Below are 112810 nucleotides of genomic sequence, written 5' to 3'. Positions count from 1 at the left end.
GGTACGCCGTCGCCGGCGTGGTGACGACCGGCGTCCAAGCCGTCCTGTTCCTCCTGCTGCGCGACGAGCTCGGTTCCCAGGTGGCGAACCTGGTCGCGATCGCGGTCACCACGGTCGGCAACACCGAGTTCCACCGCCGGGTCACCTTCGCCGGGCGGCCCAGCAACGCCGGGAAGCGGCACCTCCAGGACGCGCTCACCTTCGCCTTCTACGCCGGGTACGGCTCGGCCGTGCTGGCACTCCTCGACGCGGTCGTCGACCGGCCGACGTCGTGGGAGGAGACCGGCACGCTCCTGCTGGCCAGCCTGGTCGGCGGGTTCGTGCGGTTCGCCGTGCTGCGGTGGTGGGTGTTCGCGCACCGCGCCGAACCGGCCACGGCCGCGCACACCGGCTAGCGTCTGCGGACGTGGCCCCGCACGACACCGACCCGGACGACATCAAGCCCCACGCGGGCGGCAGCGAACCGGACTACCGCTTCACGCTGGCGAACGAACGCACCTTCCTCGCCTGGCTGCGGACCGCGCTGGGCCTGCTCGCGGGCGGCGTGGCAGTGCACCAGCTGGTGCCGTCGCCGGCCGCGGCGAGCGCCGTGCTCGCCGCGTTGTGCGTCGGACTGGCCGCGGTCCTCGCCGCGACCGCGTACCCGCGCTGGCGGCGGGTGCAGATCGCGATGCGGGCCGGGGAGCCGTTGCCGCGGAGCCTGATGATCCTGGTGCTGACCGGCGGGCTGCTGATTCTGATCGTCGCCGCGGCCGTGCTGCTGGTGGTTTCGTGACCGTTTCCGGGCCCGGACGCACACGGACCGCACACACCGCGACGGCTGCCCGGCGATGTCGGACCGCCTCCCCCGCCCGGGGAGGGGCCGCACGGAGCAACCCTGCCGATCGGCCTCGCCGTCGCCGAATACCGCTTCTTCGCGATTATCGCCACGTCAGAAGTACCGTCATCGACTCGGGGAGCCGGTCGTGACCGCGCCCGCCGGGGCCCAAGCCGAGCGCACTGGGCTCGCCTGGCGGCGAACCGCACTGGCCTCCGCTGCCTGCACCGTACTTCTTCTGCATTCCGCAGCCCAGCGCCATTGGGGTGCTGCTTTCGTACCAGTCCTGCTCTCCGCGAGCACATCTGCGCTGCTCGCAGCGGTCGCGGTCCGCCGCGAACGGGCCTTGCGGACCGGTCGCCCGGTGGCCATGAGCCCGATACTGCCCGCGATCGCGTCGCTGGCCGTGACCGTGACCGCCGCTTCCGTGGCCGTCTTCCCCTGACGGGTGAACTCGGCACATCCTGAAAGCGATTAATCGCAATGTGCACGGCAGGGTCGCGGTAACGTCACGGTCGCTCCTGCTAACGGGGTATTGGTCGTTGAAATCTGGACTGACCCGGCACGAGGTGCTTACGATTACCCAGCGTCGCACGGAGCGCAGATCAGCCGAGATCTCTCGGAGTATCTGCGATGGAACAGTTACGGAGTGTTGAACCCCCGGCAGCGACGGTCGAGGGTCGGCCGGGGAGACGACTCATGACAGCACCGCCGAGGACCACCGAAGAATCCACTTCCGTCGATCGCGATTATCGCACTCCGGAGTCATTGCCCCGGCCCAGCGGGCGGCTCACCAAGGAGGACCTCGACCCCCTCGTCAAGGACGCGGGCGAGGGCAACCCGGCCGCCATCCACTCCCTGCTCCAGATGATCGAGCCGGTGGTGGTCCGCTACTGCCGGGCCCGGATGGGCGGCCGGGACCTGTCCTACCTGTCGGCCGACGATGTCGCGCAGGAAGTCTGCCTCGCCGTGCTCAAGGCACTCCCCGACTACCAGGACCGCGGCGGCTCCTTCCTCTACCTCGTCCACGCGATCGCCGCGAACAAGGTCGCCGACGCCTACCGCGCCGTCGCCCGCGACCGCTCCGAGCCCGTCCCCGAGCTCCCGGAGCGCCCGCTGCTCGCCGGCAACGAGCCCGAGACCCACGCGCTGCACCTCGACCTCGGCGCCCGCCTGGGCAAGCTGCTCGCGTCGCTGCCCCGGGTGCAGCAGGAGATCCTCACCCTGCGCATCGCGGTCGGCTTCTCGGCCACCGAGACCGCCGAGGCGCTCGGCATCTCCCCGGGCAACGTGCGGGTGACGCAGCACCGGGCGCTGACCCGGCTGCGCGGCATGATCAGCGTCGACGAGTTCTGACGACAGCTCTGACAGACCGCCCCAGCGGCGGGCGGGGACCCCTCTTTTACCCCCTGGAGGACGGGTCCCCGTCCGCATCCAAGCCGTAGGTCCGGCGGGCGTTGTGCTCGAAGACGGCCAGCCGTTCGGCGTCCGACAGCGAACCGGTCAGCGCGACGGCCGCGTCGAGCACCACCTCGTAGGACGCGGCCAGCTCGCACACCGGCCAGTCCGAGCCGAACAGCAGGCGCTCCGGGCCGAACACCTCCAGCACGTGGTCGGTGTACCGGCGCAGGTGCCCGACCTCCCACGCCGTCCAGTCCGCCTCGGTGACCAGCCCGGACAGCTTGCACACGACGTTCTCGCGCGCGGCCAGCGCGGTCACCCCGGACGCCCACGGCTCCCAGCCGCCCGCGGCGATCGGCGGCTTCGCCGCGTGGTCGAGGACCAGCCGCAGCTCCGGCAGCCGCAGCGCCACCTCGGTCGCCGCGGGCAGCTGCGCCGGGCGGACCAGCAGGTCGTACGCCAGCCCCGCCGACGCCACCGTGCTCAGCCCGGCCACGATTTCCGGGCGCAGCAGCCAGTCGTCGTCCGGTTCGTTCTCCACCTGGTGCCGGATGCCCACCAAGGGACCGCGGAGAGCGGCCAGGCGGTCCGCGAGGTCCGGCGCGGCCAGGTCCACCCAGCCGACCACGCCCGCGATCACCGGCTCCGCCACCGCCGTCGCGAGGAACTCGGCCGTCTCCTCCTCCGACGACACCGTCTGCACCAGGACCGTCGCGTGCACGCCGGCCGCCTTCGTCACCGCGCGCAGGTCGTCCACCGTGTACGGGCGGCGGATCGGGTCGAGGGCCTCCCCCGCCATCCAGGGGTACTCGCGCCGCGTGGGGTCCCACAGGTGGTGGTGCGCGTCGATCACGAGGCTCCTCCGGCGATGACGACGTCGGCGCGCAGCAACCCCGCGTCGATCAGTTCCTTCCAGAGCTGGAGCGGGACCACGGCCCGGGCCCGCCGCGCGTTGACGCTCACCTGGTCCGGATCGTGCGCGCCGACGACCACCGACGCCACCGCGGGGTGCGCGATCGGCAGGGCCAGCGCCGCCTCCGGCAGCTCGACGCCGTGCCGTGCGCAGATCGCCGCGATCCGCCCGGCCCGTTCGACCAGCTCCGGCGGCGCCTCGGCGTAGTCGTAGACGCGGCCCGGCTCGGCCGTGGCCAGGATGCCACCGTTGTACGCGCCGCCGGCCACCACCTTGACGCCGCGCTCGGCGCACAGCGGGAACAGCTCGTCCAGCGCCGGCTGGTCGAGCAGCGTGTACCGGCCGGCCACCAGCAGGACGTCCAGGTCGGTGCGGCGGACGAACTCGGTGAGCATCGCCGTCTGGTTCATCCCGGCCCCGAAGGCGCCGATCACGCCCTGCTCCCGCAGGTCGCGCAGGGCCGGGAAGGCACCGCGCAGGGCTTCGTCGAAGTGTTCGTCGGGATCGTGGACGTACACGATGTCGACGCGGTCGAGGCCCAGCCTCGTCAGGCTGTCCTCCAGCGACCGCAGCACACCGTCGCGGGTGAAGTCCCAGCGGCGCTTGTACGCGGCGGGAACCGCGAACCCCTGGTCGTCCCGCTCGCCGGCGCCGCCCGGGTTCGGCTCCAGCACGCGCCCGACCTTCGTGGACAGCACGAACTCGGCACGCGGGAACGAGCGCAGCGCCGAGCCGAGCCGGGTCTCCGACAGGCCGAGGCCGTAGTGCGGCGCGGTGTCGAAGTAGCGGACGCCCTCGTCCCACGCGCGCCGCACGGTCGCCGCGGCGGTCTCGTCGCTGATCGCGTGGTAGAGGTTGCCCAGCTGCGCGCAGCCGAGCCCCAGGGGGGACAGGGAGAGTTCCAACGCCGTCACTCCTTCACCGGAAGTTCCCAGACCAGTCCGATGCCGGTGTCGTCGCCGGAGTAGTCGTCCTCGACGGCCAGCAGCTCTGCCATTCTCGCCTGCCACGGCACGTTTGCGGGATGGTCCCGCAAAGCCGCGCGCATCGCCGCGTAGTCGTCGACTTCGAGGACGTGGAAGAGGTCGAGACCGTTACGCCAGATCCGCCAGCTGTGGACACCGGCTTCGCGCAGCGCGGTGTCCAGCTCGGGCGGGATGACCGCGTGGACGGACTCGTACTCGGCCTCCTTGCCGGGCTTGAGCTTCGTGTGCAGAGCCACCACTCTTTTGGAGACACTGTGAGGTTGGGCCTGGTGGGTCATCACCACTCCTTCGCCGGGACATGGCACGCTGGGGAGCAACACCGAAACATCCGAGGTCTGCTGCAGGGAGGGCGCACCCGATGCCCGTCACCGATGTCGCGATCGACAAGATCAAGGACATGATCATCTCCGGCGAGCTGGCGCCGGGCGACCGGCTGCCGAAGGAGGCCGAGCTGGCCCAGCGGCTCGGGCTTTCGCGCAGCTCCCTGCGGGAGGCCGTGAAGGCGTTGTGCCTGATCAGGGTGCTCGACGTCCGCCAGGGCGACGGCACGTACGTCACCAGCCTCGAGCCGAACCTGCTGCTCGACGCGATGACGTTCGTGGTCGACTTCCACCGCGACGACACCGTCCTCGACTTCCTCGCCGTGCGGCGGATCCTCGAGCCCGCGGCGACCGCGCTGGCCGCGCTGCACATGAGCGACGACGACATCGCCGAGCTGGGCACGCTGCTCGGCGAGCTGGAGGACTCGCCGACCGTCGAGGCGCTCGTGGCCAACGACCTGCAGTTCCACCGCAAGATCGCCGACGGCTCCGGCAACCCCGTGCTGTGTTCGCTGCTGGACAGCCTCTCCGGGCCGACCGCCCGCGCCCGCATCTGGCGCGGCCTCACCCAGGAGGGCGCGGTCGCGAAGACCCGCGAGCAGCACACGGCGATCTACGAGGCCATCGCCGCGCGCGAGCCGGAGCTGGCGCGCTCGTGGGCGACGGTGCACGTCGCGGGCGTGGAGCAGTGGCTGCGCAACGCCCTCGGCACCGCGGACGACCCGACGGCGACCGACGAATCCACCGCCGAAGCCTCGTAGCACCACACCCACCTTCCCCGCGGTCGTGAGTGAGAAACAGTGTTAGAACACTGTTTCTCACTCACGACCCGCCGCGGCAGACTCGGAACGTCGGATGATCACGGGGTGGGCGCGGGTCAGGTTTGGGGTTTGCCGCCGGCGTAGCGGGCGATGATCAGCGCGACCAGGATGATGGCGCCGTAGATCGCCCCCTGCCACTCCGCCGTGACGTGCGCGTAGTTGAGCAGGCTCGACACCGACGACAGCAGCAGGACACCGGTCAGGGCGCCGACCAGGGTGCCCTTGCCGCCGTCGAGCGAGACGCCACCGATCACCGCCGCCGCGAACACCTGCAGGATCATGCCGGAACCCTGGTTCGCGCCCAAGGCCCCGACGTAACCCGTGTACGCGAGCCCGCCGATCGCGGCGAGGATCCCGGCGACCACGAACACCGCCCACGCGATCCGGTCGACGCGCACACCGGCGGCCCGGGCGGCTTCGCGGTTGCCGCCGATCGCATACAGCGCGCGGCCGACGCGGTGGTAGCGCAGCACCCAGCCGGCGACCGCGAACAGCAGCGCCGCCAGCCACACCGACATCGGCAGCCCGAGGAACGTCGTCGTCGCCAGGTTGGTGAACGAGTCGGGCAGGTTGAACAGCGTCTTGCCCTTGGTCGAGCCGACCTGCACCCCGCGCAGGACGGTGAGCATGGCGAGCGTGACGATGAAGGCGTTCAGCTTCAGCTTCACGATCAGGAAGCCGTTGACGAACCCGACGAGCGCGCCGCACAGCGGGATCACCAGCAGCCCGATCGCCGCCGGCAGTTCGACGCCGAAGCCCGCCGACGCCGCCGGGATGACGACCATCGCGCCGAGCGCCGGCGCCAGGCCCATCGTCGATTCCAGCGACAGGTCGAACTTGCCGGTGATCAGCACCAGCGACTCGCCGAGCACGACCAGCGACAGCGCCGCCGACGCGGTCAGGATGCTGACGATGTTGCTCCAGCCGACGAAGGTGTCGTCGACCAGGCCGCCGATGAGGAACACCACGACCAGCGCGGGCAACAGCGCGAGTTCACGCAGCCAGACGGCTTTGCGGCGCCGGGGTGGCGCGGGCAGCTCCGTCTGCGGAGAGGTCATCACGTCGGTCACGAAAGCTCGACTCCTTCGATGTCGGCCACGAGGTCACCGTCGGACCACCCGGCCTGGTGTTCGGCGACGACGGCCCCGGCGCGCAGCACCAGGACCCGGTCGCTCAGGCGCAGGTCGTCGAGCTCGTCGCTGACGATCAGCACCGCCTTGCCTTCGGCGCGCACGCGGTCCACGACCGCGAGCAGCGCCTCCTTCGACTTCACGTCCACGCCGGCGGTCGGGTTGATCAGCACGACCACGCGCGGGTCGCCGATCAGTGCCCGGGCCAGCACGACCTTCTGCTGGTTGCCGCCGGACAGGTCCGACACCGGCTGCTCGGCACTCGCGGCCACGATGTCGTAGTCGGAGAGGGCCTGCGACGCCCGCGCGAACCGGGTACGCGGTGACGCGATCCCGCCGCGGCCCAGTTTGTCCAAAATGGACATCGTGGCGTTGTCGGCGATCGAGTGCGCCAGCACCAGGCCTTCGTGGTGCCGGTCGCGGGGCACGCAGCCGATCCCGGCCCGCAGCGCCGCCGGGATGTCACCCGGCGGCAGCGGGACGCCGTCGACGCGGATCGTGCCCGCGGACGGCGTCCGCAGGCCGTAGACCGTCTCGGCGACCTGGTGTTTTCCGCTGGCGTTGCTGCCCGCCAGCCCGACGACCTCCCCTCGGCGCAGGCGGAAGGAGACGTCGCGGAAGCTGTCGCCGGACAGCCCGTCGACCGCGAGGATCTCCGGAGCGTCCGCTTCGAGGGACTCCCGCGTCGCGGCGTCACGGACGGACAGGCCGCCGGGCTCGCCCGTCATCGCGTCGACCAGCTCGGCCTTGCCGACCTCCGCCACCGGCGCGGTGAGGATGTGCTTCGCGTCCCGGAGCACGGTGACGGCCTGGCACACCTCGTAGACCTCGTGCAGGTGGTGCGAGATGAACAGGAACGTCACCCCGCCCGCCTGCATCTGGCGCATCCGTTCGAAGAGCCGCTCGATGGCCTGGCTGTCCAGCTGCGCGGTCGGCTCGTCGAGGACGATGAACCGGGCGCCGTAGGACAGCGCGCGGGCGATCTCGACGAACTGCCGGTCCTCCACCGACAGCTCCCCGGCGGGGGTGTCGACGTCGACGTGGACGTCCCACGAGTCGAGCAGTTCGCGGGCCTTGCGCCGCAAGGATTTCCAGCCGATCGAGAACCCGCCGCCGGCCTGGCGGTTGAGGAACAGGTTCTCGGCCACGGTGAGCTGCGGGACGACCATCGCGTGCTGGTAGACGCAGGCGACGCGCGCCTTCCAGTCGTCCTGTTTGGACAGTGGCGGGGCCGGCTCGCCGCCGAACTCGACGTGCCCGGTGTCCGTGGCGGACAGCCCGGTGAGGATGGTGACGAGCGTCGACTTGCCGGCCCCGTTGCGCCCGACGAGCGCGTGCGACTCGCCGGGGTGCACGGTGAGACTGACGTCGTGCAGCGCCACGGTCGGGCCGTAGCGCTTTCCGACTCCTACGGCGCTGACCACCGGGACGGCGGGTTCGCCGGCGGGCAGCGCGGTCACAGGTTGTTCCCCCAGAGGGCCTTGTCGTCCACGTTGGCCTTGGTGATGACGGGCGCGGGCAGCTGGTCCTCGAGGATGCCGGGGCTGATCTCGACGATGGTGCTGTCGTGGTCGGTCGGGCCGGGCTTGAACGTCTCGCCCGCCATGGCCTTCTTCAGCCAGTACAGGCCGTACTTCGCGTACGCGTCGGCCGGCTGGGAGACGGTGGCGTCCAGTTCGCCGGCGCGGATCGCGGCCAGCTCCTGCGGGATGCCGTCGTTGGACACGAGCACGATGTGCTTCGGGTCCCCGACCGGGAAGAACAGGTTCTTGCGCTTGAGCGCCTGCTCGGTCGGGGCCAGGTAGACGCCGCCGGCCTGCATGTAGACGCCCTTGATGTCGGGGTTCGCGGTCAGCATGCTGTCCAGCCCGGAGGACGCCTTGTCGGCCTTCCACTCGGCCGGGATCTCCAGCACCTGGATGCCGGGGTACTTGGACTTCATGCAGTCGCGGAAGGCTTCCGAGCGGTCGCGGCCGTTGACCGACGCGAGGTCGCCCATGATCTGCACGACCTTGCCGGACTTGACCTTCTCGCCGATCGCGTCGCAGGCCTTCGTGCCGTAGGCCTTGTTGTCGGCCCGGACGACCATGGCGACCTTGCCGCTCTCGGGAGCGACGTCGACCGCGACGACCGGCACGCCCTTGTTCTCCGCCTGCTTGAGCCCGGCGACGATGGCGGCCGAGTCCAGCGGCGTCACGACCAGGCCCTTGACGCCCTGGTTGAGGAAGGTGCCGATGTCGGTGATCAGCTTCGCGGGGTCGCTGTCGGCGTTGACCGTCGGGAGGACGTCGACGCCCTCCTCCTTGGCCATCTTGGGCACGTAGTTGTTGTAGGCCTGCCAGAACGGCGAGGTCAGCAGGGGCAGCGTCGCGCCGACCTTGCCGCCGGCGTTGCCACCGCCTGCCGCCGGCGCCGACGCGTTGTCCTTAGTGGACCCGCAGGCGGCCAGCACCAGGCCGCAGACGGCGGCCGTGGCGGCCACCTGGATCACCCTTGTGCGCACAGCATCCTCCTTGATGACGGCGGGGAAAGAAGTCTTCTAGTCGTGGTGAACGGGGCCGCGAGGACGCAGGCCGTACATGCCACCGTCGACCGCGAGCGCGGTGCCGGTGGTCGAGGCGGAGAGGGGACTGGCGAGGTAGACGATGGCGTTCGCGACCTCTTCGGCGGTGACCAGCCGGCCCATCGGCTGGCGCGCCGCGAGGGCCGCGCGTTCGGCCGCCGGGTCTTCGGCGGCGTCGAGCAGCCGGCCCACCCAGGGGGTGTCCGCCGTTCCGGGGCACACGCAGTTGACGCGGATCCGGTCGGGCAGGTGGTCGGTCGCCATGGCCAGGGTCAGCGAGAGCACCGCGCCCTTGCTGGCCGAATAGAGCGCGCGGCTGGGCAGGCCCGCCCAGGCCGCGATGGAGCAGGTGTTGACGATCGCCGCGGACGGCGAGTTCTTGAGGTGCGGCAGCGCGGCGCGCGCGAGCCGGACCATGCCGACGACGTTGACGTCGAACACGCGGTGCCATTCGTCGTCGCCGTTGGCGGTGACGTCGCCCTGCGCGCCGATGCCGGCGTTGTTGACCAGGATGTCGAGGCGCCCGAAGCGTTCTACGACGGCGTCGACGGCTGAACGCACTTCGTCATCCGAGCTGACGTCACAGCGGAAGCCGTCATCGTCCGGTTTCAGGTCCAGCACCGCCACCTGCGCGCCGCGTTCGGCCAGCAGGGTGGCGACCGCCTTGCCGATGCCCGAGGCGCCTCCGGTGACGGCGGCCACCAGGCCCTCGAATTCACTCACTTGCGGTCTCCGTCCACTCGGGACCGTCCGGGAACCGGAACCGGCGCAGCGTGGCGTCGTGCATGCGCGCGGAAAACCCGGGGGCGGTCGGGGCGAGGTACCGGCCGCGTTCGACGACGGCCGGGTCGGTGAAGTGCTCGTGCAGGTGGTCGACCCACTCGATCGAGCGATCCTTGTCCGTGCCGGACACCGCCACGAAGTCGAACATCGACAGGTGCCGGACCAGCTCGCAGAGGCCGACGCCGCCGGCGTGCGGGCACACCGGCACGCCGAACTTGGCCGCCAGCAACAGGATCGCGAGGTTCTCGTTGAACCCGCCGACACGGGCGGCGTCCAGCTGCAGCACCGAAATCGCGTCGGCCTGCAGCAGCTGCTTGAAGACCACGCGGTTCTGGACGTGCTCGCCGGTGGCGATCTTGATCGGCGCGAGCGCTTTCGCGATCGCCGCGTGCCCGAGGATGTCGTCCGGCGAGGTCGGCTCCTCGATCCAGTACGGGTCGAACGGCGCCAGCGCGGTCATCCAGGTGACCGCGGCCGAGACGTCCCAGCGCTGGTTGGCGTCGACGGCGACCCGGACGTCCGGGCCGACGGTTTCGCGGGCGAGCTTCATGCGCCGGACGTCGTCCTCGAGGTTGCCGCCGACCTTGAGCTTGATCATCTCGAAGCCGTCCGCGACGGCTTGTTCGGCCAGCCGGACGAGCTTCGCGTCCGCGTACCCGAGCCAGCCGGGTGACGTGCTGTAGGCGCGGTAGCCGTTCGCTTCCAGCTGCGCGACGCGTTCGGCGCGCCCCGGTTCCGCGCGCCGCAGGATGTCGAGAGCCTCGGCTTCGGTGAGCGCGTCGCTCAGGTACCGGAAGTCCACGAGACTGACCAGGTCTTCGGGCGTCATGCGGGCCGCGAACTTCCAGACCGGGAGGTTGGCGCAGCGCGCGGCGAGGTCCCAGGCGGCGTTGACCACCGCGCCGACCGCCATGTGCGCCACGCCCTTTTCCGGGCCCAGCCAGCGGAACTGCGAGTCGCCGACGAGGGTGCGCGACAGGTCGCCGAGCGCGGCCGCGTCCTCCGGGATCTCCCGGCCGACGACGTGCGGCGCGAGCGCGCGGATCGCGGCGGCCTGGACGTCGTTGCCGCGGCCGATGGTGAACGCGAGCCCGTAGCCGTCCGGGCCGCCGTCGGCGTGGAGCACGACGTAGGCGGCGGAGTAGTCCGGGTCGGGGTTCATGGCGTCCGAGCCGTCCAGCTCCCGGGAGGTGGGGAACCGGACGTCCAGCACCTCCATGCCGATGATCTTCGCCATGGTCAGGCCTGCCTCGCGGTCTGGCGCTGCCGTCCGAGGCCGTCGATCTCCAGCTCGACGACGTCGCCGTCGCGCAAGTAGGGCTTGGGGTCGGGCTGCCCGAGCGCGACGCCTTCGGGGGTGCCGGTGTTGATCAGGTCGCCGGGCCGCAACACCATCACCTGGCTCAGGTAATGGATGATCTCGGCCACGGTGAAGATCATGTCCTTGGTGGTCGAATCCTGCTTCTTCTCGCCGTTGACCCACAGCCGCAGGCCGAGGTCCTGCGGGTCGGGCACCTCGCTCGCCGGGATCAGGGCCGGCCCGAGGGGGTTGAAGTTCTCGCAGGACTTGCCCTTGTCCCACTGGCCGCCGCGGTGCAGCTGGAACTCACGCTCGGAGACGTCGTTCGAGACGACGTACCCGGCGACGTGGTCCAGGGCTTCGTCCACGCTTTCGAGGTAGCGCGCGGTCTTGCCGATGACGACGCCGAGCTCGACCTCCCAGTCGGTGCTGACCGACTTGCGCGGGATGAGGACGTCGTCGGCCGGGCCGACCACGACGTCCGGCGCCTTCATGAACACGACCGGTTCGGCCGGGATCGGCGCGTTCGTCTCTTCGGCGTGGCGCCGGTAGTTGAGGCCGATGCAGACGACCTTGCCGGGCTGGGCGATGGGCGCGCCGACGCGCAGATCCGTTTCCGGGGCCTTCGGCAGCTCCCCGGCGGCGAGCGCGGCGGCCGCGCGTGCGACGCCGTCCGCGGCGAGGAAGCCGCCGTCGATGTCGGCGGTCAGGCCGCCCAGCTCGTAGGTCGTGCCGTCGTCGGCACGCACGAACGGACGCTCACTTCCCGGCTCCCCGAGGCGCACAAGCTGCACGGATATTCCCTTCACCCACACCGACCAGACATCCGATGTATATCGCAGTCGTGACCACCGATCCAGACCCGTAGCCGAATCGGTCGCAAAATTGATCGGATCAGTCGCGGTTCATCGCTCCGGCGAACACAGCGTGTGACTGATCACAGGCGGAATAGCCCCGGCGGCCGGGTCGCTGGTCCGGATCAGGGACAGGAGGACGCGGATGACCACCACGGCGGAACCTACCGCCCCGGGCAGGCGGGCGCAGCTGAAGTTCGTCCTCGTCCTGGGTGGGCTCACGGCCTTCGGGCCGCTGTCGATCGACATGTACCTGCCGGCGCTGCCGCGGATGGCGCAGGACCTGCACGCCGCGGACACCACCGTCCAGCTGACGCTCAGCGCGTTCATCGTGGGGCTGGCGCTGGGCCAGCTCGTGCTGGGACCGCTGTCGGACACTTTCGGCCGTCGCCGCCCGCTGCTGGTGGGGCTCGCGCTGTACGTCGTGGGCTCGGTGCTGTGCGCGGTCAGCCCCGACGCCTGGCTGCTGGTCGCGGCGCGTTTCGTGCAGTCCCTCGGCGCGGCGGCGGGCATCGTGATCGCCCGGGCGACGGTCCGCGACCTGTTCTCCGGCACGGCGATGACGAAGTTCTTCTCGACGTTGATGCTGGTCAGCGGCCTGGCCCCGATCCTGGCCCCGCTGATCGGCGGCCAGCTGCTGAACTGGACGTCCTGGCGCGGGGTGTTCGTCGTGCTGACGGCGTTCGGGGCGCTGCTGCTGGCCGTGGTGGCCTTCTTCCTGCCGGAACCTTCTGTTCTTCGCACCCCCGCCGGGCTCGGCCAGGTGATGCGGACCTACGGGCGGCTGGCGCTGGACCGGTCGTTCGCGGGCTACGCGCTGGCGTCGGGCCTGCTGTTCGCGTCGATGTTCGCCTACATCTCGGGGTCCTCGTTCGCGCTGCAGGGGGTGTACGGCCTCAGTCCCCAGGCGTACAGCGTGGTGTTCGGGGCCAACGGCGTCGGCATCGTGCTCGCGGGCCAGCTCAACGGCCGCCTGGTGGGACGGGTTCCCGAGCGCGTTCTGCTTCTTTCCGGCTTGCTGCTGGGCGTGCTCGGCGGGGCTTCGGTGCTGGTTTCGGTGTTGCTCCGGGCGCCGCTTGCGGTATTGCTGGTGTCGCTGTTCCTGCTGGTGTCGAGCATCGGCCTGGTGATGCCGAACGCGAGTTCACTCGCCCTGGCGTCGCATGCGCGGTCGGCCGGGGCGGCATCGGCCTTGCTGGGAGTGCTGCAGTTCGTGGTGGGCGCGGCGGCGACGCCGTTGGTGGGACTCGGCGGCCCCGGAACGGCGGTGCCGATGGCGGCGACCATGGCGGGGTTCGCGGTGCTGGCGCTGGCGGCTTTCCTGGCGCTGACGCGCGAAGTCACTCCTTGAGCAGACGTTCCAGCTCGTCACCGGCGGCGTCGTGCCCGGCGTCCGCGATGCGCTGAAGCTCCAGCAGGTCCTTCGCGGCGACCGCGCGCCGGGTGAGCAGCTCGCCGGCGCGGTCGCTGCCTTCGTCCAGCAGTTCGCTCAGCTCCTCGGCGTCCCCGCGGGCGTCGGCGAGGTCGGCCAGCCGGTCGAGCGCGGTCTCGTTGCCCTCGTCGGCCAGCGCGCGCAGGGTTTCGTGGTCGGTCATGCCGCCAGGATGCGACCTTGCCCCTGGGGCAAGGTCAAGTGCGAGGATGGCCGGGTGCTCACCATCGGACAGCTCGCCGGGTACGTCGGGGTGACGACCAAGGCGATCCGCGTCTACCACGCCAAGGGGCTGCTCCCCGAGCCGGAGCGCGACGCTTCGGGCTACCGCCGGTACCGCGCGTCCGACGCGGTCGAGCTGATCAAGATCCGGACGCTCGCCGAAGCCGGCGTCCCGCTGGCCCGCATCCGCGAACTCCGCGCGGGCGACGGGCTCGGTCCGGCGCTCCGGCAGATCGACGCCGACCTCACCGCCCGGATCGGGGGCCTCCGAGCCACCCAGGAACGGCTCCGTCGGCTCGCCGACGGGCACCTTTCGACGTTGCCGCCCGAGGTGACGACCTTCCTCGGCCAGCTGCCCGGCCTGGGGTTCAGCGAACGCTGGGTGGAGCTGCAGAACGACCTGTGGACCCTGGTGTTCGCCGTCCACCCGGAGACGGCCCGCGTCTCCTTCGAGGACCAGGCCGCGATGCTGGCCGACCCGGCGCTGCGCCCGCTGGTGCTGGAGTACGACCGGGTGCACGACCTCGACCCGCACGACCCGCGCGTCGACGCCCTGGCCGCGAAGATCGTCTCGGCGACCCGCGCGCGTTATGGCGCGGATCTGCCCGAGTACGAACGGGGTTCGGCGATCCCGGCGCTGGTGCAGGGCGCGGTCAACGCGTCTTCCCCGGCCTGGCGGCGGCTCGACGGCCTCCTCCGGGCACGCCTGGGCGTCAGGTGAGCGACGCCAGATCCGCCGTCTTGAGCTGTTCCGCCGTCACCGTCGCGCGGCCGTCCACCAAGGCGCCCAGCGCGTCCCCGTCGTCCCACATGTTCACGTTCATCGCCGCCGCCACGCGGCCCTCGCGCAGCCAGAACGCCGTGAACTCCCGGGACGCCAGGTCCCCGCGGACTACTAGGTCGTCCGACGCCGGGTCCGCCAGGCCGCGGTACTCGCAGCCCAGGTCGTACTGGTCGGTGAAGAAGTACGGCGAGGCGAGGAACGGTTCGTTCTCGCCCAGCAGGTTCCGCGCCACGTGCGCGCCCTGGTCCTTCGCGTTCGCCCAGTGCTCCACGCGGATCCGGCGGCCGTAGCGCGGGTGGAAGTGGGCGGCGATGTCGCCTACCGCGTACACGTCCGGGGCCGCCGTGCGCAGGCTCGCGTCCACCGCCACCCCGCCGTCGTCCGACAGCTCCAGGCCCGCCGCGTGGGCCAGCTCCACCCGGGGTGCCGCGCCGACCGCGATCAGGACCACGTCCGCCGTCAGCTCCTCGCCCCCGGCGAGCCGGACGCCGCGGACGCCGTCCGGGCCGCCCGTGATCTCCGCGACCTGCTCGCCCAGGCGCCAGTGGACGCCCTTTTCCGCGTGCAGGTCCCGGAACACGCCACCGACCGTCTCGCCGACGACGTTGGCCAGCGGCACCCGCACCGGGTCGACGACCGTCACGTCCGCGTGGTGCGTCCGTGCCGCCGCGGCGGCCTCCGAGCCGATCCAGCCGGCGCCGACGATCACCACTCGCTCCGCCGCGGTGAACGCCGACCGCAGCTTGAGCGAGTCGTCGAGGGTGCGCAGTGTGTACAGCCCGGGGAGGTCGCCGCCTGGGACCGGCAGGGTGCGCGGCCGGGAGCCGGTCGCCAGCACCAGCCGGTCGAAGCGGTGCTCGCCGCCCGCGTCGTCCAGCACCAGGCGCGCGCCGAGTTCGATCCGGGTGGCCGTGACGCCCGGGGTGAACCGGATGTCGTGCTCGCCGTAGTACTTCTCCTCGTGCACCCAGTCGGGCTCGTCGGTGTTGCCCAGCAGCACGCCTTTCGACAGCGGCGGCAGCTCGTACGGGCGGCGCGGATCGGAGCCCATCAGCAGGACTTCGCCGGTGTAGCCGCGTTCGCGCAGAGCGGCGGCGGCCGACGCCCCGCCGAGGCCCGCACCGACGACGACGATCTTCCGCGGCTCCGACATCCCAGACCTCCCACGACGACGAGTCGGTGCGGACGGTACTCCCGAACCGGCCGCGCCACGACCGGGGAATACGCCGGAAATCCGCGAAGCGCAAGAGAAAACCCGCGAGTAGGCAGATCGGGTGAACGCGCGTCATAGCGCCGCCAGAGGCCGCTCCCACCCTCGCACGGAGCACGATCACGACGAAGGAATCGGAGGCGGCGACCATGAGTCGGGGCGAGTGGTCGATCGGCTGCCGGGATCTGGCCGGCAGGCGCAGGGACGTGACGGTGTTCGTCAGCAACGACAAGGTGGTGCTGGTCGCGCCGCCGGGCGAAGCGGCGGTGCTCGGGCCGCTCGACGTCGGACGGCTGCGGGCCGCCCTGCGCGACGCCGTCGTGGCGACGGCCGATGAGGAAGAAAGCTGACAACTACCGTTCCTACTTTTCAGTAGGTTAGAGTCGGGCCCGACGGAAGGGACCGGCCATGACGACCTACTTCGTGACGGGCGCGACGGGATTCCTCGGAAAACGCCTGGTCGCCCGCCTGGTGCGGCGGCCGGAGACGTCCGCGGTGTACGCGCTGGTGCGCTACGCTTCCCGCGACCGCCTGGCCACCCTGGCCCGGGACTGGCCGGGCGCGGACAAGCTGCACCCGGTGACCGGCGACCTCACCGAACCCCGCCTCGGCGCCGACCCCGCCGGGCTCCCCCACCTCGACCACGTCGTCCACCTGGGCGCGGTCTACGACCTCACCGCCGGCGAAGAGGCCAACCGGCGCGCCAACGTCGAGGGCACCCGCCACCTGCTCGCCTTCGCCGCCGCCGCGCGGGCCGGGCTGGTGCACCACGTGTCCTCGATCGCCGTCGCGGGCGACCACGCCGGGCGGTTCACCGAGACCGACTTCGACCTCGGCCAGCGCTTCGGCTCGCCGTACCACGCGACGAAGTTCCAGGCCGAAAAGCTCGTCCGCGAACAGGCGCTGCCCTACCGCGTCTACCGGCCCTCCGCGGTCGTCGGCGACTCGCGCACCGGCGAAATGGACAAGATCGACGGGCCCTACTACTTCCTCCCCGCCCTCTCCCGGCTGGCCGCGCTGCCCCGGCGGCTCCCGCTGGCCGCGCCCGGCCTCGGGGCGACGAACCTGGTGCCGGTCGACTACGTCGTCGAGGCGATGGAACACCTGATGCACCGGGACGCGCCGTCCGGGACGACGTACCACCTCGCCGCCGCGCACCCGCAGTCGCTCAACTCCGTCTACAACGCCTTCGCGCGCGCCGCGGGCGCGCCGTCGATCCGGGCCACGCTCCCCGGCGCGGTACGCCGGGTGGGCGCCGGCCTCGCGCACGCGGCCGCGAAGAGCGTCGATCGTTTGCCGGGCGGCCGGGCCACGCGCGCCGCCGTGCTGGAAGAACTGGGCATCCCCCTGGCAGTCCTGCCGCACCTGACCATGGACGTCGACTTCGACACCGCGCGTACCAGGACGGCGTTGTTCGGCAGCGGCATCGAGCTGCCGGAGCTGCGGGACTACGCGGCGCCGCTGTACCGGTACTGGCAGGCCCACCTCGATCCCGACCGCGCGCGTCGCGGGCACGGCCTCGCCGGGCGCACGGTGCTCGTCACCGGCGCGTCGTCGGGGATCGGCCGGGCGTCGGCGCTCGCCGTGGCGCGCAAGGGGGCGAAGGTGATCCTCGTGGCCCGCCGCGCCGGCGAGCTGGACGAGGTGCGGCGCGAGATCATCGCGGCCGGCGGCACCGCCGCGGCGTACCCGTGCGACCTGACCGACGGCGACGCCGTCGACGCGCTCGTCAAGGACGTGCTCGGCGAGCACGGCGCGGTCGACGTCCTGGTGAACAACGCCGGCCGGTCGATCCGCCGTTCCGTTTCGCTCTCCACCGAAAGGTTCCACGACTTCGAACGCACGATGGCGATCAACTACTTCGGCCCGGTGCGGCTGATCCTCGGCTTCCTGCCGTCGATGGCCGCGCGGCGGTTCGGCCACGTCGTCAACGTCACGACCCAGGGCCTGCAGACCGACACCCCGCGCTTCTCCGCGTATCTGGCTTCGAAGGCGGCCCTGGAGGAGTTCGGGCTGACGGCCGGGCGCGAGACGCTCTCGGACGGCATCACGTTCACGTCGGTGCGGATGCCGCTGGTGCGGACGCCGATGATCACGCCGTCCGGGTACCGCGGCATCCCCTCGAGCAGCCCGGAACGCGCGGCCGCGCTCGTGGTGAAGGCGTGCGAGGAGCGGCCGGAGATCCTCAGCCTGCCCGAAGGCCGCGCCGCCGAGCTGGCGACGCTCGCGGTGCCGCGGCTCGCCCGCTTCGCCGCGCACCTCGCCTACCGGGCGATGCCCGAGTCCGCGCCGGAGACCCGCGGCCTGCCCCGCCCGCCCGCGCCGGCGTCGGTCGCGGCGGCGGTGACCCGCCTGTTCTGGCGTCGTCGCGCTTGATCGCCGCGAATTCCGCCGAAACGCTGGCACTCGGCCACCGGTACTTCTACCCTCGCGCGAGTCCCGTACACCGCGTACGGGCGTGAACTGGGGAGTTCGGAATGCCGGAAACCACTGGGGAACAACGCGCCGTGGCCGACGAAACGGCCGAGATCGGCACCGCCCGGCACACAGCCGGGTGACGGCAAGTCCGGCCGGACCGATCACGAGCGGCGGTGCGCTTCGCGCCGGTGATCGGTCCGGCCGCTACCATCGCGTCCCTGGTGTGATCGAGAGCGGAAGGCGGACGGGCGTGGACGTGGCGATTCCTGCGCGCACCGCCGCCGCACCCGACCCGGCTCCCGCGAAACCGGCGAGGCCATTGCTGCGCTGGAGCGGGCACGCCTGCTGGGTGCTGCTGCTCGCGCTGGCCACCGAGCTCCGCGTCGGCCGCTGGGGCTTCCACCCGTCGGACCAGGGGTTCATCCTCGCCCAGGCGTGGCGGGTACTGCACGGCGAAGTCCCGCACGCCGACATCATCTCCGCCCGCCCGCTCGGGTCCGCCGTGCTGCACGTCGCCGACTACGCGCTCCCGATGCCCCTGTTCTTCGGGTCGAGCTTCCTGGCCATGATCGAGATCATCGTGGCGACGATCGCGTTCGCCACGCTCGTCACACGCCGCCGGGTGCTGGACTGGGGCCCGGGCCTGACGGCGATGGTCGCGGCGGCGTCGCTGATCAACCTCAACGCCTTCCCGCTGATGGCCTGGCACACCATCGACGGCATCGCGCTGACCGCCTGCGGTGCCTGGGCACTGGACACCGGCCTGCGCGGCGGCCACGCGCTCGCCCGCCGCGGCGGGCTGGTGCTGCTCGGCAGCGCGGTGTTGGTCAAGCAGAGCTTCGCGCCGGCCGCGGTGATCGGCCTCGTCTGGCTGCTGCTGCATCCGGCGACGCGGGCGGGCACGCGACGCGCGCTGCGGCTGGTCCTCGACCTCCTCGCGCTCGGCGCGCCCGGGCTGGCGTACGTGGCGTGGGTGAGCCTCGGCGGCGGCTTCACGGAGATGGTCGAGCAGCTCACCGGCGGCGTGCCCGCCTACGGCGAGCGGCTGCTCGGGCTCTGGCTCGACGACCCGGAGGTGCTGACCAACGCGCCGGTCCGCGGGCTGAGCTTCTTCGCCGCGATCGCCGTGGTGCTCCTGGCCGTCCGGCTGTCCGGCGACCGGCTCGGCGCGGCCGGGCGGGTGGCGTCGTGGGTGCTGGTGCTCGCCGGCGCGGCCACGATCGTCTGGACCGTCGTCGACGGCCGGTTCACCGGCTCCACGCGGTGGGCGGATGTGCTGTGGTGGATCGTCGCGGTCAGCGTGCCGGTGAACGCGGCCGTACGGCGGAAAGTGCCGTGGGCCGGGCTGCTCGTCCTCGCCACCGGCTTCATGACCAGCCTGTCCTGGGGCAACGACACGCCGACGCTGCTGACCGGCACGCTCGCGCTGACGGCGTTGCTGCTGCTCGGCCAGGTGGTGCCGGCGCGGCCCCGGCCGGCGCGGCCCTGGGTGACCGCGACGGCCGGACTGACCTTGGTGGCGGTGTGCGGCTGGGCCGTCGTGGCCCGCCACGACCAGGCGGCCTACCTCGACGTCGGCCACGACCGGCTGACCGAGGACCTCGGCGCGGTCAGCCCGGCGATGGCCGGCATCCGCACGAACCCGTCGACGTTCACCTTCGTCCGGCAGATCCGCGACTGCCTGGACCGCTTCCCGGCCGCGCGGACGGCGATCCTGCCGGACAGCCCGTTCGCCTACCCCGCGTTCGGCCTGCGCAACCCGTTCCCCCTCGAATGGCCGCTGCCGCTGGAGATCGTCGGCGACGCGCCCGAGCGCATGCTCGAGACGGCGGACGAGCTGAACCGCGAAGGCGGCTACCTGGTCCTGTTCCAGACGGACTCGTACCGGGTGCTCGCGACGGGCGGCCCGGTCCCGGAGTCGATCCCGGCCGACACGCCGGTGTTCGAATACCTGGGGCTGGACAAGGCGATCCAGGCCCGGCTCACGGGCCGCGTCGTCACGTGCGGCAGCTTCGTGGGCAAGTACGCCCCCTGACTCAGGAAGCCTCCTCGCGGCCCTGCATCAGGTCGAACAGCTCCCGGGGGACCTCGCCGTCCCCGAACAGGCTCTCGAGGAGGACCGCCTCGTCGACCGGGTTCGCGCCGCGGGTGAACATGGCCGCCTCGTACTCGACGAGTGCGGCCTCGACGTCGCCGGGGTGCGCGGCGAGGGCCTGACCGAGCTCGGCACCGTCGAGCATGGCCAAGTTCGCGCCCTCGCCGTTCGGCGCCGTGAGGTGGGCGGCGTCGCCGACGAGGGTCACGCCCGGCACGCGGTCCCAGCGGAGCCCGATCGGGAGGGTGTGGTGCGGCCGCAGGACCGGAGCGGTGTCGGCGGCGGTGATCAGCGCGGTGAGCTCCGGGGCCCAGCCGTCGAACTCCGCCGCGATCCGCGCCGCGGCCGCGGCGGGGTCGGCGAAGTCGATGGCGGCGAACCAGTCGAGCGGGCGGGTGAGCGCCACGTAGGCGTGCAGGGTGTCACCGCTTTCCCGGTGCGCGTGGATCGCCTCGCGCGGCGTTCCGCCGTTGGCGGCCATCGAGCCGCCGCCGACCGCGGCCGCGGTGGCCGGGTGCCGGGTGTCGGCGTCGAACAGGTAGGTCTCGACGAACGCTTCGCCGACGTACTCGGGGGTGGCGCCGGTGAGCAGCGGCCGGACCTTCGACCAGGCCCCGTCGGCCCCGGCCAGCAGGCCGGTGACGACGCTCGCACCGTCGGCGAAGGTCACCTCGTGGCGCCCGTCGCCGAGCGTGCGGGCCGCGGTGGCCTTCCGTCCCCAGTGGACAGTGCCCTCCGGGAGCGCGTCGAGCAGCATCCGCCGCAGGTCGGCGCGCAGCACCTCCGGACGGCCGCCGGAGCCGTCGTCGGTCTTCTCGAACAGGAGGGTGCCGTTGCGGTCGAGGATCCGCATCGCCTGCCTGCCTTCCAGGACCAGGCCGCGGAACTCGTCCATGAGCCCGGCTGCCTCGACGGCGAGCCGGCCGTTGTAGTCGTGGATGTCGAGCATCCCACCCTGCGTCCGCGCCATCGGCGACGGCTCGGCTTCGTAGACCGTGGCCGGGATCCCGTGGACGTGCAGGACACGGGCGAGGGTGAGGCCGCCGAGGCCGGCGCCGATGATCGTGACCGGGGTGTGCATCCGTCGCTCCTTCGATTGCGTGACAACCGAAGGGTGGCCGCGGGTCCTGGCGCGGGACGCACACGCCGCTGGCACGGCCCTGGCGGCGGCTGTCAGTCGGCCACCAGGTCGTCCGGGCTGCCGCTCGCCAGCCCGGCGAGGACGTCGAGCGCCGCGGAGAGCGTTTCCACGGGCGGAGCCGAAACCGCGATCCGCACCGCGTTCGGCGCGTGCCCCGGCAGCACCGCGAACGCCGCCGCCGGGGACAGGGCGATCCCGCGGCGCGCCGCGGCCGCGACGAACATCTCCGCCCGCCACCGTTCCGGCAGCTCCCACCAGCGGTGGTAGGACGCCGCGTCGCCGCGCAGTCCCGGCAGCTTCTCCGCCACCAGCGATGCCCGCGCGGCCGCGTCACGGCGTTTGGCGGCTTCGACTTCCGCGAGGGTGCCGGTCACGATCCACTGCGTCGCCGCTTCGACGGCGAAGCGCGACGCGGCCCAGCCGCCCGAACGCACCGACGACGCGAGCCTGGCCGTCCACGCCGGTGGCGGCACCAGGAACCCCGCCGTCAGCCCGGGGGCGACCCGCTTGGACAGGCTGTCGACGAACACCGTCCGCTCCGGCGCGTACGCGGCGAAGGGGCGGACGTCGTCCCGCAGGAACGTGTAGATGCCGTCCTCGATCACCGGCAGGTCCAGGCGGGCGACGACCTCCGCGAGCGCGGCGCGGCGGGCCGGGGGCATCGTCGTGCCGAGCGGGTTGTGCAGGGTCGGCTGGACGTACAGCGCACGCACCGGCCCGGCCGCGGCCAGCGCCCCGGGCACCAGGCCGGACTCGTCCGTCTCGATCGGCACGAGCTCCACGCCGAGCCGCGCGGCCAGGGCCTTCACCACCGGATACGTCAGCGACTCCACCGCGAGCCGCTCCCCCACCGGCACGAACGCGGCGATCGCGGCCGCGATGGCCTGCCTGCCGTTGCCGGTGAACAGCACCGTCGCCGGGTCCGGCCGCCAGCCGCCGCGGGCGAGCAGCGCGGCCGCCGCCGTCCGGGCCACCGGCGTGCCCGCGGCGCCGATCGGGTGCAGGGCCGCGGTGAAGACGTCCTCGCGCAGCAACGGTTCCAGCGCGCGGGCCAGCCGCGCGGACTCCCCCGGCAGGACGGCGAAGTTGAGTTCGAGGTCGACGCGCGCGTCGCCGGGCTCGGCGAGAGCCGGTTCGGGCGGCGGCTTCGCGGCACGGACGAACGTGCCGCGGCCGACTTCGCCGACGGCCAGGCCGCGCCGGACCAGTTCGCCGTAGACGCGGGCGGCGGTGGAGTTCGCGATGCCGCGCTGCCGCGCGAACCGGCGCTGCGGCGGCAGCCGGTCGCCGGGCCGGAGGCGGCCGGCCTCGATGTCGGCGGCGAGGGCGTCCGCGACGACGCGGTAGTCGTCCATGGTCACCTTCGCTTCCCGCTCCGGACGTCGTCGGCATGATCCCGTCGCTGCTCGCTCATGATCCCCGAAGCCCGCTAGATTGGGTTCGGAGGTGCCATGACCGACAAGACCTGGGCCGAAATCGACGACTACCTCACCGGCGCACTGCTCGCCCCCGATCCGGTGCTCGACGAAGCGCTCGCCGACTCGGCCGCCGGCGGGCTGCCGTCGATCGCCGTCGCACCCAACCAGGGCAAGCTGCTGCACCTGCTGGCCCGGATGGCCGGGGCGCGGACGATCCTGGAGATCGGCACGCTCGGCGGGTACAGCACGATCTGGCTGGCCCGCGCGCTCCCGCCCGGCGGCAAGCTGGTGACCTGCGAATACGACCCGAAGCACGCCGAGGTCGCGAAGGCGAACCTGGCGCGGGCGGGCTTCGGCGAGGACGTCGCCGAAATCCGCGTCGGTGCCGCGCTGGACACGCTGCCGACGCTGTCCGGGCCGTTCGACTTCGTGTTCATCGACGCCGACAAGGTCAACCTCGCCAACTACGTGCGCGCTTCGCTGGAGCTGGCGCGGCCGGGCACGACGATCGTCGTCGACAACGTCGTCCGCCAAGGGCGCGTGACGGACGCCGGCAGCACCGACCCGAACGTCCGGGGCGCGCGGGAGATGTTCGACCTGCTCGCCGCCGAACCGCGGCTGGACGCGACGGCTGTGCAGACCGTGGGCACCAAGGGGCACGACGGGTTCGTGCTGGCCCTGGTCCGCTGACCGCTCACCGCCGCGCCACCGGCTGGCCGCCGTCGGCCGGTGGCCGGGGCGGCAGCCCGCGGTGGGCGGCGGCCATGAACCCGCGCCAGATGTCGGCCGGGACGACGTCACCGGTCAGCTTCGCGCCGCCGGCGTCTTTCAGCAGCCGGTCGTCGTCGGAGCCGATCCAGACCGCCGTGACCAGCTGCGAGGTGTAGCCGACGGCCCAGGCGTCCTGGTTGTCCGGGCCGATCCCGTGCTCGGCCTCGCCGGTGCGCAGTGCCGCCGGGCGGCCGTCCGGCAGCGCCGTGGCCAGCGTGCCGGTGACACCGCCGGCGACGCGGCGGCTCAGGTCGCCGTCGTCGCCGAACGCCGGGCCCGAGGTGTCCGGGTGTTCCCAGACGACCTCGCCGCTCTGGTCCCGCACCTTCGCCACCAGGTGCGGCGTCGCGCGGCGGCCGTTCGCGGCGAAGGTCCCGTAAGCACCCATCACGTCCAGCGGCCGCAGCGCGTACCGGCCGACCGCGATGCCCGAGCCGATCAGGAAGCCGTCCTTCTCGCGCAGGGTCGGGACACCGTCGACGGCCTCCGGGATGCCGGCCTGCCGCGCGGTTTCGCTCAGCGCGTCCGGGCCGAGCTTCTTCGCCAGCGCGACGAACGGCGTGATCGCGTCCGACGCCATCGCCTTGCGCGGGGTGCACTTCGGGCCGCAGACGTCCGGGTACTGGAACTTCTCGCCGAGGAACTCGATCTTGTCCGGCGACGGGATCGGCTGGTCCGGGCTGTAGCCCTGGCGCAGCGCCGCGGCGAGGGTGAACGGGAAGAACGCCGAGCCGGTGGCGTGCGGTGTGCCCGCGTAGTCGCGGATGCCCTGGTCACCGCCGTAGTAGGCGCGGACGGCGCCGGTCTTCGGGTCGGCCGCGACGAGGGCGCCGCGGAACTCCTTCGGCTCGCGCTTCAGCCTGTCCAGCAACGCCTTCTTCGCGGCGTCCTGCATCCCGCGGTCCAGGGTCGTCTCGACCGTCATCGTGCCCTGCTGGAGCCGGGCGAGCGGGAAGCCGTCCTGTTCGAGCTCGGCGAGGACCTGCTGCTTGATGTGGAACTCGTCGTAGGTGACGCGGCCCGCGCGGGTCTCCGACGGCGGCTGGATCTCGTTGCCGGGGTAGGCCATCGGTTCGTCGCCCTTCACGTACCCGCGGGCGACGAGCTTGTCGCGGACGTACTGCCAGCGCCGTGAAGCGTGGACATCGCCGGAGGCCGCCGGGTCGTGCACCGACGGCGACTGGATCATCCCGGCGAGGAAGGCGGCTTCGCTCCAGGTGATCGAGTCGTCGAGTTTCTTGCCGAAGTAGGCGTTCATCGCCGCGGCGGGCCCGAACGTGCCGCGGCCGAAGGAGATGATGTTGACGTAGCTTTCGAAGATCTGTTCCTTGCTTTGTTCCTGGGTGATCTTCGTGGCCAGTACCAGCTCGGCGAACTTGCGCCCGAGCGACGCCTCGGCGTCGCCGGTGGATTTCTTGATGTACTGCTGGGTGATCCCCGAGCCGCCGCCGACCCCGGTGAGGAACGCGCGGCCGATGCCGGTCGGGTCGAAGCCCTGGTTGTCCCAGAAGGTGGGGTCCTCGGTGGCGATGATCGCGTCCCGCAGTTTCGCGGGCACCCGCGAGTAGGGCACGAACAGCCGGTCGCCGTCCGCGGGAAGCACCTTGAGCAGCTCGGACCCGTCCGAATACTGCAGGACGACGGTCTTGTCGAGCCCGGCCAGGACGTCCTGCGGGCTGCGGACGTCGAGCACGAGGTAGGCGACCCAGAAAGCGATCAGCGGAACGCCGATGAGCGTTCCGGCCGTCCAGCCCGCGGTACGGCGGAACCGCCGCCACCGCCGGCGGCGCGGGGTGTCCGGCTTTTCGGCTTTTTCCTCCGGCGCAATGGTCACGAACAGGTGACGGCCGGGCGGGTGAAAAGGTTCTGTGGAGAATTGACGAGGTTGTTCGAATCCTGTGAAGAGGCCGCCTTCGAGGCAGTGGGGTCAGGCCAGGAAAGCGCGCAGCAGCGAGGCCGTGCCTTCGATGTGCTCCGCCATCGCCTGCCGGGCGGCGGGCGCGTCACCGGCGAGGATGGCGTCGACGATCGCCTCGTGCTGGGTGTTCGAATGGTCGAGGTTGGGCGGGAGCAGGGGGATCCGGTCGAGCAGCTGGTTGACGCGGCTGCGGGCGTCGGCCATCGCCGTGGTCAGGGAGCCGGACGCGGTCACCTCGGCGATGGCCAGGTGCAGCCGGGAGTCCTTGCGGCGGTAGTCGTCGAGCTCGGCGCTCGCGGCCTCGGCGAGCGTGCCGGTGAGGTGCTGCCGGTCGGCCGGGCTGAGCGACCGCGCGGCGGCCATCTCCGCGGCGCCCGTCTCGAGGACGTAGCGCAGGCTCAACGCGTCTTCCAGCGCGACGGCGTCGACCTTGCCGCCGGGTGACCGTTCTGGCCCGGGCAGGCTTTCGTTCACGAACGTGCCGCCGTACCGACCCCGCCGTGACTCCACGTAACCGGCATCGGAGAGCGCGCGGATGGCTTCGCGCAGCGTGACGCGGCTGACGCCGAGCCGCTCGGCGAGCTCGCGTTCCGACGGCAGCCGTTCCCCCGCGCCGACCACGCCGAGCCGGATCGCCTGCAGCAGCCGCTCGACGGTCTCCTCGAAGGCGTTGCCCGCGCGGACCGGCCGGAACAGCGCTTCACCGGCATTCACCACCGAGGTCGACTCCATCCCGCGAGTCTAGGCCGAGTTCCGGGAACGCCGGTCACCCTGTGTTCGCCGCACGGAAAACCAGTGGCACACAACGGCCACTCTCGGCGACGATGGAACGACCGACACCGAACATCGACGCAGGGGGCGATCCGGTGCACTTTCTGATGGCCGAGGACCTGGTCCACGAGCGGGAGACCGAACTCCACCACGGCGCGCGAACCCACCCACCGGGCCGTGCGGCGCCTCGCAGGCGCACGGGAACCAGACGGCAACAGCTGGGCTGGACGCTGGTGGAGGTCGGGTTGAAGCTGGCGAGCGAACCGGAAGACGAGCAGCGCTGACCGGGGCTCCGGCAAAGTCGAAGAGCCCCCCGGGAGATGCCGAACCGGCGTGAACCGCACGCTGAGGGCATACCGGCGCTCCACCCAGCCCCCTCCCGCAACCCCGATACGAAGCCGCAACACGGCCGGTAGTGCCGGGTCAAGGCACGCTTTCCCGCCTTGACGCGGTGCTACCGGCCGTAGTCACAATCGGGCTTCGGGGTGGAGGCCACCGAGCACAACTCCGCCCGGGCGACCGTGACCGGTCAGCACTCGATGACGTTCACCGCCAGGCCGCCGCGGGCGGTTTCCTTGTACTTCACGCTCATGTCCGCGCCCGTCTCGCGCATCGTCTTGATCGCCTTGTCCAGGGTCACCACGTGACTGCCGTCGCCGCGCATGGCCATCCTTGCCGCGTGGATCGCCTTCGACGCGCCCACCGCGTTGCGCTCGATGCACGGGATCTGGACCAGGCCGCCGACCGGGTCGCACGTCAGGCCGAGGTGGTGCTCCACGCCGATCTCCGCCGCGTTCTCCACCTGCGCCGGGGTTCCGCCCAGCACCTCCGTCAGGCCCGCCGCCGCCATCGCCGAGGCCGAGCCAACCTCGCCCTGGCAGCCGACTTCGGCTCCCGAAATGCTGCCCGTCTGCTTGAGGATCGAGCCGATCGCGCCCGCGGTGAGCAGGAACGTCACGATGCCGTCGTCCGACGAGTGCCGGATGAACCGCTGGTAGTAGTGCAGCACCGCGGGGATGATGCCGGCGGCGCCGTTGGTCGGCGCCGTCACCACGCGGCCGCCCGCCGCGTTCTCCTCGTTGACCGCCAGCGCGTACAGGCTCACCCAGTCCATCGCGTACAGCGGGTCGTCCGCGCCGTCCTCGGCCAGGAGCTTCTCGTGCAGCGAACGAGCCCGGCGCGGCACCTTCAGGCCGCCCGGCAGGACGCCTTCGTGCGTGCAGCCGTTGCGGACGCACTCCGCCATGACCGCCCAGATGTCCAGCAGCCCGGAACGCACCTCCGAAGCAGTGCGCCAGGACAACTCGTTCGCCAGCATGATCTCGCTGATCGGCAGGCCGGTCGAGGCGCAGTGCCCGAGCAGGTCGGCGCCGGTGCGGAACGGGTACGGCACCGGCGTCGAGTCCTCGACGAACACCGTGTCCGTTTCGTACGACTCGTCGCGGACGAAGCCGCCGCCGACCGAGTAGTAGGTGCGCTCGCGCAGGAGCGCGCCGGACGCGTCGAACGCGCGGAAGACCATGCCGTTCGGGTGGGCGGGCAACGACTTGCGCCGGTGCATCGTGAGATCGGTGTCCTCGTCGAACGCGATCTCGTGCGTACCGGCCAAAAGCAGCCTGCCGGACTCGCGGATCTCTGCGACGCGCACCGGCACGGTGTCCGTGTCGATCTCTTCGGGACGCTCACCCGACAACCCGAGCAGGACGGCCTTGTCGCTGCCGTGGCCGAACCCGGTCGCGCCGAGCGAGCCGAACAGCTCCGCCTGGACGCGGGAAACCGAGGAGAGCTCCGCGCCGAGTCCGTCCACAAAGGTCAGTGCCGCCCGCATCGGCCCGACGGTGTGCGAGCTCGACGGGCCGATGCCGATGGAAAACAGGTCGAAGACGCTGATCGCCATTGATCCGCCCCTTCCTATCGGGCCAGCAGGGAGCTGGCTTCTTGCGCCGCCGGGCCCTGGTCGGCGAGGTGCCGCAGGTTCTCCGGCAGCTCCTCCCCACGGTAACCCTTGGTCTGCGCGTAGAGCCGTCCGGCGCGGTAGGACGACCGCACCAGCGGCCCCGCCATCACCCCGGCGAAGCCCATCGCCTCGGCCGCCTTCGAATGCTCCACGAACTCCTCCGGCTTCACCCACCGGTCCACCGGGTGATGCCGCGGCGACGGACGCAGGTACTGCGTGATCGTCAAGATCTCACACCCCGCATCCACCAGATCCCGCATCGCCGGAGCCACCTCATCGGCGGTTTCACCCATACCCAAGATCAGGTTCGACTTCGTCACCAAACCGGCCTCACGCGCCTTGGTGATGACCTCCAACGACCGTGCGTACCGGAAACCCGGGCGGATGCGCTTGAAAATCCGCGGCACCGTCTCCACGTTGTGGGCAAGGACCTCCGGCCGCGACCCGAATACCTCAGCGAGCTGGCCAGGGTCGGCGTTGAAGTCCGGAATCAACAACTCCACACCCGTGCCGGGGTTCAACGCGTGAATCTGCCGCACCGTCTCCGCATACAGCCACGCACCACCATCGGCCAGGTCATCACGCGCCACCCCGGTCACCGTCGAATACCGCAGACCCATGGCCTGCACCGACTCCGCGACCTTCCGCGGCTCCGAAGTGTCCAAAGCCGCGGGCTTACCCGTGTCGATCTGACAGAAATCACACCGCCGCGTGCACTGGTCCCCGCCGATGAGGAACGTGGCCTCACGGTCCTCCCAGCACTCGTAAATGTTGGGACAACCGGCCTCCTCACACACCGTGTGCAAACCCTCGCGGCGCACCAGACCCTTGAGCTCCGTGAACTCCGGCCCCATCCGCACCCGCGTCTTGATCCACGACGGCTTCTTCTCGATCGGCGTCTCACTGTTGCGAACCTCGAGACGCAACAGCTTCCGGCCCTCGGGCTGCGCGCTCATCGCGACAGGCCCGCGTACAACGGGTGCTTCGCCGCGAGGGTTTCGACACGGTCGCGGAGTTTGGAACGCACAGCGTCGTCGAAGCCCGGTTTCAGTGCTTCCGCGATGATGTCGGCGACCTCGGCGAAGTCGTCCGCGCCGAAGCCGCGGGTGGCCAGTGCCGGCGTGCCGATCCGCAGGCCGGAGGTGACCATCGGCGGGCGCGGGTCGAACGGGACGGCGTTGCGGTTGACCGTGATGCCGACCTCGTGCAGCCGGTCCTCGGCCTGCTGGCCGTCCAGAGTGGACTGGACCAGGTCGACGAGCACCAGGTGGACGTCGGTGCCGCCGGTCAGCACCCGCACCCCCGCCGCGGCGCAGTCCGCCTGCGACAGCCGCGCGGCGATGATCCGCGAACCCTCCAGGGTGCGCTGCTGACGCTCCTTGAACTCCTCGCTCGCGGCGATCTTCAGCGCGACGGCCTTGGCCGCGATGACGTGCTCCAGGGGCCCGCCCTGCTGGCCCGGGAACACCGCCGAGTTGATCTTCTTCGCCAGCTCCTCGCGGCTGAGGATGAGCCCGCCGCGCGGGCCGCCGAGGGTCTTGTGCGTGGTCGTGGTGACGATGTCGGCGTGCGGCACCGGCGACGGGTGCAGCCCGGCCGCGACCAGCCCGGCGAAGTGCGCCATGTCCACCATCAGGCGGGCGTCGACGAGGTCCGCGATGCGGCGGAACTCGGCGAAGTCGAGCTGACGCGGGTAGGCGGACCAGCCGGCGATGATCAGCTTCGGCCGGTGCTCGACGGCCAGGCGCTCGATCTCGGCGAGGTCGACGATGCCGGTCTCTTTGTCGACGTGGTAGGCGACGACGTTGTAGAGCTTGCCCGAGAAGTTGATCTTCATTCCGTGCGTCAGGTGACCGCCGTGCGCCAGGTCGAGCCCGAGGATCGTGTCGCCCGGCTTGAGCACGGCGAACATCGCGGCCGCGTTGGCCTGCGCGCCCGAGTGCGGCTGGACGTTGGCGTGCTCGGCGCCGAAGAGGGCCTTCGCGCGGTCGATGGCGAGCTGCTCGACGACGTCGACGTGCTCGCAGCCGCCGTAGTAGCGGCGGCCCGGGTAGCCCTCGGCGTACTTGTTGGTCAGCACCGAGCCCTGCGCCTCGAGCACGCCCACCGGGGCGAAGTTCTCGGAGGCGATCATCTCCAGGGTGGACTGCTGGCGGGTCAGCTCGTCGGCGACGGCCGCGGCGACCTCGGGGTCGACTTCGGACAGGGGCGCGTCGAAGGTCGTCATCAGTTCTCCTGGGTGTGCGCGGCGTACGCGGCGGCGTCGAGCAGGTCCGGCACGTCCGCGGTGAGACGCACCTTCAGGAGCCATCCTTCGGTGTACGGGTCGGAGTTGATGACCTCGGGGGTGTCCGATGTGGTGCCGTTCACCTCGACGACTTCACCGGACACCGGCGCGTACAGCTCGCTGACGGACTTGGTCGACTCGACCTCGCCGAACACCTCGCCCGCGGTGATCGTGGCGCCCGCGTCGGGCAGCTGGACGAACACGATGTCACCGAGCGATTCCGCGGCGAAGGCCGTGATCCCGACGGTGGCCACACCATCGGAGACGCTCAGCCACTCGTGTTCCTTGGCGTACTGCAGGTTCTCGGGGATGCTCACAGGAAAGAGTCCTTACGCGCGGGAGTAGAAGGGCAGGGCGACGACCTCGACGGGCTCGATCCTGCCCCGGATGTCGACGGACAGCTCGGTGCCGGGCTCGGCGTACGCCCGATCGACGTACGCCATGGCGATCGGGTAACCGAGGGTGGGCGAGAGCGCGCCGCTGGTGACCTCGCCGATTTCGGTGCCGTCGGCCAGCACCGCGTAGCCGTGCCGGGGAGCACGACGACCGGCTCCGCGCAGGCCGACCCGCACTCGCGGGACGTCGGCCTCGGACCGCTCCTCCAGGGCCGCGCGGCCGACGAAGTCGCCCGGCTTCTCGAACTTGACGACCCGCCCGAGCCCCGCCTCGAACGGGCTCTGCTCGACGGTCAGTTCGTTGCCGTACAACGGCATCCCGGCTTCGAGACGCAGCGTGTCGCGGCAGGCGAGGCCCGCCGGGACCAAGCCGTGCGGCTCGCCGGCGTCCATCAGCAGGCGCCACAACGCCGGCGCTTCGTCGGCGTCGACGAACAGCTCGAAGCCGTCCTCGCCGGTGTACCCGGTGCGGGCGAGCAGGACGTCGTGCCCCTTCACCGACGCCGGGACGCTGGCGTAGTACTTCAGCGCGTCCAGGTCGGCGTCGGTCACGGCAGCGAGGATCGCCGCGGCGTTCGGGCCCTGGACGGCGATCAGCGCGGTGGTCTCGGACCGGTCGTCCACGACCGCGTCGAAGCCCGCGACCCGCTCGGCGAGGGCGTCCGCGACGACCTGCGCGTTGCCCGCGTTCGCGACGACCAGGTAGTGCTCGTCGGCCAGGCGGTAGACCACCAGGTCGTCCAGCACGCCCCCCGACTCGTTGCAGATCATCGTGTACCGCGCCCGGCCCGGCTTGACCCCGGTGAGGTTGCCGACCAGCGCGAAGTCCAGGACGTCCGCCGCCTGCTTGCCCGTGACGTGGATCTCGGCCATGTGCGACAGGTCGAACAGCCCGGCCGCCTCGCGGACGGCCTTGTGCTCGGCCAGCTCGCTGGCGTAGCGGACCGGCATCGACCAGCCGGCGAAGTCGGTGAACAGCGCACCGAGTCCCTTGTGGACTCCGTGCAGGGAGGTCTCTTTCGACACTGAAGCTCAGCCTTCGTAAGCGTTGAGGGGCGGGCAGGAGCACACGAGGTTACGGTCGCCGCGGGCGCCGTCGATGCGACGCACCGGGGGCCAGTACTTGGTCTTCCGGGAAACACCCGCCGGGTACACGGCCAGCTCGCGGTCGTAGCGCTTGTCCCACTCCCCGACCAGCGTCTCCGCGGTGTGCGGGGCGCCGCGCAGCGGCGACTCCTCCGCCGTCCAGCGCCCGTTGGTCACCTCGTCGATCTCGGCGCGGATGGCGATCATCGCGGCGATGAAGCGGTCGATCTCGCCCAGGTCCTCGGACTCGGTCGGCTCGACCATCAGGGTGCCCGCGACCGGGAACGACATCGTCGGCGCGTGGAAGCCGTAGTCGATGAGCCGCTTGGCGACGTCGTCGACCGTCACGCCGGTCTCCTTGGTGATCTGCCGCAGGTCGAGGATGCACTCGTGGGCGACCAGGCCGTCCTGGCCCGTGTAGAGCACCGGGTAGTGCGGCGCCAGCCGTGAGGCGACGTAGTTCGCGGCCAGCACGGCGACCTTGGTGGCCGCGGTCAGGCCGGGCGCGCCCATCATCCGGACGTACGCCCAGGAGATGGGCAGGATCGACGCCGAGCCGTAGGGCGCGCCGCTGATCGGGCCGACGCCGGTCTCCGGGCCGGCGGCGTCGAGCAGCGGGTGGTTCGGCAGGTACGGCGCGAGGTGCGCGCGCACCGCGACCGGGCCGACGCCGGGGCCGCCGCCGCCGTGCGGGATGCAGAACGTCTTGTGCAGGTTCAGGTGCGAGACGTCGCCGCCGAACTCGCCCGGCTTGGCCAGGCCGAGCAGGGCGTTGAGGTTCGCGCCGTCGACGTACACCTGGCCGCCGCCGTCGTGGACGATCTTGGCCAGCTCGTCGATGTCGTGCTCGTACACACCGTGCGTGGACGGGTACGTCACCATGATCGCGGCCAGGGTGTCGCGGTGGGCGTCCACTTTGGACCGCAGGTCGTCGAGGTCGACGTTGCCCTCGTCGGTGCACTTGACCACGACCACGCGCATCCCGGCGAGCACCGCGGACGCGGCGTTGGTGCCGTGCGCGGACGACGGGATCAGGCAGACGTCGCGAGCTTCGTCACCGTTGGCGCGGTGGTAGGCGCGGATCGCGAGCAGCCCGGCCAGTTCGCCCTGGCTGCCTGCATTCGGCTGCAGTGACACCTTGTCGTAGCCGGTGACCTCGGCCAGCCACTCCGCGAGCTGGGCGACGAGGACATGGTAGCCCTCGGCGTCCTCGGCCGGCGCGAACGGGTGGATGCCGGCGAACTCGCGCCAGCTGATCGGCTCCATCTCCGTGGTGGCGTTGAGCTTCATCGTGCAGGAGCCGAGCGGGATCATGCCGCGGTCGAGCGCGTAGTCCTGGTCGGCCAGGCGGCGCAGGTAGCGCAGCATCGCCGTCTCGGAGCGGTGGGTGCCGAAGACCTCGTGGCCCATGAAGCCGCTCTCGCGGGCCAGGCCGTTCGGCAGCGCGACGCCGTCCTGCAGGTCACTTTCGACGCCGAACGCGCGCAGGACCTTCGCGGTGATCGCCGGGGTGCTGACCTCGTCGAAGGCGACGCGCACGTGGTCGGCGTCGACGTGGCCGAGGTTGATCCCGGCTTCGCGGGCGGCCGCGTGGACCTCGGCGGCCTGGCCGGGCACGTGCGCGACGACGGTGTCGAAGAAGGACTCGTGGACGACCTCGACGCCGGTCGTGCGCAGCGCGTCGGCGAAGCCCGCGGCCAGGCCGTGGACGCGCTGGGCGATCTTCTTCAGGCCGTCGGGACCGTGGTAGACCGCGTACATCGCGGCGAGCACGGCCGGGAGGACCTGCGCCGTGCAGATGTTGGACGTCGCCTTCTCGCGGCGGATGTGCTGCTCACGCGTCTGCAGCGCGAGGCGGTAGGCGGAGTTGCCGTCGGCGTCGACCGAGACGCCGACGAGACGCCCGGGCAGCGAGCGCTCGAGCCCGGCGCGGACCGCCATGTACCCGGCGTGCGGGCCGCCGTAGCCGAGCGGGACGCCGAAGCGCTGCGTCGAGCCCGCGGCGACGTCGGCGCCGAACTCGCCGGGCGAGGTGACCAGCGTCAGCGCGAGGAGGTCGGCGGCGACGGTGTACAGCGCGCCCGCGGCCTTCGCCGACTCCGAAATCGCCTGGTAGAAGCCGCGGCCGCGCAGCACACCGGACGCGCCGGGGTACTGGACGACGACGCCGAAGAACTCGTCCGGCAGGCCGGTCAGCAGGTCGCGGACCTCGACCTCGATGCCGAGGGCCTCGACACGGGTGCGCACGACGGCGATGGTCTGCGGCAGGCACTCGGCGTCGAGCACGACCTTGTTGGACTTGGCCTTGGACGCGCGGCGCATCAGCGTGACGGCTTCGGCGACGGCGGTCGACTCATCCAGCAGGGAGGCGTTCGCGGTGGCCAGGCCGGTCAGGTCGGCGACCATGGTCTGGAAGTTGAGGAGCGCTTCGAGCCGTCCCTGCGAGATCTCCGGCTGGTAGGGCGTGTACGCCGTGTACCAGGCGGGGTTCTCGAGGACGTTGCGCCGGATGACACCGGGCGTCACGGTGTCGGAGTAGCCGAGGCCGATCATCTGCGTCATCGGCCGGTTGCGCGCGGCGAGGGCACGCAGCTCCGCGGTGGCGTCCTCTTCGGACGCGGCCGGCGGGAGCCGCAGGTCACGGGTGGTGCGGATGGCGGTCGGGACGGCGGCGCCGACGAGGGCGTCCAGGCTGCCGTAACCGCACTCGGCGAGCATCTTCGCGCGCTCGGCCTCGGACGGGCCGATGTGGCGGGCGTCGAACTGCGTAGAGGTGATCGGGAGCTCCTCGGGCCGGGCACACAACGGTGCGCTGGGAACTCCCCCTCTGTCATGGCACCTGAGAGTTTCACCGTGTGCGACACGGCTTTCACCTTGGGTGAGACGCGGGTGCGCCTGCTTTCCAGAGTGGCCTCGCCTGAAGCGGTAGCGGGTACCTGAGAGATTCCGGGGAGTTTGCTCCTTCGGTGCCCCACCACGTTCGTGAGGGCTCTCCCGCCTCGGCTCGACGGCCCGATCTGCAGTTGTGGCGGTAACGGTACCCGCCGTCTCCGAGGCCCGTCTACTTCACCCGGGCAACGCCACAGTGGTTCTCGACCCGGCCTCGACAAGCGCCCCAATGTGGCGTTGGTTGCGTCCAACGCACCGAACGCCGCATTGGGTGCGTTGGACGCACCGAACGCCACATTGGGGCGCTTGGGTCAGGGCTCACCGGCGAGCCGGCGCACCACCTTCCCGGCCAGGACCGGGGGACGGCGGACCCGGCCCGAGGGCAGGACCAGGCGTTTCAGCGGGCCGCCGAGCGGGACCGGCGGGTGCCCGGCGCCCAGCAGGACCTGCTCGACGATCTGCTCGGCGTGCCACGCCACCGAGTCGTTGAGCCGGTCCAGCGAGGGACGGTCGCCGTCGAAGACGTCCTCGTCGGCCAGCGTCACCTCGAAGTAGGAACAGCCCGGCGGCACCGAGACCGCCTCCTCGATCGCGCGGGCGCCCGCCAGCGGGTCCGCGAACCCGGCTTCGAGCAGCGCCTCGCGGTAGATGCGCGCCGCGCGGGCGCGCATGCGGGGCCCGTAGCGGACGACGACCGGGAGCCGTCCGGTCAGGTCCGGCACGGCCAGGCCGTGCAGCAGCATGATCGGCGGCACCGAGTGCACCAGCCGCGGGGCCGGCTCGGCCAGCTCGCGCGCGGTGATCCGGACCCGGTCGGCCATCGCGTCGGGGAGGCCGAAGTAGCGGAAGTCGACGTTGCCGAAGCCGAGACCGTCGGCGACCAGCGACGCCAGCAGCTCGCCGTAACCCCAGATCGGCGACAGCACCACCACCGGCGGCGCCGTCACGACCGGCGACGGCGCGGGCGGGCGCGTCGCCTCCTGCTCGGGTACCTGGATGACCAGCCGGGGCGGCTCGTGCCAGTCGTGCACCTCGGCGACCCGCCAGTACAGCCCCAGCGGCCGCCACAGTTCGCCGAGGATCTCGTGCTCGACGATCCGGCGCGCTTCGGCGTCGGTGTGCGGGAAGCCGCGCGGCGGCACGACCCCGACGTAGTGGTGGTAGGTGACGCGGACCTCGTCGCCGCGGGTGGCCGAGCGGATCCGCATCTCCCAGTCGATCGGCGACGCCGCGATGGCGTTGGCCACCTGCGTGCCGGGCGAGGAGTAGACCAGCGCCGTCGCCTGCCGCAGGAACTGCCCGGCCTGGTCGATGCCCTCCCGCAGCGCCTTCGCCGCCTGGGCGGCGTGCACCGGCGACGCCAGCGCGTCGGGCAGTACCCCGGCGACGCGCAGCAGCTCGGCTTCGCCGAGCCCGGTCACCTCGGCGAGCTGCGCCCAGTGGTCGAAGACGGTCACCTTCGGCGCGTGCCGGTGCTCGATCCAGCTGCGCAGCGTCGACGTCGGGACGCCGATGCGGCGCGCGGCCTCGTCCAGGGACAGCCCCCGGGCCCGGATGCCGGCCCGGACCGCTTCCGCCCACTCGTCGGCGCGCCAGTGCGTCACCTCACAAAGCTAACGAAACCCGCTAGCTTTGCGCAGGGACGAAACGCCCACGGCGCTCCGACGCTGGTCACCATGACGACCACCATCATCGCCCTGACCCTGATCGTCGGCGTGCTGACCTTCGCCGCCGGCGCGTTCCTCGCCTCCGAAGTCGCCACCCGGGTGCTCCGCCGCCGCGAAAAGCTCCTCTCGGAAGAACGCAAGCGGCTCAACGCCGCCTGGAAGTTCCTGAAGGACGTCTACGGCGTCAAGACGCGCCGTTAGATGGGGGTGACGTACGCGCCGGAGATGCCGCCGTCGACGAGGAACTGCGACGCCGTGATGAAGCTGGCGTCGTCGCTGGCCAGGAAGGCCACCGCGGCCGCGATCTCCTCCGGCTCGGCGAACCGGCCCACCGGCACGTGCACCAGCCGCCGCGCGGCGCGTTCCGGGTCCTTGGCGAACAGCTCCTTGAGCAGCGGGGTGTTCACCGGCCCCGGGCACAGCGCGTTGACGCGGATGTTCTCCCGCGCGAACTGCACGCCAAGCTCGCGGCTCATCGCGAGCACGCCGCCCTTGGACGCGGTGTAGGAGATCTGGGAGGTGGCCGCGCCCATCACCGCGACGAACGACGCCGTGTTGATGATCGAGCCCTTGCCCTGGCGCTGCATGTGCGGCAGGACCGCCTTGCAGCAGTGGTACACCGACGTCAGGTTGACGCGCTGCACGCGGTCCCACGCCTCGATGCCGGTGGTCAGGATGGAGTCGTCTTCGGGCGGGGAGATGCCGGCGTTGTTGAACGCGACGTCGACCGAGCCGAACTGCTCGACCGTGGTGTGGAACAGGTTCTCGACCTGCTCGGCGTCGGTGACGTCGGTCTGGACGAACGCGCCGCCGATCTCGTCGGCGACCGCCTTGCCCACGACCGGCGACAGGTCGGCGATGACGACCTTCGCGCCTTCGCTCGCCAGGCGGCGGGCCGACGCGAGCCCGATGCCGCTCGCGCCGCCGGTGATGACCGCGACGCGGCCTTCGAAACGCTGGACCATTACTCCTCCGTGCTCAGAAAGACGTTCTTGGTTTCGGTGAACGCCGCCGCGGCGTCGGGGCCCAGCTCGCGGCCGAGGCCGGACTGCTTGAAGCCGCCGAACGGCGTCCAGTAGCGCACCGAAGAGTGCGAGTTCACCGAGAGGTTGCCGGCTTCGACGCCCCGCGCGACCCGGAACGCGCGGCCGGCGTCGCGGGTCCAGATCGACCCGGACAGGCCGTACTCGGTCGCGTTGGCCATCCGGATCGCGTCGGCCTCCTCCGCGAACGGCACGACGGCGACGACCGGGCCGAAGACCTCCTCCGCCGCGGCCGGGTGCCGCAGGTCGGGCGGGGTGAGGACGGTCGGCGGGAACCAGTAGCCGGGTCCGGCGGGCGCGCTGCCGCGGAAGGCGACGGGTGCGTCGTCCGGCACGTAGCTCGCGACCTTCTCGCGGTGCGCGGCCGAGATCAGCGGGCCCATCTCGGTCTTCTCGTCGGCGGGGTCGCCGACGACCACGCCGTGCACCGCGGGTTCGAGCAGCTCCATGAACCGCTCGTACGCGCTCGCCTGCACCAGGATCAGCGACCGCGCGCAGCAGTCCTGGCCGGCGTTGTCGAAGACGCCGTAGGGCGCGGTGGCCGCGGCCTTCTCCAGGTCGGAGTCGGCGAAGACGATGTTCGCGTTCTTGCCGCCCAGCTCCAGCGTCACGCGCTTCACTCGGGCCGCGCAGCCGGCCATGATCTGCTTGCCGACTTCGGTCGAGCCGGTGAAGACGACCTTCCGGACGGCCGGGTGGTCCACGAACCGCTGCCCCACCACGGATCCCTTGCCGGGCAGCACCTGGAAGACGTCCTCCGGGATGCCCGCCTCACGGGCCAGCTCGGCGAGCCGGACGGCGGTCAGCGGCGTCAGCTCGGCGGGCTTGAGGACCACGGTGTTCCCGGCGGCGAGTGCGGGCGCGAAACCCCAGCCCGCGATCGGCATCGGGAAGTTCCACGGCACGATCACGCCGACCACGCCCAGGGGCTCCTGGAAGGTGACGTTGATCCCGCCCGGCACCGGGATCTGCTTGCCGATCAGGCGTTCCGGCGCGGCGGAGTAGTAGTTGAGCACGTCGCGGACGTTGCCCGCTTCCCAGCGCGCGTTGCCGATGGTGTGCCCGGAGTTCTCGACCTCGAGCCGCGCGAGGTTCTCGATGTCGGCCTCGACGGCGTCGGCGAAGCGGCGCAGCAGGCGCGCGCGGTCGCCGGGGGTGACGTCGCGCCACGCCGGGAACGCCGCGTGCGCGCGGGCGATCGCCGCGTCGGTCTCTTCGGCGCTCGTCAGCGGGACCGTCCGCACCACCTCCTCGGTGGCGGGGTTCCGGACGTCGAAACTGGTGGTCATTCCCTCTCCTTGCTCGCTTCGACGAGAGCCTGGAACAGCCGGACGTCGGCACTGTCCTGCTCGGGGTGCCACTGGACGCCGAGGGTGAATTCGCCGGGGATCTCGGCGGCCTCGATCGTGCCGTCGGCCGCCCACCCGACGGCCTCCAGGCCGCCGCCGAGCCGGTCGACGGCCTGGTGGTGGTAGCAGTGCCCCTTGGTTTCGGGTCCCAGGATCGCCGCCGCGCGGCTGCCGTCCTTCAAGGAGATCGTGGTGGCGCCGAAGACCGCCGGGGCGGGCTGGTGCTCGGTCGTGCCCGCGGTCTCGGGCAGGTGCTGGGCGATCGTCCCGCCGAGGGCGACGCTCATCACCTGCAGGCCGCGGCACACGCCCAGGACCGGCTTGCCCGCCTTGCGCGCGGCCTCGAAAAGGCCGAGCTCGAAGGCGTCCCGCTCGGGCCGGACGTAGGTGGCCGGGTGCGGCTCGTGGCCGTAGCGCCCGGGTTCGACGTCCGCACCGCCGGTGAGCACCAGCGCGTCCACAGTGGACGCCAGACGTTCGTACCCGGCGGACACCGGCGGGAGCAGCACCGGGATGCCACCGGCCGCGACGACGCAGTCGACGTAGACCCGGTGCAGCAGCACGGCTTCGGTCTCCCAGACGCCGAACTTCGCCGGTTCCAGGTAGCTGGTGAGGCCGATGACGGGCTCAGAGTCGCTCGAAGCCACGGATCAGCTCCCAGTCGGTGACGGCGGCGTTGTACGCGTCCACCTCGATCTTCGCCGCGTTCAGGTAGTGCTCGACGACGTCCTCGCCGAACGCCGCGCGTGCCAGGTCGCTGCCGGCCAGGGCCGCGGCGGCCTCGGGCAGGGTGGTCGGCACTGTCCCGCGGTCGGAGTTGTAGGCGTTGCCGGTGAACGGCTCTTCCAGCTCCAGCTCGTTCTCGATGCCGTGCAGCCCGGCGGCGATGAGCGCGGCGACCGCGAGGTACGGGTTGACGTCGCCACCCGGCACGCGGTTTTCGACGCGCAGCGACTCGCCGTGGCCGACGACGCGCAGCGCGCAGGTGCGGTTGTCGGTGCCCCAGGCGATCGCCGTCGGCGCGAAGCTGCCGGGCACGAACCGCTTGTAGGAGTTGACGTTCGGGGCGAGGAAGTACGTCAGCTCGTGCAGCCCGGCGAGCTGGCCGGCGAGGAAGTGCTCCATCAGCTTCGAGAAACCGTGCTCGCCGTCGCCGGGCAGCACAGCCCGCCCCTCGGTCGAACGGAGGCTGATGTGGATGTGGCAGGAGTTGCCCTCGCGCTCGTTGTACTTCGCCATGAAGGTGAGGCTCTTGCCCGCCTGCGCGGCGATCTCCTTGGCGCCGTTCTTGTAGACGCTGTGGTTGTCGCACGTGCTCAGGGCATCGGTGTAGCGGAAGGCGATCTCCTGCTGGCCGGGGTTGCACTCGCCCTTGGCGGACTCCGGGTAGAGCCCGGCACCCGCCATCTCGTTGCGGATGCGGCGCAGCAGCGGCTCGAGCCGCGCGGTGCCGAGCATCGAGTAGTCGACGTTGTACTGGTTGGCGGGCTTGAGGCCGTGGTAGCGCTTGTCCCAGGCGGCCTCGAAGGTGTCGTCGAAGACGATGAACTCGAGCTCGGTGCCGACGAAGGCGGCGAGCCCGCGCTCGGCGAGGCGGTCGAGCTGGTGGCGCAGGATCTGGCGCGGCGACACCGAGACCGGGCCGCCCTGCACGCGCTCGACGTCGGCCAGGACCAGGGCGGTGCCGTCGTGCCAGGGGATCTCCCGCAGCGTCTCGAGGTCGGGACGCAGCACGAAGTCGCCGTAGCCGCTGTCCCACGAAGAGAGCGCGTAGCCGTCGACGGTGTTCATGTCGACGTCGACGGCCAGGAGGTAGTTGCAGGCTTCGGTGGCGTGGCCGACGACCTCGTCCAGGAAGTATTCGGCGGAGCAGCGCTTGCCCTGGAGCCTGCCCTGCATGTCCGTCAGCGCGACGAGCACGGTGTCGATCGTGCCCGCGTCCACGCGCGCCCGGAGTTCGTCGAGCGTGAGCATGCCTCGCCTGCGTGCCATCCGTCGCCCCAAAGGTTTGGTATGAATCCTTTGCCGGTCCTTCCTACCCGGTGAGCCTCGCCGGGTCAACCGGAACAAAGGTATCTTTTTGAACCTTTGACCGGGCGGCCGGATTGTCTGGGTTGCCCGGCTGAGAAGAGTCTGTGAATTCCCCCGGACGGGAGGAATCCGGGGCCTTCGGACGTTGAACGGGACAAGAGAGGTGAGATCGATGACCACAGCATTCACGCAGAGCACGTTCGGCGAGCAGCAGCAGCAGGCCCGGCCCCAGCTGCCGACCCTGCCCACCGGCTGGCCGATCGGTTCGTACGAGTCCTACGAGCAGGCACAGCGGGCGGTCGACCACCTCGCGGGCACCGACTTCCCCGTCACCGACGTCACGATCGTGGGCGTGGAGCCGCTGCTCGTCGAGCGGGTCGCGGGCAAGATGTCCTGGGGCAAGGTCCTGGGCAGCGCGGCGACGTCCGGTGCCATGTTCGGTCTGTTCCTCGGCCTGGTGCTCAGCCTGCTGAACCCGGGCGCCGGACTGGTCCCGATCGCGATCGGCCTCGTGGCCGGTCTCGGGTTCAACCTGCTCTTCGGCGCGCTGGGCTACGCGGTGAACCGCAACAAGCGCGGCTTCATCTCGCAGAGCCAGCTGGTCGCCCGCCGCTACGACGTCCTGTCCCAGCCCCGCAACGCCGAGAAGGGCCGCGCGCTGCTGGCGGACCTGGCGGCGCGCAGCGCTTTCGGCCACTGACGCTCGTCGACCGGAAGGCCGCCTCCCCCGGGAGGCGGCCTTCGCCGTGCCTGGGGACAACTCCGCCGGCTACCCCGGAAACCGTCGGTGGCCGCCGGTAGCGTGGAAAACGGGGGCTGCTCAGGTGCCCGACGACACCGTCGGCACGTCCGGGACCCCCGCCGTCTCCGGAGCTTCCACCGGACGGCCCGCGCGGAGCAACTTCCCCCACCGCCCGCGGTCGTACCGCGCCGGCGGCGTCTGGGCCAGGAACTCCCGCAGGATCTCCAGGAACCGCTCCGGATCCGCCCGGTGCGGGAAGTGGCCTGCGCCCTCGAAGAGGACCAGCCTGCTGCCCGGCATCGCCCGGTGCGCGCGCAGCGCGTGGCCGCTCGGCACCACCCGGTCCTCCGTGCCCCACACCAGCAGCGTCGGGATGCCCTCGGTCAGGTAGCACCGATCCAGCATGTTGACCACCTGCCCGCGCCAGTCGACGACCGAGCGCAGCGTCCGCAGGAACGCCGAGCGCGTGTCCGGCTCGACCAGCCGCGCGTACCGGGTCAGCACGTAGTCGAGGTCCGCGTCGTCGAAGAGCCGCAGCAGCCCGGCGACCCCGCGCAGCGCCGCCACCGCGGGCGGCGTCCCCAGCAGTGGCAGCACCAGCCCCGCCCCGGGCGCCGCGGCCAGGCGCAGCAGCGGGTGGACGCCCGCCCCGACCCCGCCCGAGCCGACCAGCACGAGGCGTTCGCACCGTTCCGGGAACTGGTAGGCGAACTGCATCGCGACACCGCCGCCGAGCGAGTGCCCGACCACCGTCACCCGGTCGATGTCGAGGGTGGTCAGCAGGTCACGCATGCCGCACGCGTAGGCCGCGACCGAGTAGTCCGCGCGCGGCTTGGCCGAAGAGCCGTGGCCGAGCAGGTCGGGCGCGATCACCGTGAAGTCGGCCGACAGCGACGCCAGCAGGTCCAGCCAGGTCGACGAGTCGTCGCCGATGCCGTGCAGGAAGAGCAGGGCCGGCCCGCGCCCGGCCATCCGGTAGGCGCGCTCGTACCCGTGGACGACCCGGGTGCGCGGGGCGAAACTGTCCGTGGGTGACGTCATCCGCCCAGCTCAGCACGCTCACGTTCGCCCGGCGTTTCGGGCGCGTTCGGAACGGGTGAACGCGCCCGCCCCCCTACCTGGTCGGCGTCGGTGAAGTCGACGTGGCCGGCGGCGTGGTGGTCGTGGGCGGCACCGTCACCTTCGGGATCGCGGCGCTGAACGGCACACCCCCGTCCTCGCGGCAGGCGGCGCGGTAGCCGTTGTAGCCGTTGTAGTTGCCCTGGTCGTCGGTGACGCCCTGCTCGATCTTCGGCCGGGGGAACCGGTTGTCCTCCCCGATCTTCTGCCTGCTGCCGCTCGAGCGCTCACAGCCGTAGCGGGTCAGCGTGATCGGCCTGCCGTCTTCGTCGTAGAGGTAGACCTCGGTCAGCGGCTTGCCTTCGCCGTCGAAGGCGTAGACGTTTTCGATCGAGCGGCCGCCGTAGGTCAGCTGGTCGTTGCCGTAGTGGTCTTCCGCCGTGCTGTACGGCGGCGCGCCGTAGTAGGTCCGGTCGCGGGGAAGAAGGGAGGCCACGTTGCCGATCCCGCCGAGCACACTCCCGACGACGAACGCCGAAACCGGCACGGCCAGCCACAGCAGCCGCCGGTCGCGGCGCACCCGCGGACCGGCCCACACGATCGCGGCCCCCACCAGGAGCAGGAACGGCACCAGCAGCACCGCGCTCCGCTGCCGCACCATGAGCAGCAGCCCGAACGCGATCAGCGCCAAGGCGCACAGCACCCACCACGCCGGCTTCAGCGAAGCGAGGTAGCGCAGCAGCTTGCCGGCCTCCTCCTGCTCGCGTCCCTTGGCCAGCACCCTCCGCAGCCACGCCACTTCCGGCAGCGCCAGCACCGGCTCGACGCCGCCGCGCAGCATCAGCACGAGGCTGACGGCGAACACCGGAGCCACCAGCAACAGGGCCGCGAGCGCGCTGGGCCGGCCGGCGACCGCGACACCGAACGCGAGCAGCGCGAGAGCCAGCGCGCTGAGCACCAGGCCCCACAACGCGATCCGCGGTTTCGCCAGGCCGGGCGCGGCCGCCGCGATCACCTGCACCGACCCCTCCCCCGCCGGCGGGTACCCGCCGGAAGCGCGCAGCTCGGCGGCGTAGCTTTCGGGCGTGCCGAGCCGTTCGATCAAGGCCTCGACGCGGGCGCCCTCCCCCAGCTCGGCCTCCAGTTCCACCAGGTGCGGGCGGACGTCCTCGAGGATTTCCTCGATCTCGCTCGCGGGCAGGTCGGCGAGCGCGGTGCGGACCCGCGCCAGATAGACCCGCACGGCGGTCGGCTTGTCGCTCATGCTGCGTCTCCCAAAAGCACGTTCATCGTCGAAGCGAAGCTCTGCCAGGTCTTGCCGGACTCCGCCAGGCGCGCGCGGCCCGGCTCGTTCAGGCTGTAGTACTTGCGGTGGGGCCCCTCTTCGCTGGGCACCACGTACGAGGTGAGCAGGCCGGCCTTGTACAGCCTGCGCAACGTCCCGTACACCGACGCGTCCCCCACCTCGTTCAGGCCGGCGCTCCTGAGCCTTCGCAGGACGTCGTACCCGTAGCCGTCCTCCTCCCGGAGCACCGCGAGAACGGCGAGATCGAGCACGCCCTTGAGCAGCTGACTGATCTCCACTGCACCCTCCAGTCTTACGCATGGGAAGGTACCACGCATTGCACAGTAGTGCGCACGGCGGAGGGCCGTGTGCCAGACTTCCCGTCGAGAGCTGGGGTGAGCGATGGATCTGGTGAAGACGGACTTCCAGGTGCTCGACGAGCGCTTCGCGCGCGTCAACGGCGACGAGTGGATGCAGCGCCTGCACACCGGCTGCCGCTGGACCGAGGGACCGGCGTACTTCGCGGCCGGCCGGTACCTGGTGTTCAGCGACATCCCGAACGACCGCACGCTGCGCTGGGACGAGACGACCGGCCGGGTCGGGGTGTTCCGGCAGCCGTCGAACTACGCGAACGGCCACACCGTCGACCGCCGGGGACGGCTGGTCAGCTGCGAGCAGGGCCTCCGCCGGGTGACGCGCACCGAGCACGACGGCTCGATCACCGTGCTGGCCGACGCCTACGAGGGAAAGCGGCTGAACAGCCCGAACGACGTCGTCGAGCACTCGGACGGGTCGATCTGGTTCACCGACCCGAGTTACGGCATCGACAGCGACTACGAGGGGTACCGCGCGGAGAGCGAGATCGGCGGGTGCCACGTGTACCGCGTCGACCCGTCGGGTGACGTGCGGATCGTCGCCGACGACTTCTCGCGCCCGAACGGGCTGGCGTTTTCGGCCGACGAATCACTGCTGTACATCGCCGACACCCGGCAGGACCCGAGCCACCTCCGGGTGTTCGGCGTCCGCGAAAACGGCACGCTGACGGGCGGCGAGATCTTCGCGACGAGCGACAAGGGCGGGTTCGACGGAGTCCGCGTCGACAGCGAAGGCCAGGTCTGGGCCGCGGCTCACGACGGCCTGCACTGCTTCGCCCCCGACGGGACCCGGATCGGCAAGCTCCTCATCCCGGAGATCTGCTCGAACTTCACGTTCGGCGGCGCGCGGAGGAACGAGCTGTTCATCACGGCTTCGAGTTCGCTGTACACGCTGAGGGTGACGGTCAACGGCGCCCGTTACCCGCGCTGACCGGCGCCGAGGCAGCGGCGCGCACCCGCTCGACCACCGTCTCGCGCCGCCAGGCCCGGCTGACTCGGACCAGCCACGCCGCTTCCGTCTCGACGTCTGCGTCCGGCCAGGGGTCCGGTGGCGTCTCCCCCGGCTCGAACCGCCGTCCCGCCCGGCCCGCTTCGATCGCGGCCGCCAGGGTCACGGCTTCCACCGTGGCCGCCACGTCGGCTTCGCGGACACCCGCGCGGCGTGCCGCGTCCGCCGCGCGGGCCGGGAGGCCGGGGTCGAAGTGGGCGCGCAGCGCGAGGTGGCCGTCGCGGATTTCGATGACCCGGCGGTACAGCGCGAACTCCGCGCCGCCCGCCAGCTCGCGGCCCGGGTCGAGCGCGATGCCCGGCACCGCCGCGCGCAACGCCGTCCACAGTGGCTCGATGCGGCGGTAGGCGCGGTACGCGCGGACCCGGCCGAGCACCGACGACACCGCCGGCGACCACGCGCTGAGCGTCGCCCCGGTGGCGACGAAGCCGATCGTCGCGGCGGCGAGCACCGAAGACGGCAGGTCCTCACGGGCCCCGATGCGTGCCGTCGCCGCGAGCTGCCGGACGTCGTCGACGTCCCAGAATGTCCACACGAAAGCCGTGCCGACCCCGGCGAACAGCAGCCACAGCCCGGCGCGCAGCGGCCCGGGATCCGCGTGCCACGCGCTGCGCACGAACACCGTGCCCAGCAGGCCGAAGCTGACCAGGCTGTAGAGCAGGAACAGGACCTTGTCGGCGACGGCGAACGGCAGCGCGCCGCCGGAAAACACGGTCTGGTCGCCGACGCGTCGCGGCTCGGACAGCGCGAAGCACACCGCGAGCAGCACCATCGTCGCCCCGGTGAACAAGGCGTACGGCGCCAGGCGCGCGCGTTCTCCCCGCCACATCGACTGCGTGAAAGCGACGGCGAAACCGATCGCCCCCACCCTCAGCTCGTCCCCGGCCAGGGTGGCGACCCATTCGAACACCGGGCCCGGGCCGATCAGGGCCTCCATCGCCGGCGTCAGCACGAGGATGCCGGTGGCGATGCAGATGCCGAACCCGGCGAGGAACCACATCGTGCGCGCGGGCTGGCTGTGGCGCGCCTCGATCAGCTTGTACGCGAACCCGGCGAAGCCCACCAGGCACAGGTAGTAGGCCAGGGTCTCGATCACGGCATACGGCGGCGCGACCGGCCGCCGAACACGGAGTCGAAGCGCCGCACGCCGTCCGGGACACCGGGTGCGGGTTCGCGCGGTTCTTCGGGCCGCACGACGCGTTGCGCGAGCAGGGTCGCGACCAGCTCGGCTTCGCGTTCCTCGACCTCGGTGTAGGTGGTGCGGCCGAGCACCCGCCGCACGAGCTCGGGCGAAAGGTGCGGCATCAGCTGCCGTCCGGCCGCGGCGTCGATGGCCACGCCGTCGGCGCCGGCGTCGGCGCCGGTGTGGCCGCAGAGCAGGTGCCCGACCTCGTGCAGCAGGATGTGCCGCCGGTGCAGCGCGGTCGTGTTCGCCGGGTAAAGGATGTAGTCGGCGCGTTCGGTGCTCATCAGCAACCCGCACGGCGCCCCCTCGGGAGCGCTGACGGGCATCAGTTCGATGGGCCTGCCGCGTCCGGCGGCCAATGCGGCGACGAACGCCTCGGCATCGAACGGTTCGGGCAGGCTGACGGCATCGGCGACCTGGCGCGCCCGCTCCCACAGCGTCCGGCTCGATCGCCGCCGCCACGATGGTCGCGCCACTTCAGAACTCCCTCACCACACGACAGCCTCCGGCGGGTTCAACGCGGCGGACGTCACGGGGATACGCGGCGGGGCCGGGAAAAGCGGCGCGGCCACCGGGTACTTCGCCGAACTGCCACCAGCAGTCCCGCACTGCCCACCACCTCAGTTCTCCTTCTTCGCCCCGCCGCGACCGGCCTCCCTCCGGGCGATCGCGTCGATCATGTCGCTGATCGTGTCGAGCCCGTCGGCCGACAGGGTCACCGCGCGCAAGGCGAGGTCCCGGACGCCGGCGTCGCGCAGCGCGCCCAGCAAGGCCAGCTCTTCGGCGATCTTCGTGCTCTGCTCGTCGTCGAAGAAGTATGCCGGAGGCACTCCGAAGAACTGCGCCAGTGCTTCGAGGTGACGTTTGGTCGGGTTGTCCCGGCGGCCGGTGCGCAGCTGCCACAGGTAGGTCGTCGAAAAGCTTTCGCCCGTGGCCTCACGGCAGGCCTTCGCGACCTCTTCGTTGCTGTACGGCTCCCGATCGGGCCTGCGGACCACGTGGAACAGCCGGTCGATCTTGTCGGCCAGCGTCGAATTTCCGGGCTCCTTGACCACGATGCACTCCCTCAGCTACCAGGCGTATTCATCCTAGCTGAAAGACGAACACCATTTATCAACGCGAGTTCGCCCTCGGCCGGGGCTGGCAGCGTGGACACGAGAACGACGAACGGTTCATGAACGGCTCCCGCCGGATCGCCGTGCCGCACCGGTGGCACGGCAGGCCCTCCTGGCCGTACGCGTCCAGGGACCGGTCGAAGTACCCCGACTGCCCGTTGACGTTGACGTACAACGCGTCGAACGACGTGCCGCCCGCGCCCAGCGCCGCGTTCATCACGTCCGACGCCGCCGCCAGCAGCTCGCGCCCCTTCGCCATGGTCAGCTTTTCGGTCGGCCGGGACCAGTGCAGGCGAGCGCGCCACAGCGCTTCGTCCGCGTAGATGTTGCCGATGCCCGAAACCAGCGTCTGGTCCAGCAGGGCCCGCTTGACCTCGGTGCGCCGGGAGCGCAGCGCGCGCACGGCCGCGTCGAGGTCGAACGCCGGATCCATCGGGTCACGCGCGATGTGCGCGATCGTGTCCGGCAGCAGCACGTCGTCGCCGATGTCGTGCAGGTCGTCGAGCGCCAGGCCGCCGAACGTCCGCTGGTCGACGAAGCGCAGCTCCGGCCCGTCGTCGTCGAAGCGCAGCCGCACCCGCAGGTGCTTCTCGTCCGGAGCGCCCTCCGGCTGGACGAGCATCTGCCCGCTCATGCCGAGGTGGGCCAGCAGCGCCTCCTTGTCGGACAGCTCGAGCCACAGGTACTTGCCGCGGCGCCGCGCCGCCTCGACGCGGGTGCCGGTGAGCCGCTGCGTGAAGTCCTCCGCGCCGAGCGCGTGCCGGCGGATGGCGCGCGGGTGCAGGACCTCCGCCTCGCGGATGGTCCGGCCCGCGACGTGGACCTGCAGGCCCAGGCGGACGACTTCGACCTCGGGGAGTTCGGGCATGCCGCCATTGTGCCCGCCGGGTACGACACTTTTCGAAAGGCGCTGCTACGGGGCGGTGGGTCCGACGTCGGCCTTCGTCAACGGGACGCGGGTCGTGCCCGACGCGAAGTACTCGTCCGCCCCGACGTCGAACGTGCCTGTCCGGGCCTGCAGGTCGAAGTCCTTCGCGGCGAACGAGTACGAACCCACGCCCGTGTCGATCGCCGGGCTGCCCGATGCCAGCCGGTAGAGCCCGGCAGCGTCCTTGACCAGCTTCGGATCGACGTTCCGCGACGGAATCCCCGCCGTGCCGCCGAAGGTGATGTTGCCTTCGTACTTCACCGTCGACCCGCTCGGCAGCGTCACGAGCGTGCCGGAAGTGCCCTTCACGATGTTGTCCGCGACCACGCAGTCCTTCGGCTTGAAGTCGCCGCCGTCGCCGTCGATGACACTGTTCGAACCCAGCACCGTGTTGTACGCGACCGTGACGCGGTCCGGGCGATCGTGCAGCTTGCTCGTCGGCCCGCTGTCGGCTTCGTCGCCGGAGCCGAACACGATCGCGCGGCCGCCGCTGTTGGCCACGTAGTTGTCGACGATCTTGTGGTCGTTGCCGTGGAAGCGGATGCCGGAGTTGAAGAGCACATTGCCGTCGACGACGCTGCGGTTGCCGTGGCGCAGCACGATGTAGCCCCGGCTGTCGCGGATCGTGTTGTAGCGCACCACGTTGTCCGACGACTTGACGGAGATCGCCTCGCTGTCGCCGTCGGCCTTCTCGAAGAGGTTGTACTCCAGCACGGCGTGCGCCGCGTACGACTGGTGGTTGCTCAGCCCGAGCCGGATCGACTCGCCGCCGTTCGAACCCGAGAACTGGTGGTTGTAGAAGTAGTTGTGGTGCACGTGGACACGCTGCGCCATGGCGTCGGACGGCCCGAGGATCTGCAGGAACACGCCCTGGCTGGTGCGGTTCTGGAAGACGTTGCGGTCGACCTCGGTGTCGTCGCCGTTCACCGTGACCCAGTTACCGTCGCTCGTGAGCTGGAAGTCGTTGCGGGACAAGCGGTTGTGCGACGCCCCGGCGGGGATGCTCAGCGACGCGGCACCGCGGAACTTGAAGCCCTGCAGCACCACGTTCGAGACGCCGCTCGCGAAGGAGAACGTCTTGGAGCCGGTGATGGTGGCCTTGCCGACGTGCTCGGCGGCGACCGTGATGGGCGCCGACGCGGTGCCGGACCGCTTGATCGTGAGCGTCGAGCCCGCGGAGTAGGAGCCGTCGGCCAGGGCGATCGTGTCACCCGGGTTCGCCTTGTCCAGCGCGGACTGCAGTGCCGGCAGCGAAGTCACGCGGACCTGCGCGGCCGACGCCGCCGGTCCGGGCACGACGACGAAGGCCGCCACGATCAGGGGAACGAAGAACAGACGCATCCGCCAGACCTCTCGGTGAGCATGGGGGCGGCGGATGTCCACACGCTACTGAGGGGTCAGGGAAAGCGTCAACGGGGTTCCCGCTGATCAGGACTCGGGTTCGGCCTTCTTCTGCGCGTCGAGTTCGGCGGACAGCGAACGCCAGGCCGTCTCGGCGGCCTTCTGCTCCGCTTCCTTCTTCGTCGACCCGGTGCCGTGGCCGAGCGGGCGGCCGGCGACGAGCACCGTGGCCGTGAACTCCTTGCGGTGGTCCGGCCCGGTGTCCTCGACCTTGTACTCGGGCACGCCGAGGCCGGCCGACGCGGTCAGCTCCTGCAGGCTCGTCTTCCAGTCGAGCCCGGCCCCGCGCAGCGGCGCTTCGGCGAGCAGGCCGTCGAAGAGGTGGTGCACGAGCTTGCGGGCGATCTCGATGCCGTGCTCGAGGTAGACGGCACCGATCACCGCTTCCAGGCCGTCGGCGAGGATGCTTGCCTTGTCCCGGCCGCCGGTGAGCTCTTCGCCCTTGCCCAGCAGCAGGTGTGCCCCGAGGCCGCCCTCGCCGAGCCCGCGGGCCACCCGCGCCAGTGCGTGCATGTTGACGACGCTGGCGCGGAGCTTCGCGAGCTGACCTTCGGGCAGGTCGGGATGCGTGGTGTACAGGTGATCGGTGACGACGACGCTGAGCACGGCGTCACCGAGGAACTCGAGCCGCTCGTTCGGCGGCAGGCCCCCGTTTTCATACGCGTACGAACGGTGGGTCAGCGAAAGCCGGAGCAGCTCGGGGTCGAGGGTGACCCCGAGCGCTTCGAGCAACGGCTCCGGATCGGCTGCGGGTCCCCCGGGCGTCTTGCCCCCCATGTCGGCTACCCGATCAGGCGGGCTCGACGACCTGGCGGCCGTTGTGCTGGCCGCACGACGGGCACGCGATGTGCTGGAGCTTCGGCTGCTTGCAGGCGCGGTTGGAGCAGGGCACCAGCTGCACCGGAGCCGCCTTCCACTGGCTGCGGCGGGAGCGCGTGTTGGATCGCGACATCTTCCGCTTCGGGACGGCCACGAGTAGATCTCCTTATGACGGTCTGCTCGCGGTGCGAGCGAACTTTCCTCCGGAACGAGCTGGACGCTCGTCAGGCTTGCTCAGCTGGGCCCTTGCGCAGGCTTTTCGCCCGCGTTCTCGTCGAAGCGCTCGACCAGTGCGGCCCACCGAGGGTCTATCTTCTCATGCCCGTGTCCGGGCTCGAGATCGGCCCACTTGACACCGCACTCGATGCAGAGCCCGGCGCAGTCCTCGGTGCACAGCGGGGCCAGCGGCAGGGCCAGCACGATGGCGTCCCGGACGATGGGTTCGAGGTCGATCCGGTCGTCGATCAGCCGGGGGATCTCGTCCTCGTCCGTGGTCTCCTCGGTGGCCGACCCCGGGTAGGCGAACAGCTCCTGGACCTCGACCTCGACCTCTTCGGTCAGCGGGTCGAGGCAGCGGGCGCAGGTGCCCTTCGCCAGGGCTTTCGCGGTGCCGCTGACGAGGACGCCTTCGACGACGGACTCGAGGAGCAGGTCGAGTTCCAGCTCCGAGCCGGCCTCGATGGTGATGACATCGGGGACGCCGAGCGGCGTCTCCACCGGCACGCTGCGCTGGACGGCGCGGCTGAGGCCGGCGTGACGGCCGAGCTCACGGGTATCGATCACCCAGGGGCTGCGGTCGTCGAGCTGGGGGGTCTTGTTCTCGGACATCCAGTCCAGAGTACGCACCGGTCGCCACCCGTTTTGACCTGGGAGGCACCGAGACCCGCGACGGGACAGCACCCGCCACTCCCCGGCAGGGTTCCGGCCAGGTCGCTGGGTCGCGCCGACCGGCCGCCTGAGCCGGACGTGACGCCCGCAGCACCGGATGTCGTGAACGACTCGTTCATGACCTCTGACGACAGGAAAGAGTCGTTCATGACGTTGCGGCCCCGTCCGTAGGCGGATGACGGACCCTGCCACTCCCAGGGGTCGCCCGGCGAAAAGCCGGAAAACCGCGGCCGCGGCCGCGGCCGGAGTGTCCACAACACGACCGACCTGTGGACAACTGCGCTCAAAGCGAGATTCGTGTCACACCTGGTAGTCGTACAGGGTCGGCCGCCCGCCGCTGCTCGGCAGGTTGGCCGGTGAGCGCAGGTGGTTGCGGCCCGAGTCGACCGTTCGCAGCGTCGTCGCCAGCAGCTCCGAGAACTCCGCCAGCTTGCCGTCCACGTAGGCGTCGCAGTCCGCGCGCTGGCGGTCGGCCTCCGCGTGGGCTTCGTCGACGATGCGGGCCGACTCGGCGTGGGCCGCCTGGACGACCTCCGTCTGCGCCACCATGCGGGCCTGCTCCGCGCGGCCTTCGTCGATCGCGCGGTCGTACGCGTCGCGGCCGGCCTGGATCATGCGCTCGGACTCGGCGCGGGAACGGTCGGTGAGGTTCTGGTACTCGGCCTGGCCCGCCGCGACCGTGCGGTCGGCCTGGTCGTGCGCGTCGGCGAGCATCTGCTCGGCGCGGGCGCGCGCGTCGGCCAAGATTCGCTCGGCTTCGTCGGTGGCTTCGGCGATCGCGCGCTCGGCCTCGGAGTTCGCGCCGGCGACCGTCTCGCTCGCCTCCTTGCGGGCGGCGTGGATGAGGTCGTCGCGCTTGTCGAGGACGTCCTGGGCGTCGTCGACCTCGGCCGGCAGCGCGTCGCGCACGTCGTCGAGGAGCTCGAGCACGTCGCCCCGGGGCACCACGCAGCTGGACGTCATGGGGACGCCGCGCGCCTCCTCGACGATGGTGACGAGCTCGTCGAGCGCCTCGAAAACCCGGTACACGGCCACTCCAATCCCCTGTCGCTGGGAACCAGTCTGCCCGCATCCGGCGCCGAAGCGTCGAACGCCACCGGCGCCGGGCGTGTCCCCCTCGGCCACGCCCGGCGCCGGAGTCGCTACCGCAGCACGAAGGCCGGATCGGTGATCAGCCGCACGAACTGTTCCTCGGTCACCGACAGCTCCGGATCGGCGATGACCATCACGGTCGAGCCGTCCGGGCGGTACAGCACCCCCTGGCAAGGCCACCGCCCGATGACTCCCGGGCTGGTCTCGGAAGCCAGCCAGGAGATCCTCAGCACCAGGCCGCCGGGCAGCGAGAGCCGGGTGCAGTACTGCGCCTGGACGGGCTCCGAGCAGGCCCGGTCGGGCGCCACGACCTGCTGGGAGGTCAGTGCGCCGCGGACCGTCAGCTGCACGAAGCCCCGCCGTCCGGCCGCGTCGGCGAACTGGGCCGACGTGCTCATCCGGTCCGGGGTGAGGGCGTCGGAGAACGACTGGCCCACGGTCAGGCTCCGCCGCTCGGGCAGCGCCCGCACGAGGGCGTCGGTGAACGCCAGGTTGATCCGCGCCTGTTCGGCGGGCGACGGCGGCAGGACCGGGGCCGCGGGCCGCGCCGGGGCGGGTCCGGGGCCGAAGAGGACCGCGGCCGCCACGGATGCGGCCGCGACGACGATGACGGCGATCCCCGCCCCGCGTTTCCGGGCGTGCCGGGCCGCCCGGTCGGCGACCTCGTCGGTGTCGAAGCCGAGCGGCGGTTCCGGGACGTCCACCTCACGCAGGCGGGTTTCGAGGTCGTTCATCACGCGCTCCTCTCCGCGCTGTGCTCGAGCACGCCCCGGAGGGTCTGGAGCCCGCGGGCGGCCTGGCTCCGGACGGTTCCTTCCGAGCACCGCAGCACCTCCGCGACCTCCGCCGCCGGGAGATCGGCGCAATAACGGAGGACGACGGCGGCGCGCTGCTTCGGCGGCACCTCGGTGAGGGCACGCAAGAGCGGGCCGGAAATCCCGGTCTCGAACGCGGGGGAAGCCTGGTCCGGCACGACGCCGTCACGGCGTTCGCGACGCCGCCACGGCCGTCGCTGCTCGTCGAGCCAGCAGCGCAGCAGGACCTGCCGGGCGTAGTTGTCGACCGGCCCCCGCCGGGTGATCTTCGGCCAGACGCGGTACAGCTTGACCAGGGCGTTCTGGACGAGGTCCTCCGCGAGGTGCCAGTCGCCGCACAGCAGGTACGCCGTCCGCCTCAGCACGAGCGCCCGTGCCCGGGCGAACTCCCGGAAGTCCGCGTCGTCCGCAGCCCGCATCGCGCCTCCTCGTCCCTTTCCCGGTGTACCTCACGGACGAGGGGGCGCGGCGCGTTGCACGGGTCAGGAATTCAGGTCGATCCGCTTGAAGGTCGCGTAGTGGTCGGGCGTGTAGGCCAGCTCGCCCGCCTTGCCCGAGATGACGCGGTCGTTCGTGCCGACGGCGAAGAGCTGGTAGTACCCGGACGCGCAGGCCGGAAGCACGCCTTCGCGGTTCTCGTACGTCGTGCCGGTGGCAGCGCCGCTCCGGACCTTGTCGACGACACCGCGAGCCGCCGACGACAGCTGGGAGTACCCGATCTTCGCCAGGCCGGACAGGTCGCCGCAGGCGTGCGTCGAACCGCCGCCGACGTCGATGACCTTGAAGGTGGCGTAGTGGTCGCCGGTGTAGAAGTACTCGCCGGCGCTGCCGGTCACGATGCGGCGCGTACCGCGGGTGCTCGAGCCCGGCGTCGGCACCGTGTACTCGTGGTAGTAGCCCGACGCGCAGGCCGGGAGGACGCCTTCCCGGTTGTCGAAGACGACGCCGTCGTTCTTCGGGTACGGGAACGGGCCGCCCTTCTGGATCAGGTTGTACGTCGTCGTCGCTTCGGGCGGGAGCGCCGAAAGCGTCGTGTGCGAAAAGCCCGAGAGGTTCCCGCAGGAGTTCTGGGCGGCGACAGCGGGTGCCGCCGTCACCGCTTCGGCGGCGGTGACACCGGCGAACAACGTGGCCAGGAGCGCGAAGAGGACAGCGACCAGGCGTGATCGGTAGTTGGTCATTTTCGGACCGTAACCCGATCGGATGATCGTCAGGGGACGAGAATGTGAACTCCGGCGCCACCGGGCGCAAGTCCCGACGAACGGAGGGGGCCGAACGACGGGAACCGGACAACCCGGCGTCCGATGTGGACTCAGTGGAGGGTCAGCGCCCGAGCTTGGGGAACTTCGCCGAGAGCCGGTCGTAGACGATCGGCGGCACGAAGCGCTCGATGTCGCCGCCGAGCGCGGCGACCTCCTTGACCAGCGAGCTGGACACGAACCCGTACGCCGGGTTGTTGGCCATCAGCAGCGTTTCGACGCCGGTGAGCTCGCGGTTCATCTGCGCCATCTGGAGCTCGTAGTCGAAGTCGCTGACCGAACGCAGGCCCTTGGCCACCGCCGCGATGTCGTTGTCACGGCAGTAGTCGACCAGCAGGCCCTCCCACGAGCCGACCCGTACGTTCGGCAGCTTCGCGGTGATTTCGCGCAGCATCTCCAGGCGCTCCTCGATCTCGAAGAGACCCTTCTTGCTCTTGTTCACCCCCACCGCGACGACGACCTCGTCGAACAGCCTGCTCGCCCGCTCGATGATGTCGAGGTGCCCGTTGGTGGCCGGATCGTAGGAACCGGGACAGACCGCACGCCGCATGGCGCGGACGCTACCGTGCCGAACCCCGTCTCCGCCGTGTGGCTCACGCCACAGGCGTGTATTCGGCCCAGAAGACCGCCGTGTCGCCGTACTTCTTTTCGCGCGAGGGCGCGAAGCCCGGCGGCCACTCGGGCGAGCCGTCGCGGGCCGCCCGCTCGATCACCACGAGCGCGCTCCCGCCCAGCCAGCCGCCCGCCGCCAGCGCGGCGAGCACCTTGCCGAGCGCGGCCGCGTCGACGGCGTAGGGCGGGTCGGCCAGGACGAGGTCGAACGGGGCGGGGGCAGCCGTGGCGACCACCGCCTCGACCTGTCCGGCCCGGACCGTGCCGCCCAGTCCCAGCGCCGCGACGTTGCCGCGCAGGACGTCCACCGCGCGCCGGTCGGACTCCACGAACACCGCGTCCGCCGCGCCGCGGGACAGCGCTTCGAGGCCGAGGGCGCCGGACCCGGCGTAGAGGTCGAGGACACGGGCGCCGTCCACCTCGCCCGCTGTCTCCAGGGCGTTGAACAGGGCTTCCCGCACGCGTTCGGACGTCGGCCGGGTGCCCTTCGGCGGCACCTTGAGCCGCCGCCCACCCGCCGTCCCGGCCACGATCCTCGTCACCCCCCGATTGTGCGGGGACGGCGCGCGCCACACATGACCGGGACATTGGTGTCCCCGCCGGAGCCAACGCGTAGAGTCGTTCTTCGCCCTCGGAGGCGATCCAGAAGCTGTCAAGGAGCCATGCGTGTCCGAACCTCGGGTCAGACGGGCCGAGATCGCCATCGAACAAGCCCACGTCGATCGCGTGTACACCCGTCTGGACGAACTGCGTGCCCAAGCCGAGGCCATGCGCACGAAGGGCTACGAAATCGGCCAAGGGGCGCAGCGCGAGGCGATCTTCGAACAGGCGTCGATGCTGTTCGAGCGCGACATGATGGTCTACCACGCCAACCAGACGCTCCAGTCGCTCGACGCCGAGTACGAGGGGCTCGTCTTCGGCAGGCTCGACGACCGCGAGGGCGAACGCACCTACGTCGGCAGGCTCGGCATCCGCGACGCCGAGTTCGACAACCTCGTCACGGACTGGCGCGCGCCGGCCGCGGCGGCGTTCTACCAGGCCACCGCCGAAGAGCCGATGGACGTCGTGCGGCGGCGCGTGATCCGCTGCTCCGGCCAGAACGTCCTGGACGTCGACGACGACGTCCTGATCGCCGACGCCGTGCCCGAGGACATGCAGATCGTCGGCGAAGGCGCGCTGATGGCCGCGCTGGGGCGCTCGCGCGGCGAGAAGATGCGCGACATCGTCGCGACCATCCAGAAGGAGCAGGACGAGGTGATCCGGGCGCCGTGGCGCGGGGTCACCGAGATCACCGGCGGGCCCGGCACCGGCAAGACGGCCGTCGCGCTGCACCGCGCCGCCTACCTGCTGTACCGCTACCGCCGCCAGCTCGGCGGGGCCGGCGTGCTCGTGATCGGGCCGTCGGGCGTGTTCACCAGCTACATCTCGCGCGTCCTCCCCTCGATGGGGGAAACGAACGTCGAACTGCGCGCGCTCGGCGAAGTCCTCGACGGCCTGGAGGCGACGCGCCAGGACGCGGCGCCGCTCGCCGCGGTCAAGGGGTCGCTGCGGATGCGGAAGGTGCTGCTGCGGGCGCTGCGCGACACACCACCGGGCGCGCCGGAGGAGATGCGGATCGTCTACCGCGGCGAAGTGCTGAAGCTGTCGGCACGCGAGCTGGAGAAGGTGCGCCGCAAGGCCCACACGCAGGGCGCGCCGCCGAACCGGTCGCGCATCCGGGCGGCGGAGCTGCTGCTCGACGCGCTGGCGGCGAAGGCCGAGGAGCACGCGAAGGACGACGGCAGGCAGATCGACCGCGCCGAGCTGATCACCGACCTGGGCGAGCGGATCGACTTCCACCGGTTCCTGGTCGTGTGGTGGCCGGTGCTGTACCCGGCGCAGATCCTGAAGTGGCTGGGTGAGGAGAAGCGGCTGGCTTCGGTGGCGAAGGGCGTGCTGAACCGGCAGGAAATCTCGATGCTGGCCGCGGACTTCGCGGACCGGTCGCGGGGCTGGTCGATCGCGGACGTGGCGCTGCTGGACGAGCTGCGCGTCCTGATCGGGCCGGAGCCGAAGCGCAAGCGCCGCCAGGTGATCGAGGTCGGGCCGGAGCGCTCGGGCGGCGCGCCGACGCGGCCGGAGCACTACGACGAGTACTCGCACGTGGTGGTCGACGAGTCGCAGGACCTTTCGCCGATGCAGTGGCGGATGGTGGGCCGGCGCGGGAAGTACGCGAGCTGGACGGTGGTCGGCGACCCGGTGCAGAGCTCCTGGCCGGACCCGGCGGAAGCGGCTTCGGCGCGCGACCAGGCGTTCGGGGTGAAGACGACCCGGCGGCGGTTCACGCTGCGGACGAACTACCGGAACTCGGCGGAGATCTTCGACCTGGCGGCGAAGGTGGTGGCCGGGCACGCGGAGGCCGGCGAGCTGCCGGTGGCGGTCCGCCGCACCGGCGTGGAGCCGGAGGTCCGCCCGGTGGAGGCGACCGGCCTGGCGGCGGCGACGCAGGCGGCGGTGAAGGAGCTGCTGGGCGCGGTCGAAGGCACGGTCGGCGTGATCACGGCGATGGACCGGGTGCCGGAGGTCGGGGGCTGGCTGTCGGGCCAGGCGGACGAGCGGCTGAAGGTCGTGGGCAGCCTGGATTCGAAGGGCCTGGAGTACGACGCGGTGGTGCTGGTGGAGCCGGTGGACCTGATCAGCGAGTCGACGACGGGCCGGCGGGTGCTGTACGTGGCACTGACCCGGGCGACGCAGCAGCTGACGGTCCTGGCCTCGGACCCGGACTGGATCCCGACGGCTTGAGGCAAACGGGACCGTGCCGACGAAATGCTGAAGGGCTCCTTCGAGGGACGGGAGGCGGGGTTCCCGTGCGCTGGAAGGAGCCCTTCAGACCCCCGGTGAAGTGAACGTCTGACCGCATGTCTAGTGGACAAACATTGTTCGGTGTCCGCGCGGCGGCGCCGAACAACAACGCCGAACAACTTCAGCGGCAGGGTGGGGTGTAGTCGAGGCCGGGGAGGCTCGCCGTCCACTCGGCTTCCGTGATCGGGGGTGACGTCACCGCACAGATTCTTTCGGCCGCCCGGTCAGGATCGGTTTCGGACAACCGTACCGTCCCGTCCGCGACCGCGCTCACCAACGTGTGGCCGTCCGGGGCGTACCGGACGTCGTAGACGCGGTCGAGCTCCTCGAGCAGGACCGCGTACGGCTCGAAGCGGGTGGTGTCCCACAGCCGGACGGTGCGGTCGTAGCTGCCGGACGCCAGGGTCCGGCCATCGCCGCTGAAGGACACTCCCATGACGTTGTCCGTGTGCCCCTGGAGCACCGCCACCGCGTGCGCCGTGGCGGGGGTGGTGACGTCCCAGACGCGGACCGTCCGGTCGGCGCTTCCGGTGGCGGCTTTCCTGCCGTCGGGGCTGAAAGCGATCGAGAAGATCGTGTCGGTGTGCCCTTCGAGTTTCGCGAGCGGCCGCGGGGTCCGGGGCGCCGAGACGTCCCAGAGCCGGGCGGTGTGGTCCCAGCCGGCGCTGGCGAGGGTCCGGCCGTCGGGGCTGAAGGCGAGCGTGTGGACGTCGTCGGTGTGGCCCTCGAGCTTGGCGATCTCCACCGGCCGGGTGCGGTCGGCGAGGTCCCAGAGCCGGACCGTGTGCCCGTCGCCCGCCGTCGCGAGGATCCGGCCGTCCGGGCTGAACGCGACCGCGTCGATGTCGTCGTGGGGCCGGCTGAACACCACCGGCGGCCCCGGGTGGGCCGGGTCGGTGATGTCCCGCAGCGTCATCGTGTGGTCCCAGCTGCCGGTGGCCAGCGTCCGGCCGTCCGGGCTGATCGCGACGCCGCAGACGGCGTTGCCGAAGCCGCCGACCGGGGCGAGGGCGCGGGGCGAGCCGGGGACGGACAGGTCGCGCAGCCGCACGACCTGGTCGTAGCCGCCGGTGGCGAGCAGCTTGCCGTCCTGGCGGAAGGCCGCGTGGCACGTCTTGGCCGTGTGCACGGGGGCGGACGGCCCCGGCAGGTCCCACATCCGGGCGGTCTGGTCGTCGCTCGCCGTGGCGAGGGTGCGGCCGTCGCGGGTGAACACCGCCGAGACGACCGCGCCGGTCTGCCCGGCCAGTGACGCCAGCTGGCGCGGCTGCCTCGGGTCGGCGACGTCCCAGAGCCGGGCGGTGCGGTCGAACCCGGTGGTGGCGAGGGTGCGCCCGTCGGCGGTGAACGCGACCGAACGCACGATCGCCTTGTGCGCCGTCAGCACCGAAAGCTGCGCCGGGTGGGCCGGGCCGCCGATGTCCCACAGCCGCGCGGTCTGGTCCTGGCTCGCCGTGGCGAGGGTGTTCCCGGCGGGGTTGAACGCGACCGAGTGCACGACGTCGGTGTGCCCGGCCGCGATGCCGAGCTGCCGCCGCGAAGCGACGTCCCAGACGCGCGCGGTCTTGTCGGCCGACGCCGAGGCGAGCAGCCGGCCGTCGGCGCTGAAGGCGAGGTTGTTGACGTACGAGGTGTGCCCGGTCAGCTCCCCGGCCGGCCGCGGGCGGGCGGCCTCGGCGGTGTCGTACAGCCGGATCGTGCCGTCGACGTCGCCGGTCGCCAGCAGCGGCCCCTTCGGGCTGAAGGCGACGGCGTAGGACTTGCCGGAGTGGCGTTCGATGATCACGCCCGGACCCGGCCGGGCCGGGTCGGAGACGTCCCAGACGCGGACGGTGCCGTCGAAGCCCGCGGTGGCGACGGTCCGGCCGTCGGCCGAGAAGGCGACGTTGTTGACGTTGCCGGTGTGGCCGGTGAGAACACCCAGCGGCACCGGGTGGTGCTGGTCGCGGACGTCCCAGAGCCGGGCCGTGCCGTCCCAGCTGGCCGTGGCGAGAACCTGCCCGTCCGGGCGGAGGGCGACCGTGTTCACCCGGCCGGTGTGCCCGGTGAGCCGCGTCGCGTACGGCGTCGCGAACATGATGAGCACACTGCTGCGGGCTTCGGGGCTCGGGTCGAGGCGGTACGCGGCGAGCGCGAGCTGGGCCGCCAGCGCGGGGTTGGTGCCGCGCATCTCCTGCGCCTGGCCGGCCAGCTTCTGGGCCAGCGCGCTGTTGCGCTGGTCGGTGGCCGTGGTCTGCGCGCGCACGGCGTAGACGGTGGCGGTCACGGCGAAGACCAGCAGCACCGCGAGCAGCGCGACCAGCTGCCACAGGCGCCGGGAGTGACGGCGGTCGCGCTCCTGTTCGGCGTGCTCGACGGCCAGGCTGGCGTCGAGGAACCGCCGTTCCCGCCGCGACAGCGCGGAGTCCTGCCGCGCGGCCCACTCCCGCGCGATGGCCAGCCGGGTGCCGCGGTAGAGCCAGCCGGGATCCTCTTCGACGGACTCCCACGCGTCGGTCGCTTCGGTGAGCTGGCGGTGCACGCGCAGCCCTTCGCGGTCCTCGGTGAGCCACCCGCGCAGCCGCGGCCAGCCGCGGATGAGGGCTTCGTGGGCGATCTCGATGCCGGTGTCGTCGAGGGTGACCAGCCGGGCCGCGGCCAGCTCGCCGAGCACGACGGCGGTGTCTTCGTCCTCGGTGTCGATCTCGGAACGGCTGATCCGGCGCTTGGTGTCTTCGGTGCCCTCGCCGAGCGCGGTCATCCGGAGGAAGATCTGCCGCGCCAGCTGCTGCTGACGTCCGGACAGCTTCGCGAAGGTGGCCTCGGACGTCTGCGCGATGGCCCGCTCGACGCCGCCGGTCGACTCGTACGCCACCAGGGTGAGGGTGGTGCCGCGGCGGCGCCGCCACGTCTCCAGCAGCGCGTGCGACAGCAGCGGCAGCACGCCGGGCTGGCCGGTGGCGTCCGCGACGAGCTGGGAGACCAGGGCGTTCTCGACGCGGTACCCGGCGTCGACGGCCGGTCGCGAGATCGCCTGCCGCAGCTCCTCGGTGGTCATCGGGCCGACCAGGACCTGGGCGTCCTGCAGGACCTCGGCGAGCTCCGCGTGGCGCGCGCAGTGGGTGTAGAAGTCGGTGCGGACGCCGAGCACCACGCGGGTCCGGCTGGCGGCCTCGGTGGTCGCGGTGACGAGCGCGCCGAGGAACCGCGCGCGCTCCTGGTCGTCCTGGCAGAGCGTGAAGACCTCTTCGAACTGGTCGACGACCAGCACGAGGTCCTCGTCGCCGCCGTCGGCCAGCTGGCGGGCGGCGAGCCCGAGGTTGCGCGGGTGCGCGGTGAAGTCGTCGAACAGGGCGCCGGGCGTGACGCCGAGCGCGGCGGCGAACTTGACCGCGCACTCCTGCAGCGGCCGGGCGCCCGGGGTGAGCAGCACGGCGGGCCCCTTCACCGAGGGCAGCAGGCCGGCCCGCAGCAGGGACGACTTTCCCGAGCCGGACGCGCCGAGAACGGCGAGAAAACGCTGTCTCCCCAACCGCTCCACGAGCTTTTCGACCAGCCGTTCCCGGCCGAAGAACCGGCCCGCGTCGTCGGGGGAGAAAGCGGCCAGACCGACGTAGGGCGGGATTTCCCCGGGTGGTGGCTCCGACGGTGAATCGGCACCGTCCCGGCGCGATTCGTCGGCGACGGCGTGCCAGCGCTCCTCCCATTCCCCCGGCTCCCCGCCGCAGGCCCGGACGTAAGCCAGCGTGACGGCCAAGCTGGGGAGTTTCCGCCCGCCGGCGGCTTCGGAGAGCGTGCCCGCCGAGTAGTGCGCGCGCCGCCCGAGCTCGCGGTAGGTCGGATTTCCGGCGCTCTCGCGCAAACGCCGGAGACCGGCGGCGAATTCGGTGAGCAGATCGTCCCCGGGATCCAAGGGTCGCTCCGGACGCGGCACCCGTCCTCCTGTTTCTCTTTTTCCGGCTCGCCCACCGTAGCCAAGAACGCGAGATCAGGTGGCCGAATCAAGCCGACGGCGAACCGCTTCGCGGTCGGCACCCAGTTCCACGAGCAGTTCGGCCGCCGGGTCGGGTGGCGCCAGGTCCACCAGCACCCGCAGCAGCCGCGCCGGATCACGCGGCCGCGGCGTCCCGCGGATCGCCTCGTTGACGACCGCGCGCGCACTGGACGTGAACGCTCCCAGCGTCAGCTTCCCGTGCCGCGGCGGGACTTCGGCCGGGCGGAGACCTTCCACCTCGATGCCGAGCGCGGTCAGGGCCGCCCGGTCCAGGCGGTCCAGTGCCGCGCGGGCGTCGGCCAAGCCGATGCCGAGCGCGAGCGCGCTGCCCGGGTCGTGCAGCAGGCCCAGCAGCAGGTGTTCCGTGCCGAGCCGCCGGTCGCCGCGGCGGCGGGACTCTTCCAGGGCCGCGGTCAGCACCGCGGCGAACGGGCTCTTCGCGATCAGCCGGTCGAGCACGGTGGCCTCACTTCCCGTACTTCGCGTGCACGGACTGCCGGGCGACGCCGAGCGCGTCGCCGATCTGCTCCCACGACCAGCCACGCTCGCGGGCGTGCGCGACGGCCACCGCTTCGACCTGCTCGGCGAGCCGGTGCAGGGCACCCACCGCCCGCAGCGCCACGGCCGGGTCCGTTTCCGAGACGCGTCCCGAAAGCTCTTCCGCTTCCATGGTGTGTCAGTCTAGCCTGACACTCTCGTCAGTTTGAACTGACACGAAGGAGGGACGTCATGGAGGTCGCGGTGATCGGAGCGGGCCCGGTGGGCCTGATGCTGGCGGCGGAGCTGCGGCTCGGCGGCGCGAAGGTGGTGGTCCTGGACCGGCGGACCGAACCGGACCGGCGACCGCGGGCGAACGGGCTCGGCGGCCGGATCGTCGAGCAGCTGGACCACCGGGGACTCCTCGACCGGTTCCGGGCCGAAGCGACGTTCGCCGGCCCCTTCCCCGGCTTCCCGTTCGGGCCGGTCCCCCTCGACTTCTCCGGACTGGACGCGCCGCCGCGCGGGCTCATGCTGCAGCAGCCACGGATGGAGGCCCTCCTGGAGGAGCGCGCGGCCGAGCTCGGCGCCGAAATCCGGCGCGGTCACGAACTGGTGGACCTCGGCACCGTCCGCGGCCCGGACGGCGAGTACCGCATCGAGCCGCGGTACATCGCCGGCTGCGACGGCGCGCACAGCCGCGTCCGCGAGCTGGCCGGCATCGGCTTCCGCGGCACCACCGGCGACGAGCTGATGCGCCTCGGGCATTTCCGAGCGGACGTGGACCTCTTCGCCACGGTGGCGGGACTGGAGCGCGGCTGGAACCGCCGTCCCGGCGGCCGGGTGCTGGTGACTTCGCTGACGCCGGGCGTCGTGATCGCCGGCGTCCGCGAGGTGACGCCGGAGCCACCCGGCGAGCCGACGCTCGAGGAGTTCCGCGACGCCGTCCGGCGGGTCCTCGGCACCGATCTCCCGCTCGGCGAGCCGCTCTGGCTGTCGCGGACGACGAGTTCGGCGAGGCTCGCCGAGCGGTACCGGGCCGGACGCGTGCTGCTGGCCGGCGACGCCGCGCATCTCTTCCCCGCCGGTGGGTCCGCGCTCAACGTCGGGCTGCTCGACGCGGTCAACCTCGGCTGGAAGCTCGCCGCCGTCGTCCGCGGGCGCTCACCGGAGTCCCTGCTCGACAGCTACCACGCCGAGCGGCACCCGGTCGCGGCGCGGACGTTGACCCAGACCCGCGTCCAGGCCCTCCTCGACCGCCTGACCGGCGAGGACGGCGACGCCCTGCGGACGCTCTTCGGCGAGCTGGCCGCGCTTCCCGAGGGGACCCGGCACCTGGCCGGGCTGCTGCGCGACACCGACGAGCTGCCGTACGTCCCCGACCTGCCGCTGACCGTCGGCGGCCGGGCCACGCGCGTGGCCGAGGTCATGCGCGCGGCGCGGCCCGTCCTGTTCGACTTCGCCGACCGCGCGGACCTGCGCGAGAGTGCGGGCGCGGACGTGAAGATCGTCACGGCGGAGTGCCCGGAAGCCCCGGCCGACGCGCTTTTCGTACACCCGGACGGCGTCGTGGCGTGGCGCGGCGGAGATCCGGCGTCGCTGCGGGAAGCAATGGCGGCACCGGGGCGTTGACCCCGGTTGTGAGCTCACTGCCTGACGTGCCGCTGTCCGTGCTCGACCTGTCCCCCGTTTCGGAGGGGAACACCGTCGGCGAGACGCTGCGCAACACCCTGGACCTCGCCCGCGCCGCGGAACGGCTGGGCTACCACCGCTACTGGCTGGCCGAGCACCACAACATGCCCGGCATCGCCAGCTCGGCCACCGTTGTGCTGATCGGGCACGTCGCCGACGCCACCGAGCGGATCCGCGTCGGCTCGGGCGGGATCATGCTGCCCAACCACGCGCCGCTGGTCGTGGCCGAGCAGTTCGGCACGCTGGAGGCGTTCCACCCGGGCCGGATCGACCTCGGCATCGGCCGCGCGCCCGGCACCGACCAGCGGACGGCGCTGGCGTTGCGCGGCCCCGGCGGGCTGTCCGCGGAGAACTTCCCGGAGCACCTGCAGGAACTGATCGGCTACTTCACCCATTCGGAGGCCCGGGGGGTCAACGCGGTGGTGGCCGAGGGCAACCAGCCGCCGGTGTGGCTGCTCGGGTCGAGCGGCTTCAGCGCCCAGCTCGCCGGGCGGCTCGGGCTGCCGTTCTCGTTCGCGCACCACTTCGCCGCCGACAACACCATCCCGGCCGTGCAGCTGTACCGGGAGAACTTCCGGCCGGGGGTGCTCGACGAGCCGTACGTGATGCTCGGCGTGTCGGTGGTCGCCGCCGAAACCGACGAACGCGCCCGCTTCCTGGCCGGGCCCAGCGGGCTGACGTTCCTCAGCCTCCGCCGCGGCCGCCCGATCGCGCTGCCGACGCCGGAAGAGGCCGCGGAGTACCCGTACACGGAGATGGACCGCGCGTTCCTGGCCGAGCGCTTCGGCTCGAGCATCGTCGGCTCGCCGGAGACCGTCCAAAAGGGACTCGAGCAGCTCCTGGCCGACACCGGCGCGAACGAGCTGATGATCACGACGATGGTCCACGGCCACGCCGACCGCGTCCGTTCCTACGAACTCCTCGCCGCCCTCAAGTCCTGACCGTGCTCGAAGGGTCGACACGCGTGATGGAGAGGTCGACACGCGTGATTGAAGGGTCGACACGGCGTGGCCCGCGCTCCTGCGGCGTGTCGACCTCCTGATCACGCGTGTCGGCTCCCTGATCACGCGTGTCGGCTCCCTGGGTACGCGAGCCGACCCGCGGAATTGACAAACGGACGTGGATTGTCAACGGGCCCTTCGGCCGGGAGGGAAGTTTCTCCTCCTTCGCTGACAACAAGATCGGGTCCGTTTGTCAGCTGCGCACAAGAATTGGGGGGTTACCAGCCCGTGACCCCGTGATCCTGCTCAAGTTCTTGTCTCCCGCCAAGGCCGTCGTTAGCGTACCGACCAGTAGGAAACGGCACGGTGTTTCCCCGAGACCGTGAATGGCCGATAATTGTTACCCCGTTCGGACCATTTCCCTTTAGTCAACTCGGGTGAATTCGGCCTGCCGCCGAAACCGCTGGAGGCACACGAATGGCCGAACGGACGACGACGCCGTCGTTTCCGGGGGCGGCCGCATTGCGGCAGACCGGACGGCTCTATGGCTTGGGCCTCGACGTCGTCCGGCTGACCTTCCGCCGCCCGTTCCAGGTGCGGGAGCTGATCCAGCAGTTCTGGTTCATCGCGAGCGTGTCGATCCTGCCGACGGCGCTGGTCTCGATCCCGTTCGGCGCGGTGATCGCGCTGCACATCGGCTCGCTGACGACGCAGATCGGCGCGCAGTCGTTCACCGGCGCGGCAAGCGTGCTCGCGATCATCCAGCAGGCCAGCCCGATCGTCACGGCGCTGCTCATCGCCGGCGCGGGCGGCAGCGCGATGTGCGCGGACCTCGGCTCCCGCACCATCCGCGAAGAGATCGACGCCATGGAGGTTCTCGGCGTCTCGCCGGTCCAGCGGCTGATCGTGCCGCGGGTGCTCGCCGCGATGGGCGTCGCGGTCTTCCTCAACGGCATGGTCAGCGTCGTCGGCGTGCTCGGCGGCTACTTCTTCAACGTGATCATGCAGCACGGCACCCCGGGCGCCTACCTGGCCAGCTTCTCCGCGCTGGCCCAGCTGCCCGACCTCTGGATCAGCGAGATCAAGGCCCTCATCTTCGGCTTCGTCGCCGGGGTCGTCGCCTCCTACCGCGGGCTCAACCCCAAGGGCGGCCCGAAGGGCGTCGGCGACGCGGTCAACCAGTCCGTGGTCATCACGTTCCTGCTGCTGTTCGTGCTGAACCTCATCCTCACCACCGTCTACCTGCAACTCGTTCCGCCCAAGGGGAGCTGAAGTGACGACCACGGACCTCCCGAGAACCGAGCGGGTACGCGAGGCCGTCGACCGCCGGTTCGGCTTCCTCGACACCCTCGGCGACCAGATCCTGTTCTTCCTCCGCGCCATTGCCTGGACGCCCCGGGCGTTGCGCCGCTACCTGCGCGAGGTCGTCCGCCTGCTGGCCGAAGTCAGCTTCGGCAGCGGCGCGCTCGCCGTCATCGGCGGCACGATCGGCGTGATGATCGGGATGACCGTCGCCACCGGCACGGTCGTCGGCCTGCAGGGCTACTCCGCGCTGAACCAGGTCGGGACGTCGGCGTTCGCCGGGTTCGTCTCCGCCTACTTCAACACGCGCGAGATCGCGCCGCTGGTGAGCGGGCTCGCCCTGAGCGCCACGGTCGGCTGCGGCTTCACCGCGCAGCTCGGCGCGATGCGGATCTCCGAGGAGATCGACGCGCTGGAGGTCATGGGCATCCCCAGCGTCCCGTACCTGGTGACGACGCGGGTGATCGCCGGCTTCCTCGCCGTCATCCCGCTGTACGCCATCGGGCTGCTGTCGAGCTACCTCGCCTCGCGCGAGGTCACCGTGTTGTTCTTCGGCCAGTCCGCCGGCACCTACGACCACTACTTCCTGCTGTTCCTGCCACCCGGCGACGTGCTGTGGTCGTTCGGGAAGGTCCTGGTGTTCAGCGTCGTGGTGGTCCTGGCGCACTGTTATTACGGCTTCCGCGCGAGCGGCGGCCCGGCCGGCGTCGGCGTCGCGGTGGGCCGCGCGGTGCGCACCGCGATCGTCGCGATCAGCGTCCTCGACTTCTTCCTGTCCCTGGCGATCTGGGGCGCGACGACAACCGTGCAGGTGGCCGGATGAGACGCGAAACCCGCCGCAAGGCCGGGGTCCGCACCGCGGGCGTGCTGTTCCTCGTGGTGATGGGCGTGCTGGTGACGCTGTCCATCAAGGTGTACGACAAGGACTTCGTCAGCACAGTCCCGGTGACGCTCAAGGCGAGCCGCATCGGCAACCAGCTCTCCCCCGGCGGCCAGGTCAAGGCCCGCGGCGTGCTCGTCGGGGAGATCCGCGGCGTCCGGGCGACACCGCAGGGCGCCGAGATAGCGCTTGCTCTCGAACCGGGCAAGGTGGACATGCTCCCCCGCGACGTCTCGGCGCTGCTGGTGCCGAAGACGCTGTTCGGCGAACGCTACGTCCAGCTGTCCATCCCGGACGGCACCCGGGCTCCGCACCTGGCCGCCGGCGACGTCATCGAGCAGGACCGGTCGGCGAACGCGGTCGAGCTGGAACGCGTCTTCGACAACCTGCTGCCGATCCTCAAAGCGGTCCAGCCGCAGAAGCTGGCGACGACGCTGACCGCGGTTTCGACGGCCCTGCAGGGCCGCGGCGAGCAGCTCGGGAAGACGATCGACACGGCCGCGGCCTACCTGAAGGACTTCAACCCCGATGTCCCGCAGCTGACCTCGGACCTGCGTGACCTCGCCAAGGTTTCCCGCCTGTACGGCGACATCGCCCCCGACCTCCTGGACGCGCTCTCCGCTTCCGCCGTCACCCTCGGCACGGTCAAGGAGAAGCAGGCGGACCTGGCCGGGGTGTACCAGCAGGTGACGTCGTCCTCGCTGGACGTCGCCGGGTTCCTGGCCCGCAACCGCGACAACCTCATCTCCCTGGCCGCCGACAGCCGCGCGCCGCTGGAGATCGCGGCGAAGTACTCCCCCAGCTTCGCCTGCACCCTGGGCTCGCTCAACGCTTTGAAGGGAGCCATGGACAAGGTCCTCGGAGCGGGCACGAACGAACCGGGCATGCACGCCGAAGTCGCGGTGACCACCAACAGCGGCAAGTACCTGCCCGGCAAGGACGACCCGCGCTTCACCGGCGGCGGCGAGCCGCGCTGCTACCCCTCCGGCGTCGCCCCCACCACGGGCACCGCCGCGGTGGCACCCGGCACGACCGGGCACCCCCTGCTGACCGGCGGCCAGGGCGACCTCGGCGTCGCGAACTCGCCGCAGGAACAGCAGCTGCTGGCCACACTCGTCGCCCCGACGATCGGCGTGCCGACAGCCCAGGTCCCGGACTGGAGCAGCGTGCTCGTCGGCCCGCTCTACCGCGGCACGGAGGTGAAGCTCAAGTGAGGAACATCGCGGCACCGCTGATCAAGAGCATCATCTTCATCGCCGTCACGGCACTCGCGACCGTCCTGCTGGCCATTTCCATCACGAACTCCGGCGTCGGCTCGGGTCGGCCGTACTCGGCGAAGTTCCTGGACGCCACCTCGCTCAACGTCGGCGACGACGTGCGCATCTCCGGCGTCCGGGTCGGCCAGGTGGAGTCGCTGGAGATCAGCGACCACAACCGCGCGCTCATCCGGTTCTCCCTCGACTCCGGACGGCGGCTGCCCGCCGACGTCCACGCGGTCATCAAGTACCGCAACATGGTCGGCCAGCGCTACATCGCCCTCGAACGCGGCACCACCGGCACCCGGGACCAGCTGGCCGAGGGCGGGGAGATCCCGCTGGACCGCACGACACCCGCCCTCGACCTCACGGACCTGTTCAACGGCTTCAAGCCGCTGTTCCAGGCGCTGTCGCCGAACGACGTCAACGAGCTCTCCGGCGAGATCGTCCAGGTGCTGCAGGGCGAAGGCGGCACCGTCGAGAGCCTGCTGCAGCACACCGGTTCGCTGACCACCACCCTCGCCGGGCGCGACAAGGTGATCGGCGAGGTGATCGGGAACCTCAACTCGGTGCTCAAGACCGTCAACGGCAAGGGCGACGCGCTGGCGAACCTCGTCTCGACGCTGCGGCAGCTGGTGTCCGGCCTGGCCGGCGACCGCGCCGCGATCGGCGACGCGATCAGCGGGATCGGCGCCCTCACCCAGTCCACCGCCGGGCTGTTCGAGCAGGCCCGTCCGCCGTTGAAGGACAGCATCGCCGGGCTGCAGGGCGTCGCGGGCAACCTGGCCCAGAACCAGTCCGATGTGGACAGTTTCCTGACCAACCTCCCGGTCAAGTTCAACGAAATCGGCCGGACCGCCTCCTACGGCTCGTGGATGAACTTCTTCCTCTGCCGCGCGGTGCTGGAAACCTCACCGCCGCGCGGTGTGATCGTCCCGACGCCGAGGTGTGACTCGTGAAGTCCTTCAAGGAACGCAACCCGATCGTCACGGGCGTGATCGGCAGCGTCGCGCTGGCCGCGGTGCTGACCGTCACGTTCAACTACGACAACCTGCCGATCGTCGGCGGCGGCACCACCTACGAGGCCGAGTTCTCCGAGGCCGCGGGGCTGCAGCCGGAAGACGAGGTCCGGATCGCCGGCATCAAGGTCGGCGAGATCCGCGACGTCGCGCTGGCCGACGACCACGTCCTGGTCACCTTCCGCGTGAAGAACGCCTGGATCGGCGACCGCACGACCGCCGACATCAAGATCAAGACGTTGCTGGGCCGGAAGTTCCTCTCGCTGAACCCGACCGGCGACGCCGTCCAGAACCCGGACCAGCCGATCCCGCGCACCCGGACCGTCACGCCCTACGACGTCACCGACGCCTTCAACGGCCTGGCCGACACGGTCGGCGCCATCGACACGAAGCAGCTCGCGGACAGCTTCACCACGCTGTCCGACACCTTCCGGAACTCCCCCGAGCACGTCCGCACCGCGCTCGACGGGCTCAGCCAGCTGTCGAAGACGGTGTCCAGCCGGGACGGCCAGATCGCCGAGCTGCTGGCCAACGCGCGGAAGCTGACCACGACGCTGGCGAACTCGAACGACGACTTCGAGAAGCTGATCGACGACGGGAACCTGTTGCTGACCGAACTGAACCGCCGTCGCGACGCGATCCACGACCTGCTGACCGGGTCCGCCCGGCTGGCCGGCCAGCTCCGCGGCCTGGTCGCGGACAACTCGGCCCAGCTCAAGCCCGCGCTCGAGTCGCTGAACCAGGTCACCGACCTGCTGAAACGGCAGAACGACAACCTCACCAAGGGCCTGCAGCTGGCCCAGCCGTACTTCCGGGTGCTCACCAACACGACCGGCAACGGCCACTGGATCGACGCCTACCTCTGCGGGCTGCTGCCCGAGAACCACGACCCCTGCACCCCGCCGAAGAACCCGGGAGGCGCCAAGTGACCGCGCTGACCACGACCCGCACCGGCGTCCTGGTGAGCCGGTTCGTCGCCGCCGCGATCCTGCTCGCCCTCGTCGTCACGGCGGCGCTGTGGTGGGTGTTCTCCGGCTCCGGGCAGCACCACGTCACGGCGTTCTTCACCCGCGCGGTCGGCGTCTACCCCGGCTCCGACGTCCGCGTGCTCGGCGTCCGGATCGGCCAGGTCGACGCGGTCACCCCGCGCGGCGAGCAGGTGCAGGTCGACATGTCCGTCGACGGCTCGGTCGGGATCGCCGAGGACACGACGCTGCTGGTGATCGCGCCCAGCGTCGTCGCCGACCGCTACCTCCAGTTCGGCAAGCCGGCCCGCGGCGGCCCGCGGCTGCCCGACGGCGCGCTGATCCCGGTGCAGCGCACCGCCACCCCGGTGGAGCTCGACCAGCTCTACGCCAGCCTCGACACGCTGACGAAGGCGCTCGGCCCGAACGGCGCCAACTCCCAGGGTGCGCTTTCCGACCTGCTGAAGACCGGGGCGCAGACCCTGCAGGGCAACGGCCGCGCGTTCAACGACAGCGTGCGCAACTTCGCGCAGCTGGCGCGCACGCTGGCCGGGAACTCGGGCGACCTGTTCGGCACCGTCGACCAGCTCCAGCGGTTCACGACCATGCTGGCCACCAACGACCAGCAGGTCTCCAACGTGAACCAGCAGCTCTCGCAGATCTCGACCACGCTGGCCGCCAACAGCGGCGAGCTCGCGCAGGCCCTCGACGGCCTCGGCCGCGCGCTCGCCGACGTCCAGGCGTTCATCCACGACAACCGCGGCGCGCTCAAGGCCAATGTGGACAACCTGGTGACGACCACGCGGACGCTCGTCGAGCAGCGCGAGTCGCTGGCCGGGACGCTCGACGCCGTGCCGCTGGCGGTGACGAACGTGCTCCAGTCCGTCGACCCGGCCACCGGGCGGCTGCTCGGCCGCGGTGACCTCGACTACTACCTCCAGCAGCCACTGCCGTTGCCGGTCACCGGGGACGTCTACACCAACGGGGGGCAGTGATGACTGGCCGCTTTCGGGGGGTCCAGGGGGGCTTGCCCCCCGGCCGGGGTCTGGGGCTCGGCCCCAGAGGACACCGCGTGCTGACTCTCGTCGCCGTCGGGTGCCTGATCGCGGGCTGCTCGGGCGAGTTCAAGGGCGTCTACGACCTGCCCCTGCCCGGCGGCGCCGACGTCGGCGACCACCCGTACTCGGTGACCGTGCAGTTCGCCGACGTGCTCGACCTCGTGCCGCAGGCCGCGGTGAAAGTCGGCGACGTCCCGGTCGGCCGGGTGCGGGAGGTCCGGCTGGGCGGCGACGGCTGGACGGCCGAAACGGTGCTGGAGGTCAACGGCGACGTCGTGCTGCCGGCGAACGCCGTCGCGCGGCTGCGGCAGTCCAGCCTGCTCGGCGAGAAGTTCGTCGAGCTGGCCCCGCCGGACGGCGAAGCGCAGAACGCCGGCAACGGGCGGCTCGCGAACGGCGCCACGATCACCCTGGCCCGGACCAACCGCAACCCCGAGTTCGAAGAGATCTTCGGCGCGCTTTCGCTGCTGCTCAACGGCGGCGGCATCGGCCAGCTGCAGACCATCAACCGCGAGCTGTCGAAGGTGATGGACGGCAACGAGGAGCAGATCCGCTCCTTCCTGTCCGGCGTGAACACCCTGATGACCGACCTGGACGCGCACCGCTCGGACATCACCGAAGCGCTCGACGGCCTGAACCGGCTCTCGGCGACCCTGGCGAACCGCCACCAGCAGGTCTCCGGCGCGCTCACCGACCTCACCCCCGGCCTGCAGGCCCTGTCCGACCAGCGCACCGAGCTCGTCTCCATGTTGCAGGCGCTGGACCACCTTTCGACGGTGGCCACCGACGTCGTCGACCGCAGCCGCGACGACATGGTCGCCGACCTGCGCGCGCTGGCCCCGATCCTCGGCCAGCTCGCCGCGGCCGGCGACAACCTGCCGAAGTCGCTGCAGATGCTGCCGACCTTCCCGTTCCCCGATTCGGTGCTGCCGGCGGTGAAGGGCGACTACATCAACGCGTACGTGTCGATGATCCCGGCCCCCGGCGTGCCGCTGCCCAAGCCCGGCGAAGGCGTCCCGCCGGGTCTGCCGCCCCTCCCGCTGCCGAGCAGCGCCGCCCGCGCCTCCGGAGGCAGCTGATGCTGACGAACAGAGTACGGATCCAGGTCGTCCTGTTCGTCGTGATCGCGCTGGCCACGACGGCGTTCGTCGGCGCGAACTACGCCGGGCTGGGCCGGCTGCTGGGCTCCGGCAGCTACACGGTGAAGCTGGAGCTCGCCGAAGGCGGCGGCCTGTTCACCAACGGCGAGGTGACCTACCGCGGCGTGGCCGTCGGCCGGGTCGGCGAGCTGCGGCTCACCGTCACCGGCACGGAAGCCGACCTGCTGATCGACGACGGCGCCCCGCCGATCCCGGCGAACTCCCGTGCCGTGGTGGCGAACCGGTCCGCGGTCGGCGAGCAGTACGTCGACCTGCAGCCGCGCACGTCCGACGCGCCCTACCTGGCCGGCGGCTCGGTCATCCAGCGCGAGTCGACCACGCTGCCGCTGCCGGTGAACAGCCTGCTGACCGACCTCGACTCGTTCACCGCGTCGGTGCCGACGCAGGACCTGCGCACGGTGGTGAACGAGCTCGACGACGCGCTGCGCGGCGCGGGCCCGGACCTGCAGACGCTGATGGACTCGGCGACGACGTTCACGCAGGAGGCGAGCAACCACCTGCCGCAGACGTCGAAGCTGATCGGCGACGGCGCGACGGTGCTGCGCACCCAGGTGGACTCCGCGGCGGAGTGGCGCACGTTCAGCAGCAACGCCCGCGTCTTCGCCCAGCAGCTGGCGAAGTCGGACGGCGACCTCCGGCGGCTGATCGCGTCCGCGCCGCCCGCGGCGACGGAGCTGAGCAGCCTGCTGAAGGAGAACGACCCGGGCCTGCCGATCCTGCTGGCCAACCTGCTGACGACGTCCCGGGTGTTCGCCACCCGCACGGCCGCGGAGGAGCAGCTGCTGTCGGACGCGCCGCGCGCGGTGGCCGCCGTGGACTCGGCACTGGACCACCAGAACAACCGGCTGCGGATGGGGCTGGTGCTGAACTTCAACGACCCGCCGCCGTGCCTGCAGGGCTACGAGAAGACACCACACCGGCCGAGCACGGACCTGACCCCGTTGCCGTTCAACACCGACGCGGCCTGCACGCTGCCGTACGGGAACGAAAGCTCGGTGCGCGGCACGCAGAACGGGCCCCACCCGCCGGTGCCGGCCCCGGCCCTGCCGGGCGGCCTGACGAGCCCGCTCGCGCTCGGCACCCAGGCGACGGCGACGAGCCTCGAGGAGATGCTGTGGCTGCGGTGAAGCTGAAGCACGCGGCGGTGGTGCTCGCAGCGGCGGCCGCGGTGTTCGCGGGCTGGTCGGGCTACTCGTGGTACGCGGCGGCCAACGCGTCCGCGGTGACGTACGGGGTGGCCCGCGACGAGGCCCTGACCAGCGGACGCACGCTGGTGGCGGAGCTGAGCAGCCTGGACTACCACGACGTGAACGGCGGCCTGGGCCGCTGGCTGTCGGCGTCGACGGGCCCGCTGCACGACCAGCTGGCCCGCACGGACGAGACGACGAAGAAGACACTGGCGGCGAACGCGACGGTGGCGACGGGCCGTGTCCTGGACGCGGCATTGAGCGAGCTGGACGAGCACGCGGGGACGGCGAAGATGCTGGCCTCGGTGGAGATCACGATGGCGAAGCAGGGAACGGCCCCGGCGGTCAAGCGCAACCGCTTCGCGGCGGCGCTGAGCAGGACGCCGGACGGGTGGAAGCTCAGCGCGCTGGACCAGCTGCCGGTGGGTGCCCGATGAGCCGCGCGGACATCGTTTCGGACGAGACCTCCGCCATTCCCGTGGAAGACGACGGCGAGGTCGCTTCGGCCAAGGCCGACGACGGCGACAAGGCCGCCCCGGCCTCTGGCGCGGCGAGCAGGACCATCCCCGAGACCGAAGGCGCATCCGGGTCGGCTTCTGCCGGAGCCGGGACCAGCGGCGAGGTGACCGCGGCCGAGCCGGGCGAACCGGCCCCGGACTCCAGCGAGACCGAAGCCGAGGCAGATTCCGAGACCGAACCCGAGGCTGCCGAACCTGCCCGGGCCCGGCCCGCCTGGCGGCGTCTCCCCGCGCTGCTCCTCGCCGCCGCAGTGCTGCTCACCGGCGCCGGTGTCTGGTTCACCCTCGAAGCCCGCGCCGCCGCCGCGAACCCCGCCGCCGCCAACCTCGCACTCACCGATGTCGGGGCGACCGCCGATGTCACCTCCGCCGTCACCATCGCCATGAACCAGATCTTCTCCTATTCCTACGACCGGACCGACGTCACCGAAAAGGCCGCCGCGGCGGTGCTGCGCGGGGCCGCCAAGGATTCCTACGACAAGCTCTTCGCCGAGGTGCGGCAGAAGGCGCCGGAGCAGAAACTCGTCCTCACTTCCCGCGTTTCGGCGATCGCCGTGCAAGAACTCCGGAATGGTCACGCGCGGCTACTCGTCTTTCTCGACCAATCAGCCGTCCGAGCCGACAACAATGCGACCGACAGTGCCGCCGCGCAGCTTTCGGTGACCGCGGAGCACACCGGCGGCCAGTGGGTCGTCACCACACTCGAACCACGCTGAACCGTCCCGCAAGAACAGCACACTTCACCGTTTCCGGGAGGACCCGGAAACGGACGGGAGAACGCAAAAGGAGGACAACCATGTCCGTGGCAACGCAGCTGAAGAGACTGGCCGTGCTCACGTCGGCGGCGGCCGTCGTACTCGGCGGGGTCGCTGTGACGCCGGCTTCGGCCGACGTCATCGAAATCCCCGTGTCCTACAACGTCGCCGGCACCACCACGGTGAAGAAGACCGGCAGCACCATGAAGCTCGGCCCCGGCACGCTCAAGGGCAACCTCATCATCGACGACCAGACCGGTTCCGTCGGCCTCAGCGCGGACCTGTCGCTGCCGCCGTCGCAGGCCGACATTTCGCTGGTCTCCGGCCTGTTCCGGGTCAAGGCGACGGTCAAGGTCGTCCCGCTCGGGCCGGCCACCGGCACCATCGCCGACGGCACGCTGACCACGCACGCCAAGGCGAACATGGAGATCTCCAACATCTGGGTCGGGCTGCTCGCGCCGGTGATCCCGCTGCCGACCGTGCCCGGCGCCTGCCGGACGAAGACCCCGGTCGAGCTGAACCTGGTGGCGCCGAACATCGACATCACCTCGCCGACGATCTCGCTCAGCTCGACCTACACCATCCCCGAGTTCAACAACTGCTTCATCGCCGACCTCGCGCTCGGCGCCCTGGTTTCCGGGCCGGGCAACACCATTTCGCTCGATCTGACCGCTCCCCAGAGCTGACCTGCCGGGTGGCGGGCGCACCGCCCGCCACCCGTCCGCTCAGCAGGGCGCGCTGGGGTTTTCCTTCAGCACGAAGCTGTCGCTGTCCCCGGCGGAAACGGCGAACACCGGGCCGCACGTCGCCGGATCCGACTCGCCGACCCAGTCGTTGCCCCAGGCGATGATGTCACCGTTGGTCTTGAAGGCCAGGTTGTGGTTGAACCCGGCGTCGATGCCGGCGACGTCGGAGAGCGCCGCCTCCGGGACGTCGATCTGGTGGAAGTTGTCCTGACCCCAGGCGTAGACGCGGCCGCCCTTGAGCGCCAGGCTGTGGTTGAACCCGGCGGAGATCGCCGTGACCCCCGAGGACAGTCCGGACGGGACGGTCGCCTGGCCGTAGGAATTGCTGCCCCAGGCAAGCACCCCGCCGTTCTTGAGGACGAGGTTGTGGTCGCCCCCGGCGGAGATCGCGGTCACCCCGGACTGCGCGGCCGCGGGCACGTCGGTCCGCGTCCCCCAGCTCACCACCTGCCCGCCCTGCTTCAGGGCCAGGCTGTGCACGTTGGACGTCGAGATCGCGATGACGCCGCTGCTCACCGAGGCCGGCAGGGTCGTCTGGCCGTACCAGTTGTTGCCCCAGGCGATGACCTTGCCGTTCTTGAGGGCGAGCTCGTGGCCCCAGCCGGAGGAGACCTGGCTGACCCCGGACTTCGCGTCGGCGGGAACCACGTTGGCGCCCCAGTTGTTCGCGCCCCACGCGAAGACCGCGCCGCTCTGCAGGGCCAGCACGGTCGTGCTGCCCGCCGACACGGCGGAGACCCCGGACAGCACGTTCGGCGGCGGGACCGTGATGGCGTAGTCCACCTTCCCCCACCCGATCACGCCGCCGACGGTGACTGCGGACGCGGGCGACGCGCCCAAGGACACGGCAAGTGCCGCCGACACCGTCAATACGGCTCCCCTGAGCGTTACCCGTTCACATCGTGAAGTAACCGGCACGGTAGCCTCCTTTCTTCCGATTCGTTTATCCGCGATTGCTCCGACAAGATCGTGAATGGTAGACCGTAACAGAAGCCTTACGGCGGCGCGGTCGTTCTTTGTCAAAATCCGATAGAAGATCCGCCGGACGTGCGCGCGACCGGACAAGAAACCCGGACCGCCCCGGCGGGGTGGGCTGACCGTGCCCCGAAGTCTTGTTCCGTAATGAACTCACGAGTAGCCTTCTGTTCGGCAGATGGACCTCCACCTCGCATGTCGGTGAAATCACGTCCCGCCGCTCGGGGCAAAGGGGGCGGGCGATCGTGATGGGAGACCAGCGACGGCGAGCAATCGATCAGCCAAAGCCGAGACTGTACTGAATCAAAGGAGATGGGTATGTCCCGACTCAGCAGGCTGTCCGCCGGAATCGCGACCACCGCTACCGCCGTCGGCGCCATCGCGGTGCTGACCGCCGGCACCGCGGCCGCCGCCACGGTCACCTACACCGCCGGCGGCACCACGCCCCTGACCTACACCTGCACGTTCCCGGGCATCACGCCGCAGCCCGTCCTCGTCACCTCGCACCTCGACGCCGAGGACAGCGTCGCGGCCGGCGGCACCCTCACCCCCGCCAACGTGGGTGGCTCCGCGACGATCAGCGCCGGTGTCCACGCGCTGCTCACCGCGGTCGGCTACGACGGCATCCAGGGCACCGCCGACGTGTCGGTGACGGCGGCGTCGGGCACGCTGTCGGCGCCGGCGGCCACCGGGCTCAGCATCCCGCAGACCATCTACCCGGCCGGCGGCCCGATCACGGTGAACATCGCGCAGGTCGCGACGTCCGTCGTGCCGACCTACACGGCGCCGGCGACGCCGGGCACCGACACGCTGTCGATGGGCAGCACGGTCACGGCGAACGTGCAGTTCCACAAGAAGTCCACCAACACCTGGACGCCGTGGGCGATGACCTGCAACCTGAAGGTCACCAACCCGGTGCAGAACACCGCGTTCAGCCCGAGCATCACCATCTCCTGACGCCGGTTCCCGGTGCGGGTCCCCTCGCGAGAGGGATCCGCATCGGGATTTCCGTCTTTTCCGCACCACGAACACACAGGGAAACCGATGCCACGTCGAGTCCGGCCCCGCTCCGTCACGGTGACCGCGCTGGCGGCCGCCGGCCTGCTGTCCGCGGCGAACGGTGCGCTGACGGGGGTCGGTTCGGCCGCTCCCGGCCCCGCGGTCCCGCCGGACACCCAGGCGAACGCGTCGGTCTCGGTGCACTGCCCGTTCGCCGACCCGCTCGGCCCGCGCGCGCTCACCGTCGAGACGACGGCGACGCTGCCCGCGCAGGCGAAGACCGGCACGTCGGCGACGATCGGCGCCTTCTCGGTCAAGCTGAGCCTTCCCCGCGACGTCGCGCTCTCGTTCCTGCCCGCCGGCGCCACGACCGGTTCGTTGCGCGGAACGGTGCAGCTCGACCTCGCCGTCCACCAGAACGACCGCTCGGACAAGGTCCCGGTCTCCCTCGTCGTGGCCACGACCCCGCTACCCGAGACCGGCGACGTCGTCCTGACCGCGACCGGCACCGTGCCGGAGATCGCGATCAACACCGTCGGCCCCGTCACGTTCGACGTCACCGCGCCGGCCCTCACGCTCGAAGCCGTCCCGGCGGCCGACGCACCCCCGGCCACCACCGCGCCGCCGAAGGTCGCGTGCACCCTCGACGACGGCCAGAAGACGACGTTGGGCAAGGTCCTCGTGCTCCCGAAGGAGACACCGGGCACCAAGCGAAAGCAGTCGGCCGCGCTCGGCGGGGTGAAGGCCATGGACGAAGAGCCGCCACCCCCGAACATGTACATCCAGCCGATGGGCCTGGTCAGCGTGATCACGCAATCGACGGTCAAGAAGCTGGGCGCCACTGTCGTCTCCACCCCGTCCCTCGTCCTCAACGGGTACATCAACGTGAACGTGGACACCGGTGACGTGTGGATCACCGGCGCGACCGCGTTCGCCCCGGTCACCGCGACCTTCCTCGGCTTCGGGTTCGTGCCGGCGACCGCGACGGTCGAGTTCCTTCCGGTCGACTACCAGAACTCCAAGCTGGTCGCGGTGAAAGGCGACCTGTACTTCAGTGAGGCCGGGGTCCCGTCCATGCGTGCGACGGTGGAAGCCAAGGCCCGGATGAGCCACGCGGAGATCAACGGCGTCCCGCTCGACCTCGGTCCCGACTGCGTGACGAAAACAGCGATAACGCTCAAGGTGAGCGGGCCGTACGACCCGCTCGACCCGACCGGCGAAGGCCGCGTCGACACCACCGAGGCGGGTGGCTTCACGCTGCCGGGCTTCACGGGCTGCGGCGCGGCCGGCCAGGACCTGAACCCGCTCCTCGAGGGCATGAGCTCGGGCGATGGCAACCAGGCCGTCGTCTACCTCTACAACCTGGCGGGCTGCACGGAACCCGACCCCGCCAACTGCGGGCCCCACACCAACCCGCCGGGTTCGGGGCCCTCGGCCGCGATGGCGAAGAAGGCAGCGACGAAACCCAGGTAAACCGCATCGAGGGGGAACGATGAGGATCGGAACGGCGCTCGCAGCGGCGTTGCTCGTCACCGGAGTGACAGCGGGAACGGCCTGTGCGAGCACAACCGTGACAGTGCAGACCGGCGTGCTGACCTACACCTGCGCGTTCCCGGGCTTCGCACCGCAAGCCACGATGCTGACCGCCCAGCTGGACGTCACCGACCTCCAGCCCGGGCAGCCGTTCACGGTGGTGCCCTACGCGACACAGGTCTTCCCGAGCAGCTTGCGTGCATTGCTGCGCGGCGCCGGCTACGACGCGGTCAGAGGCTCGTACAGCGGGTCGTTCACCGTCTCGGGCGCGACTCCGCCATCCGGATCGGTCGGTGGAGACTTCCCGGAGCAGCCGATCGGCACGACGGGCACGGTCACGCTCCCGGTGGCCGGGCCGATCCAGACGTTCACGGCCGACCCCGCCGGCACGCTCGCGTTCGCGATGGGCCCGAGCCTCAGCGAGGGGCTCCAGTTCCACCGGGCGTCGACCGGGGCCTGGGTCGTCTGGTCGGTGAACTGCACGCTGAAGGTGACCAACCCAGGGCAGAACCCGGCGTTCCAGCCGGCCATCGTGATCAGCTGACGCACGCACCTTGAACCTCCATTGTGGACACTTCGAAGGGGAGTCGAATGATCCTGCGCGTCCTCACCGCTGTTTCGTGCGCCGCCGCGATGGCGGTGGCCATGGCGGGCCCGGCATCCGCCGCGACCGTCACCTACCAGACCGGTGCCGTGGCCGACTTCTGCAACCTGATCCCGGGTGTCAGCCCGCAACCCGCAACCTTCACGGCCCGGTTCGACGCCCCGGACTCCGTCGCCTCGGGCACCACGATCACCCCGGCCGGGCTGGGTGGCGTCCTGCGGTTCGACGTGGGTCCGCACGCGCTCCTCACCGCCGTCGGCTACGACGGTTTCCGCGGCCGCGTCGACCTGGGCCTGGCGGCGACCGGCGCGACGCTCTCCGGGCCGTCGGCCACCGGGCTGACCGTGCCCGAGCAGATCTTTCCCGCCGGTGGGGCCATCGAGGTGCAGTTCGACCAGGGGCCGGGTGCGATCGTGCCGTCGCTGACCGCGGGCACGCCCGGCTCGGCCACGGTCAAGGTCACCACCACGGCCACCTTCACCGTCGAGGTCCACAAGAAGGCGAACGATACGTGGACACCGTGGACCATGCAGTGCAACGTCAAGGTGACGAACCCGCCGCAGAACACGGCGTTCAGCCCGTCGATCCCGGTGACCTGACGGGCTACCGAGGAGTCCACTGTGGATGGGAGCCGCCCGCTCGCGGTGCCGGGAGCAGTTCGCTGACCGGGTACCGCAGCGGCAGCGGCGCCGCACCCGCCCGCAACGCCAGTTCCATCTCGAACCGCGCCGCCGGGTCGCGGAGGCTGTCGCCGAACGTCGCCTGCAGCTGGCGCATGCGGTAGCGGACCGTCTGGGGGTGGACGCTGAGGCGCTCCGCGATCTCGACCACGTTGCCCTGGCTGTCCAGCCATGCCCGCAGCGTCTCCAGCAGCCGCTCCTGCTGCTTGCCCGTCATGTCCGCCAGCGGGGCGAAGAGGCGGTGCCGGAGCGTGCCGACCAGGCCGACGTCGGAGTTGACCAGCAGCGTCGCCAGGTGCTCCTCGGCCCGCAGCACCGGGCGCGGGGCCAGCACCCCGCGTTCGGCCAGCTGGAGCGCGTTGCGGGCCCAGCGCAGGGAATCGGCCACCGACGCCAGCGCGACGCACGGGCCGATCGACAAGCGGCAGTCCGGGAGCGCCACCTGCAGGGCCGCCAGCCGCGCGCTGCTCAGCTCGCCGGGGACGACCAGTTTCGGGTCGGCCGTGTCGAGTTCGGCGAGGACGTCCGCGTCCAGTCCGGCGTGCCGGCGGGCCGGGGCGACGCCGCCCGCCGGGTGGACCGCCACCGGTGTCGCGTCCACCGGCACCGGCCAGCCGATCAGCTGGGCCAGCTCGGCGATCGCCTTGGGTGACGCGGGCGGCGTCTCCAGGATCAGGTGCAGCAGCTTGCGGCGCCAGGTGTCCAGCGCTCCCGCCGTGCGCGCCTTCGCTTCCAGGTAGCCGTCGAGCGCGACGGACGCGAGCTCGTCCATGAACGCCAGCATCGCGTCGGCCAGCTGGGACATCACCGCCGACGACAGCCCGCTCCGCCGTCCGACGCGCATGATCCGCCGCCACGACACCCGCGCGCCGACCCGGTAGGCCGACTGCAGCGTGTCGAGGCTGCGGCCTTCGCGCATTTCGTTCTGCCCCAGGCGGTGGTGCACCTCGTGGGACTGCTCCTTGGACACCGTCGGGTCGGCGATCTGCGCGACGAACAGCGTGATCGCGTATTCGACGCCGGCGCGGATCGACTTGCCGTAGGGGCCATCGAGCGGGCGGGCGTAGGCCGGGATGGTCGCGCGGATCTCGTCGACGATCTCCGCCGCGAGGCTGGCCAGCTCGGGACGCAGGATGTCGGCGAGCTTGCGAGGCAGTGCGGCGGGTGGCGGCGCAGCGTGATCGAATCCGCGCTCCACCGACATCGCAGCTCCTTCGCTCCGCCCCGGGTTACCGGCCGCGCGCACACGCGAACGGGCACCCCGCGCTTGGTGCGGGGTGGCACCGGACACATCGAAAAAGTAGCGCCGAACGTGTCACCCTTTCGGAGGGAAACCGCTTTCTTGTCACCTTCATGACAATTTTTCACCGGCAGGGACGCGAAGGATGACAAGGAGGCCGCCGACTGCACCTGATCATGCGTACGAACGGACGAACTCCCAACGACCCACTCACGCTGCGGTTACGGCAGCCTTCTTGTATCGTGTGGTTGATACAAGCGAGGAGGTTCGACATGCCGTGGGACAACGTGCTCGCCGTCGCCCTGATCATGGGCCTGGTCGGCCTGGCGATCCTGATCGTGCTCTGGCCGGGCGAGAAGCAGGGCAAACGGCTGCTCAAGCGGTGGGGCGTGCCCGACCCGGACGACGCCGAGGTCGCCCTCGCCGTCCGGTACCTGAAGCGGCGCCGGTTCTGGTACCCGTGGCTCTTCCTGGCGATCCCGCCGCTGCTCGACCGCACGGCCGGCTCGCTGTTCACCACGCTGATGCTCGGCGGCCTGATCGCCGAACTGCTGGCGCAGCGGCCGTCGCGCGGCCCGCGCCGCGAAGCCGTCCTGGCCCGGCGCACGCTGCGGGACCTGGTCCCGGTGTGGGCGCTCGGGCTGAGCGTGCTCGCCGCGGTCGCCTCGATCGTCGTCCTCGCCGTCGCCGGCCGCTGGACGTCGCTCGCGGTCGCGGCGGGCGCGTTCGTGGTCGCGTGGGCGATCACCCTGCTCGCGCTGCGCCGCCCCGCCGTCGGTGGCCGGGCCGACCTGGCGCTGCGCTGCCGCAGTGCCCGCGTGGCCATCGGGCTGGGCATCGCCACCTGCGCGGCGACCGGCGGCCCGGTCCAGAGCGTCGGCGCCTTCGTGACCGTGGTGCTCGGATTGGTCGTGTTCCTGGCAGTGGTGGCCCCGGTGAAACGGCTGCCGACACCCGCGTGAAGATCGTCGTCGACACGGAGAACGGGCTCGCACCCTGGCGGCAGGTGCACGACCAGATGGTCCGCGCGATCACGACGGGCGGCCTGCCCGAAGGGACGCGGCTGCCGCCGATCCGCCAGCTGGCGCGGGACCTGGGGCTGGCGTCGGGGACGGTGGCGCGGGCGTACCGCGAGCTGGAGGCGGCGGGCTGGGTGGCGACGGCCCGCGCCCGTGGCACGGTGGTGACGATCCCGTCCGGCCGCCCGGACCGCGCGGCCCTGCTGCGCGCCGCCGCCGCGGACTTCGCGGCCCAGGCCAACGACCTCGGCGCGAACCTCGACGACGCCATGGCCGCGGTCCGCGCGGCCTGGTCGTGAGTGGGAAACAGTGTTCTAACGCTGTTTCCCACTCACGAGAAGCCGGCCCACCGCGGACAGGACGGGCTCCAGGACCTCGACCTCGCGCGGCGTCCCCACGCACTCGGTGATCCCCGCGCCCACGACCTCGAATCCCGACAGCGCGTCGAGGGCCGACACCAGCTGAGGGATCGTCCAGCCGCCGGGCTCCGGGTAGTTGAGTCCCGAGAACTCCGCCGGGTCCAGGACGTCCAGGTCGATGTGCACGTACAGCTTCTCCACGTCCGCCAACGCATCCACCGAAGTCACCGCCAGCCCGCGCGAGACCGCCGCCTGTTCCTCCGGGTCGAACACGCGGGTCCCCGCCAGCACCACGTTCCCGGGAGTGAGTGCCGGGTCGGCCGCGAACTCCGGGTCGCCTTCGCCGAACAGCGACCTCAGCACCATGCCGTGGAACGCGCCCGACGGCGACGATTCCGCCGTGTTGAGGTCCGGGTGGGCGTCGAACCACGCGACGCCCAGCCCGGGTCCGTGGCGGTAGCGGGCCACGCCGATCGGCACCAGCTCGACGCCGCAGTCGCCGCCGATCGTCAGCACCGGGCCGGCGGGTGCCTCCAGCGCGGCCAGCTGAGCCGCCCGGTTCGGCCCGGTCAGCACGGCCCGTGACGCGATCCCCCGGTCCACTTCGGACACTTCACGGGTCTGCCGGACGTGGTGCACGGGCCGGCCGAGCACGTGCCCGGCCAGCTCGGACAGGGCCACACAGCCGTCCGGCAGCTCCGCCGCGCGGGGTCCCACCGCGCCCTGCCGTTGCGGTACCGCGTTGATCAGCATCCGGTGATGCTATCGCTGGGCGGCAACCGTAGTGAATGACTCATTCATGTCGTCAGGCGACATGAATGAGTCATTCACGTCGCCTCACTCCAGCACCAGCAGGAGGTCACCGCCCTCGACCTGCTGCACGTTCGTGATCGCCAGCCTGCCCACCGTCCCGCCGGTGGACGCCGTGATCGACGCCTCCATCTTCATCGCCTCGATCGTCGCGACCGTCGCCCCGGCTTCGACCGTGTCGCCCTCGGCGACCTGCAGCGTCACCACGCCCGCGAACGGCGCCGCGACCTGCTTCGGGTTGCCCTTCTCGGCCTTCTCGGTCGCCGGGATGTCCGACGCGATCGAGCGGTCGCGGATCTGGATCGGGCGGAGCTGGCCGTTCAGGGTCGACATCACCGTGCGCATGCCGCGCTCGTCGGCCTCGCCGATCGCTTCCAGCTCGATGAGCAGCCGGACGCCCGGTTCGAGGTCGACCGCGTACTCCTCCCCCGGGCGCAGCCCGTAGAAGAAGTCCTTGCTCGGCAGCACCGACGTGTCGCCGTAGGCCTCGCGGTGTGCCTCGAACTCCTTGGTCGGGCCGGGGAACAGCAGCCGGTTGAGCGTCCGGCGCGGTTCCGCGGCGAGCGCGGAACGGTCCTCTTCGGACAGTTCGACGACCGGCTTGGCGGCCGCCCGGCCTTCGAGGGCCTTGGTGCGGAACGGCTCCGGCCAGCCGCCCGGCGGGTCGCCGAGCTCGCCGCGCAGGAAGCCGATCACCGAGTCGGGGATGTCGAACTTGTTCGGCTCCGCCTCGAAGTCGGCCGGGGAGACGCCCGCGCCGACCAGGTGCAGCGCGAGGTCGCCGACGACCTTGGACGACGGCGTCACCTTCACCAGGTGGCCGAGGATCTTGTCGGCCGCGGCGTACATCGCCTCGATGTCCTCGAACCGGTCGCCCAGGCCCAGCGCGATGGCCTGGGTGCGCAGGTTCGACAGCTGCCCGCCGGGGATTTCGTGGTGGTAGACGCGCCCGGTCGGCGACGCGAGCCCGGCCTCGAAGGGCGCGTAGATCTTGCGCACGCTCTCCCAGTACGGCTCCAGGTCCCCGATTGCCTGCAGGTCGAGGCCGGTGGTGCGGGCCGAGTGGTCAGTGGCCGCCACGATCGACGACAGCGACGGCTGCGACGTCGTGCCCGCCATCGACGACACCGCGCCGTCGACGGCGTCCGCGCCCGCGTTGATCGCCGCGAGGTAGGTGGCCAGCTGGCCGCCCGCGGTGTCGTGGGTGTGGATGTGCACCGGCAGGTCGAACTCCTTGCGCAGCGCGGTGACCAGCTTCGTCGCCGCGGGCGCGCGCAGCAGCCCGGCCATGTCCTTGATCGCCAGGACGTGCGCCCCGGCGCCGACGATCTGCTCGGCCAGCTTGAGGTAGTAGTCGAGCGTGTAGAGCTTCTCCCCCGGGTCCGACAGGTCCGAGGTGTAGCAGAGCGCCACCTCGGCGACGGCGGAGCCGGTCTCGCGGACGGCTTCGATGGCCGGGCGCATCTGTTCGACGTCGTTGAGCGCGTCGAAGATCCGGAAGATGTCGATGCCGGTCTTCGTCGCCTCCTGGACGAAGGAGTGCGTCACCTCGGTCGGATAAGGCGTGTACCCGACGGTGTTGCGCCCGCGCAGCAGCATCTGCAGGCAGATGTTCGGCACGGCCTCGCGCAGCGCCGCCAGCCGCTCCCACGGGTCCTCGGCGAGGAACCGCAGCGCGACGTCGTAGGTCGCGCCGCCCCAGCACTCCAGCGACAGCAGTTCCGGCAGCGTGTTCGCCACGACCGGGGCCGTCGCGAGGAGGTCCTTGGTGCGGACGCGGGTGGCGAGCAGCGACTGGTGCGCGTCGCGGAACGTCGTGTCGGTGACGCCGATGTGCGGCGACTTCCGCAGCCACTCGGCGAACCCGGCCGGGCCCAGCTCGACGAGCTTCTGCTTCGAGCCCGGTGCCGGCTGGGCGTCCTTCGGGATCTTGGGCAGCTTGAGCGTGGCGTCCGGGGTCTTCGGGCGCTCGCCGTTCGGCTTGTTGACCGTCTGGTCGGCGAGGTAGGTCAGCAGCCGCGTGCCGCGGTCGGCCGACTGCCGCGCGGTGAGCAGCTGCGGGCGCTCCTCGATGAACGACGTCGTGACGCGGCCGGCGCGGAAGTCCTCGTCGTCGAGAACCGCCTGCAGGAACGGGATGTTCGTCGCGACACCGCGGATGCGGAACTCGGCGACGGCGCGGCGCGCGCGGCCGACGGCGGTCTTGAAGTCCCGGCCGCGGCAGGTGAGCTTGACCAGCAGCGAGTCGAAGTGGGCGCTGATCTCGGTGCCGGAGAAGGCGGTGCCGCCGTCGAGCCGGATGCCCGAGCCACCCGGCGAGCGGTAGGCGGAGATCATCCCGGTGTCCGGGCGGAAGCCGTTGGCCGGGTCCTCGGTGGTGATGCGGCACTGCAGCGCGGCGCCGCGCAGGTAGATCTTGTCCTGGCTCAGGCCGAGGTCGGCGAGGGTCTCGCCGGAGGCGATCCGCAGCTGCGACTGCACGAGGTCGACGTCGGTGACCTCTTCGGTGACCGTGTGCTCGACCTGGATGCGCGGGTTCATCTCGATGAAGACGTGCTTGCCCTGCTTGTCGAGCAGGAACTCGACGGTGCCGGCGTTGCGGTAGCCGATCTGCCGGGCGAACTTGACGGCGTCGGCGCAGATGCGGTCGCGCAGCTCGGGGTCGAGGTTGGGCGCCGGGGCCAGCTCGACGACCTTCTGGTGGCGCCGCTGCACCGAGCAGTCGCGCTCGTAGAGGTGGATGACGTTGCCTTCGCCGTCGGCGAGGATCTGCACCTCGATGTGCCGCGGCTCGACGACGGCCTTCTCGAGGAAGACGGTCGGGTCGCCGAAGGCGGACTCGGCCTCGCGCGCGGCGGCCTCGATGGACTCGCGCAGCACGGCGGGGTCCTCGACACGGCGCATGCCGCGCCCGCCGCCGCCGGCGACGGCCTTGACGAACACCGGGAAGCCCAGCTCATCGGCCGCCGCGACCAGGGCGTCGACGTCGCTGGACGGTTCGGACGACCCGAGCACCGGCACGCCGGCCTCGCGCGCGGCCTTGACCGCGCGCGCCTTGTTGCCGGTGAGTTCGAGGATGTCGGCGCTCGGCCCGACGAAGGTGATGCCCGCTTCTTCGCACGCGCGCGCGAGATCGGGGTTCTCTGAGAGGAAGCCGTAACCGGGGTAGACGGCGTCGGCCCCGGCCTTCTTCGCCGCCGCGACGATCTCGTCGACCGAGAGGTAGGCGCGCACGGGGTGACCGGGTTCGCCGATCTCGTACGCCTCGTCGGCCTTCAGGCGGTGCAGGGAGTTGCGGTCTTCGTGCGGAAACACGGCAACGGTCCCCGCGCCCAGTTCGTAGCCGGCGCGGAACGCTCGGATCGCGATCTCCCCGCGGTTGGCCACCAGCACCTTGCGGAACATGCCCGGTCCTTCCCATTTGGATCGGTAAGTCAACGCACGTTACCCGGTTCTTCCCGCTCTGCGGGAGTTCAGTACCAGGTGATGGACATCATGCGCCGCGGAAGGGTTCGCCGGGGACCCGGCTGGGCAGCTTTTCAAGATCCGACGTAGAGCAGGCGGTTGGCGGTGCCGTCCGGGACGTCCTTGAGCGCGTCCGGTGTCGCCGCCTGAACAAGCGCTTGGTCCACCTGGTCGGGAGTGGCTTCGGGGTGCTGGGCGCGGTACAGCGCCGCCGCGCCCGCCGCGAACGCCGCCGCCATCGAGGTGCCGGACTCCGGGTTCGCGCCCGTGCCGCCCGCGACCGGGCCGGGGACGTCGACGCCGGGGGCGTACAGGTCGACGTCCTCGCCGAAGTTCGACGCCTTGTCCGGCCGGTCCTGGTCGTCGGTGGCGCCAACGGTCAGCGCCTCGGCCACCCGTCCCGGCGAGAACCCGCTCGCGTCGGCCTTCTCGCTGCCGGCAGGCACGGCGACCGGCACCACGGTGGCGAGCCGCCGCACGGCGGCGTCGAGCTGGTCGTTCGGCACCCCGCCGATGCCCAGGACGGCGACCGCGGGCTGCTGGGCGTTCTGCGCGACCCAGTCGATGCCGGCGATGATCTGGTCGGTGGCACCACCGCCATCCTTGTCGAGCACGCGCACGGGCACGATCTGAGCGCCCTTCGCTACGCCGTAGTCCTTGCCCGCGGCGATGCCGGCGAGGCGGGTGCCGTGGCCGTTGGTGTCGGTCGTGTCGGAGCCGCCGTTCAGGAAGTCCCGCCCGGGCGCGACCCGGCCCTGGAAGTCGGGGTGCTTGGCGTCGACACCGCTGTCGATCACGTAGATGGTGACGCCCGAGGCGTCGGTGGCGTAGTGGTAGGCGTGGTCGAGGCCGGTGCGCTGGTCGATCCGGTCCAGCCCCCACCCGGGCGGATCGGGCTGCACCCCGCCGGCCGCGACGGCCGGGGTCTGGCCGGCGAGTACGAGCGTCACCGCCGCTGCGGCAGGAAGGAACCTCATGATCGCCGTGGTACCCCGGGAGTGACGGGGCGACAACTCAGGGCTGTCGCCCGATCGGCTGATTCCGGGCCTGGACGGCCAGCACGACGGTGTCGATCGCCAGCAGCACGAGGGCCACCACGGCGATCGCCTGCCCGCCCAGCCCCAGGGAAGCCTCCTCGAAGACCGCGGCGAACGTCGGCGCCAGCACGCCCAGCAGGCCCGCGGTCCCGGCGGCCAGCACGGCGCAGCCGACCAGGCGTGGGCGAAGCACCACGGCGACGACGGGCACGGACACGGCCAGCAGAGCGCCGAGCAGGAAGTAGGCCGTCGCCCGGCCGGCGTCACTGGAGTCGTACGTGTTCAGGTCGACGAGCTGGACGATCCAGCCCACCGCGGCCGTCAGGCCGAGCACGATCGCCACCCACGCCGGCCAGCCGCGCACCGGCCCGGCACCCAGCGCGACCGCCCGGCTCCGCCCGAGCGCCGCCAGCGCACACGCCCCCGCGACCACCCAGGCGAGATGCGCGAGCAGCGCGAAGGTGTAGCCGGCTTTCAGCTCGGTGTCCCCTTGCTGGGAGAGAGCGATGGCTTCGCCGAGGAAGCGCAGCAGCCCGAACAGCGCGGCCAGCCCGGCGCCGAAGAGCAGCGCGGGACCGGTCCGTGACCTCGTCCCCGGCGCCAGCGTCAGGATCCCGGCGAGCAGGGCGCACGCGCCCACGACCAGGACGTAGGACTCCATGCCGGGCCGGTACTGGCTCAGCGAGTAGCCGTAGCGGTAGTTCATCGGCAGCCCGACCACCGCGAACACCGCGCCCGTGATCGCGAGCAGCCCGGCGAACCCGCCGACCGGATCCGCCGCGCGCGCCGTGGCGGCGGATTCCGGCGCCTCGGTTCCCCCGGCGCCCGGTCCGGGGTCCGCCGCGACCCCGCCCTCCGCCTCGGCGGCCGCCGGTTCGGTCAAGCGCCCCAATGTGGCGTTCGGTGCGTCCAGCGCACCCAATGTGGCGTTCGGTGCGTCCAACGCACCCAACGCCACATTGGGGCGTTCGGGCGGCTCCGGCACCGGCTTCACCTCAGGTTCGGCAGGTGACGGCTCGGGTTCCGCCGCCACGATCGGCTCGGGCCCGGGTTCCGCGACCGCCTCCGGCTCCGGGACCGGCAGGGCCTCGATCTCCACCGCGACCACCGCGTCCCCGGTCGGCCCGGTCACCACGACGTTCCCGCGCCGCGTCCCCGACGCCCCGGCCGTGACCGCCAGTTCCGCTCCCGCATCCGTCTCGGTCACCCGGATCCACGCGTGCGAAGCCTCGAACCGCGCTTCCCGCGCCACCGGCGGCCCCACCGCGCGGACCACCGCGGCCGCGACCTCCCCCGGCGGTGCGGAAAGCCGTACCGAAGACACGTCCGCCCGCACGACCGCGGAGCGGAGTGCGTCCGCTGCCGCCGCCGCGACGTGCTCGATGTCCGTCGAGGCCATCACCTTCAGCGCCTCGAACGCGCCCAACGCCACCGGCAGGTTCGAACTCGACAACCGCCGGCGAAGCTCCGCCACCGCGCCCAGGCGCGTGAACGGGTTCTCCGCCGCGATCGCCGCCGACAGGTCGGCCGGGATCGGGGACGGCTTGATCCGGCGCCGCCTGCTCTTCGCCAGGTACAGCTCGCCCTGCATCTCGATGTCGCGGCTCGGCGTCTGCTTCGGGTTGCGCTCGCGCACGCGGTCGAACAGGTACTCATACAGCTCGCCCAGCGCGATCCAGCCGTCCTCGTCGCGGTCGGCCTCGCCCGTGCGCAGGCCCTCCACCAGCGCCGACGTGAACACCGACGGCTGGGCGGGCTGGCCCTCGGCCAGCCGCGCGCCCTCGAAGGCGTACTCGATCGAGTTCGACGCCGTGATGACGGCCCGGCCGCGGCCGCCGCGGAAGCTGTCGAGGACGTTCGCGTCGCCCGACGACCGCACCGCCACGCCCTGCCCGAACGCCCCGCCGTAACAGCAGTCCAGCAGCAGGACGATGCTGCGCGAGCGGCTCTGCCGGATGCACTGCTGCACGAAGTCCGCGGGCACGGCCGTCGACCGGAGCCGGTCGGGCCGGGTGTTGCGGGCGGCGAAGTACAGCCCGCCCGAGTCGTCCTTGAGGCCGTGGCACGAGAAGTGCAGCAGCAGGACGTCGTCGGGCCTGCCCTCGGCGCAGAGGTCCTCGATCTCCGCCTCGACGGCGTGGGCGGTCTCGTTGCGGACGACCCGGACGTCGAAGTCGCTGATGGTCCGGTCGGCCAGGACCCCGGCCAGGGCATCGGCGTCCGCCGCGGGCGAGCCCAGCTGCTGGAGTCCCGCGTTGTCGTACTCGCCGTTGGCGACGATCAGCGCCCGCCTCCGCCCGGCCATACCGGTAGGAAACGCCCACACCGGCCATTACGGCAATCGGCCGAACGGGCACACCTACCCGGCGTCGCCCCCGAAAATCGTTTCCTGCTTTTCCAGGCAGACGGCGGCGTCGAACGCGGCCGCCACCTCCACCGGCACGGAAGTGTGCGCGTGCCGGATGCTCGCGGCCGCGGGGCGCTCGACCAGGCACGGCGCCCGATCGGCGAGCGCCGCCTCGACGCTGCCTTCCGCCGGGTCCCCGAGGGCCTGCTCGAACATCCGGAACCCGAGCGGCGCGGCTTCGTCCGGGACGAGCCCGGTGGTCGTCCCGGAAACGGCCGTGAGCGCGAGCGCGAAATAGCGATCGCCCAGTTCCGCGGCCAGGTGAGTGCCCGCCGACGGCATCGTCATGCCGGGCATCGGCGAGAACGGCACGCGCTGGAGGTGTCCGTTGTGGAGCATCAGCACGATCTTCTCGGCCGGGAACCGCCGCCGCAGCAACCGCACGGTGGCCGCCATGTACGTGTCCCGCGACGAACTCTGCGGCTCGGGCGCACGGCCCGCCATCAGCGCGTCCAGCTCCCGCAGGTACAGGTCGACGCGCAGGGCGCCTTCCGCGTGATGCGCGGCCACCTCGCCGTATACCGGCAGCGACTCCACGTGTCCCTTGAGGACGGTCAACGCGCTCGTCGCCGCGTCCCGCGCTTCCGGGCTCATTTCCCGGTACCGAGCCGGAGCGACCGCGCTGCTCACCGACGCGTACGGCTCGCACGCGGCGATGGCAATGTCCACAAGGGACACATTGGCCGGGTCCACGCGCAGGACGAATTCGCGGACGGCCCGCAGCGCGGGCACCGGCGAACCCGCCGAACCCGGCACGTCGAGCCCGAAGAACCGCACGCCACGGCCACGTAGCCAGGTCAGCATCTCGTGCACCTCGGCCGAGTCGCCGAGGCCGAAGGTGAAGCCGTCGTGGGCGATGTCGGCGACGTCGCCGTCGCCACCCCGCAGCCAGTCGTCGACCAGGCGCCCCTCGGGGAACCCGCCTTCGAACCCGAGGACGGTGAACCCGCGCTCGGTGACGAGGTGGCGCAGGAGGCGGTCGCGCAGCACGCCGAACTCGCGGATGTGATGGTTGTTCTCGCCGATGGCGACGACCTCGGCGTCGCCGATCAGATCGGCGATTTCGGCAACGTCGACGGGTCCTGTCATACTGGGCACACTAACGCAACAGGAGTAGCAGTTGGCAACCGAGATTTCCGGGACGAAGCGTCCGGGCGGCCGCACCGAGCGGACCCGCCTCGCCGCGCTCGACGCCACCCTCGCGCTGCTCGGCGAACGCGGGTACGCGGAGCTGACCGTCGAGGCGGTCGCCGAACGCTCCGGCGTGCACAAGACGACGCTGTACCGCCGCTGGGAGTCCGCCGAAGGCCTGGTCGCGGCGGCCCTGCTGATGGGCGCCGAGCAGGAGTGGGCCGTGCCGGACACCGGCTCCCTCGAAGGCGACCTGCGCGCCGTCAACCTGGAACTGGTGCGCTACTTCACCACCCCGGGCGAGCGTGAGCTGCCCACGGCGTCGATCTCGGCGGCGTTCCTCTCCCCGCGCGCGGCCGAGGCCCTGCGCGAGTTCTACGTCGACCGCCACGCCCGTTCGGCGGCCGCCGTGACCCGGGCGATCGAGCGCGGCGAAGTCCCGCCCGGCACCGATCCGGTGGAGGCGGTGCGCGTGGCCTGCGGGCCGATCTTCTACCGCCTGTTCGTGTCCCGGGAAGGCGTCACGCCGGCGGACGCGGGAGTCGCCGCCGCCGCGGCCGCCGCGGCCGCGAAAGCCGGCGTGTTCACGGCAACGAACGGCGGTACCGCATCTCCTCCAGCGTGACGCGCCCCTCGTCGATCGTCTCGGTCTGGCGGGCGCCGTCGTCCACCCAGCCTTGCCGGACGTAGAAGGCCTTCGCCCGCTCGTTCGTCGCCAGCACCCACAGGACGGCGCTGTCGCCGGAGAGCTCTTCGACGACCCGGTCGTGCAGCAGCCGGCCGAGTCCCCGTCCCCAGTACTCGGGCAGCAGGTAGAGCGCGTAGAGCTGCCCGGGGCCGAAGGCCGCGAACCCGGCGACGACGCCCTCGTCTTCGACGACCAGGACCCGGCCCGGAATGGCGGGGTCGCCGATGCGCCGGGCCCACGACGCCGCGCGCGCCTCGGCCGAGAGACGGGCCAGGAACTCCTCCGGCAGCAGCCCCGCGTACGCCGCCCGCCAGGACGCCACGTGGATCTCGCCGATCGCCGGTGCGTCGGCCACCGTGGCGGCGCGGACGGCGATCAGCTCTTCTCCAGGTACTCCGCGCGGTCGACGTCGACGACGTCGGCGACCATGAGCGCCAGGCCGCGGTACTTCTTCAGCTCCGGGTCCTTTTCGACGATCTCCTGCGCGCTGGCCCGCGACGCGGCGATGACGTCCTCGTCCCGCAGCAGCGACAGCAGCTTGAGCGTGGACCGCTTCCCGGACTGCGCGGCGCCGAGGATGTCGCCTTCACGGCGCAGTTCGAGGTCCAGACGGGACAGTTCGAAGCCGTCGGTGGTCGATTCGACCGCCGCCAGCCGCTCGCGGGTCGCCGTGCCGTCGAGGGTCTCGGTGACCAGCAGGCACAGCCCCGGCACGCTGCCCCGGCCGACGCGGCCGCGCAGCTGGTGCAGCTGGCTGACGCCGAACCGGTCGGCGTCCATGATCACCATCGCGGTCGCGTTCGGCACGTTGACGCCGACCTCGATGACCGTCGTGGCCACCAGGACGTCGAGCTTCCCCGCCGAGAACGCCCGCATCACGGCGTCCTTGTCGTCGGGCGGCATCCGGCCGTGCAGCACGCCGATCTTCAGGCCCTGCAGCGGGCCGTTTTCCAGCTCGGGCGCGACCTCCAGGACGGCGAGGGGCGGCCGCTTGTCGCTCTTGTCCGACGGCGGCTCGTCGCCGATCCGCGGGCACACGACGTACGCCTGGTGGCCCTTGCCGACCTCTTCCCGGACCCGTTGCCAGATCCGCTCGAACCAGGCCGGTTTTTCGGCGACCGGCACCACGGTCGTCTTGATCGGCGACCGCCCGACCGGCATCTCGCGCAGCGCGGACACCTCCAGGTCGCCGTACACGGTCATCGCGACCGTGCGCGGGATCGGCGTCGCGGTCATGACGAGCACGTGCGGGCTGGTGTCACCCGCCCCGCGGGTGCGCAGCGCGTCCCGCTGCTCGACGCCGAAGCGGTGCTGCTCGTCGACGACGGCGAGGCCGAGGTCGGCGAACTCGACGTGGTCCTGGATCAGCGCGTGCGTGCCGACGACGATGCCGGCCTCCCCGCTGACGATCTCCAGCAGTGCCTTCTTGCGCTCCTTCGCGCCCATCGACCCGGTGAGCAGCGTGACGCGGGTGGCGTTCTCCGCGGCGCCCAGCTCGCCCGCCTGGCCGAGGTCGCCGAGCATCTCGCGCAGCGACCGCGCGTGCTGCGCGGCGAGGACCTCGGTCGGCGCGAGCATCGCGGCCTGCCGCCCGTTGTCGACGACCTGCAGCATCGCCCGCAGCGCGACGACCGTCTTGCCCGAGCCGACCTCGCCCTGCAGCAGCCGGTTCATCGGGTGCTCCGAGGCCAGGTCCGCGGCGATCTCGTCGCCGATCCCCCGCTGGCCCGCGGTCAGGTCGAAGGGCAGCCGCTTGTCGAAGGCGTCCATCAGGCCGCCGCCGACGTGCGGGTTCGCCTTGGCCGGCCGTGAGATGGCCGAGTGCCGCCGTTGCGCGAAGATCAGCTGCACGGCCAGGGCCTCGTCCCACTTGAGCCGCTTCTTCGACGCCTCCAGGTGCGCCCAGTTCTCCGGGCGGTGGATGCCGCGCAGCGCGTTGTCGAGGTCGGCCAGGCGGTGCAGGCGCCGCAGGTCCGCGGGCATCGGGTCCTCGTCGACCTCGAGGACGTCGAGGACCTGGCGCACGCACTTGCCGATCGACCACGACGGCATGCCCTGCGCCGCCGGGTACACCGGGATGATCGCGGCGAGGAAGTCGTCCATCGCCTCGTCCGCGTTCTCCGCGTCGAGCAGCTCGTACTCGGGGTTGGTCAGCTGCAGGGTGTCGCGGAAGGCGGAGACCTTGCCGGCGAACAGGCCGGTCTTGCCGGGGACCAGTTCCTTCTCCCGCCACGCCTGGTTGAAGAAGGCGCAGGTGAGCCGGCGTTTCCCGTCGGTGATCACCATGTCGAGGATGGTCCCGTTGCGGGACTTCATCCGGCGCTTGCTCACCTTCTCGATCCGCGCCATCACCGTGGCGTGCTCGCCGAGCTCGAGGCCCGCGATGTCGGTGAGCTCGCCGCGCTCGGCGTAGCGGCGTGGGTAGTGGCGCAGCAGGTCGCTGACCGTCTCGATGTCCAACGCCGTGGCGAGCGCCTTCGCCGTCTTGGCGCCCAGCAGCAACGGCAGCTTGTCGCGCAACCCGGCCATTCGCTATTCGACTCCCATCAGCAGCACGGCGTCGGCCTGGCCACTGGCGTAGCCGGCCAGTTCCACCTCCGGGTGCTCCACCCGCAGCTGCTCCGCGAGCTCTTCGGCGACCCCGGGCGGGGCGGCGGCTCCGCTCAGCACCGTCACCAGCTCCCCGCCGAGCGCCAGCATCCGGTTCAGCACCTTCATCGCGGCCGCGACCAGGTTCGTCTCGGACGCGGGCGCGGGCTCGATCAGCACCACTTCGTCGTCGACCAGGCCGACCACGTCGCCGGACTGGGCCCGGCCCACCCAGGTTAGCGACTCCTCCTGCGCGATCCGCAGTTCGCCACGCCTGGTCGCGGCGGCCGCTTCGGCCATCGCGACGACGTCGTCGTTGGTGCGGCGCCCGGCGTCGTGCACGGCGAGGGCGGCCATGACCTGCACCGGCGACGCGCACGGGATGACCACGACGTCCCGGTCGGCGGCCATCGCGTGCCCGGCGGCGGTGTCGGCCGCGGTGGTGAGCGCGACGCTGCCCGGGAGCACGGTGACGTGCCGTCCGGCGGCCTCGTTGAGCAGGCCGATCATGTCCTCGACGCTCGGCGTCTCGCCTTCGGGCACGGCCAGCACCGGGATGCTTTCGGCCCGCAGCAGCTCGGCCAGTGCGCCGCCGTGGACGACGGCGACGACGGTGCGGTCGATCCCGCCCCCGGGCTCGATCGGAGTCGGCGTGAGCAGCGGCTCGACGCGGATCTTGCGCGGGCGGCCCAGCGCGAGGCCGGCCTCGATGGCGGCGCCGATGTCGGCGCAGTGGACGTGCACGGCGTGGCTGCCGGAGCCGTCGCCGGCCACGGTGACGCTGTCGCCGAGGCCGCTCAGCTCCTTGCGCAGGGTCGGCAGGCTCGCCTCGTCGACGCCGTCGAGGAGGTACATGACCTCCCAGGCGTAGGCCTCCGGCAGTTCGGTGTGGACCTCGAGGGCGTGCTCCTGCTCCAGAGGCACGCCGGTGAGCACGCCGACCAGCGCGTCGAGCACCGCGACGAGCCCGCGCGCGCCCGCGTCGACGACTCCGGCCCTGGCCAGCGCGGGCAGCTGCTCGGGCGTCTTTTCCAGGGCGTGCGCGGCCTCTTTCGCGGCTTTTGCCGCGATTTCCCCCAGGGGGCTGGTGTCGCCGCGCACCGCCGTGGCGACGGCGTGCAGGACGGTCAGGATGGTCCCGGCGACCGGGCGGCTGACGGCGCCGGTGGCGACCTCGTCGGCGTGCCCCAGCGCCCGGGCCAGCCAGGGGCCGTCCAGCTCGCCTTCGGCCTTGTCGGCCAGCCCGCGCACGACCTGGGACAGGATCACCCCGGAGTTGCCCTTGGCCGAGGCGACCGCGCCCCGCGCGAGGATCTTCAGCGCGTCGGCGGCGTCACCCGGGGTTGCTCCGGAGAGTTCCCGGGCCGCGCCGGTCATGGTGAAGAGCATGTTGGAGCCGGTGTCGGAGTCGGCGACGGGGTAGACGTTGATCTCGTCGATGGCCGGCCGCAGGCTCGCGAGACTGTGCACACAGCCCGCCGCCCAGGCCGACACCGCCGCCGCGTCCAGCACCCGCACCCCGTAACCTCCTGACCGGTCCGAGGCAGCGTATCGACCCGGTGCGGGGCCTCGCGAAGCCAGTAGTTACTATGGTCGAGTTGCCCAGTGCATCTGGGCTCATTTCTATGACCCAGATCCAAAGGAGTTCGACGTGGCTGCCGTGTGCGACGTCTGTGGCAAGGGACCCGGCTTCGGCAAGTCGGTCTCGCACTCCCACCGCCGTACCAACCGCCGGTGGAACCCGAACATCCAGACCGTCCACGCCAAGGTGGGTGTGTCCCAGCGCAAGCGCCTGAACGTGTGCACCTCGTGCATCAAGGCGGGCAAGGTCGTTCGCGGCTGAGGCGAGAAGAGTTCGAATGGCGGGTGCTCCTCGGAGCACCCGCCATTTTCATGTGGTCACCTCATGCGCCCCAATGTGGCGTTGGTTGCGTCCAACGCACCCAATGTGGCGTTCGGTGCGTCAGACGCACCGAACGCCACATTGGGGCGCTTGGGACCTACTTCAGGAACTCCGTCAGCAACGGCTTGAGCGCCTCCGGGAACTGCAGCACCCCGTGGTCCTGCCCGTCCAAGGTCTCGTGCCGGGCGCCCGGCACCGCCGCGGCCGCCGCACGGGCGCCCGACTGGAGTGCCTCGTCGCTCGCGCCGCCGCCGATCACCAGCGTCGGTGCCGTGATGCGGGCCAGGTTCTCCGTGCGCGGGCGAGCCTCCGGGCCGCAGATCGCCAGGTCGTACGGCAGCGTGTGCGCCAGCGCCGTGAACCAGCCCCACACCGGGGCCTGCTTCATCCCCTCGATCATCTCCGCCGGAGTCCCCGCGACCTGCAGGAACGTCGCCACCGCGCCGTCGCGGTCACCGGCCGCGAGCTGCGCGCGCACCTTGTCCCCCACGTCCGCCCGCGGGTGCTCGTCGGTCGCGTACGGCGGCTCGTACGCCACCACGCGATCGATCGCCAGACCTGCGGCCGCCGCCTCCAGGGCCAGCACCGCGCCCGATGAGTGGCCGAAGACCGACGCCGTCCCGCCCACCTGGGCGATCAGCGCGGCGATGTCCTCGATCTCGCGCTCCATCGCATACTCGGCCGAGTCGCCGGAGTCACCGCGGCCCCGGCGGTCGTAGACGATCGTCGTGAAGTCGCCGGCCAGGACCTCGGCCAGGCCCACCGTGGTCGTCCGGTCGTTGAACGCGCCGCCGACGAGGATCACCGGCGCGCCCGAACCTCGCTGCTCGAAGAAGATCGACGTGCCGTCGGCCGAAGTGACGTTCATGCTTCCTCCAAAGGTTTACCCCTGGTCGGAGCCGTCACGCGGTTCCGGACACCGATCGTCAGGGAAGTTTCCAGTCGACCGGTGCCGCGCCCTGCTGCTCCAGCAGCTGGTTGGCCCGGCTGAACGGCCGCGAACCGAAGAAGCCGTTGTGCGCCGAGAGCGGGCTGGGGTGCGCCGACTCGATGCACGGGACGTCGCCCAGCATCGGACGCAGGTTGCGCGCGTTGCGGCCCCACAGGATCGCCACCATCGGCTCCGACCGCGCGGCCAGGGCCTTGATCGCCTGTTCGGTGACCTCTTCCCAGCCCTTGCCCTGGTGCGAGTTCGACTTGCCCGGCTGCACGGTGAGCGCCCTGTTGAGCAGCAGCACGCCCTGGTCGGCCCACGGCGTCAGGTCGCCGTTGGACGGCAGCGGGTGGCCGAGGTCTTCGGTGTACTCCTTGTAGATGTTGACCAGGCTCTTCGGGATCGGCCGGACGTCCGGCGCCACCGAGAAGCTCAGGCCCACCGCGTGCCCGGGCGTCGGGTACGGGTCCTGGCCGACGATCAGCACCCGGACGTCGTGGAACGGCTGCTTGAACGCCCGGAGCACGTGTTCACCCGCCGGCAGGTAAGTCCGGCCCGCGGCGATCTCCGCGCGGAGGAACTCCCCCATCGCGGCGACCTGCGGCGCCACCGGTTCGAGGGCTTGCGCCCAGCCTGCCTCGACGATGTCCTGCAGCGGTCGTGCGGTCACGGCGCGCAAGCCTACCGGGCGTGGCCGACGTCACCCGAGCGGGTCGAGCCGCCGCAGCTCGGTCCGGAACCGGCGCGCCCGCTCGACGTAGGAATCCACCACGAGGGCGATGTTTTCCGCGCTGAACGACGTGTTCGCCCGCGTCTTCCCCGGCACGCCCAGCGCGATTTCCCCGGTCTTCACGTGCGAGCCGTACGACAGGACCGCGCCCGCGCCGACCATGCCGCCGTCCTCGATCACCGAGCCGTTCAGCACCACCGCGCCCGAGGCGATCAGGCAGCCGGTGCCGATCGTCGCGCCCTCGACGTGCACCGCGTGCCCGATCGCCGACGACGGCCCGAGGATCGTCGGGTGGCGTTCGGTGCAGTGCAGGACGCAGCCGTCCTGGACGTTCGAACGCTCGCCGATCTCGATGTACCCGTGGTCGCCGCGCAGGACCGTCTGCGGCCACACCGACGCGTGCGCGCCGATCCGGACGTCGCCGATCACCGTTGCGTCCGGGTGGACGTAGGCGCCGGGGTGGATCGTCGGCTCGAGCGAACCGAGTGCGTAGATCGGCATGCCGCCTCCGGGTGACCGCGGTTTCACTTCCCGTGCGATTGGATCACGGCATCGCCGCGAACCGGAACGCCAGTACCGGGAGCACGGGTCTCGTGCTCTTGCTCGTCGTGCTGACCTGGCTGCTCAGCCTGCCGGTGGTCTCGCCCGCGCTGGCGAACGGCCTGGCCGGGACCCCGCCGATGGGCTGGAACAGCTGGAACCAGGTCCGCTGCTACGACCTCACCGAGGACATCGTGAAGAACGCCGCCGACGCGCTCGCCGACACCGGCTTGCGTGACGCGGGTTACAAATACGTGGTCGTCGACGACTGCTGGCAAGCGCCGGCACGCGCCGCCGACGGCTCACTGCAGGCGGACCCGAAGCGGTTCCCGCACGGCATCGCCGACCTCGCCGACTACGTCCACTCCCGCGGCCTGCTCTTCGGCATCTACGCCGTGCCCGGCAGCCGGACCTGCGCGATGGCGAACGACGCCTACCCCGCGTCCGGCATCGGCTCGCTCGGCCACGAACGCCAGGACGCCGAGACGTTCGACCGCTGGGGCGTCGACTACCTCAAGTACGACTGGTGCAACGCCGACACCGTCGACGGCCTCGACCGGAAAGCGGCGTTCGAGAAGATGCGCGACGAGCTCGCCGCATTGCCCCGCCCGATGGTCTACGCGATTTCCGAGTACGGCGTCTCGAGCCCGTGGACCTGGGCGCGGCCGGTGGCGAACCTGTGGCGGACCACCTACGACCTGACCCCGACCTGGGACTCCGTGCTCGCCACGATCGACCAGCAGGCGGCCGTCGCCGTCCACAGTGGCTCCCCCGGCGGCTGGAACGACCCGGACATGCTGCAGGTCGGCAACGGCACGCTGACCGCCGACGAGTCCCGCGCGCACTTCAGCGTCTGGGCCGTGCTCAACGCGCCGCTGTTCGCCGGCACCGATCCGGCGAAGCTGAGCGACACCGACCTGGCGACGCTGGGCAACGCGGAAGCGATCGCCGTCGACCAGGACTTCGCGGGCGGCCAAGGGCGGCGGCTCGACGCGGGCCCCGGCTACCAGGTGTGGGGAAAACCCTTGAGCGACGGGGGTTTCGCGGTGGTGCTGCTCAACACCGGCAGCACCACCGCGACCGTCTCGGCGGACATCCCGGGGGCGTGGCACGTCCGGGACCTGTGGGCGCACCGGGACGCCGGAACCGCGGTGGCGGCGTCCCTGCGCCCGCATCAGGCGGCCCTGCTGAAGCTCACCCCTCGGTGAGGTCCTTGCCGAAGCAGCGGCTTTCCGGCTCGTTCCGGTAGACGCCGAACTTCGGGATTTCGACGTAGCCGGACGACGTGTAGAGCGCGATCGCCTCCGGCTGCTTCGTCCCGGTCTCCAGGACCGCGCGCTTGCGGCCGCACAGCGCCGCCGTGCGTTCCAGCTCGGAAAGGATCATCCGCGCGAACCCGCGGCCCCGGGCCGAATCGGCGACGTACATGCGCTTGAACTCGGCGTCGCCGTCCCGGAAGTCGGGCTCGGGGCCGTCGTGGGCGCGCCACGCCCCGCAGGCGACCGCTTCCTCGCCCTGGTAGCCGACGAGGAACAGGCCCTGCGGCGGGTCGAAGTCCGCCGGGCTCATCGGGGTGGCGTCCTCGCCGCCGTAGCGCTCGACGTACACCTGCTGCACCGCCGCCATGAGCTTGGCCGCGTCCGGGTGGTCGTAGGGGACTGGAACGATTCTCACGCTTCCCAAGCCTAGATCAGCGCCAGTGCGTCCATCCGCCTTCTCGGGAAAACGGCTTGCCGTCCACGGTGATCCCGGAGTCGGCCATCGTGGCGACGCCGATGGTGCGCCAGCCGTCGGGAAGCTCGGTGAACGGCGGGAAGGTGGCGACCAGGGCGTGGTCTTCACCACCGGTGAGCACCCAGTCCAGCGGGTCCGCGCCGAGGGCGGCGCCGACTTCGGTGAGCCGGGCGGGGATGTCGAGGTCGGCGGTGCGGATGTCGATGCCGACGCCGGAGGCTTCGCCGATGTGGCCGAGGTCGGCGAGCAGGCCGTCGGAGACGTCGATCATGGCCGTGGCCCCGGCGAGCGCGGCGCGCGGACCGGCTTCGTACGGCGGTTCCGGGCAGCGCTGCGCGTTGACGACGCCGACCGGGGACCGGAAGCCGCGGCCGAGCACGGCCAGCCCGGCGGCCGCCCAGCCGAGCCGCCCGGTGACGGCGACGACGTCGCCGGGCCGGGCACCCGAGCGCGTCACCGGCTCGCGGTCGCCGAGGTCGCCCAGCGCCGTGACGCTGATCACGAGCTGGTCGGCGCGGACCATGTCGCCGCCGGAGACGCCGACGCCGGCGCGTTCGGCCTCGGCCCACATGCCGTCGGCCAGCCCGGTGACGACTTCGCGCGGGGTGTCGGGCGGGCAGGCGAGGCCGACCAGGACGGTGGTCGGGGTGGCGCCCATGGCGGCGATGTCGGCCAGGTTGACCGCGACGGCCTTGCGCCCGACGTGCTCGGGCGAGGACCAGTCGAGCCGGAAGTGGACGCCCTGGACGAGCACGTCGGTGCTGGCGACCACGCGGCCGTCGGGGGCGGCGACCACGGCGGCGTCGTCGCCCGGGCCGAGCAGCGTGCCCGGCGGCTGGCGCCGTCCTTCGGTGACGGCGCGGATGAGCGCGAACTCGCCGGTCTCGGCGACCGTTCCGTCGTTCGGTGACACCGGTCACCTCTGCTTTCTCTACCGGGACAAAGATCGATCACCGATAGTCGGATGCCCTATGTTTTTCCGTGAGCTGGCGATACGTTGCTGATGACGTTCCTACCTTGAGAGACAAGATCCCGACGAAAGGGCGCGCCGTGGTCCACGCATACATCCTCATCCAGACCGAGGTCGGCAAGGCGGCCGCGGTGGCTGCCGAGATCTCCAGCATCCCGGGTGTGACCAGCTCGGAGGATGTCACCGGACCGTACGACGTCATCGTCCGCGCGGCCGCCGACAACGTCGACCAGCTGGGCCAGCTCGTGGTCGCGAAGGTGCAGAACGTGGAAGGCATCACACGGACGCTGACCTGCCCGGTCGTGCACCTCTGACCTTCAGTAGGTTCCGGGAGTGCCCGACTCCGACACCGGTGCCCCGCCCAGGGTGGTGCTCGTCACCGCGGCCGCGCTCGCCGTGGCCCTGGCCGTCGCCGTCGCCGTGTTCGCCCTGACCAAGGGTTCGGAACCCCCGGAGACGGGCCCCCTGGCGCTCGTCCCGGTCCCGGCGCCCGCCGCGACTTCACCGGCGTGTACCGCGTTGCTGGGCGCGGCGCCGACGGAGCTGACGTCGAACGGCACCCGGCTGAAACTCCGTGAGCTGGCCACCCCGGCCCCGCCCGCGACGATGGCGTGGGGCGAACCGGACGCGCTGGTGCTGCGCTGCGGCCTGAACCGGCCGCCGGAGCTCACGCCGTCGGCCCAGCTGCGGCTGGTGAACAAGGTCCAGTGGCTGCAGGTCCCGGGCGAAGGCGCGTCGACGTGGTACGTCGTGGACCGTGAGGTGTACGCGGCGCTCACCGTGCCGGACAGCGCGGGAACGGGCCCGCTGCAGGAAATCTCGGACGCGGTGGCCGCGAAGCTCCCCGCCCGCCCGTTGCGCTTCTCCTGACCACTTCGTCCACAGTGGACGTTGTCAGCGCAGCAGGGAGACCAGCGCCGGCAGCGCCGCCACCAAAGCCTCCCGCGAACACCCGGCGTACCCGATCGCCACGCCGTGCGCCGACGGCGTTCCCGCGAAGTGCCGCGCCAGCCCGTCCAGCCGGATGCCGCGCCGTTCCGCCGCCGAGATCACCGCGAGCTCGACCGAAGCCGACGCGAACGGCACCACCAGGTGCGCACCCGCGTCGTCGCCGCGGACCGGGATGTCCGCCGCGGCCAGCGCCCCGGCCAGCAGTGTCCGCCGCTCCGCCATCTCGCGGCGCAGTTTCCGCAGGTGGCGGCCCAGATCGCCGTTCCGCGCGAACTCGTACAGGACGCGTTGCCCGGCCGGCGACGGCCGGGTGCCGGTCAGATCGCGGTAGGCCAGCACCGCCGACGTGATCGCCTCCGGCGCCACCATCCAGCCCGCGCCCAGCGTCGGCGTCAGGATCTTGCTCGTGGTCCCCAGGTGCGCCACGACGTCCGGGGCCAAGGCGGCCAGCATCGGCAGCGGGGCGACGTCGAAGCGGAGTTCGCCGTCGTAGTCGTCCTCGATGACGAGCATCCCGCCGGACCGCGCGCGCTCCACCAGCTCGACGCGGCGGGCCGCGCTCAGCCTGCTGCCCATCGGGTACTGGTGCGCCGGCGAGCAGTACACCGCCCGCGCGCCGGCCGGGATCTCCCCCGGCCGCAGTCCTTCGTCGTCGACCGGCACACCGACGACCCGCATCCCCGCCCGCAGGAACGCCTGCACCGCGCGCTGGTAGCCGGGCTCTTCGACGGCGACGACGTCCCCGCGGCGCAGCACCGCGGCGGCCAGCTCCACGACCGCGGCCGTCGTCCCGCCGGTGGCCAGGACCGACCCGGCGGCCAGCCCGCGGTGGCGCAGCAGGTGCTCCGACACCGCCGCGCGGTACTCCGGCAGTCCCGCGCGGTGGGCGCGGACCAGCGGATCCGGGTCGGCCGCCGCGCGCCAGGCACGCCGCCAGGCCGCGCGGTCCAGCCCGGCGGCCCACGGCGTGCCGGGGCCCAGGTCGAGCAGGGGTGAGATCTCGGTCTCCGCGCCCGGCACCGGGCCGGGCACGGGGACTTCCGAGGCCGACAGCGTCGGCGGAGTGGTCACGTAGGTGCCCGAGCCGTGCCGCCCGGCGATCCAGCCCTCGGCGTGGAGCTGCTCGTAGGCGGCCGACGTCACGGTCCGGCTGACGCCGAGCCGCCCGGCCAGTGCCCGCGTCGACGGGAGCCGGTCGCCGCCGCGCAGGTGCCCGGACGCCGCGGCCTCGCGCAGCGCGTCGGCGAGCTGGACGGCCAGGGGCGTGACGGCCTCGCGGTCGAGGCTGACCGGAAGCGCGGTGTCGGTGTGGGACACGGGACCTCCTCGAGTGGACTTCCCGAGTGTACGAGAAGTGGCCGTTTCCCGAGGCCACTGCGCCGGGAGACGCTGGTCGCATGCTCTCCACCACGCCCCGCACGACGCTCGGCCGCAAGAAGCACCGCGCGGTGACCGACCGCTCCGCCCTGCACGAAGTCCTGGACGAAGGCCTGATCTGCCACCTCGGCATCGTCCGCGACGGCGTGCCGCTGGTCCTGCCGACCGGCTACGGCCGCGACGGCGACACGCTCTACCTGCACGGCTCGACCGGCGCGGCCAGCCTCCGCACGGCGGCCCACGGCCTCGACGTCTGCGTGACAGTGACGCTCCTCGACGGCATCGTCTACTCGCGGTCGGTGAACAACCACTCGATGAACTACCGCAGCGCCGTGATCTTCGGCACGGCGAAGCCCCTCGAGGCCGAAGCGAAGATGCACGGCCTGAAGGTGCTCACCGACCACCTGGCCCCGGGCTCGTGGGAGCACGCGCGCGAGGTCAACGCCAAGGAGTTCGCCGCGGTGCGCGTCCTCGCGCTGGACCTGGCGGAGGCGTCGGTGAAGATGCGCGCCGAGGGCCCGGACGACGAGCCGGAAGACGTCGGCGCGGACACCGCCTGGGCGGGAGTCCTCCCGGTGCGGACGGTCTTCGGGGCACCCGAGCCGTCGGCGGACCTCTCCCCCGGCTGGACGGTCCCCCCGCACGTCGCCGGTCGTGAGTGAGAAACAGTGTTCCAACCCTGTTTCTCACTCACGACCGGCGAGCGGCAACCGCACCGTGAACGTGGTCCGGCCCGGCTGCGAGTCGACGCCCACCGTGCCGCCGTGGGCCGCGACCAAGGACTGGACCACCGACAACCCCAGCCCGGTGCCGCCGTTGCCGCGCGTACGCGAATCGTCGACGCGGAAGAACCGGTCGAAGATCCGCTCCTGGACGGACGGTGCGATGCCGGGCCCGGAGTCGGTCACCCGCACCACGGCGTCGCCACCCGAAGCCGTCACCTCGACGTGCACCGCGGTCCCCGGCGGGGTGTGCACGGCGGCGTTGGCCAGCAGGTTGTCGAGCACTTGCCGCAGGCGCACGGGATCGGCGTCCACGAGAGCCGCCGAGAGCGACGACGTCAACGGATGGTCGGGCCGCCCGGCGGCGAACGCGTCGGCCGCATCGCCGGCCAGCTCGGCCAGGTCGGTGCGCTCGGGCCGCAACGGCGTTTCGGCGGCCCGCGCGTCGAGGCGGGCCAGCAGCAGGAGGTCGTCGACGAGCACGCTCATCCGCGCCGTCTCCTCGCGGATCTTCGCCAGGTGCGCCTCACGCTCGGCGGGCTCGTTCGCCGCGGCGTAGCGGAAGAGGTCGGCGTACCCGCGGATCGACGTCAGCGGGGTCCGCAGCTCGTGGGACGCGTCCGCGACGAACCGGCGCAGCCGCTCGTTCGCCTCGGTCTTCGCGGCCAGTGACGTGTCGATGTGGGCCAGCATCACGTTGAACGCCGTCCGCAGCTCGTCGACTTCGGCGCCGCCGCCGGTGCCGGCCGCGCGCACCGGCAGGTCGGGGTTCGCGGTGAGGTCGTGCGAGGCGATGTCGTGCGCGGTGCCCGCCATGTCGGCCAGCGGGCGCAGGCCGCGGCGCAGCACCAGGCGTCCCACGACCACCAGCACGGCCAGCGCCAGCGCGAACGCGCCGACCTCGACCCAGATCAGCTGCCGGACGGTGTTGTCGAGGTCCCGCTGCGGCGCCGCGCTCACCAGCACCGAATCGGTGTCCACCGGACACGCGCGCACTCGGTAAGGCTCGCCGCCGCGCAGGTACAGCGTGCGGGTGACGTCGCCGGCCAGCCCTTCCGCGGCGATCTTCGCCAGCTGCTGCGCGTCGCCCGGCGGGTTGCCGCCCGAGGCCGGAGTCGCGACGCCGTCCTGCACCTTGTACAGCACCGAATACCAGGAATAGACCGATTCCGGCGAGCCGTGCGTCTCGCGCAGCAGCGGCACCTGCGTGTCCTGGCTCTTGGACAGCTGCTCGTCGAGCCGCCGGTCGAGGTAGCCGTGCATGATCCCGACCGTCGTGACGCCGACGGCCGCGAACACCACCAGTGCGAGCGCGCCGAGGCCGAGGGTGATCCGCGTGCCCAGCCGCGTCCGCTGCCAGGCGCCGTACCACCGGGCGAAGAAGCGCTTCACCGGTGGGCCTGGCGCACGACGTAGCCGACGCCGCGGACGGTGTGGATCAGCGGCTCGCCGTCACCCGCGTCCACCTTGCGCCGCAGATGCGAGATGACCAGTTCGACCACATTGGACCGGCCGCCGAAGTCGTACTCCCAGACGTGGTCGAGGATCTGCGCCTTGGTCAGCACCGCGGGCGAGCGGCGCATGAGGTAGCGCAGCAGCTCGTACTCGGTCGGCGTCAGCTCGGCGAGCCGCTCGCCGCGGCGGACCTCGCGGGTGTCCTCGTCCAGGGTCAGGTCGCCGACCCGCAGCACGGCCCCGCGCGCCTCGGGCTGGTGCGTGACACCGGCGCTGCGCCGCAGCACGGCTCGCAGCCGCGCCATCAGCTCTTCGACCGAGAACGGCTTCACGAGGTAGTCGTCACCCCCGCGGGTGAGCCCGGCGATCCGGTCGGCCGTCGCGTCCTTCGCCGTGAGGAAAACCACGGGCACGGCGTCGCCGTTCTCCCGCAGCCGGTCGAGGACGGTGAAGCCGTCCAGGTCGGGCAGCATGAGGTCGAGCACGACGATGTCCGGCCCGAACGCCGCCGCGGCGTTCAGCGCGGCCTGGCCGGACCCGGCCGTGATCGCCTGCCAGCCCTCGTACCGGGCGACGGTGGCGACGAGGTCGGCGATGTGCGGCTCGTCGTCGACGACGAGCAGGCGGACGGGTTCGGAGGGCTGCACCACCCCATCTTCACCCGGCGCGGGCACGGCGGGCGAGCGGAGAGGGCGGCCGACAGGAATCCGACAGCCCGCACCCAGACTCGCCACAGGCTGCGCGGCGAGGCTGGCCTTCGTGAACCGAACCGAAGGGGAATCCGTGTGACCAGCATGACGCAGACCGCCGAGGCCGCGCGCCCGGCGATCCGCCCCCGGATCGCCGCGAAATCCGGCCTCTTCCTCTTCCTCGGCGCCAACGTGGCCGCCGTCACCGTGCTGTTCGTGCAGGCCGGAGTCTCGCAGAACGTGCTCATCACGATCGGCAGGCTCGCCGGGCTGTACGGCGCGCTGGCGATGGCGTTCCAGCTGCTGCTGGTGGCCCGGCTGCCCTGGCTGGACCGCCGGCTCGGCATGGACCGGCTGACCTCGTGGCACCGCTGGACCGGCTTCACGATCCTGTGGACCCTGCTGGCGCACCTGGTGTTCATCACACTGGGCTACGCGGAGGTCTCGAGCAAGGGCGTCGTCGACGAGCTCGTCGAGATGGCGAACACCCTCGAAGGGATCCTGCGGGCGCTGGTCGCCTTCGCCGTGATCCTCATCGTCGGTGGCGCTTCGGCGAAGTTCGCACGCAAGCGGCTCGCCTACGAGACGTGGCACTTCATCCACCTCTACACCTACGCCGCGATCGTGCTGGCCTTCACGCACCAGATCGCGCTGGGTCAGTCGTTCGCGGGTTCGGACACGGCGAAGGCGTACTGGTGGACGCTCTGGCTCGGGGCGGGCGCCGCCGTGCTCGCCGGCCGCGTCGTGCTGCCGCTGTGGCGGAACCTGCGTCACCAGCTGCGCGTCACGGCGGTGGTTTCCGAGTCCCCGGACGTCGTTTCCGTGTACATGACCGGCAAGCACCTGGACAAGATGCCGGTCAAGGCGGGCCAGTTCTTCCTGTGGCGGTTCCTCACGAAGGACCGCTGGTGGCAGGCCAACCCCTTCTCGCTGTCGGCCGCGCCGGACGGCCGCACCCTGCGGCTGACCGCGAAGGCCCTCGGCGACTCCAGCGCCGGGCTGCGCAACCTCCGGGTCGGCACCCGGGTGTTCGCCGAAGGCCCGTACGGCGCCTTCACGACGATCCACCAGCGGCGGCCCAACGCGCTGCTCGTGGCGGGTGGCGTCGGCATCACGCCGATCCGCGCGCTCCTCGAGGACATCGACGGCCACGTCGTCGTGCTCTACCGGGTGCGCAACCAGGCCGACGCGGTGCTGCTGCCGGAGCTGAACGGGCTGGCCAAGGCCCGCGGCGCCGTCGTGAGTGTCCTCACCGGACCGGACCAGGCGGTCGGCCCGCGCGGCGTGATGCTCGGGCCGGCCAACCTGCACATGATGGTGCCGGACGTGCACGAGCGGGACGTGTTCGTCTGCGGCCCGCCGGGGATGACCTCGGCGGTGCTGCGCAGCCTGCGCGAGCTGAAGGTGCCGAACGCCCAGGTCCACGCCGAACGCTTCAGCCTCGCGGCCTAGGGGGACCTCGTGAAGAAGACCATTTTCGTCGTCGCACTGTCGATCGCCGGGTTCATCGCGGTCTGGCGGTTCGAACCGGGGCCGGTGCACAACACCGCCGCCGTCGCCCAGGCGCCACCAGTGAGCGTCACGGTACCGTCCACATCGGCCGCTCCGACGACCACGCCGACGACCACCCCGGCGGCTCCGTCCACTTCGGCCGACCAGCCTGCTCCGTCCACTTCGGACTCTCCGTCCACTCGGGACACTTCGGGCGAGACGGTGACCACGCAGGGCAGCGCGGAATCCAGCCGGTACGGCACCGTGCAGGTACAGGTGACGTTCACGGGCTCGCGGATCGCCGTCATCACGCTGCTGCAGGCCCCGGACGGCGGGCGGTCGCTCACCGCTCTCCCGAAGCTGCAGCAGGAAGCGATCAAGGCGCAGAGCGCCGCCATCGACACGGTGACCGGCGCCACCGAGACGAGCGAGTCGTACAAGACGTCACTGCAGGCCGCGATCGACGCCAGGGGAAACCGATGACCAACCGCGTCGAACAGGTCATGGGCCTGCCGATCTCCCTCGACCTGCGTGACGAGGGCGACTTCACCGAGGTCGTCGACGACGTCTTCGCCTGGTTCCGCGACGTCGACGCCCGGTTCAGCCCGTTCAAAGAGGACAGTGAGGTCAGCCGGTACGACCGCGGCGAGCTGACGGCCGCGGAGCTGAGCGAGGACCTCCTGGAGGTGCTGGAACTCTGCGCGTACTACGAGCAGCTCTCCGGCGGCGCGTTCCGCGCCCGGCTGCCCGGACGCGGCCTCGACCCGTGCGCGGTGGTGAAGGGCTGGGCGGTGCAGCGCGCCGCCGACATGCTGAAGGCGGAGGGCGCCACGACGTTCTGCCTCAACGCCGGCGGCGACGTCGTCACCGCGGGCGAGCCGGAGCCCGGCCGTCCGTGGCGTGTCGGAGTGCGCCACCCCGAGCAGCCCCTCGCCGTGTGCGCGGTGCTGGAGTCGCGCGACGGCGCCATCGCGACGTCGGCGGCGTACGAACGCGGCTCGCACATCGTCGACGGCCGGTCCGGCGCCCCGGCGACCGGGCTGATGAGCGTCACCGTCGTGGCCGGCGACCTGGTCACCGCGGACGCGCTGGCCACCGCGGCGTTCGCCATGGGCCCCGAGGGCATCACCTGGGCGGCCGACCGGCCGGACTGCGAGATCCTCATCGTCGACGACAGCCGCCGCGTGCACCGGACGGCGGGGCTGGCGCTGGCGTCCTAAAACGGTTCGCCCTCTTCGGGCGGCTGGGCCAGACTCGGCTGCACCCGTCTTCGAGGAGTGCCATGCCGTCGTCCGTCCTGAACGTTTCCGTCGACTGCGCCGACCCGTACACGCTGTGCCGGTTTTGGAGCGAAGTCACCGGGAAACCGATCCCGGAAGAAGACCAGCCGGGCGACGACGAGGTCGGCTTCCAGCTCAACGACGACACGGCGTTGCTCTTCCTGCGCGTCCCGGAACCGAAGACCGTGAAGAACCGGCTGCACCTGTGCCTGCAGCCGGACGTTCCCCGCGACGAGGAGATCGAGCGGCTCCTCGGCCTCGGTGCGACGCTGGTGAACGACCTGCGCGACCCCGACGGCACCGGCTGGGCCGTGCTCGCCGACCCCGAAGGCAACGAATTCTGCGTGCTGCGCAGCGCGGCGGAGCGCGCGGCGACGTCGTGACGGACTCGTTCGCCGTCAACAAGGCCAACTGGGACGAACGCGCGGTGCTGCACGCGGCGTCGCCCGACTACGGCTTCGCCCGGTATGTCGCGGACCCGGCCCACCTGAGCGGCGTCGTGCGGTTCGACCGGCCGCGTCTGGGCGACCTCACCGGGCTGCGCGCGGTGCACCTGCAGTGCCACATCGGCACGGACACGGTGTCGCTGTCCCGGCTCGGCGCGTCCGTGACGGGCCTGGACTTCTCGGGCGCGGCATTGGCCCAGGCCAGGCGCTTCGCCGCGACGGCGGGCGCTTCGATCGACTTCCACGAGGCGAACGTCCACGACGCCGTCGAGGTGCTCGGCGCCGGGCGGTTCGACCTGGTCTACACCGGGATCGGGGCCCTGTGCTGGCTGCCGTCCGCCGCGCGCTGGGCGTCGGTCGTCGCCGGCCTGCTGCGGCCGGGCGGACGGCTCTTCATCCGCGAAGGGCACCCCATGCTGTGGTCGCTCGACGAGCGGACGGACCTGGCGGTGCCGCGGTTCCCGTACTTCGAGCACGCCGAACCGCTGGTCTTCGACGACCCCGGGACGTACGTCTCCGTCGACCGGCCGCTCGAGCACAGCGTCACCCACGAGTGGAACCACTCGCTGGGCGAGATCATCACGGCGCTGCTGGACCACGGCCTGACCCTGACCGGGTTCACCGAGCACGACAGCGTCCCGTGGAACGCGCTGCCCGGGCAGATGGTGCTCGACGAGGCCACCGGCGAGTGGCGGCTCGAGGACACGCCGTCGCGGCTCGCGGCGAGCTACACGCTCCAGGCGGTCAAGACCGGCTGAATAGGGTGGCCGCATGCCTTTGATCGCCCTCGCCACCCTCGGCGGCACCATTTCGATGGCCCCCGCCGACGCCGGAGGCGGTGCCGTCCCGCGGCTCGGCGCGGCCGACCTGCTCGGCGGCCTCGGCGATCTGCCGATGGACGTCCTGGCGGAGACCCTGGCCGGGATCGGCAGCGCGTCGATGGACTTCGCGACGCTAATGCGCTGCCGCGACTGGGGACTGCGGCAGGACGCCGACGGGTTCGTCGTCGTCCAGGGCACGGACACGCTCGAGGAGACGGCGTACTTCCTCGACCTGGGCTGGCCGTCGGAGATCCCGGTGGTGGTCACCGGGGCGATGCGCAACTCCGGCCTGTTCAGCCCGGACGGCCCGGCGAACCTGCGCAACGCGCTGACCGTCGCGGCCGATCCACGCAGCCGCGGCCGCGGGGTGCTGGTGACGCTCAACGACGACGTCCACGCGGCGCGCTGGGTGCGGAAGGCGCACTCGAGCCACCTCGACGCGTTCTCGTCGGCGCCCGCGGGGCCGCTGGGCATGGTCGTCGAAAACGCGGTGCACTACTTCCACCCGTCGCCGCCGCGCCCGCCGGTGCTCACGGGCGGGGACTTCGGCGGCCTGGTCCCGGTGGTCGAAGCCGGTCTGGACGACTCGGGCGCGGTGCTTTCGTCGGTGGCCGCGCAGCCGGAGGTGCGCGGTGTCGTGATCGCCGCGACGGGCGCGGGGCACGTGTCGTCCGGCACGGCGGACGTGATCGCGCGGCTGGTGCCGTCGTTGCCGGTGGTGGTCGCTTCGCGGACGGGAGCGGGCCCGACCCTGCGCTCGACGTACGGCTTCCACGGCTCGGAGTCGAGCCTGATCGCGATGGGCGCGACGATGGCGGGCTGGCTGGACGCGCGCAAGGCCCGCATCCTGCTCCACACCCTGCTGGCGGCCGGCGCGGCCCGCGACGACATCGAACGCGAGTTCCGCGCGCGCGGCGACCTGGACTGAAGGGCCGGTCAGTCCAGGACCGGGCCGCCCAGCGGATCGAGGTGGTAGGGGCGCATCGCGCGGCCCGCGTCGCGGTAGACGTGGATCGAGACCGCCGGGTCCGGGCCCTCGTTGCGCACTTCGTGCACGTACCCCGGCCCGAAGACCCGCGACTGCCCCGGCGCGAGCGCGTGCAGT

At 71.5% G+C, this 112810-nt stretch carries 112 protein-coding genes and 1 riboswitch (2 of these 113 running past the window's edge); of the genes, 47 read left to right on the top strand and 65 right to left on the bottom strand.

The features are described from left to right. The 4 genes from CF165_RS29665 to shbA form a co-directional block, all read left to right on the top strand. Nucleotides 1-395, top strand: the 3' portion of a protein-coding gene (locus CF165_RS29665; RefSeq protein WP_093950877.1) for a GtrA family protein. It extends 85 nt beyond the left edge of the window; the window shows 395 of its 480 coding nt (coding positions 86-480); its start codon lies beyond the left edge, outside the window; its stop codon occupies nt 393-395. Between the two features lie 11 nt (nt 396-406). Continuing rightward, nucleotides 407-775 (top strand): YidH family protein, encoded by a 369-nt coding sequence (locus tag CF165_RS29660; protein ID WP_093950876.1) that lies wholly within the window; start codon nt 407-409, stop codon nt 773-775. Between the two features lie 55 nt (nt 776-830). Then, entirely contained in the window at nt 831-1262 is a 432-nt protein-coding gene (locus tag CF165_RS53670) for a DUF202 domain-containing protein (protein WP_338023471.1), read from the top strand. Between the two features lie 254 nt (nt 1263-1516). Continuing rightward, nucleotides 1517-2173, top strand: coding sequence for an RNA polymerase sigma factor ShbA (shbA, locus tag CF165_RS29650; protein ID WP_240521851.1), 657 nt, complete (start codon nt 1517-1519; stop codon nt 2171-2173). A 46-nt stretch (nt 2174-2219) separates the two neighbouring features. Here the strand turns inward: shbA and CF165_RS29645 are convergent, their stop codons facing one another. The 3 genes from CF165_RS29645 to CF165_RS29635 are packed head-to-tail and all read right to left on the bottom strand — an operon-like array spanning nt 2220 to nt 4395. Beyond that, on the bottom strand, nt 2220-3071 hold the full coding sequence (locus CF165_RS29645) for an amidohydrolase family protein (RefSeq protein ID WP_093950873.1): 852 nt from the start codon (nt 3069-3071) through the stop codon (nt 2220-2222). Then, nucleotides 3068-4036, bottom strand: coding sequence for an aldo/keto reductase (locus CF165_RS29640; protein WP_093950872.1), 969 nt, complete (start codon nt 4034-4036; stop codon nt 3068-3070). The genes CF165_RS29645 and CF165_RS29640 overlap by 4 nt, the downstream gene beginning before the upstream one ends. Before the next feature lie 5 nt (nt 4037-4041). Beyond that, nucleotides 4042-4395 carry an L-rhamnose mutarotase gene (locus tag CF165_RS29635; protein WP_167441601.1) on the bottom strand — a complete coding sequence of 118 codons (354 nt, stop codon included), beginning with the start codon at nt 4393-4395 and terminating at the stop codon, nt 4042-4044. Nucleotides 4396-4475: 80 nt separating this feature from the next. Here CF165_RS29635 and CF165_RS29630 point away from each other — a divergent pair, with 80 nt between their 5' ends. Then, a complete protein-coding gene (locus tag CF165_RS29630; RefSeq protein WP_093950871.1) occupies nt 4476-5198 on the top strand; it encodes a FadR/GntR family transcriptional regulator in 723 nt (240 codons plus the stop codon). A 116-nt stretch (nt 5199-5314) separates the two neighbouring features. On the opposite strand, the gene CF165_RS29625 is transcribed toward CF165_RS29630, so the two are convergent. The 6 genes from CF165_RS29625 to CF165_RS29600 are packed head-to-tail and all read right to left on the bottom strand — an operon-like array spanning nt 5315 to nt 11828. Further along, the gene (locus tag CF165_RS29625; protein ID WP_093950870.1) at nt 5315-6328 is read right to left on the bottom strand and encodes an ABC transporter permease; all 1014 of its coding nucleotides are present in this window, start codon (nt 6326-6328) and stop codon (nt 5315-5317) included. After that, nucleotides 6325-7848: a sugar ABC transporter ATP-binding protein gene (locus tag CF165_RS29620; protein ID WP_093950869.1), complete on the bottom strand. Its 1524-nt coding sequence runs from the start codon at nt 7846-7848 to the stop codon at nt 6325-6327. The genes CF165_RS29625 and CF165_RS29620 overlap by 4 nt, the downstream gene beginning before the upstream one ends. Continuing rightward, nucleotides 7845-8879, bottom strand: a complete 1035-nt coding sequence (locus CF165_RS29615) for a sugar ABC transporter substrate-binding protein (protein WP_093950868.1) — start codon at nt 8877-8879, stop codon at nt 7845-7847. The genes CF165_RS29620 and CF165_RS29615 overlap by 4 nt, the downstream gene beginning before the upstream one ends. Before the next feature lie 48 nt (nt 8880-8927). After that, entirely contained in the window at nt 8928-9674 is a 747-nt protein-coding gene (locus tag CF165_RS29610; protein WP_093950867.1) for an SDR family NAD(P)-dependent oxidoreductase, read from the bottom strand. Next, complete coding sequence (locus CF165_RS29605; protein WP_093950866.1) at nt 9667-10971, bottom strand: enolase C-terminal domain-like protein; 1305 nt, start codon at nt 10969-10971, stop codon at nt 9667-9669. The genes CF165_RS29610 and CF165_RS29605 overlap by 8 nt, the downstream gene beginning before the upstream one ends. 2 nt (nt 10972-10973) lie before the next feature. Continuing rightward, nucleotides 10974-11828, bottom strand: a complete 855-nt coding sequence (locus tag CF165_RS29600) for a fumarylacetoacetate hydrolase family protein (protein WP_093950865.1) — start codon at nt 11826-11828, stop codon at nt 10974-10976. A 205-nt stretch (nt 11829-12033) separates the two neighbouring features. Between CF165_RS29600 and CF165_RS29595 the strand changes: the two genes are divergently transcribed. Continuing rightward, nucleotides 12034-13239 (top strand): multidrug effflux MFS transporter, encoded by a 1206-nt coding sequence (locus CF165_RS29595; RefSeq protein ID WP_093950864.1) that lies wholly within the window; start codon nt 12034-12036, stop codon nt 13237-13239. Here the strand turns inward: CF165_RS29595 and CF165_RS29590 are convergent. Further along, a complete protein-coding gene (locus tag CF165_RS29590; protein ID WP_093950863.1) occupies nt 13229-13483 on the bottom strand; it encodes a hypothetical protein in 255 nt (84 codons plus the stop codon). The genes CF165_RS29595 and CF165_RS29590 overlap by 11 nt on opposite strands. A gap of 54 nt (nt 13484-13537) precedes the next feature. On the opposite strand from CF165_RS29590, the gene CF165_RS29585 reads away from it, so the two are divergent. Continuing rightward, the gene (locus CF165_RS29585; RefSeq protein WP_093950862.1) at nt 13538-14263 is read left to right on the top strand and encodes a MerR family transcriptional regulator; all 726 of its coding nucleotides are present in this window, start codon (nt 13538-13540) and stop codon (nt 14261-14263) included. On the opposite strand, the gene CF165_RS29580 is transcribed toward CF165_RS29585, so the two are convergent. Then, a complete protein-coding gene (locus CF165_RS29580) occupies nt 14256-15479 on the bottom strand; it encodes an NAD(P)/FAD-dependent oxidoreductase (RefSeq protein ID WP_093950861.1) in 1224 nt (407 codons plus the stop codon). The two genes, CF165_RS29585 and CF165_RS29580, sit on opposite strands and share 8 nt — an antisense overlap. A 206-nt stretch (nt 15480-15685) precedes the next feature. On the opposite strand from CF165_RS29580, the gene CF165_RS29575 reads away from it, so the two are divergent. From CF165_RS29575 to CF165_RS29565, 3 genes are all read left to right on the top strand, one after another. After that, nucleotides 15686-15886: a hypothetical protein gene (locus CF165_RS29575; protein WP_013223722.1), complete on the top strand. Its 201-nt coding sequence runs from the start codon at nt 15686-15688 to the stop codon at nt 15884-15886. Between the two features lie 58 nt (nt 15887-15944). Beyond that, the gene (locus tag CF165_RS29570; RefSeq protein ID WP_093950860.1) at nt 15945-17912 is read left to right on the top strand and encodes an SDR family oxidoreductase; all 1968 of its coding nucleotides are present in this window, start codon (nt 15945-15947) and stop codon (nt 17910-17912) included. Between the two features lie 292 nt (nt 17913-18204). After that, a complete protein-coding gene (locus CF165_RS29565; protein WP_093950859.1) occupies nt 18205-19989 on the top strand; it encodes a hypothetical protein in 1785 nt (594 codons plus the stop codon). A 1-nt stretch (nt 19990) separates the two neighbouring features. Here the strand turns inward: CF165_RS29565 and CF165_RS29560 are convergent, their stop codons facing one another. Together CF165_RS29560 and CF165_RS29555 are read right to left on the bottom strand one after the other, a co-directional pair. Further along, the gene (locus CF165_RS29560; protein ID WP_093950858.1) at nt 19991-21130 is read right to left on the bottom strand and encodes an FAD-dependent oxidoreductase; all 1140 of its coding nucleotides are present in this window, start codon (nt 21128-21130) and stop codon (nt 19991-19993) included. 92 nt (nt 21131-21222) lie between these two features. Beyond that, nucleotides 21223-22545 (bottom strand): aminotransferase-like domain-containing protein, encoded by a 1323-nt coding sequence (locus CF165_RS29555; RefSeq protein WP_167441599.1) that lies wholly within the window; start codon nt 22543-22545, stop codon nt 21223-21225. A 96-nt stretch (nt 22546-22641) separates the two neighbouring features. Here CF165_RS29555 and CF165_RS29550 point away from each other — a divergent pair, with 96 nt between their 5' ends. After that, complete coding sequence (locus CF165_RS29550) at nt 22642-23298, top strand: O-methyltransferase (protein WP_093950856.1); 657 nt, start codon at nt 22642-22644, stop codon at nt 23296-23298. 4 nt (nt 23299-23302) lie between these two features. Here the strand turns inward: CF165_RS29550 and CF165_RS29545 are convergent, their stop codons facing one another. Then, entirely contained in the window at nt 23303-25213 is a 1911-nt protein-coding gene (locus tag CF165_RS29545) for a transglycosylase domain-containing protein (protein ID WP_093950855.1), read from the bottom strand. Between the two features lie 93 nt (nt 25214-25306). Further along, nucleotides 25307-26029, bottom strand: a complete 723-nt coding sequence (locus tag CF165_RS29540; RefSeq protein ID WP_167441598.1) for a FadR/GntR family transcriptional regulator — start codon at nt 26027-26029, stop codon at nt 25307-25309. A 92-nt stretch (nt 26030-26121) separates the two neighbouring features. On the opposite strand from CF165_RS29540, the gene CF165_RS29535 reads away from it, so the two are divergent. Continuing rightward, nucleotides 26122-26352, top strand: coding sequence for a hypothetical protein (locus CF165_RS29535; protein ID WP_093950854.1), 231 nt, complete (start codon nt 26122-26124; stop codon nt 26350-26352). A gap of 245 nt (nt 26353-26597) precedes the next feature. Here the strand turns inward: CF165_RS29535 and CF165_RS29530 are convergent, their stop codons facing one another. The 7 genes from CF165_RS29530 to CF165_RS29500 all read right to left on the bottom strand — a co-directional run bounded on the left by CF165_RS29530 (nt 26598) and on the right by CF165_RS29500 (nt 36286). Next, nucleotides 26598-27965, bottom strand: coding sequence for an L-serine ammonia-lyase (locus CF165_RS29530; RefSeq protein ID WP_093950853.1), 1368 nt, complete (start codon nt 27963-27965; stop codon nt 26598-26600). Between the two features lie 14 nt (nt 27966-27979). Next, on the bottom strand, nt 27980-28981 hold the full coding sequence (lipA, locus tag CF165_RS29525; protein WP_093950852.1) for a lipoyl synthase: 1002 nt from the start codon (nt 28979-28981) through the stop codon (nt 27980-27982). Further along, nucleotides 28978-30252: a serine hydroxymethyltransferase gene (gene glyA, locus CF165_RS29520; RefSeq protein WP_093950851.1), complete on the bottom strand. Its 1275-nt coding sequence runs from the start codon at nt 30250-30252 to the stop codon at nt 28978-28980. The genes lipA and glyA overlap by 4 nt, the downstream gene beginning before the upstream one ends. Then, on the bottom strand, nt 30252-30629 hold the full coding sequence (gcvH, locus tag CF165_RS29515) for a glycine cleavage system protein GcvH (RefSeq protein WP_093950850.1): 378 nt from the start codon (nt 30627-30629) through the stop codon (nt 30252-30254). The genes glyA and gcvH overlap by 1 nt, the downstream gene beginning before the upstream one ends. 12 nt (nt 30630-30641) lie before the next feature. Continuing rightward, complete coding sequence (gcvT, locus tag CF165_RS29510) at nt 30642-31733, bottom strand: glycine cleavage system aminomethyltransferase GcvT (protein ID WP_093950849.1); 1092 nt, start codon at nt 31731-31733, stop codon at nt 30642-30644. A gap of 6 nt (nt 31734-31739) precedes the next feature. After that, nucleotides 31740-34571, bottom strand: a complete 2832-nt coding sequence (gcvP, locus tag CF165_RS29505) for an aminomethyl-transferring glycine dehydrogenase (protein ID WP_093950895.1) — start codon at nt 34569-34571, stop codon at nt 31740-31742. Between the two features lie 39 nt (nt 34572-34610). Continuing rightward, nucleotides 34611-34709: riboswitch (glycine riboswitch) on the bottom strand. 284 nt (nt 34710-34993) lie between these two features. Next, nucleotides 34994-36286, bottom strand: coding sequence for a helix-turn-helix domain-containing protein (locus CF165_RS29500; RefSeq protein ID WP_093950848.1), 1293 nt, complete (start codon nt 36284-36286; stop codon nt 34994-34996). A gap of 72 nt (nt 36287-36358) precedes the next feature. Here CF165_RS29500 and CF165_RS29495 point away from each other — a divergent pair, with 72 nt between their 5' ends. Beyond that, nucleotides 36359-36550, top strand: coding sequence for a hypothetical protein (locus CF165_RS29495; protein ID WP_093950847.1), 192 nt, complete (start codon nt 36359-36361; stop codon nt 36548-36550). On the opposite strand, the gene CF165_RS29490 is transcribed toward CF165_RS29495, so the two are convergent. From CF165_RS29490 to CF165_RS29475, 4 genes are read right to left on the bottom strand one after another with little or no spacing between them, the layout of a single operon-like run. After that, nucleotides 36547-37314 carry a 3-oxoacyl-ACP reductase gene (locus CF165_RS29490; protein WP_093950846.1) on the bottom strand — a complete coding sequence of 256 codons (768 nt, stop codon included), beginning with the start codon at nt 37312-37314 and terminating at the stop codon, nt 36547-36549. The two genes, CF165_RS29495 and CF165_RS29490, sit on opposite strands and share 4 nt — an antisense overlap. Beyond that, complete coding sequence (locus CF165_RS29485; RefSeq protein ID WP_093950845.1) at nt 37314-38681, bottom strand: aldehyde dehydrogenase family protein; 1368 nt, start codon at nt 38679-38681, stop codon at nt 37314-37316. The genes CF165_RS29490 and CF165_RS29485 overlap by 1 nt, the downstream gene beginning before the upstream one ends. After that, entirely contained in the window at nt 38678-39388 is a 711-nt protein-coding gene (locus tag CF165_RS29480) for a gamma-glutamyl-gamma-aminobutyrate hydrolase family protein (RefSeq protein WP_093950844.1), read from the bottom strand. Before CF165_RS29480 ends, CF165_RS29485 begins: the two co-directional genes overlap by 4 nt. Continuing rightward, the gene (locus CF165_RS29475) at nt 39369-40733 is read right to left on the bottom strand and encodes a glutamine synthetase family protein (RefSeq protein ID WP_205661008.1); all 1365 of its coding nucleotides are present in this window, start codon (nt 40731-40733) and stop codon (nt 39369-39371) included. Before CF165_RS29475 ends, CF165_RS29480 begins: the two co-directional genes overlap by 20 nt. A gap of 211 nt (nt 40734-40944) precedes the next feature. On the opposite strand from CF165_RS29475, the gene CF165_RS29470 reads away from it, so the two are divergent. Further along, a complete protein-coding gene (locus CF165_RS29470; protein ID WP_093950842.1) occupies nt 40945-41472 on the top strand; it encodes a YflT domain-containing protein in 528 nt (175 codons plus the stop codon). A gap of 120 nt (nt 41473-41592) precedes the next feature. Here the strand turns inward: CF165_RS29470 and CF165_RS29465 are convergent, their stop codons facing one another. The 3 genes from CF165_RS29465 to CF165_RS29455 all read right to left on the bottom strand — a co-directional run bounded on the left by CF165_RS29465 (nt 41593) and on the right by CF165_RS29455 (nt 44157). Beyond that, entirely contained in the window at nt 41593-42555 is a 963-nt protein-coding gene (locus tag CF165_RS29465; protein WP_093950841.1) for an alpha/beta fold hydrolase, read from the bottom strand. Between the two features lie 73 nt (nt 42556-42628). Further along, nucleotides 42629-43837: a DUF1700 domain-containing protein gene (locus CF165_RS29460; protein ID WP_093950840.1), complete on the bottom strand. Its 1209-nt coding sequence runs from the start codon at nt 43835-43837 to the stop codon at nt 42629-42631. Then, nucleotides 43834-44157 (bottom strand): PadR family transcriptional regulator, encoded by a 324-nt coding sequence (locus CF165_RS29455; RefSeq protein ID WP_093950839.1) that lies wholly within the window; start codon nt 44155-44157, stop codon nt 43834-43836. The genes CF165_RS29460 and CF165_RS29455 overlap by 4 nt, the downstream gene beginning before the upstream one ends. Before the next feature lie 103 nt (nt 44158-44260). Here CF165_RS29455 and CF165_RS29450 point away from each other — a divergent pair, with 103 nt between their 5' ends. Further along, on the top strand, nt 44261-45163 hold the full coding sequence (locus CF165_RS29450; protein WP_093950838.1) for an SMP-30/gluconolactonase/LRE family protein: 903 nt from the start codon (nt 44261-44263) through the stop codon (nt 45161-45163). Here the strand turns inward: CF165_RS29450 and CF165_RS29445 are convergent. From CF165_RS29445 to rsmD, 14 genes are all read right to left on the bottom strand, one after another. Then, nucleotides 45138-46337: an MAB_1171c family putative transporter gene (locus CF165_RS29445; RefSeq protein ID WP_093950837.1), complete on the bottom strand. Its 1200-nt coding sequence runs from the start codon at nt 46335-46337 to the stop codon at nt 45138-45140. The genes CF165_RS29450 and CF165_RS29445 overlap by 26 nt on opposite strands. Next, nucleotides 46334-46903, bottom strand: coding sequence for a hypothetical protein (locus CF165_RS29440; protein ID WP_240521849.1), 570 nt, complete (start codon nt 46901-46903; stop codon nt 46334-46336). The genes CF165_RS29445 and CF165_RS29440 overlap by 4 nt, the downstream gene beginning before the upstream one ends. Nucleotides 46904-47047: 144 nt before the next feature. Further along, a complete protein-coding gene (locus CF165_RS29435) occupies nt 47048-47482 on the bottom strand; it encodes a helix-turn-helix domain-containing protein (protein WP_093950836.1) in 435 nt (144 codons plus the stop codon). Nucleotides 47483-47540: 58 nt separating this feature from the next. Beyond that, nucleotides 47541-48410 (bottom strand): bifunctional DNA-formamidopyrimidine glycosylase/DNA-(apurinic or apyrimidinic site) lyase, encoded by an 870-nt coding sequence (mutM, locus tag CF165_RS29430; protein ID WP_093950835.1) that lies wholly within the window; start codon nt 48408-48410, stop codon nt 47541-47543. A gap of 45 nt (nt 48411-48455) precedes the next feature. Further along, nucleotides 48456-49811: a polysaccharide lyase 6 family protein gene (locus tag CF165_RS29425; protein ID WP_093950834.1), complete on the bottom strand. Its 1356-nt coding sequence runs from the start codon at nt 49809-49811 to the stop codon at nt 48456-48458. Nucleotides 49812-49898: 87 nt separating this feature from the next. Continuing rightward, nucleotides 49899-50648, bottom strand: coding sequence for a ribonuclease III (gene rnc, locus CF165_RS29420; protein WP_205661007.1), 750 nt, complete (start codon nt 50646-50648; stop codon nt 49899-49901). 13 nt (nt 50649-50661) lie between these two features. Continuing rightward, nucleotides 50662-50844 (bottom strand): 50S ribosomal protein L32, encoded by a 183-nt coding sequence (rpmF, locus tag CF165_RS29415; protein WP_013223689.1) that lies wholly within the window; start codon nt 50842-50844, stop codon nt 50662-50664. Between the two features lie 80 nt (nt 50845-50924). After that, nucleotides 50925-51518 carry a YceD family protein gene (locus tag CF165_RS29410; RefSeq protein WP_167441597.1) on the bottom strand — a complete coding sequence of 198 codons (594 nt, stop codon included), beginning with the start codon at nt 51516-51518 and terminating at the stop codon, nt 50925-50927. Between the two features lie 360 nt (nt 51519-51878). After that, nucleotides 51879-52607, bottom strand: a complete 729-nt coding sequence (locus CF165_RS29405; RefSeq protein ID WP_093950893.1) for a DivIVA domain-containing protein — start codon at nt 52605-52607, stop codon at nt 51879-51881. 113 nt (nt 52608-52720) lie between these two features. Further along, entirely contained in the window at nt 52721-53404 is a 684-nt protein-coding gene (locus CF165_RS29400; RefSeq protein WP_093950831.1) for a hypothetical protein, read from the bottom strand. Continuing rightward, the gene (locus CF165_RS29395) at nt 53404-53904 is read right to left on the bottom strand and encodes a SigE family RNA polymerase sigma factor (protein WP_093950830.1); all 501 of its coding nucleotides are present in this window, start codon (nt 53902-53904) and stop codon (nt 53404-53406) included. Before CF165_RS29395 ends, CF165_RS29400 begins: the two co-directional genes overlap by 1 nt. Nucleotides 53905-53967: 63 nt before the next feature. After that, on the bottom strand, nt 53968-54666 hold the full coding sequence (locus tag CF165_RS29390; protein WP_093950829.1) for a ribonuclease domain-containing protein: 699 nt from the start codon (nt 54664-54666) through the stop codon (nt 53968-53970). A gap of 142 nt (nt 54667-54808) precedes the next feature. Further along, nucleotides 54809-55294, bottom strand: a complete 486-nt coding sequence (coaD, locus tag CF165_RS29385) for a pantetheine-phosphate adenylyltransferase (protein WP_093950828.1) — start codon at nt 55292-55294, stop codon at nt 54809-54811. Nucleotides 55295-55337: 43 nt separating this feature from the next. After that, a complete protein-coding gene (gene rsmD / locus CF165_RS29380; protein WP_205661006.1) occupies nt 55338-55898 on the bottom strand; it encodes a 16S rRNA (guanine(966)-N(2))-methyltransferase RsmD in 561 nt (186 codons plus the stop codon). Between the two features lie 124 nt (nt 55899-56022). Here rsmD and CF165_RS29375 point away from each other — a divergent pair, with 124 nt between their 5' ends. Continuing rightward, on the top strand, nt 56023-58137 hold the full coding sequence (locus CF165_RS29375) for a HelD family protein (RefSeq protein ID WP_093950826.1): 2115 nt from the start codon (nt 56023-56025) through the stop codon (nt 58135-58137). Nucleotides 58138-58318: 181 nt separating this feature from the next. Here CF165_RS29375 and CF165_RS29370 read toward each other — a convergent pair whose 3' ends face one another. The 3 genes from CF165_RS29370 to CF165_RS29360 form a co-directional block, all read right to left on the bottom strand. Continuing rightward, nucleotides 58319-62089 (bottom strand): nSTAND1 domain-containing NTPase, encoded by a 3771-nt coding sequence (locus CF165_RS29370; protein ID WP_093950825.1) that lies wholly within the window; start codon nt 62087-62089, stop codon nt 58319-58321. A gap of 75 nt (nt 62090-62164) precedes the next feature. Further along, the gene (locus tag CF165_RS29365) at nt 62165-62629 is read right to left on the bottom strand and encodes a Clp protease N-terminal domain-containing protein (RefSeq protein WP_093950824.1); all 465 of its coding nucleotides are present in this window, start codon (nt 62627-62629) and stop codon (nt 62165-62167) included. Between the two features lie 7 nt (nt 62630-62636). Next, entirely contained in the window at nt 62637-62840 is a 204-nt protein-coding gene (locus CF165_RS29360; protein WP_093950823.1) for a hypothetical protein, read from the bottom strand. A gap of 59 nt (nt 62841-62899) precedes the next feature. Here CF165_RS29360 and CF165_RS29355 point away from each other — a divergent pair, with 59 nt between their 5' ends. From CF165_RS29355 to CF165_RS29295, 13 genes are all read left to right on the top strand, one after another. Continuing rightward, complete coding sequence (locus CF165_RS29355) at nt 62900-64279, top strand: FAD-dependent monooxygenase (RefSeq protein ID WP_093950822.1); 1380 nt, start codon at nt 62900-62902, stop codon at nt 64277-64279. A gap of 8 nt (nt 64280-64287) precedes the next feature. Beyond that, the gene (locus tag CF165_RS29350) at nt 64288-65280 is read left to right on the top strand and encodes an LLM class flavin-dependent oxidoreductase (RefSeq protein WP_205661005.1); all 993 of its coding nucleotides are present in this window, start codon (nt 64288-64290) and stop codon (nt 65278-65280) included. A 477-nt stretch (nt 65281-65757) separates the two neighbouring features. Further along, nucleotides 65758-66552 (top strand): MlaE family ABC transporter permease, encoded by a 795-nt coding sequence (locus tag CF165_RS29345; RefSeq protein ID WP_093950820.1) that lies wholly within the window; start codon nt 65758-65760, stop codon nt 66550-66552. A gap of 1 nt (nt 66553) precedes the next feature. Further along, a complete protein-coding gene (locus CF165_RS29340; RefSeq protein WP_093950819.1) occupies nt 66554-67405 on the top strand; it encodes an MlaE family ABC transporter permease in 852 nt (283 codons plus the stop codon). Continuing rightward, entirely contained in the window at nt 67402-68676 is a 1275-nt protein-coding gene (locus CF165_RS29335; RefSeq protein WP_093950818.1) for an MCE family protein, read from the top strand. Before CF165_RS29340 ends, CF165_RS29335 begins: the two co-directional genes overlap by 4 nt. After that, nucleotides 68673-69677, top strand: coding sequence for an MCE family protein (locus tag CF165_RS29330; RefSeq protein ID WP_093950817.1), 1005 nt, complete (start codon nt 68673-68675; stop codon nt 69675-69677). Before CF165_RS29335 ends, CF165_RS29330 begins: the two co-directional genes overlap by 4 nt. After that, nucleotides 69674-70666, top strand: coding sequence for an MCE family protein (locus CF165_RS29325; RefSeq protein ID WP_093950816.1), 993 nt, complete (start codon nt 69674-69676; stop codon nt 70664-70666). The genes CF165_RS29330 and CF165_RS29325 overlap by 4 nt, the downstream gene beginning before the upstream one ends. Next, a complete protein-coding gene (locus CF165_RS29320; RefSeq protein ID WP_093950815.1) occupies nt 70663-71697 on the top strand; it encodes an MCE family protein in 1035 nt (344 codons plus the stop codon). Before CF165_RS29325 ends, CF165_RS29320 begins: the two co-directional genes overlap by 4 nt. Before the next feature lie 77 nt (nt 71698-71774). After that, on the top strand, nt 71775-72839 hold the full coding sequence (locus tag CF165_RS29315; protein WP_093950814.1) for an MCE family protein: 1065 nt from the start codon (nt 71775-71777) through the stop codon (nt 72837-72839). Continuing rightward, a complete protein-coding gene (locus tag CF165_RS29310) occupies nt 72839-74047 on the top strand; it encodes an MlaD family protein (RefSeq protein ID WP_093950813.1) in 1209 nt (402 codons plus the stop codon). Before CF165_RS29315 ends, CF165_RS29310 begins: the two co-directional genes overlap by 1 nt. Further along, complete coding sequence (locus tag CF165_RS29305) at nt 74035-74544, top strand: Rv1363c family protein (protein WP_093950812.1); 510 nt, start codon at nt 74035-74037, stop codon at nt 74542-74544. Before CF165_RS29310 ends, CF165_RS29305 begins: the two co-directional genes overlap by 13 nt. Continuing rightward, nucleotides 74541-75341 carry a hypothetical protein gene (locus CF165_RS29300; protein ID WP_240521848.1) on the top strand — a complete coding sequence of 267 codons (801 nt, stop codon included), beginning with the start codon at nt 74541-74543 and terminating at the stop codon, nt 75339-75341. Before CF165_RS29305 ends, CF165_RS29300 begins: the two co-directional genes overlap by 4 nt. 80 nt (nt 75342-75421) lie before the next feature. Beyond that, complete coding sequence (locus tag CF165_RS29295; protein ID WP_093950811.1) at nt 75422-76066, top strand: hypothetical protein; 645 nt, start codon at nt 75422-75424, stop codon at nt 76064-76066. Between the two features lie 39 nt (nt 76067-76105). Here CF165_RS29295 and CF165_RS29290 read toward each other — a convergent pair whose 3' ends face one another. Beyond that, nucleotides 76106-76996, bottom strand: a complete 891-nt coding sequence (locus CF165_RS29290) for an RCC1 domain-containing protein (RefSeq protein WP_093950810.1) — start codon at nt 76994-76996, stop codon at nt 76106-76108. Between the two features lie 423 nt (nt 76997-77419). Between CF165_RS29290 and CF165_RS29285 the strand changes: the two genes are divergently transcribed. The 4 genes from CF165_RS29285 (at nt 77420) to CF165_RS29270 (ending at nt 80836) form a co-directional block, all read left to right on the top strand. Then, nucleotides 77420-78058: a DUF6801 domain-containing protein gene (locus tag CF165_RS29285; protein WP_093950809.1), complete on the top strand. Its 639-nt coding sequence runs from the start codon at nt 77420-77422 to the stop codon at nt 78056-78058. 87 nt (nt 78059-78145) lie between these two features. Beyond that, complete coding sequence (locus CF165_RS29280) at nt 78146-79573, top strand: DUF6801 domain-containing protein (protein WP_240521847.1); 1428 nt, start codon at nt 78146-78148, stop codon at nt 79571-79573. Nucleotides 79574-79592: 19 nt separating this feature from the next. Further along, on the top strand, nt 79593-80177 hold the full coding sequence (locus CF165_RS29275; protein WP_240521846.1) for a DUF6801 domain-containing protein: 585 nt from the start codon (nt 79593-79595) through the stop codon (nt 80175-80177). Nucleotides 80178-80224: 47 nt separating this feature from the next. Continuing rightward, a complete protein-coding gene (locus CF165_RS29270) occupies nt 80225-80836 on the top strand; it encodes a DUF6801 domain-containing protein (protein ID WP_093950806.1) in 612 nt (203 codons plus the stop codon). 4 nt (nt 80837-80840) lie between these two features. Here CF165_RS29270 and CF165_RS29265 read toward each other — a convergent pair whose 3' ends face one another. Next, nucleotides 80841-82121: a PucR family transcriptional regulator gene (locus tag CF165_RS29265; RefSeq protein ID WP_093950805.1), complete on the bottom strand. Its 1281-nt coding sequence runs from the start codon at nt 82119-82121 to the stop codon at nt 80841-80843. 308 nt (nt 82122-82429) lie between these two features. On the opposite strand from CF165_RS29265, the gene CF165_RS29260 reads away from it, so the two are divergent. Together CF165_RS29260 and CF165_RS29255 are read left to right on the top strand one after the other, a co-directional pair. Then, nucleotides 82430-83119 carry a hypothetical protein gene (locus CF165_RS29260; protein WP_093950804.1) on the top strand — a complete coding sequence of 230 codons (690 nt, stop codon included), beginning with the start codon at nt 82430-82432 and terminating at the stop codon, nt 83117-83119. After that, entirely contained in the window at nt 83116-83475 is a 360-nt protein-coding gene (locus CF165_RS29255) for a GntR family transcriptional regulator (RefSeq protein ID WP_093950803.1), read from the top strand. Before CF165_RS29260 ends, CF165_RS29255 begins: the two co-directional genes overlap by 4 nt. A 15-nt stretch (nt 83476-83490) precedes the next feature. On the opposite strand, the gene CF165_RS29250 is transcribed toward CF165_RS29255, so the two are convergent. The 5 genes from CF165_RS29250 to CF165_RS29230 all read right to left on the bottom strand — a co-directional run bounded on the left by CF165_RS29250 (nt 83491) and on the right by CF165_RS29230 (nt 92343). Further along, entirely contained in the window at nt 83491-84288 is a 798-nt protein-coding gene (locus CF165_RS29250; protein WP_093950802.1) for an arginase family protein, read from the bottom strand. 84 nt (nt 84289-84372) lie between these two features. After that, nucleotides 84373-87750 carry a pyruvate carboxylase gene (locus CF165_RS29245; RefSeq protein WP_093950801.1) on the bottom strand — a complete coding sequence of 1126 codons (3378 nt, stop codon included), beginning with the start codon at nt 87748-87750 and terminating at the stop codon, nt 84373-84375. A gap of 134 nt (nt 87751-87884) precedes the next feature. Next, nucleotides 87885-88787, bottom strand: coding sequence for a S8 family peptidase (locus tag CF165_RS29240; RefSeq protein ID WP_093950800.1), 903 nt, complete (start codon nt 88785-88787; stop codon nt 87885-87887). Between the two features lie 37 nt (nt 88788-88824). After that, nucleotides 88825-91152, bottom strand: coding sequence for a caspase family protein (locus CF165_RS29235; protein ID WP_205661004.1), 2328 nt, complete (start codon nt 91150-91152; stop codon nt 88825-88827). A gap of 54 nt (nt 91153-91206) precedes the next feature. Continuing rightward, on the bottom strand, nt 91207-92343 hold the full coding sequence (locus CF165_RS29230) for an erythromycin esterase family protein (RefSeq protein WP_093950799.1): 1137 nt from the start codon (nt 92341-92343) through the stop codon (nt 91207-91209). Between the two features lie 31 nt (nt 92344-92374). On the opposite strand from CF165_RS29230, the gene CF165_RS29225 reads away from it, so the two are divergent. Beyond that, nucleotides 92375-93010, top strand: coding sequence for a TetR/AcrR family transcriptional regulator (locus tag CF165_RS29225; RefSeq protein WP_093950798.1), 636 nt, complete (start codon nt 92375-92377; stop codon nt 93008-93010). Here the strand turns inward: CF165_RS29225 and CF165_RS29220 are convergent. Genes CF165_RS29220 through CF165_RS29210 form a run of 3 tightly spaced genes read right to left on the bottom strand, consistent with a single transcriptional unit; the run spans nt 92970 to nt 97180 of the window. Next, nucleotides 92970-93428: a GNAT family N-acetyltransferase gene (locus tag CF165_RS29220; protein ID WP_439098524.1), complete on the bottom strand. Its 459-nt coding sequence runs from the start codon at nt 93426-93428 to the stop codon at nt 92970-92972. The genes CF165_RS29225 and CF165_RS29220 overlap by 41 nt on opposite strands. A 20-nt stretch (nt 93429-93448) precedes the next feature. Further along, nucleotides 93449-95602: an ATP-dependent DNA helicase RecG gene (recG, locus tag CF165_RS29215; RefSeq protein ID WP_093950796.1), complete on the bottom strand. Its 2154-nt coding sequence runs from the start codon at nt 95600-95602 to the stop codon at nt 93449-93451. 3 nt (nt 95603-95605) lie between these two features. Beyond that, nucleotides 95606-97180: a DAK2 domain-containing protein gene (locus CF165_RS29210; RefSeq protein WP_093950795.1), complete on the bottom strand. Its 1575-nt coding sequence runs from the start codon at nt 97178-97180 to the stop codon at nt 95606-95608. 133 nt (nt 97181-97313) lie between these two features. On the opposite strand from CF165_RS29210, the gene rpmB reads away from it, so the two are divergent. Further along, nucleotides 97314-97505, top strand: a complete 192-nt coding sequence (gene rpmB, locus CF165_RS29205; protein ID WP_003091970.1) for a 50S ribosomal protein L28 — start codon at nt 97314-97316, stop codon at nt 97503-97505. 157 nt (nt 97506-97662) lie between these two features. Here the strand turns inward: rpmB and CF165_RS29200 are convergent, their stop codons facing one another. From CF165_RS29200 to CF165_RS29190, 3 genes are read right to left on the bottom strand one after another with little or no spacing between them, the layout of a single operon-like run. After that, nucleotides 97663-98433, bottom strand: coding sequence for an alpha/beta fold hydrolase (locus CF165_RS29200; protein ID WP_093950794.1), 771 nt, complete (start codon nt 98431-98433; stop codon nt 97663-97665). Between the two features lie 58 nt (nt 98434-98491). Beyond that, a complete protein-coding gene (locus CF165_RS29195; protein ID WP_093950793.1) occupies nt 98492-99169 on the bottom strand; it encodes a uracil-DNA glycosylase in 678 nt (225 codons plus the stop codon). A 30-nt stretch (nt 99170-99199) separates the two neighbouring features. After that, nucleotides 99200-99730: a gamma carbonic anhydrase family protein gene (locus tag CF165_RS29190; RefSeq protein ID WP_093950792.1), complete on the bottom strand. Its 531-nt coding sequence runs from the start codon at nt 99728-99730 to the stop codon at nt 99200-99202. Nucleotides 99731-99822: 92 nt separating this feature from the next. Here CF165_RS29190 and CF165_RS29185 point away from each other — a divergent pair, with 92 nt between their 5' ends. Further along, nucleotides 99823-100977 carry a glycoside hydrolase family 27 protein gene (locus CF165_RS29185; RefSeq protein WP_240521845.1) on the top strand — a complete coding sequence of 385 codons (1155 nt, stop codon included), beginning with the start codon at nt 99823-99825 and terminating at the stop codon, nt 100975-100977. Here CF165_RS29185 and CF165_RS29180 read toward each other — a convergent pair. Further along, nucleotides 100964-101443: a GNAT family N-acetyltransferase gene (locus CF165_RS29180; protein WP_093950790.1), complete on the bottom strand. Its 480-nt coding sequence runs from the start codon at nt 101441-101443 to the stop codon at nt 100964-100966. The two genes, CF165_RS29185 and CF165_RS29180, sit on opposite strands and share 14 nt — an antisense overlap. Nucleotides 101444-101459: 16 nt before the next feature. Beyond that, the gene (locus tag CF165_RS29175) at nt 101460-102416 is read right to left on the bottom strand and encodes a thiamine-phosphate kinase (RefSeq protein WP_093950789.1); all 957 of its coding nucleotides are present in this window, start codon (nt 102414-102416) and stop codon (nt 101460-101462) included. Between the two features lie 137 nt (nt 102417-102553). On the opposite strand from CF165_RS29175, the gene CF165_RS29170 reads away from it, so the two are divergent. After that, nucleotides 102554-102787, top strand: a complete 234-nt coding sequence (locus CF165_RS29170) for an Lrp/AsnC family transcriptional regulator (protein ID WP_003091994.1) — start codon at nt 102554-102556, stop codon at nt 102785-102787. 19 nt (nt 102788-102806) lie between these two features. Next, nucleotides 102807-103343 (top strand): DUF3515 domain-containing protein, encoded by a 537-nt coding sequence (locus CF165_RS29165; RefSeq protein ID WP_205661003.1) that lies wholly within the window; start codon nt 102807-102809, stop codon nt 103341-103343. A 24-nt stretch (nt 103344-103367) separates the two neighbouring features. Here CF165_RS29165 and pdxR read toward each other — a convergent pair whose 3' ends face one another. Beyond that, nucleotides 103368-104741 carry a MocR-like pyridoxine biosynthesis transcription factor PdxR gene (pdxR, locus tag CF165_RS29160; RefSeq protein ID WP_093950787.1) on the bottom strand — a complete coding sequence of 458 codons (1374 nt, stop codon included), beginning with the start codon at nt 104739-104741 and terminating at the stop codon, nt 103368-103370. A gap of 80 nt (nt 104742-104821) precedes the next feature. Between pdxR and CF165_RS29155 the strand changes: the two genes are divergently transcribed. After that, complete coding sequence (locus tag CF165_RS29155) at nt 104822-105463, top strand: pyridoxamine 5'-phosphate oxidase family protein (RefSeq protein ID WP_093950786.1); 642 nt, start codon at nt 104822-104824, stop codon at nt 105461-105463. 24 nt (nt 105464-105487) lie between these two features. Here the strand turns inward: CF165_RS29155 and CF165_RS29150 are convergent, their stop codons facing one another. Both CF165_RS29150 and CF165_RS29145 read right to left on the bottom strand, forming a co-directional pair. Continuing rightward, nucleotides 105488-106915 carry a sensor histidine kinase gene (locus CF165_RS29150; RefSeq protein ID WP_093950785.1) on the bottom strand — a complete coding sequence of 476 codons (1428 nt, stop codon included), beginning with the start codon at nt 106913-106915 and terminating at the stop codon, nt 105488-105490. Continuing rightward, nucleotides 106912-107625 (bottom strand): response regulator transcription factor, encoded by a 714-nt coding sequence (locus tag CF165_RS29145; protein WP_093950890.1) that lies wholly within the window; start codon nt 107623-107625, stop codon nt 106912-106914. Before CF165_RS29145 ends, CF165_RS29150 begins: the two co-directional genes overlap by 4 nt. Nucleotides 107626-107772: 147 nt before the next feature. Between CF165_RS29145 and CF165_RS29140 the strand changes: the two genes are divergently transcribed. From CF165_RS29140 to CF165_RS29115, 6 genes are all read left to right on the top strand, one after another. Continuing rightward, on the top strand, nt 107773-109119 hold the full coding sequence (locus tag CF165_RS29140; RefSeq protein WP_093950889.1) for a ferredoxin reductase family protein: 1347 nt from the start codon (nt 107773-107775) through the stop codon (nt 109117-109119). 9 nt (nt 109120-109128) lie between these two features. Continuing rightward, entirely contained in the window at nt 109129-109641 is a 513-nt protein-coding gene (locus tag CF165_RS29135; RefSeq protein ID WP_093950784.1) for an FMN-binding protein, read from the top strand. Then, the gene (locus tag CF165_RS29130) at nt 109638-110378 is read left to right on the top strand and encodes an FAD:protein FMN transferase (protein ID WP_093950783.1); all 741 of its coding nucleotides are present in this window, start codon (nt 109638-109640) and stop codon (nt 110376-110378) included. Before CF165_RS29135 ends, CF165_RS29130 begins: the two co-directional genes overlap by 4 nt. Before the next feature lie 62 nt (nt 110379-110440). After that, nucleotides 110441-110821: a VOC family protein gene (locus CF165_RS29125; protein WP_093950782.1), complete on the top strand. Its 381-nt coding sequence runs from the start codon at nt 110441-110443 to the stop codon at nt 110819-110821. Further along, nucleotides 110818-111642, top strand: coding sequence for a class I SAM-dependent methyltransferase (locus CF165_RS29120; protein WP_093950781.1), 825 nt, complete (start codon nt 110818-110820; stop codon nt 111640-111642). The genes CF165_RS29125 and CF165_RS29120 overlap by 4 nt, the downstream gene beginning before the upstream one ends. A gap of 13 nt (nt 111643-111655) precedes the next feature. Next, nucleotides 111656-112633, top strand: a complete 978-nt coding sequence (locus CF165_RS29115) for an asparaginase (protein ID WP_093950780.1) — start codon at nt 111656-111658, stop codon at nt 112631-112633. A gap of 8 nt (nt 112634-112641) precedes the next feature. Here the strand turns inward: CF165_RS29115 and CF165_RS29110 are convergent, their stop codons facing one another. Then, on the bottom strand, nt 112642-112810 hold the end of the coding sequence (locus tag CF165_RS29110) for a cysteine dioxygenase (protein ID WP_093950779.1). Its footprint extends 311 nt past the window's final position; only the last 169 of its 480 coding nucleotides appear in the window; its start codon lies off the right edge, out of view; the stop codon is at nt 112642-112644.

It is taken from the genome of Amycolatopsis vastitatis (genome assembly GCF_002234595.1).
In the GTDB taxonomy this organism is placed as follows: domain Bacteria; phylum Actinomycetota; class Actinomycetes; order Mycobacteriales; family Pseudonocardiaceae; genus Amycolatopsis; species Amycolatopsis vastitatis.
Note: the sequence above shows the minus strand (reverse complement) of the source record. Positions and strands in the feature narration are given on the sequence as shown.

Excerpts from the sequence above, each read along its gene's own strand:
- CF165_RS53670 (WP_338023471.1), top strand. The coding sequence starts at position 831 with ATGTCGGACCGCCTCCCCCGCCCGGGGAGGGGCCGCACGGAGCAACCC.
- shbA (WP_240521851.1), top strand. The coding sequence starts at position 1,517 with ATGACAGCACCGCCGAGGACCACCGAAGAATCCACTTCCGTCGATCGC.
- CF165_RS29635 (WP_167441601.1), bottom strand. The coding sequence starts at position 4,395 with ATGACCCACCAGGCCCAACCTCACAGTGTCTCCAAAAGAGTGGTGGCT.
- CF165_RS29630 (WP_093950871.1), top strand. The coding sequence starts at position 4,476 with ATGCCCGTCACCGATGTCGCGATCGACAAGATCAAGGACATGATCATC.
- CF165_RS29605 (WP_093950866.1), bottom strand. The coding sequence starts at position 10,971 with ATGGCGAAGATCATCGGCATGGAGGTGCTGGACGTCCGGTTCCCCACC.
- CF165_RS29595 (WP_093950864.1), top strand. The coding sequence starts at position 12,034 with ATGACCACCACGGCGGAACCTACCGCCCCGGGCAGGCGGGCGCAGCTG.
- CF165_RS29590 (WP_093950863.1), bottom strand. The coding sequence starts at position 13,483 with ATGACCGACCACGAAACCCTGCGCGCGCTGGCCGACGAGGGCAACGAG.
- CF165_RS29580 (WP_093950861.1), bottom strand. The coding sequence starts at position 15,479 with ATGTCGGAGCCGCGGAAGATCGTCGTCGTCGGTGCGGGCCTCGGCGGG.
- CF165_RS29575 (WP_013223722.1), top strand. The coding sequence starts at position 15,686 with ATGAGTCGGGGCGAGTGGTCGATCGGCTGCCGGGATCTGGCCGGCAGG.
- CF165_RS29570 (WP_093950860.1), top strand. The coding sequence starts at position 15,945 with ATGACGACCTACTTCGTGACGGGCGCGACGGGATTCCTCGGAAAACGC.
- CF165_RS29560 (WP_093950858.1), bottom strand. The coding sequence starts at position 21,130 with ATGCACACCCCGGTCACGATCATCGGCGCCGGCCTCGGCGGCCTCACC.
- CF165_RS29555 (WP_167441599.1), bottom strand. The coding sequence starts at position 22,545 with ATGGACGACTACCGCGTCGTCGCGGACGCCCTCGCCGCCGACATCGAG.
- CF165_RS29550 (WP_093950856.1), top strand. The coding sequence starts at position 22,642 with ATGACCGACAAGACCTGGGCCGAAATCGACGACTACCTCACCGGCGCA.
- CF165_RS29540 (WP_167441598.1), bottom strand. The coding sequence starts at position 26,029 with ATGGAGTCGACCTCGGTGGTGAATGCCGGTGAAGCGCTGTTCCGGCCG.
- CF165_RS29535 (WP_093950854.1), top strand. The coding sequence starts at position 26,122 with ATGGAACGACCGACACCGAACATCGACGCAGGGGGCGATCCGGTGCAC.
- CF165_RS29530 (WP_093950853.1), bottom strand. The coding sequence starts at position 27,965 with ATGGCGATCAGCGTCTTCGACCTGTTTTCCATCGGCATCGGCCCGTCG.
- lipA (WP_093950852.1), bottom strand. The coding sequence starts at position 28,981 with ATGAGCGCGCAGCCCGAGGGCCGGAAGCTGTTGCGTCTCGAGGTTCGC.
- glyA (WP_093950851.1), bottom strand. The coding sequence starts at position 30,252 with ATGACGACCTTCGACGCGCCCCTGTCCGAAGTCGACCCCGAGGTCGCC.
- CF165_RS29495 (WP_093950847.1), top strand. The coding sequence starts at position 36,359 with ATGACGACCACCATCATCGCCCTGACCCTGATCGTCGGCGTGCTGACC.
- CF165_RS29490 (WP_093950846.1), bottom strand. The coding sequence starts at position 37,314 with ATGGTCCAGCGTTTCGAAGGCCGCGTCGCGGTCATCACCGGCGGCGCG.
- CF165_RS29485 (WP_093950845.1), bottom strand. The coding sequence starts at position 38,681 with ATGACCACCAGTTTCGACGTCCGGAACCCCGCCACCGAGGAGGTGGTG.
- CF165_RS29475 (WP_205661008.1), bottom strand. The coding sequence starts at position 40,733 with ATGGCACGCAGGCGAGGCATGCTCACGCTCGACGAACTCCGGGCGCGC.
- CF165_RS29470 (WP_093950842.1), top strand. The coding sequence starts at position 40,945 with ATGACCACAGCATTCACGCAGAGCACGTTCGGCGAGCAGCAGCAGCAG.
- CF165_RS29465 (WP_093950841.1), bottom strand. The coding sequence starts at position 42,555 with ATGACGTCACCCACGGACAGTTTCGCCCCGCGCACCCGGGTCGTCCAC.
- CF165_RS29460 (WP_093950840.1), bottom strand. The coding sequence starts at position 43,837 with ATGAGCGACAAGCCGACCGCCGTGCGGGTCTATCTGGCGCGGGTCCGC.
- CF165_RS29450 (WP_093950838.1), top strand. The coding sequence starts at position 44,261 with ATGGATCTGGTGAAGACGGACTTCCAGGTGCTCGACGAGCGCTTCGCG.
- mutM (WP_093950835.1), bottom strand. The coding sequence starts at position 48,410 with ATGCCCGAACTCCCCGAGGTCGAAGTCGTCCGCCTGGGCCTGCAGGTC.
- CF165_RS29425 (WP_093950834.1), bottom strand. The coding sequence starts at position 49,811 with ATGCGTCTGTTCTTCGTTCCCCTGATCGTGGCGGCCTTCGTCGTCGTG.
- rnc (WP_205661007.1), bottom strand. The coding sequence starts at position 50,648 with ATGGGGGGCAAGACGCCCGGGGGACCCGCAGCCGATCCGGAGCCGTTG.
- CF165_RS29410 (WP_167441597.1), bottom strand. The coding sequence starts at position 51,518 with ATGTCCGAGAACAAGACCCCCCAGCTCGACGACCGCAGCCCCTGGGTG.
- CF165_RS29400 (WP_093950831.1), bottom strand. The coding sequence starts at position 53,404 with ATGAACGACCTCGAAACCCGCCTGCGTGAGGTGGACGTCCCGGAACCG.
- CF165_RS29395 (WP_093950830.1), bottom strand. The coding sequence starts at position 53,904 with ATGCGGGCTGCGGACGACGCGGACTTCCGGGAGTTCGCCCGGGCACGG.
- CF165_RS29390 (WP_093950829.1), bottom strand. The coding sequence starts at position 54,666 with ATGACCAACTACCGATCACGCCTGGTCGCTGTCCTCTTCGCGCTCCTG.
- coaD (WP_093950828.1), bottom strand. The coding sequence starts at position 55,294 with ATGCGGCGTGCGGTCTGTCCCGGTTCCTACGATCCGGCCACCAACGGG.
- CF165_RS29360 (WP_093950823.1), bottom strand. The coding sequence starts at position 62,840 with ATGGAAGCGGAAGAGCTTTCGGGACGCGTCTCGGAAACGGACCCGGCC.
- CF165_RS29355 (WP_093950822.1), top strand. The coding sequence starts at position 62,900 with ATGGAGGTCGCGGTGATCGGAGCGGGCCCGGTGGGCCTGATGCTGGCG.
- CF165_RS29345 (WP_093950820.1), top strand. The coding sequence starts at position 65,758 with ATGGCCGAACGGACGACGACGCCGTCGTTTCCGGGGGCGGCCGCATTG.
- CF165_RS29335 (WP_093950818.1), top strand. The coding sequence starts at position 67,402 with ATGAGACGCGAAACCCGCCGCAAGGCCGGGGTCCGCACCGCGGGCGTG.
- CF165_RS29310 (WP_093950813.1), top strand. The coding sequence starts at position 72,839 with ATGCTGACGAACAGAGTACGGATCCAGGTCGTCCTGTTCGTCGTGATC.
- CF165_RS29300 (WP_240521848.1), top strand. The coding sequence starts at position 74,541 with ATGAGCCGCGCGGACATCGTTTCGGACGAGACCTCCGCCATTCCCGTG.
- CF165_RS29295 (WP_093950811.1), top strand. The coding sequence starts at position 75,422 with ATGTCCGTGGCAACGCAGCTGAAGAGACTGGCCGTGCTCACGTCGGCG.
- CF165_RS29285 (WP_093950809.1), top strand. The coding sequence starts at position 77,420 with ATGTCCCGACTCAGCAGGCTGTCCGCCGGAATCGCGACCACCGCTACC.
- CF165_RS29280 (WP_240521847.1), top strand. The coding sequence starts at position 78,146 with ATGCCACGTCGAGTCCGGCCCCGCTCCGTCACGGTGACCGCGCTGGCG.
- CF165_RS29275 (WP_240521846.1), top strand. The coding sequence starts at position 79,593 with ATGAGGATCGGAACGGCGCTCGCAGCGGCGTTGCTCGTCACCGGAGTG.
- CF165_RS29270 (WP_093950806.1), top strand. The coding sequence starts at position 80,225 with ATGATCCTGCGCGTCCTCACCGCTGTTTCGTGCGCCGCCGCGATGGCG.
- CF165_RS29265 (WP_093950805.1), bottom strand. The coding sequence starts at position 82,121 with ATGTCGGTGGAGCGCGGATTCGATCACGCTGCGCCGCCACCCGCCGCA.
- CF165_RS29260 (WP_093950804.1), top strand. The coding sequence starts at position 82,430 with ATGCCGTGGGACAACGTGCTCGCCGTCGCCCTGATCATGGGCCTGGTC.
- CF165_RS29250 (WP_093950802.1), bottom strand. The coding sequence starts at position 84,288 with ATGCTGATCAACGCGGTACCGCAACGGCAGGGCGCGGTGGGACCCCGC.
- CF165_RS29245 (WP_093950801.1), bottom strand. The coding sequence starts at position 87,750 with ATGTTCCGCAAGGTGCTGGTGGCCAACCGCGGGGAGATCGCGATCCGA.
- CF165_RS29240 (WP_093950800.1), bottom strand. The coding sequence starts at position 88,787 with ATGAGGTTCCTTCCTGCCGCAGCGGCGGTGACGCTCGTACTCGCCGGC.
- CF165_RS29235 (WP_205661004.1), bottom strand. The coding sequence starts at position 91,152 with ATGGCCGGGCGGAGGCGGGCGCTGATCGTCGCCAACGGCGAGTACGAC.
- CF165_RS29230 (WP_093950799.1), bottom strand. The coding sequence starts at position 92,343 with ATGACAGGACCCGTCGACGTTGCCGAAATCGCCGATCTGATCGGCGAC.
- recG (WP_093950796.1), bottom strand. The coding sequence starts at position 95,602 with ATGGCCGGGTTGCGCGACAAGCTGCCGTTGCTGCTGGGCGCCAAGACG.
- CF165_RS29200 (WP_093950794.1), bottom strand. The coding sequence starts at position 98,433 with ATGAACGTCACTTCGGCCGACGGCACGTCGATCTTCTTCGAGCAGCGA.
- CF165_RS29190 (WP_093950792.1), bottom strand. The coding sequence starts at position 99,730 with ATGCCGATCTACGCACTCGGTTCGCTCGAGCCGACGATCCACCCCGGC.
- CF165_RS29155 (WP_093950786.1), top strand. The coding sequence starts at position 104,822 with ATGCTCTCCACCACGCCCCGCACGACGCTCGGCCGCAAGAAGCACCGC.
- CF165_RS29140 (WP_093950889.1), top strand. The coding sequence starts at position 107,773 with ATGACGCAGACCGCCGAGGCCGCGCGCCCGGCGATCCGCCCCCGGATC.
- CF165_RS29130 (WP_093950783.1), top strand. The coding sequence starts at position 109,638 with ATGACCAACCGCGTCGAACAGGTCATGGGCCTGCCGATCTCCCTCGAC.
- CF165_RS29125 (WP_093950782.1), top strand. The coding sequence starts at position 110,441 with ATGCCGTCGTCCGTCCTGAACGTTTCCGTCGACTGCGCCGACCCGTAC.
- CF165_RS29115 (WP_093950780.1), top strand. The coding sequence starts at position 111,656 with ATGCCTTTGATCGCCCTCGCCACCCTCGGCGGCACCATTTCGATGGCC.